The sequence below is a fragment of the Rhizobium sp. LARHSG275 genome, from assembly GCF_052871115.1.
Window position 1 is genome coordinate 55,378 of record NZ_JBIXJN010000008.1, and the last position, 114,077, is coordinate 169,454.

The window sequence follows — 114,077 nt, forward strand, 5'->3', positions numbered from 1 at the left end:
CCGTCGATATGACTAGCGACGAAGGCGGCGACCAGGTCCGGGTGATCCTTGGCGACGTCGTTCAGGCTGTTGGCCACGGAGCGGCGTACATATTCCTCCGGATCATCCATCAGCGCGGTCAGGATGGGCAGGATCGGTGCCGGATCCTGCACGAGTTGCGGCAGGCGCATCGCCCAGGGCAGGCGCGGCCGCGTTCCCTCGCTCGCCAGCCGGCGCACATGCTGGTCGGGATCGTCGGCCCATCTGGAAATGATCGCCAGCGCGCGCTGCTGATCGCGGTGGATAAAGGGGCGGATGCCGAATTCGGCCGTGAAATGCGGCGTCAGCGTCTTCAGGAGATCGAGGCCGAGACCGAGATGATCAAGGCCGCGTGCGGCGATGAACTGACTGACCGGCAGCAGCATCCAGCCTGTCAGTCCGGGCTTGCTTTCCGAGGGGAGGCTTACCTTCAGAATGGCGGCGGCCTCCGGGAAATTGTCGGGAAGCGTTGAGAACAGCGCGTCGCGGATCAGGGCCGATCGCTCCATCAGTTCCAGCGCCTGAAGGCCACCGGTCGCTAGCGTCACGAAGCGGCCCTTGTCGAACGACGGGGAATTGCCGGCGATTCGATCGGCCATTTCGGCGATCAACGCTTCATGCAGCAGGTTCTTGAGCGGTTCCGGCATGCTGATCCTCCTTTGCGCCGGGGACGCATTGGACCGGCGCCGCCGGGAGGTCAAGCGGCGCCGGATGCGATTTCTTCTATTCCGTGCAGACTTTGACGCGGTAGGGGTCGCCCCAATCGTCGTGTCGCCATTCGAGGTGGCAGTAGGACGGCCGGTAATAGGTCCGGTAGACCGGATAGGGGCGATAATAGGGGTAAGCAGGATAGACCGGGTAGGCGGGACGGGCGGCCTCCGACAGCAGAGCGCCACCGACGACGCCGGCTGCAAGGCCGCCCCAGAAGGCATCGCGTGGACGGGCATCGGCAGTGGTGGCGGTGGCGAGCGAGGCGCCGGCAAAGGTCAGGGCGATCAGGCCCGTCGCCATGGTCTTATGAAGAACGGACATGCTATTTTCCTTTCATGGGCATGGCTTCCATAAAGCCATGCCGAGACTCGGCCCGGATCGCGGCAGCGCAATGGCCGCACAAGCCGTTTCGGCATTAAATTTTCGTCATGATTTCAACGGATCCCAACGTCGAAAGAAGTTATTGCCGGCGTCCTTTCAGTCTCGTGCAAGCCGGGGCTGGTAATCTCGGATTATCTTCAGCTTGGTGAGCCGGCTTGTAAAATTCCGCTGTCGAAATTTATGGTTAAAACCTTGTTAAAAGCCTTGGCGTTATAGTTTTTGTAGTCGATATTTCGTTCATTGCGGGAGCGATATTTTTGAAATCAGCCGGGGAACTTCTGGAGTTGGCTTGCCGCCGGATCGCTGATCTGGATACCCCGGCCTATGTCAAGAACAGCGAGCTGCGTTATATCGCCGTCAACGAGGCCTATGCCCGTTTCCTCGGCCGCGAGATCTCCGATTTCATCGGCAGGCGCAGCCGCGAGCTTCTCGACCGTCCTGAAGAAGAGGATCGTGAGGACAAGGAGCGCCGCGCACTGGTGTTCGGCACAGAGGAAAACGCCATCTGCTTTGATGCGGCCGGCCTCAGCCATGAGCGTATCCAGATCGAAAGCTTTTCGCCATCGCCGGAGCGAGCCTATGTGCTCGGCATCTTCGAAGTGCGCGAGACGCCACGCCGCGCCCTTGGAGACGGGAAGGGCGCCGACGATCATGGCCTTGCCGGCGATTTCGCCCGCGTGCGCGAGGCGCTGGAAAAGCTCGACCACCCGATCGGCATTTTTGCCGAAGACGGCCGGCCTCTGGTCATCAACGCCGCCTATCGCAACGGCGAGAAACCCGTAGCCCCTACCGATTCGAGCTGGCACGCGAGCGTCGACGAACGAGACCTGCTGCGCACCATCATGGAGGATCTGCCGGTCGCAGTTTTCGTGCGCGACGAGAAACATCGCCTCGTCTATGCCAACCAGTATTATGAGACTTTCAGCGGCCACCAGCGCTCGCGGGTGCTGGGAATGACCGAATATGAAATGTTCGGGCCGGAGGGCGGCGAGGCGATCTACCAGGAAAACCGGCTGTCGCTGGAACAAGACCTGTCGCAGGAGCTGGAAGGCGTAATGCCGAGCAAGGATGGCCGCATCCATCCCGTGATCTCGCGAGTCAAGCGTGTCGTGACGGCGGATGGGCGAGCCTATGTCGTCGGCTCCTTTTCTGACATTTCACCGCTCAAGGAGCGGGAGAAGGCACTGATCGAAGCGCGGAAGCAGGAAGAAGTGCTGCACCGGGATATCGAGAATATTCTGCGCTCGCTGCCGGTCGGCGTGCTGATCCTCGATAACGATCACCAGATCCTCTACGTCAACGACGAATTCTACAGCATCTGGGAGCTGCCGCTCGACGACCCCTTTGACGGGCGCCCCTTCATCGACGTCATCCGTCGCAATTATGAGCTCGGTCGCTACGACGGCACGCAGACACCCGAGGAAATCTACGCTTTCCGCAAGCACCTGTTCGAAACCGAGGAGCCCGAGCCGATCGAGCTCGGCTGGGCGGGCGGCAAATCCGTCATCTTCGATAGCCGCCGTATCTCCAACGACCGGATCCTGCTCACCTATGCCGACATCACGGCCGTGCGTGAGCGGGAAAATGAAGTCCACGAGGCCCGCGCCGCGCTGGAACAACTCGGCGAGATGATGCGCGACGCGACCCATGCCATGCCACAGGGCCTGGCCATCGTTCAGGACGGCATTATCAAGCTGTCCAACGAGGCGCTTTCTGACATCTTGCAGATTCCGGCCACCTATCTCGAAACCGGCGAGGGCTGGATTGGCATGTTCGAATTTTGCGCGGCGCGTGGCGATTTCCACGATGCCGCCGCCGAAATCCTGCAGGGCTGGCGCGACAATATTGCGGCCAGGCTGCCGATTTCCACCGTCTTCCATGTCGACGGCGAGCGATGGGTGAACATGGATGCGACGGTCAGCAAGGGGCAGCACTGGGTGGCGCTTTTTACCGACGTCACCGAGCTGAAGAGCCGCGAGGAGGAACTGCGCCAGCTGCTGTCGCGCGCCGAAGCCGCCGATCGCGCCAAATCCGAATTCCTTGCCAATATGAGCCATGAGATCCGCACGCCGATGAACGGCGTGCTTGGGATGGCGGAACTGCTTGCCAAGACCAATCTCGATACGCGCCAGAAGACCTTCGTCGACATCATCGTCAAATCCGGCAATGCGCTGCTGACGATCATCAACGACATCCTCGACTTCTCCAAGATCGACGCCGGGCAGATGAAACTGCGCAAAACCGCCTTCGATATTACCGAAGCGGTGGAGGATGTGGCGACACTCTTGTCCTCGCACGCCGCCGAGAAGAACATCGAACTCCTGGTGCGGGCCGCACCCGATTTGCCCGCAGCCGTGATCGGCGACGCCGGGCGGTTCCGCCAGATTGTCACCAATCTCGTCGGCAATGCCGTCAAGTTCACCGAGCGTGGCCATGTCTTCGTCGATGTCGGCTTCGAGCCGGCCGCCGGCGGCGAGATCATGGCGTGCATCCGTATTGAGGATACCGGGATCGGCATCCCACCGGAGAAGCTCGAATCGGTCTTCGACAAATTCTCGCAGGTGGACGCCTCGTCGACCCGGCGGCATGAAGGAACCGGCCTCGGTCTTGCGATCACCGCCGGGCTGGTCGACCTTTTCGGCGGTTATCTCAACGTTGAAAGCGAATGGGGCAAGGGCTCCGTCTTCACCATCAACCTGCCGTTTGCAGTGGCTGCCGCTCGCCTTGAGCCGAAGCCGTTGCCGATCAACGTGCAGGGTGCGCGTATCCTCGTCGTCGACGACAATGAAGTGAACCGGCGAATCCTCACCGAGCAGCTGTCTCTCTGGGGCTTCGACGGCGTGGCCGCCGAGGGCGGCGGCACCGGGCTTGCGATCCTGGAGGCGGCGGCCGGTCTCGGCATTACCGTCGATGCCGTCGTGCTCGATTATCACATGCCCGATATGAACGGCGCCGATGTCGCGCGCCGGCTGCGCGGCGATCCCCGCTTCGTCGAACTGCCGATCATCTTCCTGACGTCGATGGATATTTCGGGCACGGAGAAGGAATTCGCGGCGCTGAACGGCCATGCGCATCTGATGAAACCGGCGCGCGCCAACGTGCTGCGCAACACCGTCGTCGAGGTGGTGCGCGCCAGCCGCGTCAAACAAGCCTCCGAGGCCGAGATCGCCCGGCTGCAGACGGAAGTGGCCGTGCCCGCGCCGGCGCCCGTGCCGCAGAAGCGGGCCGCTGAATTCGTCGACGTGCTCGTCGCCGAAGACAACGAGGTCAACCAGATCGTCTTCACGCAGATCCTGCAAGGCACGGGTCTTTCCTTCCTCGTCGTCGACAATGGCGAGGAAGCGGTCGCCGCCTGGGAGCGGTGTACGCCGCGCATCATCATGATGGACGTCTCGATGCCCGTCATGAACGGCCATCAGGCGACGCAGACGATCCGCGAACGGGAAAAGGGACAAGGCCATCGAGTGCCGATCATCGGCGTCACCGCCCATGCGCTCGAAAGCGACCGCGAACTGTGCCTCGATGCCGGCATGGACGACTACATGTCGAAGCCGATCAGCCCCGAACTGCTCGAGGAAAAAATCCGCCAGTGGCTCGGAACGAGCGAACAGCAGCCGGAGCGCACCAGCTACTGATTTGAACCTTCGGAAAACAGGATGCTCTCGAAATCCTGGGCGCCGTTGAGGATATGCAGGATCTCGATACGATCCTCGCCAACGCGATAAAAGATCAAATAGTTGCCGTAAGGACGGCGGCGAACGCCGGTGCGTTCGTAACGTGGAACCAATGAAAAACCGTTCGGCGTTTCGGCCAGACGCTCACACCGTTCCAGCAGTTCTTGAATGAAGCTTGCCGCCCGCTGCGGATTGTCCTCAGCGATATAGTCGGCAATACGTTCGAGATCCGCCTCCGCCTGGGCGGTGATGAGGACGATCACGAACGGCCGTCATATTTGGCCGCAAGGCGGGCGGCGACATCGCTGATGGGCTTGAAGCGACCTGCTTTCGCGTCGGCGATCCCCTGGCTGATTGCCAGATCGAGCGCCATCAACCGTTTTTCCCGCTCCTCGACAAGCCGGACACCTTCCCGCAGAACTTCACTGCGAGAGTTGTAACGCCCCGATTTCACAAGTTCGTTCACATAGTTTTCGAGTTGCTGTCCAAGATTCGCGCTGCTGGCCATACTGGTTCCTCTCGAACTATTATCGCACAGAGTGATAACTGTTAGCAACTCAGCCGTTTGAATCGATCGCACTTGCCCAAGTTTACTTGATGCCGCAGAGCATTTCGCGCTTGCCGGCAAAGCCCTTGCGGCGCTCGACGGCAAAACCTGCAGCGATGAGATTGCGGCGCACGAAGCCGGCCGCCGCATAGGTGGCGAAAGTGCCGCCGGCTGCGCTTTTCTCGCAGACGAGCCGCATCAGTTCTTCCGACCACATATCGCTGTTGCGCGACGGGGCGAAGCCGTCGAGATACCAGGCGTCGAAGCCGGGTTTGGCCTCTGCAACGCCATCGAGTGCGCGGCCGCAGACCACGCTGAGCGTCGTCTGAGAATCGAGGTTCAGCGAGACGGTGCCAGCAGGCGCTTGCGGCCAAGCCGCCGTCAGCGATCCGCGTTCGACATCGATCTCCGGCCAATGCGACAGCGCCCTGCCGATTTCTTCGCTGCGCATCGGATAGAGTTCGAAGGAGATGAAATGCAGGTGCTGGCCGTTCGCACGATGCAGCTTCCATTGCCGCCAGGTTTCAGTGAAGTTCAGGCCGGTGCCGAAGCCGAGTTCTCCGATCTGGAATCTCTGCCGCCCATTCCAGCGCTCCGGCAGGCCGTTGCCGGCGAGAAAAACGTGGCCGCATTCCAGCCGCCCATCGGTCTGGCAATAAAAATGATCGCCAAAGGCGGTGGAATAGGGCATATCGCCGTCGCGCCATTCGAGCGGCTGCGGCGCGCCCGCGCCAATCTGATCGGGGTTCACGTCTGTCATGGAAAAAGCCGATAGTCCTCAGCCGGTCTCAGGTCAATCGTCCTTAGAATTGCTGATTGTCGGCGGTGGCATCATGGGGCTCTGGGCGGCCGTCCATGCCGAACGCCGGGGCATCCGTGCTCTAATCGCTGACGCCGGCAGGTTGGGCGAAGGTGCAAGTGGTGGCCTGCTCGGCGCGCTGATGCCGCATATGCCGGACCGGTGGTCGGAGAAGAAGCAGTTCCAGTTCGATGCGCTGGTCTCGCTCGAAGCCGAAATCACAGCGCTCGAAGCGGAGACCGGGCTTTCCGCCGGGTATAACAGGTCCGGACGGCTGATCCCGCTGCCGAAGCCGCATCTCAACAAAATAGCGCGTGGCCATTTTGAGGACGCCGAACGCCATTGGCGGGCGGGCGAGCGCCGCTTCCACTGGCATGTGCTCGACGGTCTTGATATGGACGGTTGGATCGAGGCGTCTGCCGGCGAGAGCGGCTTCGTACACGACACACTCGCCGCCCGCGTTGCGCCCCGCTTGTTGATCGCAGCGCTCATCGCCTTCCTGCGGCGGGCAAAGCATGTTCGCATTCTGGAGCATGCGGCGGTTGCCGGCCTCGATCCCAATCGCGGCATGGCCGAAATAAACGGCGAAACCATCGTTTTCAGTCACTCCATCCTGGCCGCCGGCCATCGGTCCTTTCCGTTGTTGCAGGGCCTGACACCGGGGCTGAAACAGCCGCTCGGCCAGCCGGTCAAGGGGCAGGCGGCGTTATTGAAAGCCGACATCGACCCGGCGCTACCGACGATCTTTCTCGACGGGCTCTATGTCGTCGCGCATGAGGGCGGGCACGCGGCAATCGGCAGCACCAGCGAGAACCGTTTTGACGACCCGACGTCGACCGACGCCCAGCTCGACGTGCTGATCGAGGCGGCGCGCGGCATCGTGCCATCTCTTCGCGACGCCCCCGTTGTCGAGCGCTGGGCCGGGCTTCGCCCAAAGGCGATAGACCGGGATCCGATGATCGGCCGCCATCCCGATCATCCACGCCTGATCGCGCTGACCGGCGGCTTCAAAGTCAGCTTCGGCCTCGCCCACCGGCTGGCGGAGGCGGCGATATGTATCGCAGACGATGCAGACTGCGGATTTTTGCTGCCGGAAAGCTTCGCAATTTCAAGCCACATCGCGGCGGCTTCACGTTAAACGTGAATTAGGCGCTGCTTCGTTTCGTTATTCTGTCATGCAAATCACCTATCTGCTTGCGCATCGACAGCGCCGGATCTGAACGGCGCTTACTTCCTTGATGGAGGAAATTGCATGCGCTATGCCATTTGCTTCACGCCTCCGGCGAGCGACCTGTTGTCGCTCGTGGCCGCCAATTGGCTTGGCCGAAACGTGTTTTCGGGCGATATGATGGAGCCTCCGGCAGTTCGTGGCCTCGGTATTCACGAGATCGCCTTCCATACCGCCGTGCCCCGGCGCTACGGTTTTCATGGCGTCTTGAAAGCGCCATTTCAGCTGTCCAACGACATGTCCGAATCGCAACTCCTGCGCGATCTGATGCGTTTTTCCGGGACCTTCGTTCCCTTTCAGATTCCGCGTATCGAAGTCGCCCGGCTCGGCAATTTCTACAGCTTGCTGCCGAGCACGCCTTGCGAGCAGATCCAGTATCTCGCCTCGGCGATCGTGCAGGAATTCGATCGTTTCCGCGCACCGCTCAGCGAGGCCGAGATCGAACGCAGTGATCCGGACGGGCTATCGGCGGCACAGTTTGCCAACCTTCATCGCTGGGGCAATCCCTATGTGATGGAAGAGTTCCGCTTTCATATGCCGGTGACAGGCCCCGTCAACGCGATCGACATGCCGCGCATCGAGCCGGCGCTGCGGACGATCTTCGAGCCTGTCCTGAGTGAGCCGGTCACGGTTTCGAACGTGGCGCTGATGATCGAGGAGGGCACGGGCGGCCCTTTCCGCGTTCATTCGCTGCATCCGATGGGTAAGGTCAGCGCGCGCAGGATCGCCTGACGAACCAATGCCTCAAAGGTTAGCGCCGGGGCGCCGGCGTTCGGACAGAACTCCGTTGCGCAGTTTCCGGCTCGACATTCCTGCTACGGATGCTACCGTTTCCTCTGTCTTTTCAGAGGGTGATTTAATGGTATCCGAGACTTATCCGCGCAATCTTGTCGGCTATGGGCGCCTGACGCCCGATCCGAAATGGCCGGACGAGGCGCGTGTCGCCGTGCAGTTCGTCATCAACTACGAGGAAGGCGGCGAAAGCTCGATCCTCGACGGCGATGCGGCCTCCGAAAACCTGCTATCGGAGATCGTCGGCGCGGCTGCCTGGCCGGGACAGCGCAACCTCAACATGGAATCGATCTACGAATATGGTTCGCGTGCTGGCTTCTGGCGGCTTTGGCGGATGTTCACAGATCTCAACGTGCAAGCGACCGTCTACGGCGTGACGCTGGCGATGGCCCGCAACCCCGAGGCCGTCGCCGCGATGAAGGAGGCCGGTTGGGAGATCGCCAGCCACGGCTACCGTTGGCTGGAATACAAGGATTTTCCCGAGGATCTGGAGCGCAAGCATATCCTCGAAGCGGTGCGCCTGCATACCGAACTTACCGGCGAGCGGCCCTATGGCATGTATCAGGGCAAGCCTTCCGACAATACGCTTCGGCTGGTGCAGGAGGAGGGCGGTTTCCTCTATTCCTCCGATTCCTATGCCGACGACCTGCCTTACTGGGTGAAGGGCGTCGACGGGAAACCCTTCCTGATCATCCCCTATACGCTCGAAACCAACGACATGCGTTTTGCCACGCCGCAGGGCTTCAATGCCGGCGATCAGTTCTTCACCTATCTAAAGGACGCCTTCGACACGCTTTACGAGGAAGGCAAGGCGGGCAGCCCGAAGATGATGTCGGTCGGCCTGCATTGCCGCCTCGTCGGGCGCCCGGGCCGGGCGGCGGCGTTGAAGCGCTTCATCGAATATGTACTGAAGCACGACAAAGTCTGGATTCCGCGCCGCATCGAGATCGCCGAGCACTGGCACAAGCACCATCAGCCGGAAGCGCTGTGATGATGTCGCGCGAGGATTTCGTCTCCCGCTTCGGCGGCGTCTTTGAACATTCCCCTTTCATCGCCGAGCGCGCCTATGACGCCGGCCACGTGACGGAACCGCTGGCGGCAGCCGGTGTGCATGCGGCCCTTGCCGCCATCTTCCGGGCGGCAAGCCCGCAGGAGCGTCTCGGGGTGCTCTGCGCCCATCCCGATCTTGCCGGGCGCCTTGCCATCTCTGGCGATCTCACGGAAGACAGCCGGAAGGAGCAGTCCGGCGCCGGTCTCGACCGCCTGAACCCGGCCGAACATGCCCGCTTCACCGAACTCAATTCGGCCTATGTCGAAAAATTCGGCTTTCCCTTCATCATCGCCGTCAAGGGGCTTACAAAGGACGACATCCTGTCGGCGTTCGAAGCGCGGATCGGCAATGGCCGAGACGAAGAATTGGCGACCGCGGCCGCGCAAGTCGAGCGGATCGCGCTGCTGCGCCTGACATCGATGCTGCCGGAGGCTGAATGAAAGAGCGGCGAGCGATCGACTATCTCAATGAGATGTATGAGGCGGCATCCGAAGCGCTGACCTTCGTCGGCGGAATGGATGAGGCTGCGTTTACCGGGGACAAGCTCACCTTCAAGGCGGTTGTCTTCTGCCACTTCACCATCGGTGCGGCGGCGTCCCGCCTGCTGGTGACACATCCGGAATTTGCGACCGAGCATCCCGACTTGCGGTGGACGAAAATCTGCGGCACGGGCAACCGTATCCTCGACGATCTCTTCGATCTCGATCCCTCCGAGATCTGGGAGGCGACGTATCGCACACTGCCGGAGCTTCTCTCCGCGATCGATGCCATCCGTCACTGGCATGCGCAAGGCGAGTGAAGTCATGCCCGATTTTCTCGACATCCGCCCGCTCACCCGATCCACCTTTGCTCCCTTCGGCGAGGTGATCGAGGCCGATCCGGCCGCAATGCGGCTCATCAATGGCGGCACAACGGAGCGTTTCCATGCGCTCGCCGCCACTGAGGCGACGGGCGAGGATGCGCGCGTCGTCATCAACCTCTTTCGCGGCCAGCCGCGTAGCTTCCCCTATGAAGTCACCATGATGGAGCGCCATCCTTTCGGCAGCCAGAGTTTCTCGCCGGTCTCGGGCCGTCCTTTTCTCGTCGTCGTCTCCGAGGATGAGAACGGCCGCCCGGGCAGGCCGCAGGTGTTTCTTGCGCGCGGCGACCAGGGGGTGAACTATCGCCGCAACGTCTGGCATCATCCGCTGATGGCGCTTGGCCAAGCCTCAGATTTCCTGGTCGTCGACCGCGACGGACCGGGCAACAATCTGGAAGAATTCTTTTTCGAAACCCCCTATATCATCGAAGAGCCAGCCCCATGACCGGACTGACCACGCATGTTCTCGACACCGCTCTCGGCAAGCCGGCCGAAGGCTTGAGGATCGATCTTTTCCAGCTCGACGGCGAGATTCGCAGGCATCTGAAGACGGTGGAGACCAATGCCGACGGCCGGGTTGATGGCGGCCCTATCCTTATTGGTGAAAATTTTCGAGCCGGTACCTACGAACTGGTCTTCCATGCCGGCGATTATCTGAGGGCCAGCGGCACGCCGCTGCCACATCCCGCCTTCCTCGATCTCGTGCCGATCCGCTTCGGCATTGCCGACGTCACGGCGCACTACCATGTGCCGTTGCTGATATCGCCCTATGGTTATTCTACTTACCGAGGGAGCTAGAGCCTTTCCTGGTCAGATTGCAGCATTCTGCCGGAGCAGGTTTTCGTCGGGGCAGAGGCGATTGGCGAAGGGCATACTTCGTGGTACGTCCGAGCCGATCGCCTCTGCCCTGGCGGAAAGATGCCCGGCCCTTCGGGTTGGCTGAAACGGGCCGGCTAATCGACCGGCCGGCTTGGCCGTAGAGCTTGGCTACGACGCGCGCCGGCCGGTCGACCATCCGACTCCGTTTGAGCCAACAGAATGCTTCAATCTGACCAGGAAAGGCTCTAGAAATGCGGTTTGCAGCAATTGCCGATATCCACGGAAATCATCTGGCGCTCGAGGCAGTGCTTGCTGATATTCGCGCGCAAGGCGTCGAGGAGATCGTCAATCTCGGCGATTTCTTCAGCGGCCCGCTCGAGGCCGGCAGGACGGCAGACTTGCTGATGCCGCTCGGCCTGACGTCGGTCCGCGGCAATCACGACCGCTACCTGATCGAACAGGATCCGGCGGCTATGCATGCTTCGGATGCCGCCGCCCATCGGCAATTGACGCCACCTCATCTCGACTGGCTGCGCGGCCTGCCATTCGATATCGTCTATCGCGGCGAGGTCTATCTCTGCCACGCGACGCCGAAGGACGACAATGTCTACTGGATGGAATCGGTTTCGCCGGAGGGCTTCGTCTTCCTGAAGCCGATCGAAGCGATCGAGGCGCTGGCCGAAGGCATCGACCTGCCGCTGATCCTCTGCGGCCATAGCCACATTCCCCGCGCCGTGCGGCTTTCCGATGGCCGCCTCATCGTCAATCCCGGCAGCGTCGGATGCCCGGCCTATGACGACGAGCTGCCCTATTACCACAAGGTGGAGGCTGGCCATCCGCTGCCGAGCTACGCCATTCTGGAAAAGACGGCGGGCGGATGGACGTGGCAGTTCCGAACCGTCGTCTACGACCATATGGCGATGTCGGCACTGGCCGCCGAAAGGGGCCGTGCCGACTGGGCGAGCGCGCTGGCAATGGGTTGGGTGAGATAGAGCATGATGCCGAAAATTGTGAGCAGTTTTCAGGCGACATCATGCTCTAACTATTTAATTTAGAACAGAATTCAGATTTTAGGCCGAACCGGCCTAAAATCATCCTGTTCTAGTCCAGACCCGCTTGCGCGGCGATCAGTCCTTCTTTGGTGCCGGCTTCGGCGCCGGAGGGATGATCGTTTGTGTCGGGGCTGCGGCCGGTATTGCCGGCTTTGCCGGGGCGGGCGTTGCCGGTCTTGCCGGTTTTGCGCCATCGAGATTTCCCAGAAGGGATGAGATGGCATCGTCGCCCTCGAAGCCGGCTTCCTTCATCAATTTGTCGAGAATCGGTTTGTTCGCCTGGTAGGAGAGGAGCTGGCCGGCCAGTCCTTCGCCAAGCCCGATACCGTTTCCGCCGGTCGCTCCATTTCCGCGACCGAGCATGCCGCCGGTGTCGAATATCCTGATATCGGAGATTTTCTCGATCGGCTTGACCGCTTCGGCGAGCGCCTGCGGAATGATGCGGATCCGTTCGCGGGTGATCTCGAACTCGATGATAGCAGAGCTCAGCTTGTTGCGCGCGTCGTTGAGCAATGCCTCGCTCTCGGCCGCGGCCTTGCCGGTTTCGAGAATGCCCTTGGCCTTGATGATCGCCGCATCCGCCTCGGCGGTTGCGAGCGTCTTGATGGCTTCGGCCTGGTCGCTTGCCGCCTGTTTTTCGGCCTCGGCGCCGACGGTGACGGCAGTCGCTTCCGTCTCGGCTTTCTTGCGCGCATCGATCACGGCAATCTGCTTTTCGCGTTCGGCAATCTCGATCGCCTTGGCGGTGCCGACCTTTTCTTCTGCTGCTATCGCCAGCGCGCGGGCCGTTTCAGCCGCCGCCTTCGCCTCGGATTCTTCACGGCTCTTGTTGGCAACGGCGATCGCGCTCTCCTGTGCCACGATCTGGAGGTCACGCTTGGCTTCGGTTTCGCGTTGCTGGACGGCACGGGCGGCGTCGATGTTGGCGCTTTCGCGAGCCTGTTTGGCAGATGCCTCGCGTTCGGCGATCGCCTGTTCGGAAGCGATTCGGGCTTCCTCCTCGGCGCGTTTTGCGGCCTGCTCCTGCTGCGCGGTTTCGGCGCGTGTCGCCGCGGATTTGTTGGCGATGTCCCGTTCCTGGCTGAGTTCGGCTTCCCGCTTGGTCCGCTCGATGGTCAGCGATTGCTGACGGGCCTCGAGATCCTTCTGGGCGATGGCGACTTCGGTGTCGCGAACGATCTCGTTTCGCTCCTTCTTGCGTCCCTCGGTGATGCGGGTCAATGCCGCGAGGCCCTGCGCGTCGAAGAAGTTGTTGGCGTTGAAATGCTTGATGTCGGTCTGGTCGAGGCGTGTCAGCGACACGGATTCGAGTTCGAGGCCGTTCGACTGAAGATCGGCGCCGACAGCTTCTTGCACGGCCTTGACGAAATCCATGCGCTGCTCCTGCAGCGCGTCGAGATTCATCGTCGCGGCCACCGAGCGAAGGCCGTCGACGAATTTCGCCTCGATCAGGATGCGCAGAGCCTCGGCGTCGTTGGTGCGGTTGCCGAGTGTCTGAGCTGCAAGCGCAATTGAGGAGGCATCGGGTTTCACGCGTACATAGAACTCGGCGCCGATATCGACGCGCATGCGGTCCTTGGTGATCAATGCATCGCCTTCGCCGCGGCGAACCTCGAGCCGCAGTGTCTTCAGATTGACCCGAGCGGTCGAGTGGAAGATCGGCAGGACGACCGAACCGCCGTCGAGCACGACCTTCTGGCCGCCGAGACCGGTGCGCACATAGGCCTCGTCGCGGCTGGAGCGCGTGTAAAGCGAGGCGAGGACAAAACCGATGCCGAAGATCAGAACAATCCCAATGCCGGCTGGTAGAATAACGTCGTACATCATTGCTGCTCCCTGAAAGATTGATTGTCCGCATCGGCGGGGTCAACCGGCGCGGGAATGGCGATAAACACATTTGCCTTGTGATCGACGAGAAGTACCGAAGCGCCGATCGCGAGGGGACCTTCGCCCTTGGCGGCCCGGGCTCGAAGCACATGCCAGTTTCCATGTTGATCCTTGACGCGGACGCGGCCCGGCAGCCCCTGATCGAGCGGGCCGATCGAAACCTCGGCGGTCCGGCCGAGCAGGGCGTCGAGATCGACCGCATAGGTCTCGTCGTGCGGTACGACTCGCGCCACGGTTCTGCTCGATGCCCTGACCATGGGGATGGTTGCCAGCGCGGCAGGTATGACGGCTATCAAGCTTGGCAGTGGCGCCCAGAAGGCGTTGGCGACGGCCTGCAACGCAAAGCCCGTCATCGCGAACAAGCCGAGCGTCAGCATCATGAGAATCAGCAGGGGAACACCGCCGAGATTGAGCCAGGAAAGGTAAGCCAGGATGCCGTCATGGCCATGAACCTCCGGCTTTCCCAGAAATTCCGTCATCGAAAAGCCCATGACCATCGCGAGCATCTCGATCGCGGTCAGGCCGACAAGGATAGTTGCGGCGATGGCGAAGGGCGCACATTCCGGTGAGAAAAGGAGCTCCATCGGCGCTACCGGTTATCCGCTTTGAAGCGGGCGAGGCGGGCTTCGATTGCCTGTTCGCGGTGCAACCGGTCGAGTTCGTCCAGTTCGGAACTATGGGCATGCTCGCCAGCGGGAACCCCGGTCAGCCGCGAGACCGCTGCGGCAGCGCGGGCGGCGTCCGGACCCGGTGCCGGCTGGCTTTGGCCGGTAGCGTGCTCGGGATGCCTTGCGATGCTGCGCTTGAAATCGGCAAGGCGAGCATCCGCCTCGCGGCGCGTGGCGAGCACGGCCTGCAGGGCTTTCTGGCCTTCGTCCACCTGTTCCCTGGCATCGGCCAGCGCCTTGTCGAGCGCTGCGATTTGGGATTCGAGATCGATCTGGCGGGCAACGCCGGCCTTTGCCAAGTCATCCCGCTGAGACGAGACGGCTAGGCGGATCTTGGAGTCGAGCGCGTTCATGTCTTCGACGATTTCGTCCCGGCGGCTCTGGATGCGGTATTCCTCCGCGCGAGCCTTGCCGAGATCGGTGCGGGCGTCTTCCGCTGCGGCATCGATCTCGCGGATCGCCTGTTCGATGATGGCGATCTTGTTTACGCCTTCCGCCTTGTCGATCGCCGCATTCGCGATACCCGCGATCAGGCGACCCATGCGTGAGAGAATGCCTTCGTTCGTCATGTTTTCCTCCATCGGAGCGGAATTCGGCGTGACGCCGATGTGAATCTCGTAGCGATCCCGGCCCGCAACGAGGTAGGCCGGAAAAATACTCTCCCATCCCCGTGAATAACCCGCGACATCGTAGGGCACGGCAACGCGTCCGTGCACTGTGGCGATCGTCAGGTCCGAGGGCCCTTTGATGGCGAAGAGCTTGTCATCGAGCGGCAGATATGGCGGATCGGCGCTCACGCCGCGATTGGCGGCGAAATCGCGAAGGCCGAGTGTCACCAGCCGTGCTGGCAGGCTTGTCTGCTCGCGGACGGTTTCATAGGCAAGCTCATGCAGGACGACGAGATTGGCGCCCGCCCTGTCGTGGATGAGTTCACTGAGGATGTCGATCATCCTCCGATAGGCGGCAACCGTATCGTCCAGCGCCTGCCGGGCAGAATCATCAGGCGCCAGCGTGTAGCGCAGTAGCGATGGGTGGGGTGTCTTGCCTGTGTTCGCCATGAAGTAAAACATAAAGCACCGCTTTGGTGCTTTCAAGGGTGCAGCGCTAAAAATGCAACCTATGTTTAACATGCAGTTGAAGGAGGAAGGCAGGGTCGATCAACCGAGACATTTCATGAGCTCCGGCTGGCGGCAGTGAAGCGGCGGCAGATCGGCTCGGCTCGCTACCGGGTGGCTGTGTGGGCCTCGCGAATACCGGCGCTGATGCGATTGATGATCGTCCATATGAGAAGTAAAGCCACCACCGCCCAAAGCCACGATGTCCATGCTGCAAACGTCCCACCGACCGCGACAAAGGTGCCGAGCGCGCCGAAAAGCACCGCACGGTCGCTTTTGCCCAGCGGCCCGTCGTAACGCCGGCTTGCGCCGACCGTTTGACCCAGAACGCCGGTAAATTCCGTCAGCGCCGAGAGGAATATGACTGATATCGCCGGCATCAAGCCGCTCGGATCGATGAGCGCGAACGGCAAATACAGGGCGACATCCGACACGACATCACCGATCTCGTTCAGATACGCGCCTAAAATGCTCTTCTGCCCATGTTCGCGCGCAAGCATGCCGTCAATGGCGTTGAGGCCCATGCGCAGGAGAAACCATATAGGCACCAGCAGGAACCAATGCGGAAGCCGGGCGACGCTCAGAAAAAGGCCCAATGCAACCGAGACGGCGGCGGCAACTGAAGTCACCTGATTGGCGGTGACGCCTCGCGCCGCGAGGGAGCGCACGAGAGGGCGAAGAATATTCTGAAACCGGGACTTCAATTGATAAACAGACATGCGACCTCAGTGGAATATCGTGGCGTTTGATCAGTCTATCTCGGCTCGGGCAGTGAAGATCGTCGTAGCTGTGAGGAAGCCCGCACTTTATATCGGTTCACGCATAGGACTTACATTTGCAACTAGACTTTTGCAATGAAAGCAAATCACTGTGCTCGCCAATGGATGAAATCTATCCACCTATCAGAATTGGAGAAGACCGTGCTGCAAACTGCCGATAGCGAGCAACCGTCCTCGACGGCCAGACCAATGCGTGAATCCGAATTCGCTTCGCATGACGGTACTCGACTGTTTTACCGGATGTGGCCCGCGACCGGGGCTTCCCCGAAGGGCGCAGTCATTCTTCTCCATCGCGGCCACGAGCATGGCGGCCGCGTCGCCCATCTCGCCACCGAGCTCGGCCTCGATGATTTTGCCTTCTACGCCTGGGACGCACGCGGCCACGGGCGTTCGCCGGGAGAGCGCGGCTATTCGCCATCCTTTGCGGCCTCGGCGCATGATCTTGATTGCTTCGTTCGCCATGTCAGAGAGACAAGCGGTGTTTCAGTCGAAGACATCGCCGTCATTGCACAGAGCGTCGGCGCGGTTCTGGCCACCACCTGGGTGCACGACTATGCGCCGCCAATCCGTGCGCTCGTGCTGGCCTCCCCAGCCTTCAGCGTCAAACTCTACGTGCCTTTTGCCAAGGAAGGCATTGCGCTCTGGGAAAAGCTCAAGGGGACATTCTTCGTTAACTCCTATGTCAAGGCGAGGTTTCTGACGCATGATCCCGAGCGGATCGCCTCGTATGAATCCGACCCATTGATCTCCCGGCCGATTGCCTCCAACGTCCTGTTGCAGCTCTATGAGGCGGCGGCCCGCGTCGTCGGCGACGCCCGCGCCATTACGGTTCCAACCCAAATGCTGATCTCGGGGAGCGACTGGGTGGTGCGACAGGCACCGCAGCACCGGTTCTACGAAAACCTCGGCAGCCGAATCAAGGAACGGCATGTGCTTGCCGGCTTCTACCATGACACGCTTGGCGAAAAGGACCGCGCAATTGCGCTCGCCGAGATCCGCCGTTTTATCGATGCACGTTTCGCCGAGCCTCGGGCGCCTGTCGACCTTCGCACCGCCCATATCCAGGGCTATACCAAGGATGAGGCCGACCGGCTTGCGAGCCCTCTGGATGCCACATCTCCACGCGGCATCTACTGGGCGCTCAGCCGTCTCAACATCAGGCTCGGGGCGCTGGTGTCCGAAGGCATAAAGACCGGGGTCAAGACCGGTTTTGATTCCGGCTCGACGCTCGATTACGTCTACGAGAACAGGCCGCGCGGGCTCGGTCCCGGCGGGCGGTTGATCGACAAGGTGTTCCTCGAGGCGATCGGCTGGCGCGGCATCAGGCAGCGCAAGTTGCATTTGCAGGAACTAATCGACCGCGGGCTGCTGCACCTGAAAGCAGCCGGCCGCAGTACTCATATACTCGACATAGCGGCCGGGCACGGCCGCTATGTCCTTGATGCAATCGAGACCGCTGCCGCGCGTCCCGATAGTGCGCGGTTGCAGGACTATTCCCCCGTCAATGTCGATGCCGGCCGCAACAGCATCGCCGCGCGGGGACTGGGCGATTTCGTCAGTTTCCGCCAGCAGGATGCCTTTGACGGCGAAGGGCTGGCTGCAATCACGCCGGCTCCAGATCTCGCGATTGTCTCCGGCCTTTACGAGCTGTTTTCCGACAATGCGATGATCGCCGCTTCGCTCGGCGGGATGGCCCGCGCGATGCGGCCCGGTGGCCTGCTGGTCTACACCAACCAGCCATGGCATCCGCAACTGGAGATGATCGCCCGCGCCCTGACCTCTCATCGCGGCGGCGAGGCATGGGTGATGCGGCGGCGGACGCAAGAGGAAATGGACCAGTTGGTCGCGACAGCCGGTTTCCGCAAGATCGAACAGCGCATCGACCAGTGGGGCATTTTCACGGTCTCGCTGGCCGAGAGAGTTTGAGGGCAAAGGGTGGAGAAGGCACGTTCTACTTTTTCCCAGGGAACACCGGTCCCGAAGCGGGCGGCGCTCTGGCTCGCCTTCCTAGCGCCGTTCTTCTATCTCAGCTATGGCGGCGCCAATTGGCTGGCTTCGCAGCGCGCTGACGTGCCGAACGTCGCCTTCGCATGGGAAAGCGCCATTCCTTTCCTCGGGTGGACGATCATTCCCTATTGGTCGATCAATCTATTCTATGCACTCTGCCTGTTCATCAACACGACGCCGCGCGATGTGGATAGGCTGGCGAGGCGTTATCTGACGATCCAAATAATAGCCGTCGCCTGCTTTGTCGCGTTTCCGCTCGAAGCGACCTTCGTGCGGCCGGCAACGAGCGGCCTGCCTGGTTTCATGTTTGCCGTGCTCGGCGGCTTCGATAAGCCGTTCAACCAGGCGCCGTCGCTGCATATCGCGCTCCTGGTGGTGATCTGGGACCATCTGCGCGGCCGGTTGCCGCACAAGGTACGCTTCCTTTGGCACCTCTGGTGCTTCCTGATCGGTGCCTCCGTGCTGACCACGTGGCAGCATCACGTCATCGACATACCGACCGGCATGCTGCTCGGCTTTTTTGCCGCCTGGCTTTTTCCGCGCGATGCCGGTTCGCCTCTTGCGAATTTTGCGATGAGCGGCGATCCAAAGTCGCGCCGTCTCGGCATCTATTATCTATGTGGTGCCGTCGCATTTCTCGGCCTTGCGGCGCTCTTCACTCCTCTATCGGCGGCAGCCCTGTTGTTGCTCTGGCCGGCTGTTGCGCTGGCGATCGTCGCACTCGGATATTTCGGCGCCGGCCCGCAGATATTCCAGAAACGCGTCGATGGCCGGGCAACGCTTGCCGGCCGCTGGCTGCTGGCACCTTACCGGCTCGGCGCTCTCATCAATATTCGGCTCTGGACCCGGAGAATGCCGGCTTCTGTGGCGATCGCCGACGGCGTCCATCTCGGTCGTTTTCCGCGTCGCCACGAGGCCAACCGTTTTGCCACGGTGATCGACATGACCGGCGAACTTCAGCGCCCGAGCGGGACGCTCGCGCGCTGGTGCAGCTTTCCGACCCTTGATCTTACAGCCATCGACAAGATCCAGGCGCTCGCCGCGGCAAACCTCATCGAGATTGCGCGCCAGCAGGGACCGGTTCTCGTCTGCTGTGCGTTGGGCTTCCAGCGGAGCGCCTGCGTCATCGTGGGTTGGCTGCTCATCAGCCGACGTTGCGAAGATCCAGCCGAAGCAGTGCGGCTGATCGAACGGGCGGGGCGGCGTATTCATCTGCCCGCAGAAAGTATCCACGCCGTGACGGAGGGCTTGCAATGACGCAGTGGAATGCCGCGGCCTTGGCGGCAGCGCGAAATCTCGGCCGCAATTCGATCTTCTGCGGGCTGATAGCGCTGCTGCCACTGGTTGCCGGCCCGATCGCCGTGGGATATCGAGGCTTCGCTCCATCGCTCGGCTGGCTTTCGATCCTCGTTTTCTGCGTGATTGTCCTTGCGCTGGCGGTCCATCTTCTCTTCGATGCGCTGCTGTTTCGTTTCGCGTCGAGCCACGAGACCGAGGCCGCCGGTCTTGCCGCCGTCGACGACCTGCTGTCCAGGATGCAGCTTCGCAAGCCTGAGAAGACGCCGACTGGCCTGGAGAAGCGGATTGCCGGATCGCGCCGTATCGTCTGGCGGCAGCGTTTTGCACTCGCCGCCTGTCTCGTGATTTTCGCGATCCTTCTGCTCGATGCAAGCGACAGCCTGCCGCTATGCTGAATCGCATGCGGTCGTGACTCTTCTAGGCTGGCTTCTCAAGCAGGTCACTGCCGCCCGTCGATGATCGACGAATTCACGTCATTGATGTCGCGCTTGCCGCAGAGTGCCATGGTGATGTCCATCTCCTTGCGGATGATGCCGAGCGCCAACGATACGCCTTCCTTGCCCATGGCGCCGAGACCATAAAGGAAGGGGCGGCCAATGTAGGTGCCCTTGGCGCCGAGCGCCACGGCCTTCAGCACGTCCTGGCCGGAGCGGATGCCGCCGTCGAGATGGACCTCGATACGGTCGCCGACGGCGTCGACGATCTTCGGCAGTGTGCTGATCGAGGAGGGGGCGCCGTCAAGCTGACGCCCGCCATGATTGGAGACGACGATCGCATCGGCGCCGGTGTCGGCGGCCGCCTTCGCATCCTCCGGATCGAGTATGCCCTTGATGATCAGCGGGCCGCCCCATTGTTCCTTGATCCAGGCGACATCGGCCCAGGACAGCCGCGGGTCGAACTGCTCGTGTGTCCATGCGGAGAGCGAGGCGATATTGGTGACATTTTTTGCATGGCCGACGATATTGCCGAAGCTGCGGCGCTTGGTCTGCAGCATGTCCAGGCACCAGAAAGGCCGGGTCGCCATCTGCCAGACATGTTTCGGGGTGAATTTCGGCGGTGCCGACAGGCCGTTGCGCAGGTCTTTATGCCGCTGGCCGAGGATCTGCAGATCGGCGGTCAGCACCAGCGCCGAGCATCCGGCCGCCTTGGCGCGATTGATGAGGTTGAGGACGAAATCCTTGTCCCTCATCACATAGAGCTGGAACCAGAAAGGGCGCGTCGTCGCTGACGCCACGTCCTCGATCGAGCAGATGCTCATCGTCGAAAGCGTGAAGGGAACGCCGAACTCCTCGGCGGCACGTGCCGCCAGCATCTCGCCGTCGGCATGCTGCATGCCGGTCAGGCCGGTTGGCGCCAGGGCCACCGGCATCGACACTTTCTGGCCGATCATCGTCGTTGCCAGCGTGCGGTCGGTCATGTCGACCATCACCCGCTGGCGCAGCTTGATGTGGCTGAAATCGCTCTCGTTGGCTGCATAGGTCGATTCCGTCCAGGCGCCCGAATCCGCATAGTCGAAAAACATCTTCGGCACACGGCGCTGTGCGAGCTTTTTCAGGTCGGCGATGGTGAGCGGATTGGCCATGAATTGAACCTTCACATCTGAATGCAGCCATGGGCCATAACATGAATTTCGCCGGAGGGTTACGGGAAATTGGGGCCGCGCCGGCTGCATTTCGCGGTTCGAATCCGAGAGTAACAGGCGTGTCAGCAAAGCTGCGCCTTTAACGCAACACCGGCCACATAGGTCTCGGCGATCGCCCGATCGTCGCCCATCGTCTGCAGCAGGAAGAGTTCCTCGGGCAGCGTCTTCACCACTTCCATCTTCAGCGCCATGGCGGGTGTCGCCGTTGCATCGAGAACGACGAGATCGGCCTCTGTGCCGGGTTCCAGCGTACCGATCCGGTCCGCCAGCGACAGCGCCTCGGCATTGCCGCGGGTCATCAGATAATAGCTTTCCAGCGGGTTCAGCCGTTCGCCGAGCAACTGCTGGATCTTGTAGGCCTCATCCATCGTCCGCAGCATCGAATAGCTGGAACCGCCGCCGATATCGGTCGCCACGCCGATACGGACCGGCTTTTCCCGCCGCGCCAGCGCCTTCAGCGGAAACAGGCCTGAGCCGAGGAAGAGGTTCGAGGTTGGGCAGTGAACGGCGACGGCGCCTGTCTCGCTCATCACATCGGCTTCGCGCTCGGACAGGTGGATGGCGTGGCCGAAGAGGCTTTTCGGCCCGAGCAGGCCGTAGCGGGCGTAGATGTCGGTATAGTCGAGCGCGTCGGGATAGAGTTCGCAGGTGAATTTGATCTCGTCGTGATTTTCCGAAAGATGCGTCTGGATGTGCAGTTCGGGAAATTCGCGGGCGAGGGCTGATGTTGCTTCCATCTGCGCTGGTGTCGAGGTGATGGCAAAGCGCGGGGTGATGGCGACGTGGTTGCGGCCCTTGCCGTGCCAGTCCGATATCACCTGTCGGGTCTCGTCATAGCCCATCTCGGGCGTGTCGAGCAGGCCCTGCGGGGCATTGCGGTCCATCATTACCTTGCCGCCGACCATGCGCATATTGCGCTTCAGCGCCTCGGCGAAAAAGGCGTCGGCCGAGGTCTTGTGCACGGAGCAATAAGCGACCGCCGTCGTCGTCCCATGGCGGATCAACTCGTCGTAGAAATGCGTGGCGATCCTTTCGGCATGCGCGCTTTCAACGAATCGGCATTCCTCGGGAAAGGTGTAGGTGTTCAGCCATTCGAGCAGGTTGGCCGCATAGGAGGCAATCACCTGCATTTGCGGAAAATGCAGGTGCATGTCGATGAAGCCGGGCATGATCAGATGCGGGCGATGGTCGATCTCGGCTGCGTCCCCGGCTGCTTTTGCCTTGACGTCGGCATAGGCGCCGATTGCCGCGATCAGCCCATTCTCGATCAGCAGGCCGCCATCCTCCTCGAAGAGATAGCTTTGGCTGTCGGTAAGGCTTAGCGGCGCGCGATGGAAGGAAAGCAGGCGGCCGCGCAGGAGTGTCGTCGTCATTGTGTCTTGCCTTCGACTGCGCTCTCGAACCAGGCGACGAGCAGCTTGCGTTCATCCGGCGTGATGTCGGTGATGTTGCCGGGCGGCATGGCATGGCTGCGGCCCGCCTGTATATAGATCTCGCGGGCATGGGCGGCGATTTGCGCGTCGTTTTCGAGCATCACGCCCTTCGGCGGCCGCACAATGCCCTCATAGACCGGCTCGGCTGCATGGCACATGGAACAGCGCGTCGAGACCAGTTGCTTGACGGCGGGGAAGTGCGGATCGCCGGCGAATTGCTGGAAGGCAGGCGCGACCGCTGCGGCATCCGTTTCGCCGGTTAGCAGCTTCGGCACAGTCGAAAGCCACATGATCAGGATGAAAAGGATCACGGTGACGATCCAGGTCCAGGTCGGCCGGCCCTTCCTCGCATGCGTCGTGTTGAACCAGTGGCGGATGGTGACGCCCATCAGGAAGACCAGGGCCGCGATCACCCAATTGAACTGAGTACCGAAGGAGAGCGGATAATGGTTCGACAGCATGAAGAAGATGACGGGCAGCGTCAGGTAGTTATTGTGTAGCGAACGCTGCTTGGCGACCTGCCCGTATTTGGGATCGGGAACCCGTCCGGCGATGAGGTCGGCGACGACGATCTTCTGGTTCGGAATGATGATCATGAAGACGTTGGCCGACATGATCGTCGCGGTGAAGGCGCCGAGATGCAGGAAGGCGGCACGGCCGGTGAAAAGCTGCGTATAGCCCCAGGCCATGAAGACGAGCACGACGTAGAGCACCGCCATCAGTCCCCAGGTGTTCCGCCCGAGCGGCGACTTGCAGAGCCGATCGTAGACGATCCAGCCGAGCGCCAGCGACGCCAGCGAGATCAGGATCGCGACGGGCGGGCTGATATCGAGCACGTGCCGGTCGATCAGTAAGAGGTCGGCGCCTCCGTAATAGACGATGCACAGCATCAAAAAACCGGAAATCCAGGTGAAATAACTCTCGTATTTAAACCAGGTCAGGTGCTCCGGCATCTGGACGGGCGCCACCAGATATTTCTGGATATGATAGAAGCCGCCGCCATGGACCTGCCATTCCTCGCCATAGGCTCCGGCTGGCAGATGTGGGCGCTTCACCAGTCCGAGATCGAGCGCGATGAAATAGAAGGACGATCCGATCCAGGCGATCGCGGTAATGACATGGAACCAACGCGCCGCGAAGGCGAGCCATTCCCATGCTATGGCATATTCATACATCGAGTTCCCCTATCTTCCTCCGACTCGTGACATTGCGGAAATTTTGGCGGGGAGGGAAGAGGAGATTGAAGAACTGCACACGCGCAACGACCGGCGCGGCCAAGGAGCAATGGCAGAATCGCCGCGCCCGTCGAGATCTTCGGCCGTTTTGCCGAAGTTACCGATCGCGGTCGGATCACCGATCTTCTGTCGCGTGCCTAAAAGCTGCCGAGAAGGCTGTGCATTATCTCTTACTTATACTGAATCTGCTAATTCAGCAGATCTTGAACTGCGACGACTCGATTACAGTTATTTTTGCAGGCCGCCGGAATAAAATAAGAACCGTTAGATCATCGGCGGCGCATTCATCGACGGAGAAGATGCCGATGCGCAGTATTCTGACGTGTGTGATGATTGCCTATGCGTCGTTGGCGACGGCTCACGACGCACCCTCGGGGTGGAGTTACGACCCCTATTGTTGTAACGGCGACAGTCATAATGGCGATTGCCAGATGATCCCATCGAAAAGCGTGGCAGTGACGCCAGGCGGATATCGTGTGACGCTGCTGCCGGGCGACCACCGGATGGTCACGCATGCTCATGTCTTCCTGCTGCCGATGACGAAGGCGATGCAATCCGGTGACAACGACTATCATCTCTGTCTGTTCCCGAACGAGGATACGCCGCGCTGTTTCTACGCGCCGGAGATGGGATATTGAAGGCGGGACCGCAGGACCGGACCCAGCTCATGAAACGGGTCCGGCGTGCGATGCTCTAATTTCCGGCTGCCTTCATCTCCTCAAGGATCCAGTTGCGGAAAGCCTTGATCTTCGGCACGTTGCGACGGTTTTCGGGGTAGACGAGCCAGTAGGCCTTGCCGTCGCTGCGGGTCAGTTCGAAGGGCTGATAGAGCCGGCCGAGCGCGATCTCGGCGGCATAGAAGGAAGGATGAAGGATGGCGACGCCATGGCCGGCGATTGCCGCGTCAGCTTCCACTGCCTGCGAGCCGAGCTGGTTGCGCGGGCGCCGATCGAGATCAGTCTCGGTGACGCCTGCTGCCTCGAACCATTGTTTCCACCAGATGTCGCCGGCGTCGAAGAGATCGAACTTCAGGAGATCGCGCGGCTCCCTGATGCCGCCTGCCGTCTCCGCCAGCTTCGGGCTCAGCATCGGCGTGAACTCCAGACCCATCAGTCGGTGCAGCGTCAGCCCCGGCCAGTTGCCGTCGCCCCAGCGGATGCCGACGTCGATCTGCTCGCGGGCGAAGTCGATGATGTCAGAGCTCGCCTGAAAGCGCACCGCGATTGCCGGATGCTTCAAGTGGAAGGAGCCGAGGCGCGGCGCCAGCCATTTCGAGGCGAAGGTATGGGTCGAACTGATCGCGAGCGTGCCTTCGACGCTGTCGCGCGCCGTCGCCATCGCGTCGTGCAGCATGGCAAAGGCTTCGGTCACCTTCGGCGCCAGCCGCTCACCGGTCTCCGTCAGTGCGATCTGGCGGGGACGGCGCAGGAAGAGCGGCTCGCCAACATTCTCCTCCAATAGCTTGATCTGATAGCTGACGGCCGTCTGCGTCATGCCGAGTTCATCGCCTGCCTTGGTAAAACTTCCAAGCCGGGCAGCGGCCTCGAAGACGCGCAGCGCATTCAGCGGGAATTGCTTCGACAGTTTCATGGATAAGTTCTCTTGATGCAGGCAGACGGTCGTTCGATTGGAATTGCAGCATTTTTGGCGGCAAACTGCAACTCATACCATCAATCTATCGAGGTGATCTCATGGACTGCCATGTTATCGAAGAGGGCCGGCCGCAGCAGAGAATCCAGATTTTCCGGCGTCTTGCCGGCTGGCTGGCAAGCGGCGCTGATCGTTTCCGCCGTCTACCCCGGCTCGATCTCAATGCGGCGCCCGATCGCGTCAAGCGCGATCTCGGTTTCCTCGACGGACGCGATCCCTACTACGAAGACGAACGCATGCGGTAGGCGCCGAGCGCCGTCAGGATCTCGGCGGCGGTCATGGCGGCGATCACCTCAGGGCGCTTGTCCCTGACTGCCGCGCCGCCGATCGGCAGCGTCAGCCGCTCCATCCAGCCGGGCTCTCCGCCGCCTTCACGGGAAAGCCAGCTTGCGAAGGTGGCGCGCTTGGTGGCCGAGCCGATCATGCCGGTATAGGCGAGATCCGGTCTTTCCAGCGCTTCGCGGGCGATAAGGAAATCCAGCGCGTGATCGTGCGTCAGGATGACGACCGCGCCGCCGGCCGGAATATCCTTCACCAGTGCTTCCGGCATCGGCATGAGCCGCGTCCTCGTCTCGGAAGGCAGGTTGGCGAGTTCCTCCCGCCGCGTCTCGACGACCGTCACCGACAGCGGCAGCGGCGCAAGGGCTGTTGCCAGCGCCCGGCCGACATGGCCGGCACCGAAGAGATAGACCTCCGGCAGACGCTCGACCTCACTGGTTAGCCTGGCCTCGATTTCTTCAGCAACCTCCTGCGTCACCCGGCGAAATCGCAACTGTGTACGCCCACCGCAGCACTGACCGATGCCAGGTCCGAGCGGGATATCCATCTGCGCCATTCCGCCGGTTCCCGCGAGCATGTTCCGCGCATTCGCGATCGCCATGAACTCGAGCTGCCCTCCGCCGATCGTGCCCCATAGGGCTTCAGCCGAGACGAGCATGAAGGTGCCGGCCTCACGCGGGGTGGAGCCCTGCGTGCCGGTGATATCGACGAGGATGCAGTCCGGGTGGGCGGCGAGGAAAGGGGGAATGTCGGTCATGGGTGGATAATCCCGCGACCTTGGGAGTATGGCGGAAAAACCCCCTCATCCGACCCTACGGGCCATCTTCTCCCCGCTGGGGAGAAGAGGGAGCATGCGGCGCTCTCAACGATCCTATCTGCGCTCTTACGTGTGGTGTCTTCTGGTACGGTGGCGGATTGCTTTGACAAGGCATATACGTGTCGCTCCCTCTTCTCCCCACCGGGGAGAAGGTGGCCCGTAGGGTCGGATGAGGGGGTGTGGTTCAAGCGCATCACGGTTTCACATCCTCGGGACGAACGATCGCAGGATAGAAGCGAAGAATATCATCTCGCTGGAATATCCGCCTTTCAAGTGCGGTAAGGATCGTTTCAAGGACTGCTCTTCGTTCTTTGGTTATTTCATGGTTCCAAAAACGCAGGACGGAATATCCAGCACCATTCAGCCACACGGTTCGTGCTTCGTCAGGCAAGTCTCCAGGATGATGAAACCCATCGATTTTGACAATCAGCCGTTCTTCCCGACACAGAAAATCGACGATGTAGGTCCCGAGTGGGACTTGTCGCGCAAATTTATATCCATTCAGCCGCCGGTCTCGCAGATTCCCCCAGAGCCGATATTCTTCCTCGGTTTCGTTCCTCCGCAGCCTGCGCCTAGCCGGTTTTGCCCGGCCGCCTTTTCGTGATGTCAGGTTCATCTTGCTGTGACATCGGGTTGTGTGTCGTTACGCCTTGGCCTTCATCCGCTCGACCGCCATCAGCACCCTCTCCGGCGTCGCCGGGGCGTCGAGCCTTGGGCAGACCTTGTAGTTGGCCACACTTGCTACCGCCATCGACAGCGCTTCCAGCACCGAGATCGCCAGCATCAAGGGCGGCTCTCCGACGGCCTTGGAGCGGCCGATGGTGGCCTCAGTGTTCTCGGACCATTCGGCAAGGCGCACGTTGAAGATCTTCGGGCGGTCGGAAGCGAGCGGGATCTTGTAGGTCGAGGGGGCATGGGTGCGCAGCCGGCCCTTGTCGTCCCACCAGAGTTCTTCCGTCGTCAGCCAGCCCAGGCCCTGCACGAAGCCGCCTTCGACCTGGCCCATATCGATCGCCGGGTTCAGCGAGCGGCCGACATCGTGGAGGATGTCGGTGCGGTCGATCAGATATTCGCCGGTCAACGTATCGATCGACACCTCGGTGCAGGAGGCGCCGTAGGCGAAATAATAGAAGGGTGTGCCGCGGCCGGCCTTGCGGTCCCAGTGGATCTTCGGCGTCTTGTAGAAGCCGGCGGCGGAAAGCTGGACGCGGGCGAAATAGGCCTGCTTGATGAAATCGGGGAAGGGGATCTCGATCTCGCCGACGCGCACGCGGTTCGGCAGGAAGGCGACGTCGGCGGCCCCAACATCCCATTTCTCGGCGGCAAAGGCCACCAGCCGTTCCTTGATCTGGCGGGCGGCGTCATAGGCGGCCATGCCGTTCAAGTCCGAGCCGGAGGAGGCGGCAGTGGCCGAAGTGTTCGGCACCTTAGCCGTCGTCGTCGCGGTGATCTTCACCCTGTCGATATCGACCTGGAAGCTGTCGGCCAGCACCTGCGCCACCTTGGTGTAGAGGCCCTGGCCCATTTCGGTGCCGCCATGGTTCAGGTGGATCGAGCCGTCCTGGTAGATGTGGACGAGGGCGCCGGCCTGGTTGAAGGCTGTCATGGTGAAGGAGATGCCGAATTTCACCGGCGTCAGCGCGATGCCCTTTCTGATATAGCGGCTGTCGCGGTTGAAGGCGATGATGGCGTTGCGCCGTGCCTGGTATTCAGCCGTTTCCTCCAACTCCTCGACGACGCGGGCGATGATATTGTCCTCGACCTCCTGGTGGTAGGGGGTGAGGGTGCGCCCGGAGCCCGGCTGGCCGTAGAAATTCAGCTTGCGGACATCAAGCGGATCCTTGCCGACCGCATAGGCGATCTCCTCGATGAAGCGTTCGGCGCCGAGCATGCCCTGCGGCCCGCCGAAGCCGCGAAAGGCGGTGTTGGAGACGGTATGCGTCTTCAGCGGCTTCGAGGTCAGATGCACATGCGGATAGAAATAGCTGGAATCGGCATGGAAGAGGGCACGGTCCGTCACCGGTCCCGAGAGGTCCGAGGAGAAGCCGCAGCGCGCCGCATAGGTCGCGTCGACCGCGTGGATACGGCCTTCGGCGTCGAAGCCGAGCTCATAATCGACGAGGAAATCATGGCGCTTGCCGGTGGCGCTCATATCCTCGTCGCGGTCCGGACGGAATTTGACCGCGCGGCCGAGCTTCTTGGCGGCGATGGCGGCAAGCGCTGCGAACTGATTTCCCTGGGTCTCCTTGCCGCCGAAGCCGCCGCCCATGCGGCGCACGTTGACGGTCACGGCGTTCGAGGGAATATCGAGCACGTGGCCGACAATGTGCTGGATCTCGCTCGGATGCTGCGTCGAGGACCAGACGGTGACCTCGTCGTCCTCGCCGGGGATGGCCACAGCGATATGGCCTTCGAGGTAAAAATGCTCCTGCCCGCCGATGCGCATCTGACCTTTCAGGCGCATGGCGGCATTCGTCATTTCCGTATCAGGCTCGCCGCGCCGGAGCGTCATCGGCGTGATGACGAGCGGGCCGCCATTGGCGAGCGCGCCGTCAATGTCGCTCCAATGCGGCAGGTCGCGATAGTCTACCTTTGCCAGCAGTGCGGCACGGCGGGCGGCATCACGCGTCTCGGCGATGACGGCAAAGATTGGCTGGCCATGGAACTGAACTAAAGTTTCGGCCAGCAGCGGCTCGTCATGGCTGCCGTTGGAGCTGACGTCGTTGACGCCAGGGACATCCTTGCCGGTGAAGACCCAGACGACGCCGGGATGCGCGGCGACCGCAGAAAGGTCGATGCTGAGGATTTCGGCATGCGCCCGGTCGGAGAGGCCGAGGGCGCCATGCAACAGACCTGCGGGTTCCGGAATATCGTCGATATAATCGGCGGTTCCGGTGACATGCTTATGCGCTGAATCATGCCGCAGCGAGCCGTGCATCGGGCCTGATATGTTAAGCTTACGGTCTTCGAAGGTGGACTTATCCATTAGCGCCTCCCTGCCGAAAGGTTGCCCATCGCCGGTGCTCCCGGCGCTAGCGGCCTAATGCCGCTCGCCCCCCTCATCCGCCCTACGGGCTCCTTCTCCCCGCTGGGGAGAAGAGAGAGGAGCACGTGGTGCTGTCTCAGCGAAAATTCAGCCTTGATGGTTTGGCGCTGGCCCTGCGGCATGTCTCTTCTCCCCAGCGGGGAGAAGGTGCCGGCAGGCGGATGAGGGGGGCGGCTGGCGCTTACGGTCGCTTTTTTCATCACGCCAACTCCTCGAACCGCTTCAGCTCCGCCGGCGCGCCGACGGTCTCAAGATAGAACCGCGTCAACAGGTTCTTCGCCGTCAGCTGGCGGTATTCCGCCGTGGCACGCCAGTCGGTCAGCGGCTGGTAATCGGCGTCGAAGGCGGGGCGGGCTGCCTCGATCGTCGCTTCCGTCCATGGTTTGCCGATCAGTTCGGCTTCCACCGTGCGGGCGCGTTTCGGCGTCGCCGCCATGCCGCCGAAGGCGATGCGGATGTCGGTGATCATCTCGGCCTCGTCAAGGGTCAACAGGAAAGCGCCGAGCACGGCGGTGATGTCCTCGTCGCGGCGCTTGGTGATCTTGTAGGCGGCAAAGCGGCTGGTTCCCTTGGGATAGGGCACGTAAACGCTTTCGACGAATTCGCCGGGTTTCCGGTCCTGCTTGCCATAGGCGATGAAGAAATCCTCGAGCGGCAGCGTGCGCGTGCCGTTTGCGGAGCGCAGCGTCAGCGTCGCGCCGAGCGCGATCAGCGGCGGCGGGCTGTCGCCGATCGGCGAGCCGTTGGCGATGTTGCCGCCGATCGTGCCCATGTTGCGCACTTGCTCGCCGCCGATGCGATCGATCAGCCGCCCGAGCGCCGGGATTTTCTTGGAGGTTGCCTCGAAGGCCTTGGTGTAGCTGACGCCGGCGCCGACGGTGATGCCGTCTTCGCCTTCCGTGACCGACTGCAATTCGCTGAGGTGATTGATGAAAACCACCGGGCTCAGCCTGCGCATCTGCTTCGTCACCCAGAGGCCGACATCGGTCGCGCCGGCGACGATGGTCGCGTCGGGTTCCTGCGAAAGGATTCCTGCCAGCGCCTCCATGGAAGCCGGTACGATCAGCCGGTCTTCGCCATTCGTAATGCTGATGGTGCCGCTCGCCTGCATCGCCCAGAGCCGGGCGACGATTTCTGAACGCGTCCGCTGCAATGGATCGAAGAGCGTGCTCGGCCGCATCATGCTTACCTGCTCGGCGGCCCTGACGATCGGCTCATAGCCGGTGCAGCGACAGAGATTGCCTTGCAGTGCCTTTTCGATTTCCTGGCGGCTGGGCTTTTCCTTGGCGAGCCAGAGACCGTAAAGCGACATGACGAAACCAGGGGTACAGAAGCCGCATTGCGAGCCGTGGCAATCGACCAATGCCTGCTGCACCGGATGCAGCGCGCCGTCTCTGCCGGCCAGATTCTCCACCGTCACCACATGCGTAGCGTGTAAGGAGCCCATGAAACGGATACAGGCATTGACCGATTCATAGGTAAGCTTGCCATCGGCCAGCCGGCCGACGAGCACGGTGCAGGCGCCGCAATCGCCTTCCGCGCATCCTTCCTTGGTGCCCGTCAGCCGCCGCTTCAACCGCAGAAAATCGAGAAGCGTCTCGGTTGGCCTGACATCGGTGAGCGTGATGTCCTCGCCATTCAGGATGAAGCGGATACTGTCGTTCATGATATTCCCGGTTGTTTTTCCAATGGTTAAGCCGCTGTCCAGCCACCGTCAATCGAGATGTGCGTTCCGGTCACCTGCCGGGCGGCATCGCTGGCGAGGTAGAGCGACAGTGCGCCTATTTCCTCGGCCTTGACGAATTCATGCGTCGGCTGCGCCTTGAGGATGACCTCGCTCTTCACCTGCTCCTCGGTCATGCCGCGCGCCTTGGCGGTGTCCGGTATCTGTTTCTCGACGAGCGGTGTCAGTACGTAGCCGGGGCAGATGGCGTTCACGGTCACGCCGAATTCGGCAAGCTCCAGCGCCGCCGTCTTCGTCAGGCCTAATATACCATGTTTTGCCGCGACATAGGCGGATTTGAAGGGGGAGGCGACGAGCCCGTGGGCCGAGGCGATGTTGATGATGCGGCCGTACTTCTTAGCCTTCATCAACGGGATCGCGGCGCGCAAGGTATGAAAGGAACTCGACAGATTGATCGCGATGATCTGATCCCATTTCTCGATCGGGAAATCCTCGATCTTCTCGACGTGCTGGATGCCGGCATTGTTGACCAGGACATCGACGCCGCCGAAGGTTTTCGCTGCCGTTTCGATCAGGTCAGCGATCTCGGCGGGCTCGGTCATGTCGGCCGGATGGTAGATCGCCCGTCCCTTCGATACTGATTCAAGCCGCCCGACGATCGCCTTGATTTCATCGGCTTTTCCGAAACCGTTGATAACGACGTTGTCGCCCGTTTCGGCGAAGGCAGTGGCGATCGCAAGGCCGATGCCGCTGGTGGAACCGGTGACGACGACTGTTCTGCTCATGCTGTTCTCCCTGAAATCACGATGCTGCGTTGCAGCGTTGGCTGCGAGGTTATGCCCAAAGCCGGCGGGCTGGCAATTCCGCTTTATTCGCTTTTCTCGCCCGCATCCGTGTCCTATTGATTTGTCACGACAATTGACATGCTGAGGGAGGGTTTTCATGAGCGGATATGTTCTGGCGATTGATCAGGGAACGACGTCGACGCGGGCGATCGTTTTTAATGGCGACATGCAGGTCGTCGGCAAGGGCCAGAAGGAATTCACCCAGATCTATCCGCGCTCCGGCTGGGTCGAGCACGATCCCGAGGAGATCTGGGATTCGGTCGTCTCCACCGTCCACATGGCGCTGCGCGATGCCGGGATCGAGGCTAGGGATCTTGCAGCACTCGGCATCACTAATCAGCGCGAGACGGTGGTCGTCTGGGAGCGCGAGACGGGCCGGCCGATCCAGAATGCCATCGTCTGGCAGGACCGGCGCACGGCAAGCTATTGCGACAATCTGAAACGGCAGGATCTGGAGCGGCTGTTCACGAAGAAGACCGGCCTTATCCTCGATCCTTATTTTTCCGGTACCAAACTTTCCTGGATGCTTGCAAACGTGAAGGGCGCGCGGGCGCGCGCTGCCAGGGGCGATCTCTGCTTCGGCACGATCGACACCTTCCTGATCTGGCGGCTGACGGGTGGGAAGAGCTTCCTCACCGACGCCACCAATGCCTCGCGCACGCTGATGTACAACATTGCCGAAAACGCCTGGGACGAGGATCTGCTCGATATTCTGAGGGTCCCCGCCGCCATGCTGCCTGAAGTGAAGGATTGCGCCGCCGATTTCGGCACGGTCGATCCTGATATTTTCGGTGCTGCTATCCCGATCCTCGGCGTGGCCGGCGACCAGCAGGCGGCAACCATCGGCCAGGCGTGTTTTGCGCCGGGCATGATGAAATCGACCTACGGCACCGGCTGCTTCGCGCTGCTCAACACCGGCGCCGACATGGTGCGTTCCAAAAATCGACTGCTGACCACTATCGCTTATCGCCTGAACGGCGAGACGACCTATGCGCTGGAGGGTTCGATCTTCATCGCAGGTGCCGCCGTGCAATGGCTGCGGGACGGGCTCGGGATCATCGGCAGCGCCGCGGAGACCAACGCGCTTGCCGGAAGGGCAGATCCGACGCAGGAGGTCTATCTCGTGCCCGCCTTCACCGGCCTCGGGGCGCCGCATTGGGATGCCACGGCACGGGGGGCGATCTTCGGGTTGACGCGCAACAGCGGCCCGGCGGAACTCTCCCGGGCGGCGCTGGAAGCCGTCTGCTATCAGACCCGCGACCTGCTCGATGCCATGCAGAAGGACTGGAAGAACGGCACTGACGACACGGTGCTGCGCGTCGACGGCGGCATGGTGGCCTCTAACTGGACGATGCAGCGCCTTGCCGACCTGCTCGATGCGCCGGTCGATCGCCCGGTGATCCTGGAGACGACGGCGTTGGGGGCCGCCTGGCTCGCCGGCAGCCGGGCAGGGGTGTGGCCGGACCGGGACGAATTTTCGGCGATGTGGAAACGGGATCGGCGGTTTGAGCCTGAGATGGACGAGAAGGTGCGGGCGGCAAAGCTCAAGGGTTGGAAGAACGCGGTCAAACGGACTCTAAGCGAGGGGTAAGAGGCAGGCGGCGCCGCGATATAATTCCGCTCGTTCCCGGGAGATGCCCAGCTATTTCTGGGGCTACTGCGTCGCCGTATTCGGGAACATCACGAATTTCCGGTCAATAATTTTTTGATGCGGCCTGTCGGGTAAGCGGTTACTCCTTCGTCATTCAAAAAGAGGAGTGAGCGATGCTTTATGCAATCCTTTGTTACGCCCATGAGGAAACCGTCTTCGCCTGGACCAAGGAGGAGGAAGCTGCCGTCATGGAGAAACTCTACGCCGTGCAGGAGCCGCTTGCCGCATCCGGCAGGCTCGGCCCTGTCGGAAGGCTGATGCCGACGACGGCTGCGACCACGGTGCGCAAGGGCAGGGACGAGCCCTTGGTCATCGATGGGCCTTTTGCGGAAACGAAAGAGGCGCTTCTCGGCTTCTACGTGGTCGACTTCGAAACGCTCGACGAGGCGATCGCCTTCTCGAAGCAGCTTTCATCCGTCAATCCAGGTTCCACCTCTTACGAAATTCGGCCTTTCTACGTCTTCAGGCCCGGAGATGCTTCATCATGACAGACATTGCCTGGATCGACCTCGCGCTTGCCTCTGCCCGCCCGAAGGCGCTCGGCGCGCTGCTGCGCTATTTCCGCAATCTCGATACCGCGGAAGAGGCGTTTCAGGAGGCGTGTCTGAGGGCGATCCGGACATGGCCGGAGAAAGGGCCACCGCGCGATCCCACGGCCTGGCTGATCTTCGTCGGACGAAACAGCGGCATCGATGCGGTGCGCAAGCGGGCGAAGATCCAGGCTTTGCCGGATGAGGACGTCATCTCCGATACCGAGGATGCCGAAAGCGACATCGTCGAGCGGCTGGACGATTCCCATTATCGCGACGATATTCTGCGGCTGCTGTTCATCTGCTGCCATCCCGATCTACCCGCGACCCAGCAGATCGCGCTGGCGCTGCGCATCGTCTCCGGCCTTTCAGTGCCGCAGATCGCACGTGCCTTCCTGGTTTCCGAGAGCGCCATGGAACAGCGCATCACCCGGGCCAAGGCGCGCGTCGCCAGGGCAGGTGTGCCTTTCGAAACACCGAGCCCGCAGGAGAGGGCCGAGCGGCTCTCGATCGTCAGCACGATGATCTACCTGATCTTCAACGAGGGCTACAGCCAGGCGGATCCCAGGCATGAGGCGGCTGCCTTCAGCGACGAAGCGATCCGGCTAGCTCGGTTGATGCTGCATATCTTCCCGTCGGAACCGGAGCTGATGGGGCTGCTTGCACTGATGCTCCTGCAGATCTCGCGCCGGCCGGCTCGCTTCAACGCCGGGGACGAGATCGTGCTGCTCGAAGATCAGGACCGGTCGCTCTGGAACCAACCCTTCATCAACGAGGCTTTAGCGCTGCTCGACAAGGCGCTGCGCCATCGTCAGCCCGCTCCTTATCAGATTCAGGCAGCCATCGCCGCTGTTCATTCCCGTGCAAAACGCGCCGAGGATACAGATTGGGTGGAGATCGATCTGCTCTATCGCGCGCTGGAGCGTCTCCAGCCGTCGCCTGTCATAACGCTAAACCGGGCCGTCGTCGTCTCCAAGCTCCAGGGTGCGCAGGATGCGCTCGACCTCATCGATCCGCTTGCCGAAAAACTCGGCGGCTATTTCTACTATCACGGCCTGCGGGGCGGACTGCTGAAGCAGCTTGGCATGACCAGCCAGGCACGAGAGGCCTTCGACCGCGCCATTGCGCTCGCCCATTCGGCCGCTGAAGCAGCTCATATCCGCCGGCAGATCGACAAGATGCAGGAAGAGGCCACGCAGCCGATCGCAAAATAAAATGCGAAAAAGCCTATGCGTTGTCGGAACGGCGAACTTCGACACGTCCTTGTAACAGCCTGACAGGAAACAGGTTTCATGCAAATGGAGAGATGTCGACATGACCGCCAGCACGCAACATGAACTCGTCCTCGTTCGCGAATTCGACGCGCCACGCGAGAAGATTTACAAGGCCTGGACCGATCCCGCCTTGCTCAAGCAGTGGTTCGTTCCGCGTCCCTGGGGTGTGACCGAAGCAACGCTCGACGTCCGCCCCGGCGGTTCCAACGTCGTCGTCATGCATGACCCCGAGGGCAATCAATACCCGAACCGTGGCGTCTATCTCGAAATCGTCGAAAACGAGAAGATCGTCTTCACCGATGCCTACACCAGCGCCTGGGTGCCTTCCGAGAAACCTTTCTTCACGGGCGTCATCCTGCTCGAAGATCTCGGCAACGGTCGCACCAAATATACCGCCAAGGCGCTGCACTGGCGCGCCGAGGACAAGGAAGCACACGAGAAGATGGGTTTCCACCAAGGATGGGGCAAGGCTGCGGACCAACTGGCGGAGTTGCTGGCGAAGATGTGAGCGGCGCCGCGAGACCGCGTCGTCCTAACGTTCAAGCAAGATTTGAGGCGGTTCGAAAGATGATTCCGCCGGTGCTGCGAAGCCATTGAATTCAGGTTCGAATTGATTGTTCTGGTCGGTCCGGAGCCTGGATCGCCCCGGATTTATTCTATGCTCGCAACCTCCGTGATCTTTTTGCCCGGCCGAGGAGAAGCGGGACAAGGACGCTGCCACGAATCTCTTCTCCCCAGCGGGGAGAAGGTGCCGGCAGGCGGTTGAGGGGGTGAGCGGCGGTGCCGCGAATGCTCGTAGCGGAAGCGAAGGGCAATCAATGACGTAGTGCCGGGTGGCCCCCTCATCCGACCCTTCGGGCCACCTTCTCCCCGCTGGGGAGAAGAGGGAGCCAAGGCACAAGACTCCAGCGGCGCCGTGTCCACGGCGCAAGGACTCTTTGCCGTCTTGCGGTGAAGTCCATCGGCCGTCCGAAACACAATGCCGCCCATCGAAATTCTCGAACATTCCGTTCCAGAATTTGTATTTGCGCTCTATCCCCGGCATCCTTATCTCAACCGAGAATTCAACAGGATGCCGATGATGGAACTGGGGCTTTACACTTTCGCCGACGTCAATCCCAACCCTTCCCGCAGCAAGGGCGCGGAAGCGGCCGAACGGCTGAAGTATCTTATCGAGGAAATCGAGCTTGCCGATCAGGTGGGGCTCGACGTCTTCGGGCTCGGCGAACATCATCGGCCGGATTATGCGGCGTCGGCTCCCGCGGTCGCGCTGGCGGCTGCCGCCGTCAAGACGAAGAGCATCCGCCTGACAAGTGCGGTCACCGTGCTCTCCTCCGATGATCCGGTGCGCGTCTTCCAGCAGTTTTCGACGCTCGACCTGATTTCCAACGGCCGAGCCGAGATCATGGCCGGGCGCGGTTCCTTCATCGAGTCCTTCCCGCTGTTCGGCTACAATCTCGAAGACTACGACCAGCTTTTCGAGGAGAAGCTCGATCTGCTGCTGGCGCTGCGCGACAGAGAGGTTGTGGAGTGGAAGGGCGAGCTTCGCGCGCCGATCAACGGGCGCGGTGTTTATCCGAGGCCGCTGCAGGATCCGTTGCCGCTCTGGGTCGCGGTCGGCGGTACGCCACAGTCGGTGGCGCGCGCCGGCGCGCTGGGCCTGCCGGTGGCGCTGGCGATCATCGGCGGCGAGCCGCGCCGTTTTGCGCCGCTCTTTGATCTCTACCGCGAGGCCGCGCGCCGGGCAGGGCAGGATCAGGCGAAGCTGAAGACCAGCATCAACGTCCACGGCTTCATCGCCGATACGACGGAGGCCGCCGCCGACCAGTTCTACGGTCCGCAGGCCGAGGTGATGAACCGCATCGGCCGCGAGCGCGGCTGGGGGCCGACGAACCGGTCGCATTTCGACATGTCGCGCGGTCCGAACGGTGCGCTCTTCGTCGGAGATCCCGAGGTGGTCGCCGAAAAGGTCATCGCCCATCACGCGCTTTTCAAGAACGATCGCTTTCTGCTGCAGATGGCGATCGGTCTGATGCCGCATGCCGAGATCATGCGCGGCATCGAGCTTTACGGTACGAAAGTCGCGCCGATCGTCAGAAAGGCGTTGACTGATAGCAGCGAAGAGGCGAAAGCCACGGCTTGACGAGCGCATAACGCCGAAAATCGAAATCGATTTCCGGAAAAGATTATCCGCAGACGAAGGGACAGAGCGTCCTTGGGCCTCCTGTTGGAGGCGCCGCGCTCTAGGGCGGCCACGGCCGTCCTGCGCAAGGTCGGAACAGACGAATGGTTATCGCAAACGACGACGAGTTGGTAAAACTCAAGGAGATCGGCCGCATCTGTGCTAACGCCATCCATGTGATGGCGGCGGCGATGGAGCCCGGCATGACGACGCTGGAGCTCGACCAGATCGGCCGCAAGGTGCTCGAGGATTCCGGCGCGCGCTCGGCGCCGGAGTTCTGCTACCAGTTTCCCGGTGCCACCTGCATCAGTATCAACGAGGAAATCGCCCACGGTATTCCCGGCCCGCGCGTCATCCGCGCCGGCGACCTCATCAACATCGACGTCTCGGCGGAAAAGGATGGTTTCTTTGCCGATACCGGTGCCTCCTTCGCGATGCCGCCGGTGAAGCCGAAGATCGAGCGGCTTTGCCGCGACGGCAAGCGGGCGCTCTGGGTCGGGCTCAACCAGGTGAAATCGGGCGAACCCTTGGCGAAGATCGGCACTGCCGTCGGTGCCTTCGCGCAGAAGAACCGCTATACGCTGGTCGCCAATCTGGCGAGCCACGGCGTCGGCCGCTCGCTGCACGAGGAGCCGGCCGAACTCTCGACCTGGCCGGATCCTTCGGAAAAACGGATGATGACGGAAGGCCTCGTCTTCACCGTCGAGCCGTTTCTCTCACTCGGCGCGACATGGGCCGAAGGTGGCGACGATGCCTGGACGCTCTATGCCGATCCGAAGGCGCCGACCGTGCAATACGAACACACGGTGGTGGCGACACGTAACGGGCCGGTGGTTCTGACCTTGCCGGATGAACGGCCTTAGGGCTGGGACCGGTGTTATTCCGGCTGGTGGGAGCACCCGCCTCGCCCTTCGAGGCCCCTGCGGGGCACCTCAGGGTGAGGCTCTCTTGGAGGCTTCACGCGTTGGCAGCAGAAGCCGTGCATTCTCCACACCTTTGCGGCATCCTCAAACGCACCTCACCCTGAGGTGCGAATCCCGTAGGGCATAGCCTCGAAGGGTCCTGCCGCAACGTCGCTTCTTGCCTGCCACGAACGATCGCCTCACCATTCGGCTCTCGTCCTCAGCCCCGCGTTCCCGGCCTGCCGCCTTGCAGGATTTCGGTGGCGGCGCGTTCGAGGATGCCGGCGATGCGAGCGGCTTCGGGTTTCGACCAGGGATAGCGCATCCGCATGGCCGAGCGCAGCAGCATGCGGGCGGCGCGGATATCACCACCGTCCTGCATGAAATCGCCGTCATCGCCTTCGTCGGCGCCGTGACGGTCGGTTTCGAAGACACGCTTCACATGGGCCATCTTCTCGCCGATGCGTTCCAGCTTGGCGAAGGTATGCAGGATCATGGCGCGGTTTTCCTCGACGCGGCCACGGCCGGCATCGGTGATACGGTAGAGCTTCTTGGCGCCCTCCACCTCGACCTCGGCAAGGCCGGTTTCCTCGAGATAGGTGAGAGCGGGATAGATGACGCCGGGGCTCGGCACGTAGAAGCCGCCGGACCGCTCCTCCAGCAACTTTATCAATTCATAGCCGTGGCGCGGCTGCTCAGCGAGCAGGGCCAGGATGACGAGCTGGAGATCACCAGCCGCAAATTTGCGGCCCATGCGGAAATCTCCGCCGAACATGCCGCCTTTAAAACCTCTCATGGTTCTTGCCTTCATCGTTAGATGTATCGTTGACTATGTCGTAAAACATATATCGTAAGATAACTCTTTTCAAGAGAAGGTGAAAATTTCCGGCGTATCGGGAAATTGATCAATCGATCAGAATTACTTGATTGTGCCACCGATGCTGCGGCGCGATAAGCGCTGCATGCTCGAGCGCATCCGTCACTCCTCGCCGAATCTTATCTCCACCGCCGCTGCCGGCGCCATTGCCATGGCCGCCGCCATGGGCTTCGGGCGCTTCTCCTACACGCCGATCCTGCCCGGTATGATCAGCGGCGTGCCGCTTTCGGCGGCAGATGCCGGCTTCATCGCATCGGCGAATTTCGTCGGTTATCTCGTCGGTGCCGTGCTTGCCGCCTATGGCTGGGCGGCCGGACGGGAGCGGCTGGTGGCGCTGCTGTCGCTGCTGTCAACCGCGATCCTGCTTGCCGCCATGGCGGCCACTGATTCCGTCGTCGTCTTTGCCATCATTCGCTTCCTGGCCGGTGTCGCCAGTGCCTTTGCGATGGTCTTCACCTCGTCGATCGTGCTCAGCCACGGGGCTGCTGCCGGCAACGACCATGTGCAGGCGGCGCATTTCGGCGGGCCGGGGGCGGGTATCGCGCTGTCCTCGGTTATGGTGCTGCTGATCGGCCTCGGCTTTCACGGCGGGCCGGGCGGTTGGCGCGCCGACTGGATCGGCGGGGCGCTCTATTGCGCGGCAAGCCTCGTCGTCGTTTTCTTGCTGCTGCCATCGTCGCCGGCGCAATCGGCGCAGGCAGGCAAGGAGCCGGCGCTCATCTGGAACCGGCCGATGGTGCTGCTGACGCTGTCTTACGGCCTGTTCGGCTTCGGCTACGTCATCACCGCGACCTTCCTCGTCACCATCGCGCGCCTTTCTGCAACGGGACCCTTCGTCGAATTCCTCTGCTGGTTCGTCGCCGGCTTGACGGCTGCGGTAGCGCTGTTTGCCTGGAAGCCTCTGGTCCGGCCGCTCGGGCTTGGCGGGGTCTATGTCGCAGCTCTTCTGGTCGAGGCAGCCGGGGTGCTCGCGACGGTGGCGCTGCCACCTTCCGTCGCACCGCTGATCGGTGGAGCGCTGTTCGGGGCGACGTTCCTGGCGATCACCGCTTACGGGCTTCAGATCGGCCGCAAACTTTCGCCTGACAGTCCGCGGCGGATCCTGGCGATGATGACGGCTGCCTTCGGCGTCGGTCAGATCGTCGGGCCTGTCGTTGCCGGCTGGATCGCCGAGCGCGTAGGCAGCTTCACCGTTCCGACAGTGATCGCCGCCGTGGCCCTCGTCGTCTGCGTAGCGCTGGTGATGCCGGTGATCAAGAAAATCGCTTAACCGGTTACATCTCCGTAACAATCGGCCGAACCCATTGCTGCGTCCTTCGAACTGCCTTAGTTTCCGGCACAATCAGTGTTCGACGACACTCCCGAGACTCACAGTTCAGGAAAGCAAAGCCTCCCGTGTTTCATTCCTTTTTTCCGCAGCCAAAGGCGTTCTTTACTTCGCTCGTTGTTTGGACCCTGATTTCCATTGCCGGCTGGTATCTCTTCGCCGCCAGTCTCGGTGTATCGCTCGGCTATGCGCCGGTTCCCGAAGAGCAGCAACCGATCGACCTTTCGTTCTTCCTGCTGCCCGAAAATGTCTGGTTCTACAGCTATTTCCTTCTGTCGGCGGTGATCTTCTGCGGTGCATGGCATCTGAGGGCGCTGAACCACCCCTGGAAGATCTGGTCGATCTGGGGTTCGGCACTGATCATCTTCGTGACCTACTTCGGCGTCCAGATCAGCGTTGTGATCAATAACTGGCGCCGGCCGTTTGGTGACCTTCTGCAGAACGCATTGTCGAAGCAGCCAGGCATTTCCGTCGAGAATTTCTACACCTTGATGTGGGTCTTCTGCCAGATCGCATTCCTCAGCATGTTCGTGTCGATCATGACCGACTTCTTCACCAGCCATTACATCTTCCGCTGGCGAACGGCGATGAACAATTTCTACATGTCGAAGTGGGAAAAGCTTCGTCATATCGAAGGCGCCTCCCAGCGCGTTCAGGAAGATACGATGCGCTTTTCGAGCACGCTCGAAGGTCTTGGTATCAGCCTGATCAACTCGGTGATGACGCTCGTGGTATTCCTTCCGATCCTTCTGGCGCTGTCGCATTACGTGACCGAACTGCCGTTCATTGGGCCGGTGGCGAACTCGCTCTTTTGGCTGGCGCTGTTCTGGTCGGCGTTCGGCACGCTTCTGCTGGCGGTCGCCGGCGTTAAGCTGCCGGGGCTGAATTTCCGCAACCAGCGCGTCGAAGCAGCTTATCGCAAGGAGCTCGTCTATGGCGAAGACCATGCGGAACGGGCTGACCCGCTGACAGTCAGGGAGCTGTTCGGCAACGTCCGTCGCAATTATTACCGCATGTATTTCCACTACATGTATTTCAATGTCGCCCGTTATTTCTACATCCAGGCCGACGCGCTCTTCGTGGTCTTCATGCTGGTGCCGACGATCGTGGCGGGCACTATCACTTACGGTATCTTCCAGCAGATCTCGACCGCATTCGGCCAGGTCAGCAACTCGTTCCAGTATCTCGTCAACTCCTGGACGACGATCATCGAGCTTCTGTCGATCCACAAACGCCTCAAGGCCTTCGAGGCCGCAATCGACGACGAACCGCTGCCTGAAATCGACCAGCGCTACCTGGAGCGTGAGACGGGCGTCGTGCACGCTGACGGTTGATGGGCGGGGCTTGTCCGTAATCGAAATGTCGGCGCGTGCGGCCCCCTCATCCGCCCTATCGGGCACCTTCTCCCCGCCGGGTAGAAGGGGGGAATCGCAGCGTCGCAATGAATCTCTTCTCCCCAGCGGGGAGAAGGTGCCGGCAGGCAGATACAAGGGGGCCGCACGGCACGTCGGTTCGTCCAGATAATTGGCTCTTCAGAGCCCCGACGTCTGTTGCAATTTCCCGCGCGCCTCGATCATCGGGATCGCTTCCGAATAGCTGACGCAGGCCACATCCGTTCGGTGGCAGACGTCGCTGACCAGTCGGTCAAGCGCACGCCAGTAGGCGCCGCCGTTCATTTCGACGAAGTGGAAGCCGAGCTGGAGCGGAATGCGGGCGCCGGCATATTGCTTGTCGAACGCCTCCTTGAAGGCGGCGTAGGCGCGGTTCTCGAATTCTGCGGAATCGGCGGTGTCTTCCTCACCCTTGGAGTGGCGGACGAAGAGATTGTAGTCCATGCCGATGATCGGCTTTTCGCTCGGGCCTTCGGGGATCAGCGGCAGGCCGAAGCGGATGATGCCGTCTTCCTCGACAGGCATGGCAGGGCCCTTGGTGACGAGGCTCGCGTCATAGCTGAGGCCCGCCTTCTTTTCGGCTGCGATCATGTCGGCGCCCGCTGTCGCCGACAGATAGGGCGCGCGAAAGCCCTCGATGCCGTGATCGACCAGATCCTGCCACCCGGCCGGCTCCTGGAGGCCGACGCTTCTCCAGGCATTCTTCAAGGTCGCGCGAAAGGTGGCATATTCGGCCGACCAGTCGGCCTCACTCCAGAGGCGGCCGTCGAAATGGCCGCAGGCGTGGCTCGATATGTCGTGGCCTTCGAGATGGGCGTGCCAGATATTGCCGAGGCGCTCGCGGATCTCGTCGTCGCTCTGGGCGAAGCCGACATTGGATTTTCCGCGTTTCTGGTGTGGCGCCTGGTAGGCCTTCTTCGCCGCCTCGTTCATCAGGAAAGTGCAGGAGAGAAAATAGGTGAAGTGGGCGCCGTTCTTCGCCGCCATCTCGCGACTCTTCAACCAGAGCGCATTGTCGTGGGCACCGTCGAAGGAAATGATGACGAGCTGTTTCGGTCGGTCGGCCGCTTCGGCAATTGCCGCGATGAGAAGCGAAACAGAAAGGCAGGTGGAGAGGAGAAGACGGGACATGGACACCGCGACAATTTGGTTCGCGGTTTCCCTCCGATAGAATTGCGGCGAAGCTGCGGTCTCTCTGGCGTTTTTTCACGCCAGCCGGTAAGCCATGACAAACGGCACGGAAGGGATCCACAATGACATTGCTTATCGTCGGCATCATACTTTTCCTCGGGGTGCATCTGGTGCGGGTGGTGTTGCCGGACTTTCGTCGTTCGATGATCGCAAGCCTCGGCGAGAAGGGCTGGCGGGCGGCCTATTCGATTGCCAGCATCGCCACGCTGATCCTTTTGATCTACGGCTTCGGGCAGGCGCGCCATGTGACCGGCGTGCTTTACAATCCGCCGGTCTGGATGGCGCATATAACAATCACGCTGATGCTGATCGCGATGATCTGTCTCGTCGCCTCGCTGCTGCCAGCGGGGCATATCGCGACCAAGACCAAACATCCGATGGTGCTGTCGGTGAAGATCTGGGCGCTGGCGCATCTGCTCGCCAATGGCGAGACATCGTCGGTGCTGCTGTTTGGCGCTTTTCTCGCCTGGGGCGTCATCCTGCGCATTTCGCTTAAACGGCGGCAGCGGGCGGGCGAGATCACGCTCCGGCCGTTCGTCTCGGCCAAATACGATCTCTATGCTGTTGTCATCGGCATCGTCGTCTGGGCGCTGATCATCTGGAAGCTGCACGAATGGTTGATCGGGGTTTCGCCGCTCGTCATGTGACCGACGCATAACCCCGAAAATAGATTCCGATTTTCGGAAAGGATTATGCGCTGATTCAAAGTGTTAGAGCGTCCTTAGCGCGTCCTGTTGGACGCGCGGCGCTCTAATCTTTCACATCCCCCTTACAACGGCGGCAAAATGGAGTAGAAGGCCCGACTATGTGCGTTTTGCACAGCGTGTGGGTATTTCCGCGGCCGGAGACGAGAATGGCATTCAACGACGACAGCTTCATCCGTGAAGTCAATGAGGAATTGCGGTCTGACCAGATGAAGGGCGTCTGGCGCCGGTTCGGCCGCTATATCATTGCTGTCGCCATCCTGATCGTCGTCGGTACCGCCGGCAAGGTCGTCTACGAGTATTGGGACGACAACCGCTCGTCGGGCACCGGCGATCAGTTCCTGGCGGCGATGAAACTTGCCGACGAGAATAAGAACGACGAGGCGCTCGCCGCGCTCGACAAGCTCGAGAAGGAAGGCCATGGCGCCTATCCGGTGCTGGCGCGCATGCGGGCCGCGACCGTTCAGGCGCAGAAGGGCGATAGCGCAGCGGCAATCGCCGCCTTCAACGAGATCGGCAAGGACAATGGCGTTCCCGCGGCCGTACGTGATGCCGCCAAGATGCGTGCAGGCTGGCTGCTCATCGAGAACGGCTCTTACGAGCAGGTTTCGGCGGCCATCGAGGAAATGGCCGTGCCGGGCAACGCCTTCCGCCATTCGGCGCGTGAGGCACTCGGCCTTGCCGCCTATAAGGCCGGCAACATGGCGCAGGCGCGGCAGTGGTTCCAGTCGATCGTCGACGATACCGACAGCCCGCGCAATGTTGCCAATCGCGCCCATATGATGCTTGATCTGATTACTGCATCCGGCAAGGCGCCCGCCGCTCAGGGCTGAGCTTAAGGAAAAAGAATGAGTTTCACGGTCGCCATCGTCGGTCGCCCGAATGTCGGCAAGTCGACACTTTTCAACCGGCTGGTGGGCAAGAAGCTGGCGCTTGTCGATGACACGCCGGGTGTAACCCGCGACCGTCGGCCGGGCGATGCGCGGCTGATGGGCCTGACTTTCACGATCATCGACACGGCTGGTCTGGAAGAGGCCGACGCGGAGAGCCTGCAGGGCCGGATGCGGGCGCAGACGGAAGCGGCGATCGACGAGGCGGATCTTTCGCTCTTCGTCGTTGACGCCAAGAGCGGACTGACGCCCGTCGATACCGACCTTGCCGAAATGCTGCGCCGGCGCGGCAAGCCGGTGGTGCTCGTTGCCAACAAATCCGAAGCGCGCGGCTCAGACAGCGGTTTTTACGACGCCTATACGCTCGGGCTCGGCGAACCGACGCCGATTTCGGCCGAACATGGGCAGGGCATGCTCGACCTGCGCGACGCCATCGTTGCGGCAATCGGCGAGGACCGAGCCTATCCCGCCAAGGAGGATGTCGCCGTCACTGACGTCGACATTCCGCAGACCGAAGGCGAGGGCAGCGACGAGGACGAGGAGCCGGCCTATGATGAGACCAAGCCGCTCCGGGTGGCGATCGTCGGCCGGCCGAATGCCGGCAAATCGACGCTGATCAATCGCTTCCTCGGCGAGGATCGGCTTTTGACCGGGCCGGAGGCGGGCATCACTCGCGACTCTATTTCGGTCGAATGGGACTGGCGCGGCCGCACCATCAAGATGTTCGATACGGCAGGCATGCGCCGCAAGGCGCGGGTGATCGAGAAGCTGGAGAAGCTTTCGGTTGCCGATGCACTGCGCGCCATCCGCTTTGCCGAAACCGTCGTCATCGTCTTCGATGCGACGATCCCTTTCGAGAAACAGGACCTGCAGATCGTCGACCTGGTGCTGCGCGAGGGCCGTGCCGCCGTGCTCGCCTTCAACAAGTGGGACATGATCGAAGACCGGCAGGCGGTGCTTGCCGACTTGCGCGAAAAGACCGACCGGCTGCTGCCGCAGGCGCGCGGCATTCGCGCCGTGCCGATCTCCGGCCAGACCGGCTGGGGGCTCGACAAGCTGATGCAGTCGATCATCGACACGGACAAGGTCTGGAACAAGCGCATCTCGACCGCGCGGCTCAACCGTTGGCTGGAAACGCAGCAGATTCAGCATCCGCCACCGGCCGTTTCCGGCCGCCGCATCAAGCTGAAATATATGACGCAAGTCAAAGCCCGCCCGCCGGCCTTCATGATCTCCTGCACCCGCTCGGATGCGCTGCCGGAATCCTATACACGCTATCTGATCAACGGCTTGCGCGCCGATTTCGACATGCCGAGCGTGCCGATCCGCATCCATTTCCGCTCGCCTGACAATCCGTTCGAAGGCAAGAAGAGACGGACGTAGGCTTGGGTTGACGCGGATTCGTGGCGTTTTGTGGAGTTGGGCGTGTGCCGTGTGGCCACCCCCTCTGGGGGTATCATAAGCACTGCGATAGCCATTCCGGCCCTTCAGCAGCGCTTCCGATCAACGCCTCGCGCAGCGCCACGATCTCGGCCGGCAGCGGGTGAAGTCTGCTGCATCGCAGTTGCTTCGTGCTTCTAAACGCCATCGCCGAAACACCTGCCGTCCACAGCGCCTTGCACAAGCAAGAGCGATCAGTCCGCGGACGGGACAGGCCCGGCGGTTTCGCCGGGCTTTCTGCTTCCTGGAAGCGACTTGGTGGCAAATTGCCAGGCCTTCTTCCATTTCGGCGTGATCACGCCGTTGGCGGCGCGGATATTGTTGATGAACTGCAGCGTCGCCGCTTCCCAGGAATATTGCATGGCGAGTTCACGCGCCTTGATACGCGAGGCGGAGAGGGCGGCAAGGCAGGCTGTTTGCAGGTTTGTGTCGAGCGCCCCGACTTCGCTGTCCTCGCCGATGATATCGAGCGGGCCGGTGACCGGATAGGCTGCAACGGGCACGCCCGATGCCAGTGCTTCGAGGATGGTGTTGCCGAAGGTGTCGGTGAGCGAGGGAAAGACGAAGACGTCGCCCTGGGCATAGGCTTTCGCCAGATCCTCGCCGAACTGCACGCCGGCGAAGAAGACCTCGGGATATTGCTTTTCGAGCTCGGCGCGGGCCGGACCATCACCAACGACGACCTTGGAACCGGGCAGGTCGAGATCGAGGAATGCCGGCAGATTCTTTTCCAGCGCCACGCGGCCGACGGTTATGAAGATCGGGCGCGACAGGCCGAACGGGTTTTCCTCGAGCTCCATCGGACGGAACTGCGTGGCGTCGATGCCGCGGCTCCAGGGCATGAGGTTGCGGATGCCCTTTTCCGACAGTTCGCGGGCAAGGCTCGGTGTCGCCACCATGCAGCCGGCGCCGCCATTATGGAACCACCGGACGAAGGAGTAGAGCCAGCTCTTCGGTATCGGCAGGCGCGCGGAAACGTATTCCGGGAAGCGGGTGTGGTAGCTCGTCGAAAACGGCATGCGGTTCTTCAGGCACCAGCGGCGGGCGGTCAGCCCCAGAGGACCTTCGGTGGCGATATGCACGTAGGAGGGTTTGTGCTTTTCAATTTCGCGGGCGATGCGGCGGTAATTGGCGATCGACAGGCGGATCTCAGGATAGGTCGGGCAGGGGATGCTGTTGAAGCGCTCCGGCGTCACCATCGAAACCTCGATGCCCATCTTCGCCAGTTCGCGGTTGGTGTTCTCGATCGAACGCACGACGCCGTTGACCTGCGGGTGCCAGGCATCGGTGACGATCACCAGCCTCTCGGGCAGGTTTCCGGCGGCTGCGGCGTTGGCCCAGCTCTCGCCGCTATTAGTGTTTGCCGGACGTTGCAGCATGTCACGATTTCCATCCACGTCGCAGTGATCTGGCAACCCGCTCAACCCCAAAGCGGGGTTCCGGATCGGCGATTCCCGCTTCTCTATTTTGAGGCATGACCATGATGGAAATATTACAGCCCATATTGCAAGGATTGCAGGGCTTTCGCCTGACCGATCGCCCCGATCATGTCGGTAGCCGGCGGCGGTTTTCATACGGGAAAAGAAGGTCACGGCGCCGATCGAGGACCGGCGCCGTTCGGGAGGTTAAGCGGCAGCGGAGGCCGAGCTTGCAGTCGGAACTTCCGAGATCGTCTTCAGAACCTGCGAAGCGATCTGGTAGGGGTCGCCTTGCGAGTTCGGGCGGCGATCTTCCAGATAGCCCTTGTAGTCGTTCTTGATGAAGGAGTGCGGCACGCGGATCGAAGCACCGCGGTCGGCAACGCCGTAGGAGAACTTGTTCCACGGAGCCGTCTCGTGCTTGCCGGTCAGGCGCTTGTCGTTATCGGGGCCGTAGACCGCGATGTGGTCCATGAGGTTCTTGTCGAACTGCGCCATCAGCGCTTCGAAATATTCCTTACCACCGACTTCGCGCAGGTATTTGGTCGAGAAGTTGCAATGCATGCCCGAGCCGTTCCAGTCGGTGTCGCCGAGCGGCTTGCAATGATACTCGATGTCGATGCCGTATTTTTCGGTCAGGCGCTGCAGCAGGTAGCGTGCCATCCAGATCTGGTCGGCGGCCTTCTTGGAGCCCTTGCCGAAAATCTGGAATTCCCACTGACCCTTGGCCACTTCGGCATTGATGCCTTCGTGGTTGATGCCGGCAGCGAGGCAGAGGTCGAGGTGCTCTTCGACGATTTCGCGGGCAACGTCGCCGACGTTCGAGTAGCCGACGCCAGTGTAATAGGGACCCTGCGGAGCCGGGTAGCCCTGCTCAGGGAAGCCTAGCGGACGGCCGTTCTGGTAGAAGAAATATTCCTGTTCGAAGCCGAACCAAGCATCTTCGTCGTCGAGGATGGTCGCGCGAGCGTTCGATGCGTGCGGCGTGACGCCATCCGGCATCATGACTTCGCACATGACGAGAGCGCCGTTGGTGCGGGCCGGATCGGGATAAATGGCGACGGGCTTCAGCACGCAGTCAGAGCTGCGGCCCTCGGCCTGCATGGTCGACGAACCGTCGAAGCCCCACAGCGGAAGCTGCTCCAGCGTCGGGAATTCATCGAATTCCTTGATCTGCGTCTTGCCACGCAGGTTCGGTACCGGTGTGTACCCATCGAGCCAAATGTACTCGAGCTTAAATTTTGTCATCGCGACTCTCTCAGTGCTACAAAGGTGAGCAAATCCGGAGGCAACCTCGGCGCGCAAGCGCATCCGATCGCCAGGGATGACGCTTTAAAAGCACGTAGCGTGCCAGTTTTGGCGCCGCGCGAAAGAAAAATCGCGAATCAGCGTACCGACCGATTTTTTCCCTTTTGGATAATCGGGCTGTTTTTAACGCTCGCAGGCGGTATCGGCCATCAAAACGCACCTTTTCCATCTGGAACCGGATGAAAATTGCGGCGTTAAGCTCAAATGATGAAGTGTTAAACAAATTGGCGGAAGCTTTTGGTCGAGACAGCATGCCGACCGGCTACAATTGCAACATTGCTCTTATTTTGTGCAATTTGCATAAACTATGTGCATTATGCTATGGTAGCGGTCCTGAAATGTTGATGCGCCGAGCTGAATGGAGGCGATCTCATGCCCACCGGTTTCCACCGTGATTCCGCAACGATCTACCAGTTTCCCGTCAAGGCGATATGCAACGCCAACAGGTTCGAACGCGCCCGCCTGATGGAGCGCGAGGCAGCCGAAGTCTGCGATGCCGCGCTCGACAGCTGCTGGTACCATGACGAGGCGGTTCGCGAATCCGACCGGCCGACCAAGTCCTGATTTCCCCTGGTCGCGAGGCAAGGACGCCGACAAAGCGGAGCGCGCCCGCACATGGCGTTCATACTGCGTCACAAAGACCTAAAGCTCGGTAAGCTGAAAGTTCACGAGGCTTGGCTGCCATCCAATCCAAGCTTTTCCTTTACGACCAATGCACCATGTTCGCTGACGACGCGGGCAGCGACCTTTGCTGCGAAACGGGCGGCGGCAGGCGCATCGCCTGCTTCGAGATATCGTGCGAGAAACGCGCCGTTGAAGCTGTCGCCGGCGCTGGTCGTGTCGACCACCTTCTTCACCTTTTCGGCCGGAACGAAGGTTTGCTCGCCGGCAAAATTCAGCGTGACACCGTCAGCGCCGTTCTTGACGACGATATCGATGGCACCTAGCGCGCGGTAGCGATGGATCGTCGCCTCGATGGAATCATCGCCGAAATGGGCGGCCTCGTCGTCGAAGCTCGGCATGACGAGCACGGAGGAGCGGGCGCCTTCGCTAATTGTCGTGTGCATCACGTCGTAGCTCGACCAGAGGCGCGGGCGGATGTTTGGATCGAAGACGACGAGCTTGCCGGCGGCCTTGGCGCGACGAACTTCGGCGAGCAGCGTCTCGGCATCCTCATGCGGCAGGATGGCAAGGGTGATGCCGGAGAAATAGATGACGGCAGCGCTTTCCACCGCCTCGCGCAGACTGTCCGGATCGGCAGCCAGGCTGCGGGCGGCCGAGCTGTCGCGCCAGTAGCTGAAGGAGCGTTCGCCATTTTTCAGGTTGATCATATAGAGGCCGGGCGTCCTGCCCCGGATACGGCGGATGAGGCTCGTGCCGATGCCTGACGTGTCGATGAAGGCCAGCATCTCATCCGACATGGCGTCGTCACCGAGGGCGGTGAAATAATCGACCGACCAGTCGGCGGCAAGGCAGGCGCGGGCATACCAGGCGGTGTTGAAGGTATCGCCGGCAAAGCCCTTGCGCAGCAGGCCGTCGCCTGCTTGCGAGAGTTCCACCATGCATTCACCGATCGATAGAAACCGTCCGCTCACTCTGTCCTCCCGGCATTTAGGGCGCCGCGCGTCCAACAGGACGCGCTATCACTTTGAATTGGCGCACAATCGCTGATACGCGGAGCCGGGCAGAGTGACAAGCGTCGATATTGCGAGAGATGAAAGCCCGCCTTCACGGACGAGGCGAAGGCGGGCTCTTAATACCTATTCGTGGATGGTGTAGCTGCCCATCGCGCAAAGGTCCTGCGTATCTTCGGTGGTTTCGAGGTTTGAGTCTTCCTCGAATTCGAAGCGCATGTCGTATTTGCAGACGGTTCGGCCGTCGGCGATGGTGATATCCATGGTTTCGCCCGGATCGAGAACGTTCTCGCCGAAGACGTCTTCTTCCCAGTTGTCGACGCCGGTCGGCGAGCTGTAGAAGCGCGTCAGCACGGAGTTCGTTCCGTTGATGAGCTTGAACGTCAGATCTTCGGCATGCGACGAAACGGCGGAGACGGCAATCATGGCCGCGGTAAGTGCGATTACACCTGATATTTTCGATTTCATATATGCGTTCCCCTGGCTTGCGATTAGGCCGAAATGGGATAACACATGCTTATAAAGGCTTTCTTATCAGGGTCTTTAGACCCAAAATAAGTCTGCTTCGCTCCGAAACGGATGGCGCACTGGGCATTCTTATGAGCTGACGGCCGCTTGCGCGACCGCCGTTCCATTCACGGCCTGTCCATATGATAACAGGCGGCTGTCTGGCCGGGGCGGACCTGCTCTGTTGGCGGCATTTCGGTGCGACAGACGTCGGTCGCCTTCCAGCAGCGCGGTGAGAAGACGCAGCCTTTCGGCGGGTTGAGCGGCGACGGCGGATCGCCCTGCAGGCGGATGCGCGTGCGCAGCCGTGCAAGTTTCGGATCCGGGACCGGCGCGGCGGAAAACAGCGCCTGCGTATAAGGGTGGGCGGGATGATCGAAGACGGTGGCGCAGTCGCCGGCTTCCACCACCCTGCCGAGATAGAGCACCAGCACATCGTCGGAGATCAGGCGCACGACGGAGAGGTCGTGGCTGATGAAGATCAGCGTCAGGCCGAATTCCTTGCGCAGCTTGCGCAGAAGCGTGATCACCTGTCCCTGGATCGAGACGTCGAGGGCCGAAACCGGCTCATCGCAGATGATGAGCTTCGGCTTGGTGACCACCGCGCGGGCGATGCCGATGCGTTGCGCCTGGCCGCCGGAGAATTCGTGCGGATAGCGGTTGATCATCTCCGGCACCAGGCCGACGGCGGTCATGATGTCGCGGACGCGTTCGGTGCGCTCGGCCCTCGTAAGCTTCGGCTCGAAGACGGTGAGCGGCTCGGCGATGATATCGCCGACCGTCATCCGCGGGTCGAGCGAGGCGATCGGATCCTGGAAGATGATCTGCATGTCGCGGCGGGCGGCGCGCATCTCCTCATCCGTGAGGTCGAGCAGGTTGCGGCCCTGCCAGAGGATGCGGCCCTTCTGCGATTTCAGCAGCCGCAGGATGGAACGGCCGAGCGTCGACTTGCCGCAGCCGGATTCGCCGACGATGCCGAGTGTCCGACCTTCGCTGAGGTCGAAGCTGACATTGTTGACGGCGGTCAGGAAGACCGGCGGCTTGAAGAGGCCCTTGGCCGGCAGTTCGAATTGGGTCGTCAGATTCTCGACCCTCAGGAGCGATCGATCAGCCATGGTTCAACAGCTCCTCGCGGCGGGGAAAGGGGTGGTAACAGGACGCGCAATGGCGCAGCGCCAGCGTTTCGAGCGGTGGCGGGCGGTCGATGCAATCGTCCTGGACCTGCGAACAGCGCGGCGAGAAATTGCAGCCCTTCGGCAGGTGCTGCAGGTTCGGCGGACGGCCCGGAATGACGACGAGGTCGTCGACGTCCTGGTCCGGGCGCGGGATCGAGGCATGCAGCGCTGCGGTATAGGGATGGGCGGGGTTGTCGAAGAGTTCGTCGACGGGCGCCTCCTCGACGATGCGGCCGGCATACATGACGGCGACCCGGTCGGCGAGGCCGGCAACGACGCCGAGATCGTGGGTGATCATGATCAGCGCCGTGTTCATCTCCGCCGTCAGATCGTTAAAGAGATCAAGGATCTGTGCCTGGATGGTGACGTCGAGCGCTGTCGTCGGCTCGTCGGCGATCAATAGCTTCGGCCGGGTGAGCAGCGCCATGGCGATGACGATGCGCTGGCGCATGCCGCCCGAGAGTTCGTGCGGGTAGAGGTGGAAGCGCCGCGTCGGGTCGGGGATGCCGACGCGTTTGAGCATGTCGAGGGCAGCAGTGGATGCGGCGCGTGCCGTCAGCCCGCCGTGAACCTCAAGCTGTTCCGTCAGTTGCCTTGAAATCTTCAGCGAGGGGTTCAAGGCGGTCATCGGGTCCTGGAAGACCATGGCCATGTCCTTGCCGCGGATCTGGTCGAGCTCGCGCGGCTTCAGCGCCAGCACGTCCTTGCCTTCGAGCAGCGCCTGTCCCGTTGTTTTGCCGTTCTTGGCAAGCAGGCCCATGATGCCGAGGAAGGTCTGGCTCTTGCCGGAACCGGACTCGCCGACGATGGCGATGCGTTCGCCGCGCCTGACCGTCAGGTTCATGTTGGAGACCGCCTTCACCTCTCCATCCGGCGTTTTGAAGGTGATCGAGTAGTCTTTGAGTTCGAGAAGGGTGTCTTTTTGTGTTTCGTGGAGCATTCTTAGCGATCCTTCGGGTCGAACGCGTCGCGCAGGCCGTCGCCGATGAAGAGCAGGCTGAGCAACAGGGCCACGAGGAAGCTTGCCGGGAAGACGAGCAGCCACGGCATGCTTTCCATGGCATCGGTTCCCTCGGCGATCAGCGTGCCGAGCGAGGTCAGCGGTTCCTGCACGCCGAAGCCGAGATAGGAAAGGAAGCTTTCGGTGGCGATGATTTCAGGCACGGTCAACGCTGCGAAGATGACCACCGGTCCGACGAGGTTCGGGATGATGTGCTTGATGATGATCTTGAACGGCCGCTGCCCGGATGCGCGAGCCGCTTCGATGAATTCGCGATGCTTGATCGACAGCGTCTGGCCGCGCACGATGCGGGCCATGGTCAGCCATTCCAGCGCGCCGATGGCGGCAAAGAGCAGATAGACGTTGCGGCCGAAGATCACCATCAGCAGGATGACGAAGAGGATATAGGGAAGCGCATACATGATATCGACGAAGCGCATCATGATCGCATCCAGCCTGCCGCCGATATATCCCGATACCGCACCGTAGAGCACGCCGATGAAGACGGAGACGACGGTCGCCGTCAGCGCCACGGCCAGCGAGACGCGGGTGCCGTAAAGGGCGCGGGCGAGAAGGTCGCGGCCATTCGGGTCGGTACCGAAATAGTGGCCGGTCTCGAGCGAGGGCGGGATGCGGAAGGCCGCCCAATCCGGATCCTCGTAGTTGAAGGGAATGAACCAGGGGCCGAGGAAGGCGGCGAGGATCAGAACCGTCAACACGACGATCGACAGGACGGCGGCCTTGTTGCGCCCGAGGCGGCGCAAGGCATCCTTGGTGAGCGAGCGGCTTTCAGGCGCAAGGCCTTCCGCCTCCAGCAGCTCCTGCGCGAGCAGCTCGCGCTTTGCGGGGTTGAGGATCATCTGTTTCTCACTTTCGGATCGAGCCACGCATAGGCGATATCGACGAGAAGGTTCAGGAACACGATCAGCACCATGTAGAAGATGACGGTGCCGAGAACCATGCCGTAATCACGGTTCAGCGCTGCGTTGACGAAATAGCGGCCGATGCCGGGCAATCCGAAGATGCTCTCGACAACCAGCGAGCCGGTGAGAAGGTAACTTGCGGCCGGCCCGAGGTAGGAGACAACAGGCATCAGCGCAGGTTTCAGCGCATGGCGCATCACGGTGAGCCGCGGGCCGATGCCCTTGGCCTTGGCGGTGCGGATGAAGTTCTGGTTCATGACTTCGATCATCGAGCCGCGCGTGATGCGCGAGATACGGCCGGCATGCGGCAGGGCAAGCACGACGATCGGCAGGATGAGGTATTTGATCGAGCCGTCACCCCAGCCGCCAACCGGAAACCACGCTAGATGGATGCCGAAGACGAGCTGCAGGATCGGCGCAATCAGGAAGTTCGGCAATACGACGCCGATCAGGATGAGCGCGCCCAGAATATAATCCGGCGCCTTGTTCTGATAGAGCGCCCCAAGACAGCCGACGGCCACGCCAACAATGATAGCAATCAGGAAGGCGGCCGTACCGATAGTGAAGGTATAGGGCAGACCGATCATGATCTGCTGGGCGACGGTGAAATCTTCGCTGGCGAAGGACGGGCCGAGATCGCCTCGGAGCAGGTCACCGACATAGATCAGGTACTGCTGGATGAGCGGCTTGTCGAGATTGTAGTGGATCGCAAGGTTCTTCAGGATCACCGGCGGCAATGGCCTTTCGCCATCGAAAGGGCCGCCGGGGGCAAGGCGCAAAACAAAAAACGAGGCTGTCACGGCGATCCACATGACGGGGATCGTCGACAGCAGGCGACGGAGGGCGTATTTGATCATGGTCGTGGGCCGGTCCTTTCCGCAACGCGCGGAAAGGACCGTTTTCCCTTACTCTTTCATCGACAGCCAGCGGGTGCGGTGGATGTCCTGAATGTTGTCGACGAAGCCTTCGATCTTCGGCGAAACGACATTCTTCGAGACGTAGTAGTAGATCGGCAGGGCGGCGGACTCATCGAGCGCCAACTGTTCGGCCTTCTTGAAGATCGCAGCACGCTTGGTGAGATCCGTCTCGGCGTTGCCTTCCTTGATCATCTTGTCGTACTCGGGATTGGACCAGCGGCCGTAGTTCATCTGCACGCCTGTCACCAGGAGGTTCAGGAAGTTGTCCGGGTCGTTGTAGTCGGCGAGCCAGCCGGCGCGGCCGATTTCGACCTGGCCACGCTGCATCTGGTCGTAATGCACCTTGGTTTCGGCGTTGACGAGCTCGACATCGACGCCGAGCGGCTTCCACATGGAGGCGATGGCGACGGCGATGCGCTTGTGGTTGTCGTTGGTGTTGTAGCTCAGCACGGCGTGCAGCGGCTTGTCCGGGCCGAAACCGGCTTCGGTCAGAAGCTTCTTGGCTTCGGCGACCTTCTCGCTATAGGGCAGGTCCTTCCAGCTGACATAGGCCGGCTCGCCGTAATTCGCCGTGCCCGGCGGAACCCATGAATAGGCCGGCAGTTCGCCGGTGCCGAGGATCTGCGGGCCGATGACTTCACGGTTGATCGCCATGGAGAGTGCCTGGCGGACGCGCTTGTCGCTGAAGGGCGGCTTCTGCGAGTTGACGACGTAATAGTAGAGGCCGGAGAAGGGGGCGACATGCGCCTGGCCCGGCAGGTTCTTCTTCATCCATTCGTATTGGTCAGTCGGGAAATCGGTGAGGATATCGAATTCGCCGGCGCGGTAGCGTTTCAGCGCGGCTTCCTGGTCTTCAAGCACGAAGAACTTCGCGCCGTCGATCTTCAGGTCCTTGGTGTCATACCACTGATCATTCTTGACTGTGGTGACATGCGAGCCCGGAACCCATTCGACCGGCTTGTAGGGGCCGTTGGTGACGATGTTGCCGATCTTGACCCAATCCTGGCCCTTCGCCTCGACGACATGCTTCGGCAGCGGATAGGCAGTGTAATGCATCAGGGCATTGAGGAAGTAAGGGGTGGCATTTTCAAGCGTGATTTCGAGCGTCTTGTCGTCGATCGCCTTGACGCTAAGCTGGTTGAGATCGGTGATCTCACCCTTGTTGATCTTTTCCGCGTTCTTGATGGTGAACTGCAGATAGGCATAGTCGGCGGCATTCTTCGGGTCGACGAGGCGCTGGAAGGCGAAGACGAAGTCTCCTGCCGTTACCGGCTGGCCATCGGACCACTTGATGCCGTCGCGAAGCTTGAAGGTGTAGACCTTGCCGTCAGGCGAAATCGTCCAGCTTTCAGCCTGACCGGGGACCGGATTGTCCTTGGCGTCCTCGGTGACGAGACCTTCGAAAATGTCGCCGGCGATACGGTTCTCCCAGTCGCCGGAAAGCTTCTGCGGATCGAGCGACTGCGGGTCGCCACCATTGTGAATGTTGAGCGTGGCCGCATGGGCCGAAAACGCCAGCAATGTGCCAAGCATTGCAGAGGCGAGAAATTTTTTCCCGAAATGGTTCATGGTGGGTCCACCTTTCTAGGCTTTGCGCCTTTATTAGACATTTGTTCCCGGTGTTTGACCTCTTACGTGCAGGTCAGTGCGCACATTATCGCAAAGGCTTCGCGTTGCAACCCCAAATCCGGAGGGTATAAACGGGTTGTGGACAAGCCTATATACGTCTCCCCCTTGTCGGATCGCGACGACCCGCCGCTGCCTTCGCAGGGCCTTCATAAAGGCTTCACATGGTTGTCTTTTGTTTCGTCCGCTTTAGTGTGGCGAGCGCAAACGAGGCAGGAGATGTAGCCGATGGCATTGCAGGCAGGCGGGAGTGCGGACTGGTGGCGCGGCGCGGTGATCTATCAGGTCTATCCGCGCTCGTTTCAGGACACCAACAGCGATGGGCTCGGCGATCTCAGGGGAATCACCCGCCGGCTGCCGCATATAGCCAGTCTCGGCGTCGACGCGATCTGGCTCTCGCCCTTCTTCAAGTCGCCGATGGCCGACATGGGCTACGACGTTTCCGATTATTGCGACGTCGATCCGATCTTCGGGACGCTTGATGATTTCGACGAGATGATGGCCGAAGCGCATAGGCTCGGCATCAAGGTCGTGATCGACCAGGTTATCTCGCACACTTCCGACCGGCATCCCTGGTTCGTCGAGAGCCGATCGAGCCGGACCAATCCGAAGGCCGACTGGTATGTCTGGGCCGATCCGAAGCCCGATGGTACGGCGCCGAACAACTGGCTGTCGATCTTCGGCGGGCCGGGCTGGGAATGGGACGGTGTCCGCCGGCAATATTACCAACACAATTTCCTGACCTCGCAGCCCGACCTCAATTTCCACAGCGCAGACGTGCAGGAGGCGGTGCTGGAGACGGTGAAGTTCTGGCTCGACCGTGGCGTCGACGGCTTCCGGCTGGATACGGTCAACTATTATTTCTGCGACAATCAGCTCCGAAGCAACCCGCCGCATGAGCCCGATACCAGTGACGGGGGCCTCGATGCGCCCGACACCAACCCCTACGGCATGCAGAACCATCTCTATGACAAGACGCAGCCGGAAAATGTCGATTTTCTCAAGCGCTTCCGGGCGCTGCTCGATCAGTACGAAGATCGTACAACCGTCGGCGAAGTCGGCGATGGCGCTCGTTCGCTGAAGACGGTTGGCGCCTATACGAGTGGCGGCGACAAGCTGCACATGTGCTACACATTCGATCTGCTCGGGCCGGATTTCACCGCCGAGCATATTCGCGGCTGCGTTGAGGCCTTCCAGAAGGCCGTCACGGACGGCTGGGTCTGCTGGGCTTTTTCCAACCACGACGTCATGCGCCATGTCAGCCGTTTCGCGCGGACGGAGGAAGAGCGGTCTGTCATCGCCAAGCTGGCGATCTCGGTGCTTGCGGCGCTGCGCGGTTCGATCTGCCTCTATCAAGGCGAGGAACTCGGCCTGCCGGAGGCGGAGCTTGCCTTCGAAGACCTGCGCGACCCCTACGGCATCCGCTTCTGGCCGGCCTTCAAGGGCCGAGACGGATGCCGCACACCGATGCCTTGGGAAGCCGGCAAGGCGCATGCAGGCTTCACCTCGGCCGAGAAGAGCTGGCTGCCGGTGCCTTACGAGCAGGCAGCGCTTTCCGTGGATACGCAGGAGGCGAGCGACAGCTCGGTGCTGCATCACTACCGCAAGACGCTTGCATTCCGGAGGAGCCACCCGGCGCTGATCGACGGCGACATGACCTTCATCGGCACCAACCAGGATCTGCTCGCCTTCACCCGCGAAAAGAAGGGCGAAAAACTGCTCTTCGTTTTCAACCTGACGCGCAAACCGGCGGAATTCCGCCTGCCTGATGGCATGGTGCTCGGGGAACCGCTTGAGATGCCGGGTTTCGAGGCAGTGGCTGACGCGGGGCTGGTGAAGCTTGCGGCGCTGGACGGGTTTTGCGCGCGGGTTTGACGGCTATTTCAGAAGCTTATCGTAATCTGCATGCGAGCCGATCCAAAACCAGATGATGTCATCTCCATCCCTGACGGCTAAAGCTCTCCAGGATGTGCCGACGCGCGCCGACCAGAAGCGGCCGACGCGCTTGAAATGCAAGGAGGGATGCCTGGGATCTTGTTTGAGCAAATCGAAGTTTCCGCCGGCCAACTTCCGTATCTGCTCAAGCAAGCAGTCATAGGCCTCCCAGAAAGCGGGAGTGGCGTGGTGTTTCAAAGCCGTCTTGTCTTTCCGGCACGAAAATCGGTAAAGGCTTTCTCGGCGAGATGATCGAGTTTGCCACTCGCTGCGTCCGCTTCCATCTGCCTGTCCCAGCGTTCGGCCTGAAGGGCTTCAAACCACGCCGAAAAGGCTCCGAACTCGTACTTATCGAGTTCGGTAACGATTTTTTCAATCTGTTCCAGCTTCGTCATGATCGGCTCCAACGTTACCGCAAAATAAGCGCTGTCGCCGAATTTGCCAAGGATGCCGTCACCCAATCAGCGCGAACTTGCCCACGTCCACCATGCCGCGGTCTGATATCTTCAGGTGCGGGATGACCGGCAGCGGCAGGAAAGCGAGTTGGAGGAAGGGTTCTTCCAGCGTGGCGCCCAGCGCCAAGGCGGCTTTTCGCAGATGGTGCAGCGTATCGCGGACCGTCTCGTAGGGCTCAAGGCTCATAAGACCGGCGATCGGCAGGGCGATTTCACCGGTGATCTTGCCGTCTTCGACGACCACGAAGCCGCCCTTGATCTCGCCGAGGCGGTTTGTGGCGCAAGCCATGTCGTCCTCGCTGACGCCGACGACGCAGATATTGTGGCTGTCATGGCCGACGGTCGAGGCGATCGCGCCCTTCTTCAGGCCGAAGCCCTGGACGAAGCCGTTGGCGTGGTTGCCGTTCTTGCCGTGGCGCTCGATGACGGCGACCTTGATGATATCGTTGGCAAGATCGATCGCCGTCTCGTTGCCCCTGACGGGCAGGCGATAGCGACGATGCTCGGTGATGATCTTGCCCGGCAGTACACCGATGACAGGCGTCTCGCCCTCGGCGACCGGGACGCCGAAATGGGCGGCGTTGACGGGTCGGGCCTTGACGCTGTCGAGGCCGATCGGGGCAACCGGTCGGCGCGAGGAAAAGAGCGCATCGGTGACGCGGCGGCCGGCGGAAAAGACCATGTCGGCGCGGCAGCTTTCCAGGCTGTCGAGTACCACCAGATCGGCGCGCCAGCCCGGCGCGACCAGGCCGCGGTCCCTCAGACCGAAGGCGCGGGCAGCCGAAATCGAGGCGGCGCGGTAAATCGCCAGGGCCTCTACGCCGCTTCCGATGGCTGTGCGGATCATATGATCGAGATGGCCCTGTTCGGCGATGTCGAGCGGATTGCGGTCGTCGGTGCAGAGCGCGAGGAAGGGTGAAAGCCGCTCGGTGATAATGGGTATCAGCGCCGCGAGATCCTTGGATACCGAACCCTCGCGCACGAGGATGTGCATGCCTTTGCGGATCTTTTCCAAGGCTTCGCCGGCAGTCGTGCATTCATGCTCGGTGCGGATGCCGGCGGCGAGGTAACCGTTGAGGTCATTGCCGGACAGCAGCGGCGCATGACCATCGATATGGCCGCCCTGGAAGGCGTCGAGCTTGGCCATGCAGACGGGATCCTTGTGGATCACGCCGGGGAAATTCATGAATTCGGCGAGGCCGATGACCTTCGGATGGTGGCGGAAGGGCAGGAGGCGCTCGATCGGCAAGTCGGCGCCTGAGGTTTCGAGATGCGTCGCCGGAACGCAGGAGGAGAGCTGGACGCGGATGTCCATGATCGTCTCCAGCGCCGATTCGAGAAAGAATTCGATGCCGGCGGTTCCCAGCACATTGGCGATTTCGTGCGGATCGCAGATGGCGGTGGTGACACCATAAGGCAGAACGCAGCGATCGAATTCATGGGGTGTGACGAGCGAAGATTCGATATGCAGATGCGTGTCGATGAAGCCGGGAACGACGATCCTGCCCGATATATCGATCTCGGTTTCACCTTCGTAGCTACCTGAGGTTCCGACGATGCGATCGGCGCCGATGGCAATGTCCGACAGGACGAGTTCGCCGGTGACCAGATTGAAGAAACGGCCACCCTTCAGTACGATATCGGCCGGCACGCGGCCGACGCCCTGGTCGATGAGACGTTCGAGCTTGGTGGTCATGGCATTGCTCACATTACAACCGATTTCAAAACTTATAACCGATCTGCCGCCACAAGCGAGTGCCGCAAAACGAGACCGGGCGCCGTACGGGCGCCCGGTCGTCGACGGTCAGCGATGGTTTATTCGGCGGCGACGATCTTGCCGGCTTCCCACTTGTAGAGCGAGAAGCTCTGCGAGGTCAGGTCGCCGGTCTTGCCGTAGGTGACCTTGCCGATGGCAGTCGGGATCTCCTTGCCGTCCTTCAACGCGGTCGCGACGGCTTCCGCATCCTCGGCACTGCCGGCCTTCTCGATGCCGGCCTTCAGCACCTCGACGGCGGCATAGGCGTTCAGCGTGAAGGCCTCGGCCGGGATGTTCTTGGCGGCGAGCGCGTCGGCTGCGGCCTTGGAATCCGGGCTCTTGGTGGCGTCCGAAGCGTTGGTGAAGATCGTGCCTGCTGCCGCATCCGTGCCGATTGCCCAGAATTCGGTGTTGGAGAGGCCATCGCCGCCGATGATCGTCGCGTTGGCGGCGAGGTCATGCAGCTGGCGGGCCAGCAAGCCGCCTTCCGGGTGGTAGCCGCCGAAATAGACCACGTCGACCTTCTCGGACTTGATGCGGGTGGTGAGCGCGCTGAAATCCTTGTCACCAGGCGTGATCGCGTCATTGACGACTTCGGTGATGCCGCCGGCGTTCAGCGTCGCCTTGAAGGCATCGGCGAGGCCCTTGCCGTAGGCGCCCTTGTCGTTGACGATGGCGACGCGCTTGTCCTTGAAATTCTTCAGCACATATTTGGCGGCGACTTCTGCCTGCTGGTCGTCGCGGCCGCAGGTGCGCAGCACGTTGGTGAGACCGCGCTTGGTCAGGTCGGGGGCCGTCGCGGTCGGGGTAACCATCAGCACGCCGTTTTCAGCAAGCACGTCCGAAACGGGAATGGCGACGCCCGAGGTTACCGGGCCGACGACGAAGCGGATGCCGTCGCCGACGACCTTGTTGGCGGCGGAAACGCCCTGCTTCGGTTCGCCGGCATCGTCGGCCAGTTCGAGAACGACCTTCTCTCCGAGAATCCCGCCCTTCTTGTTGATCTCGTCGACGGCCGTCTGAGCGCCGTTCTTCACCTGATCGCCATAGGCGGCGACGGGGCCGGTCAGCGGCGCGATCAGGCCGATGGTGATATCGGCATGGGCAAGCGGCGCAAAGGCGAGTGACGCGACGAGGGTCGCCGTCAATGTCTTGAGGGTCATTGTCTGTCTCCTTGGATGGGGTCATGCGACCCGCGATGAAGCGTCGCGCCGGCTTTTCCGGATCGTTCAACGGCCCAGGAGCCGTGCCAAGAACGATCGATATCGGCGCGATCAATGCACCCTCCGGCCATATTTGGCTCGAGTGGTGCAGCGACAAGATTTCTAGGAATTTTGGTGAGATTGCGCAAGTTGATAACAAAATGGAACGAAAATCGGCTCGATCCGACACGAAGTCTTGCCAAAATCGTCGATTTTGGCGCCGTCTGGTGATTGTTTCGAGGGTGGCGGTACCCGCACAATCGCGGTGCGCCGATGAACCTGCTGCATTTCGCGGAAGCTCGCTTGGTCTTTCCGAATATTCGAATTCTGTTTTGAGATTAACACTTGATTCTACCAATTAGAGTAGAACCATTGTTCCCGCATATATTGCCGCGATGCAAAAGAACGGTCGGTCATAAACAGAGAGATATTTCAGGAACTGAGATCTGGATGCTGAAGCGTATCGAAGCCAGACAGGTGCGCAACGGAATGTTTGTGGAGGCGATCGAGGGTGCATGGCATGACCCTCTTCTGTCCAAGCGAAGATTTCTGCTGCGCCGTGAAGCCGATGCCCTAAAACTTCGCAAGAGCGCTATTGAAGGTGTTGTCATCAACACCAGCAGAGGCCTCGACATCGACGGCCTGCCAGGCGGCAATATCGAGATCGACACCAAGGCGGCACGCGAGACCATCCAGAAATCCGTGCAGGTGCTGGAAAGCGTCTTCAGCCGGCTCCAGCATGGCGATGGCATCAGCGTCGATCAGGTGGCGCCGGTGATTTCCTCTGTCTCCAAGTCGATTGATGACAATCCCACTGTCTTTCTCAGCGTTACGCGTCTGAAATCCAAGGACGAGGCAACGTTTCTGCATTCCCTTTCGGTGAGCGCGCTGATGATCCTGTTCGGCCGTCATCTCGGACTTGACGAGACTACCGTGCAGATGCTCGGCACGGCAGGATTGCTGCACGACGTCGGCAAGCTCGAAATTCCGCTTGAGATACTCAACAAGGAAGGGCGCCTGGACGAGGACGAGATCAAAATGATCCGCGATCATCCGGAAAAGGGGCATGCAATCCTGTCGCGCCAGCAAGGCATGTCGGAGATCGTTCTCGACGTCTGCCTCAACCATCATGAGCGTATCGATGGCAGGGGCTATCCCCGCAGGCTTTCCGAGGCGCAGGTGAGCTTCCATGCTCGTCTTGCTGCGATTTGCGACGTCTATGACGCCGTGACCTCCGTGCGGCCGTACAAGGCGCCATGGAGCGCGAGCCAATCACTGAAATGGATGCTTGGCAGCGAAGGGCAATTCGATCGCCGGCTCCTGAAGAAATTCGCCCTCTGCCTTTCCGTCGCCGCGGTGAGCTGAAATCTATCTGGCTTCGCAACAAAAGGGCCTGCGTCGGCTTCCAGCGCCGCGCGTCTTTTCAGACGCGCAAAGGACGCTGTAACACTTTTAATTGCCGCATAATTTTATCCTTAAATCGACTCCGACTTAAGGAATTATACAGGAGGTCCGCCGCAGGCCCTGTTGCCGGAAGCCTCAGAGCTTTCTCAGACGTTGTTCTGCAGGATGGTTCGCAGCTTGACGAAAAGCTCGTCGATATGGTGCTTCTCGATGATCAGCGGTGGTGAGAGCGCGATGATATCGCCGGTGGTGCGGATCAGCAGGCCGCTTTCATAAGCTTTCAGGAAAGCGGTGAAGGCGCGTTTCGTGGGCTCGCCGGCGATCGGGTCGAGTTCGATCGCGCCGATCAGGCCGGTGTTCCGGATGTCGATGACATTGGGGCAGTCCTTCAGCGAATGCAGCGCGTCGGCCCAGTAGTCGGAAAGCTCGGCGGCGCGTGTCAGCAGGCCCTCCTCCTTGTAGGTGTCGAGCGTGGCGAGCGCGGCGGCGGAAGCGATCGGATTGCCGGAATAGGTGTAGCCGTGGAAGAACTCGATCATGTGCTCCGGGCCGTTCATGAAGGCATCATGGATCTCGGAGGTAACGAAGACCGCGCCCATCGGAATGACGCCGTTGGTCAGCCCCTTGGCGGCGGTGATCATGTCGGGCTTGACGTCGTAATATTGCGCGGCGAAGGGAGCGCCGAGGCGTCCGAAACCGGTGATGACCTCGTCGAAGATCAGAAGGATGCCATGCTTGGTGCAGATCTCGCGCAGCTTTTGCAGGTAGCCCTTGGGCGGGATCAAGACGCCGGTGGAACCCGCCACCGGCTCGACGATGACGGCGGCGACGGTGGAGGCGTCATGCAAGGTGACGATACGCTCGAGTTCGGTAGCGATGTCGCCGCCATGCTCGGGCTCGCCGCGAGTGAAGTTGTTTTTGTCGGGCTGGTGGGTGTGCGGCATGTGATCGACGCCGGTTAGAAGCGTGCCGAACATCTTGCGGTTGGTGACGATGCCGCCGACGGAGATGCCGCCGAAATTGACGCCATGATAGCCGCGCTCGCGGCCGATCAGGCGGAAGCGTGATCCATTGCCCTTCACGCGGTGATAGGCGAGCGCCACCTTGAGCGCCGTCTCGACGGATTCCGAACCCGAATTGGTGTAGAGAACGTGGTTCAGGCCTTCCGGGGCAATGTCGACCAGGCGGTTCGCCAGTTCGAAGGCCTTGGGATGGCCGAGCTGGAAGGCCGGCGCGTAATCGAGCTCGCCGGCCTGCTCGCGGATCGCCTCGGTGATCTTCGGGCGGCAGTGGCCGGCATTGACGCACCAGAGGCCAGCCGTGCCGTCCAGCACCTGACGGCCGTCATGGGTCGTATAGTACATGTCCTTGGCGCCGACGAACAAACGCGGCTCCTTCTTGAACTGGCGATTTGCCGTAAACGGCATCCAGAAGGCGCGAAGATCGTTCGGTGCATTGAGGCGATTGGACATGCTGTTCTCCTGGCCGCTGACGGCCCTTTCCCGGGGCATCACGCCCATATTTTTACTGCCCGGTCAAATTATCAGGGCTTCCCAACGCGTCAACGGGAAAAGTCCCGAAACCCCTTGGAGGCTCAAACCGCCTCGATCGATCCGGCAATATTTTCAGGACCGACAGGCGCAGGCGGCCCGTCATCAATCCTTTGCCTCAACTTGCTAAAAAACGATGGTTCTCAGGGCACAATTGCATTTCATCAATTCACTGAAATCAAACGATATTTCGATCGGAGATACTGATGTCTGACCGCCAGAAGACAAGGGCGCGCCCCACGCGGCGCCATGCATTCGCGCCAAGTTATGGCGCCATTCTCGAAGAGGGCGTTCGCCGCCGCAGCGTGCTCAAGGGCTTTCTCGCCACGATGGGCGCTGCGGCACTTTCGCCGGCGCTCGGAACCGCGCATGCCGAGGCTGCCGATTCCAGCCTGACGTTTCCGGAGCTGAAGCGCGTGCGCGATGCCGCCGACCATTGGCCGGAAGGTTATGATCGCCAGATCCTGGCGCGCTGGGGCGATGCGCTGTTTGCCGACAGCCCGGAATTCGACATCGTGACGCTGGACGGCAAGGCTGCCGAGCGCCAGTTCGGCTACAACAACGACTTCACGCAGTTTCTGCCATTGCCCTGGGGCGAGAAGAGCTCGGACCACGGCCTGATGGTCGTCAGCCATGAGTATGCGACGCCTTTCCTGATGTTCGCCGGCCTGACCAAGGAGGACTACCGCGGGAAGCTGACGGATACTCAGATCCGCGCCATCATGGCGGCGCTCGGCGTCTCGGTCTTCGAGGTGAAGAAGACGGACGGCAAGTGGGCGATCGTCAAAGATGGCAAATACAATCGCCGCGTCCACATGAGCACCGAAATCGGCATCTCCGGTCCCGCCGCTGGCGACGACCGCCTGAAGACCAAGGCCGATCCGACCGGCACGGTCGTATTCGGCACGATCTCGAACTGCAACGGCGGCGTCACCCCGTGGGGCACGATGCTTTCGGGCGAGGAAGGCGCGATGGACGTCTTTGCCGGCGACTACAAGACACTGGCGAACCAGGAACTGGTCGAGCGCCAGGGCTGGGACGAGGACGAAAACGACATCTACTCTGTCAGCCGCGTCGAGCCGCGCTTCAAGTTCGAGGAAGAGCCGAACGAATGGATGCGTTTCGACTGGGTGGTCGAGATCGACCCTTTCGACCCGATGGCAAGGCCGGTCAAGCGCACCTCGCTCGGCCGCATGACGCATGAGGGCGCTCAGTGTTGCGTCGCCCCTGACGGCCGCGTGGTGGTCTTCATGGGCGACGACGACGACTTCGAATATATCTACCGCTTCGTCACCCGCGATCCGTGGAACCCGAACGACCGTGCCGCCAACAAGAACCTGCTCGACAACGGCACGCTTGATGTCGCCAAGTTCGAAAGCGACGGCAGCATGCACTGGATCCCGCTCATTGCGGGCGAGGGGCCGCTGACGGCGGAAGCCGGCTTCAAGAGCCAGGCCGATGTCGTGTTGGCGACGCGCGCTGCCGCCGATCTCGTCGGCGCTACGCCGATGGACGGGCCGGAGGGCTTCATCCCGCATCTCGGTACCGGCAAACTCTATGTCGCCATGACGGAGAACGAAGAGCGGCTGCCGAAGGGGGAGGGTGACAACGAGAAGGAGATGGTCAACATTGCCAATCCGCGCGGCCCTAATCCGCATGGCCATCTGCTGGAACTCGCGGCGCCGGGTGGTCCTGAAAAGCCGGATTATGCAGCCGAGAGCTTCAAGTGGGACGTCTTCATCCTCTGCGGCGACCCTGCCAAGGCCGAGGATCAGGCGATGTTCCATCCGGCGACGACCTCCGCCGGCTGGTTCACAGACCCCGACAACCTCGCCGTCGACCCGGCCGGACGCCTCTGGGTCACTACCGACGGCCCGCCACCGGAAGGCATTGCGGATTCGGTCTATGTGATGGACACCGAAGGTCCAGGCCGGGCACTGCCGAAGCTGTTCTATATTGCGCCCGTCGGCTCGGAAACCTGTTCGCCGACCTTCACCCCGGACGGCAGCAGCGTCTTCCTTTCGGTCCAGCATCCGGGCGAATTGCGGATGGCCGACAACGAGGATGCGACCTCGATGGAGGATGCGGGCACCAACTGGCCGGATTTCAAGTCGGGCATGCCTGCCCGTCCGTCTCTGGTGGTGCTGAGCCGCGTCAATAACGACGTGGTCGGCAGTTAAGCAACTCCGGCAAAACTGCGCGGCAGTTTTACGTCTGGAGTTGCACCAACAGAAGATCGATAGCGGGACGGGCGCTCCCGCGCGACTGGGTTGTCATTCTAGTGGCACGACCGGCAAATCGGAAGATTTGCCGGTCGTGCCATAAGGTTCATGTGCTGAAATATCGTTGCCAGGCCTCCGGGAATATCCCCTTCCGGCACGGCATCGGCCGACATTCATGTCAGCGCTATCATCAAGCGGCGGATCTGTTTCTCTTCTGCACGAGGTAGATGTCTTCGAGCGCTGCCAGGATCTTCATGACCGGCTCGGAGCTGCTCGAATAATAGATGGTTTGTGCGTCTCGGCGGGTCTTGACCAGTTTTTGAGCGCGTAGTTTCGACAGGTGCTGAGAGAGAGCCGACTGGCTGAGGCCGACCTGCGTCGCAAGCACGCCGACGGCCACTTCGCCCTTCACGAGGCTACACAAGATCAGCAATCTTTTCGGGTTTGCCATGGCCGACAATAAAGCTGCCGCCACGTTCGTGTGATCGGCCAAATCGGAGGTTTCCATATGTTATCTTCCTAATGCGAAACGTACATCATTCGTGCTGGCACAGGCCGTCAGCCGGGATTTTGACTGACGCTAAAAACTAGCAACTGGGCTCGAAGATTGTATATACCTAAATTTAAGGTATCGAGTATGCTATTTTAGTCATGTTTGAACAAATGTGATCGGCATCCACAGCGAGGGTTTCGAACTCGTATCGCAGCAGCAAGTCGCCGGAAATCATGTCGAAACCTGAGGAATCGATACCACAAATGCGCCAACGACCCGATTCCGGCGCCTTCAGCCTGATAGCGAGGGCTTCGGCGACATCGGGATGGCGTTCTACTAAATCTCGCACTGTCTCTGCCGCGTCGTTGGCGATTGCCTCATTCGCGGCCGACTGGATTATGAGATCGTTTCCATCGAGCTGGTAGGCGCGGCCGAAGCCGCCATTGAGGCTGGCCTGTTCCGGCTTAAGACGGAAGAACAGGAAATCAGGAAAGTCGATATAAAGCTTCGCTTTGGTGTGGCGAGCGAGAAAACGCGTGCGGATACGCTCGTAGAATGCACTGCTGCGCTCGACGGGTTCTGCCAGGCACTGGGTCGTCAGACGCGGAAAGGCGAGGGGATCGCCCTTGCCAGGCTCGCCGGTCAGGAGCGAGGCGCGCGGGTCTCTGGCAAGCGCCCTCGTATGGGCCGATAGCTTCGAAACGAGGATGACGGGGGCGCCGTCGATATCGGTGGCGACCAGCACGCGACTGGCAAAGGGAAAGCCGGTCTCGGGGTCGAGAACGGCAATCGCCGCGTGCCGGGCGGAGCGCAGAAGCACGCGGGCGAGCTTGCGGGCATCGTCGTCGGTTTCGCGTAAGGGTGAGGCCGGATCTTTCATATCCGCTTTGTGGCAAAGCGGATTGAAAACATCAAGCTTCCTGCTTGCGGCGATGGCGGGTGAGGCCGGCGACAATATCTTGGGCGGAGATGGTACCGACAATCGCGCCGTTCTCGACGATGCCGATACTGCCGGGTTGGCGGGCCAGGGCGTCGAGGACATCGATCAGCGGCGTCGCGGCACGGGCTGTAGCGCTGACACTCATGCCGGCGGCAGTCTGGCCGAGGCCTGGCTGCATCACGTCGGCCGCAGTCAGCATGTTGATCGGATTGAGGTTCTGCACGAAATCGGCGACATACTGGTCTGCGGGATTCTTGACGATGTCGTGCGGCGTTCCGCACTGAATGATACGGCCGCTCTCCATAATGGCGATGCGATTGCCGATGCGGAAGGCCTCGTCGAGATCGTGGCTGACGAAAAGAATGGTCTTCTTCAGCCGCCGCTGGAACTCCAGGAGTTCGTCCTGCAGGCGGGTGCGGATCAATGGGTCGAGCGCCGAGAAAGGCTCGTCCATGAGCAGGATCGGGGCGCCGGTGGCAAAGGCGCGGGCAAGGCCGACACGCTGCTGCATGCCGCCGGAAAGCTCGTTGACCTTGCGGCCTGCCCATTTCGTCAGGTTGACCAGTTCGAGCTGCTCGCCGACGCGGAGCTTGCGTTCGGCTTCCGGCATGCCGGCGAGTTCGAGGCCGAAGCCGACATTTTCGGCGACCGTGCGCCAAGGCAAAAGGGCGAACTGCTGGAACACCATGGAGACGGTGTGGGTGCGCAAATCGCGCAGCGCCTTGGCATTGCATCTGTAGGGGTTGACGGGGCCGGTGGTCGTGGAGACCGCAACATCACCGCGCACCACGGGAGCGAGCCCGTTGACGGCGCGCAGCAGCGTCGACTTGCCAGAGCCGGAAAGGCCCATCAGCACCAGAATCTCACCTTCCTCGATCGTCAGTGAGGCATCGGCGACGCCGAGCACCAAGCCGGTCGCGGCGCCGATTTCGTCGCGCGATTTGCCCTGATCGACCATGGCAAGCGCTGTTTCAGGCCGATCGCCGAAGATGATGCTGACATTGTTAAAGTTTACCGCGGTCATGCAGCGCCTCCTTCACCGGCCGTGCGGAACATCCGGTCGAGAATGATTGCCAGGATGACGATGCAGAAGCCCGCCTCGAAGCCCTTGGCGATATTGACGGTGTTCAGCGCACGGACGACAGGCACGCCAAGCCCGGGAGCGCCGACAAGGGCGGCGATGACGACCATCGACAGCGACAGCATGATGGTCTGGGTGAGACCCGCCATGATTTGCGGCGTGGCGAAGGGAAGCTCGATCTTGCGCAGCACCTGTATCGGCGTCGCGCCGAAAGCGACGGCGGCTTCGACGAGGGACGGCGGCGTCGAGATGATCCCGAGGCGCGTCAGCCGGATCGGGGCGGGGATTGCGAAGATGACGGTCGCGATCAGGCCCGGCACCATGCCGAGGCCGAACAAGATGAGTGCCGGGATCAGATAAACGAATGTCGGTATGGTTTGCATGAGATCGAGCACCGGGCGCATGGCCGCATAGACCCAAGGGCGGCGGGCAGCGGCAATGCCGAGCGGAATGCCGATCACCATGCAGACGAAGGTGGCAGCGAGCACGAGGGCGAGCGTCTCCGTCGTTTCCTTCCAATAGTCCTGGTTCACGATGAGCAGCAGCCCAAGACAGGTGAAGACCGCGACCGCGATCGATCGGCGCAACCAAAAGGCGATGGCGGTGATGGCGGCGATGACGATTAGCGGATGAGGCTTCTGCAGCACGAAGAGCAGGCCGTCTATGGCGCTCGACAGCAGGAAGGCGACCTGGTTGAAGAACCATTCGCCGTTCGAGGTCAGCCAGTCCACGAAGGATTTGGCCCAGGAGCCAATGGGAATCTTAAATTCGGTGATCCAATTCAAGGGCGCGCCCATCCAAAAAACAACAATCGGATAAAAATGAAACGGGGCGGCGAGCCGCCCCGTTCGTATCGTCAGAGGCCGAGGCCGGTCTTGGCGGCCGCGAGAGCGTCGCCCTTGCCATCGCGGGTCTTGACGCCCTTAAGCCAGGGCTCGAGTGCTGCGGGGTTCGCCTTCAGCCATTCGGAAGCTGCGGCCTCCGGCTCTTTGCCGTCGTTCAGGATTTTGCCCATGATGTGGTTCTCCATGTCGAGGGAGAACGTCAGGTTCTTCAGCATCGTGCCGACATTCGGGCATTCGTCGAGATAACCGGCACGAACATTGGTGAAGACCTTGGCGCCGCCGAAATCCGGACCGAAGATATCGTCACCGCCTGTGAGGTAGGTCAGCTTGAAATTAGTGTTCATCGGATGGGGTTCCCAGCCGAGGAAGACAACGGGCTTGCCCGCTTTGTCGGCGCGCGCGACCTGGGCGAGCATGCCCTGCTCGGAGGATTCGACGACTTCCAGATCCTTCATGCCGAAGGTGTTCTTTTCGATCATGTCCATGACGAGGCGGTTGCCGTCATTGCCAGGCTCGATGCCATAGATCTTACCGTCCAGATCGTCCTTGTGAGCGGCGATATCCTTGAAGTCCTTGATGCCGAGTTCCGCACCCTTGGCGTTGGTTGCGAGCGTATACTTGGCACCGACGAGGTTGGGGCCGAAGGATTCGACCGACTTGTCGTCGAGATAGGGCCGGACGTCCTTTTCCTGTGTCGGCATCCAGTTGCCGAGGAAGATGTCTATGTCCTTGTTCTTCAGCGAGGTGTAGGTGACCGGCACCGAGAGAACCTTGATGTCGGTCTGATAGCCGATGCTCTTCAGGACGACGGATGCGGTGGCGGTGGTGGCGGTGATATCCGTCCAGCCGACGTCCGAGAAATGAACGGTGGAGCAGCTGTCGGGATCGGCGGCGAAGGCGGCGGTCGCAACGGAGAGGGCGGCGACGGCAGTTGCGGTAACGAGTTTGAACGTGCTTGTTGTTTTCATTTTAGACTCCCAGTCTTTGAGTTCCCAAGCCAACCATCAATAACCGAGTTTGACAAGCGACCTCAGTGCGTTTGCGCCGTATCGACCCATGCGATTGCGACGTCCGCGGATTTTTTCGCAAGGCCTCGCTTTTGGGGCTTTCGGCGGTTTTCGAGCCGGATTCCTGTGATTATCGTTTTCTCAGGGCTTTTCTTTGCCATTCCGAGCTTTCAATAAGCCGATTAAGGAGAAATCGGATGGCAAAACTCTATTTCAACTACTCGACGATGAACGCCGGCAAGTCGACGATGCTGCTGCAGGCCTCCTACAATTATCAGGAGCGCGGCATGCGCACGGTGCAGCTGATCGCCGCCTTCGACGAGCGCGCCGGCCGCGGCGTCATCGGCTCGCGGATCGGCTTGGAGGCGAGCGCCATCCCCTTCGAGCCGCATGAGGATCTGTTCCGGCTCGTCGCGGCGCTGAGCGGTGAAGGCGCGCCGATTTCCTGCGTCTTCGTCGACGAGGCGCATTTCATGACGCCTGTCCATGTCTGGCAGCTTGCCCGCGTCGTCGACAGGCTTGGTATCCCTGTCATGGTTTACGGGCTGAGAACCGATTTCCAGGGCAAGCTGTTTCCGGCCTCGCAGGAACTGCTGGCGATCGCCGACGAAATGCGCGAGGTGCGCACGATCTGCCATTGCGGGCGCAAGGCGACGATGGTTGTGCGGCTCGGCGCGGATGGAAAAGTACTGCACGAAGGCGCCCAGATCGATGTCGGCGGCAACGAGAAATATGTCTCGCTGTGCCGCAGGCATTGGGACGACGCGATGAACGGAGCCTGGATCGCCGAGCCGGTCTGAAGTCGGCGACGCCGCCTGTTTTCTTTAGCGCCGCAAGCGACTAGCTTGAGCAGGAGATTCCCTGGAGAGATCAGGTGCGCAAACCCCCGCCATTCGATAGCCAGTACGAAGCTGCAGGCAGCTTTGCCGAGAGGATTGCGGCCGAGGGAGCCTATTGCGTGGCGGCGATCGGCGCCTTCAGCGGCGAGGAAACGCGGTCGGCCGACGAGGTCTTCCTGGAACAGAATGCCCGCTTCAAAGCCCATATCGCCGACGCTGCGGCGCTCGACGCCCAGCTGGCCGAGCTGGTCTTTTCTCTTGACCGGCTGACGGCCGAGGTTTCTGCCGATCTCGATAGTTTCCGGGGGCTGACGCTGCGTGAGAAGATGGCCGGCTGGGTGTCGCGCCAGCGGATGTGGCGCATGTATACCGAACGTGTGCGCGAGGCGCCGGTCATCGAGCGGCTGCTCGAACTTTTGAGGAAATCGGACGCGCTTGCCAGGCTGATCGCCGGCCAGCGCACCTCGCTCACCGAACGGCACAGGGCAGCCGAACGCAACCTTATCGACATTGTCGAGCAGCGGCGCCGGCTGGTCGTTTCCATCGATATCGCCCGCCTCAAGATGAAGGAGCTCAATGCCAAGGCGCTGACGACGCAGGGCCGGATCGGCGTCTATGGCAACAGGGCGCATTGGGAGCAGATGGAGGCGGAACGGCGGGCGCTGAAGGCGGAGGCCGAGCGGATTTCCGCCGAAGAGCACGAGATGCGAGACGACAGCCAGCGGCGCGAGCGCTTCATCGGCCTGTTCCAGGCCTTTGTCGATTCGCTGAACGGCCGGATCGCCGCCTGCAACGTGCTGCTGTGCAAGCTGTTGATAGACGTCGAGGAGCGGCTGATCATCTACCAGGCGCAGGTCGATACCGACAGGCCGGGCATGAAGGCGAGGATCAAACCGGAGCTCTTTCCCGATATCGCCACGCCGATCAGGCTGTTCGAGAAGGGCATGCTGGTCGCCCAGGATCTGGAGCGGCGCAAGAGCCGCGCCGATCTCGAATTCACAAGAAGGTTTCCGACCTATGCCGAACCGCCGTCGGAAACGTTGGGAGCGCCTCTGATCGATACGGCGCGCAGGTCCTTGCGCTTCCGCCTGCCTTTCCTGCGCTCCTGACCGGCAGGGCGCGGGCAATACGCCTCTTGCACAATGCTTTCATTCCGAAAAATCGAAGGGCTCGTGTTGTGCTCGGCCCATCGAGCGCATATGTGGGATGCAGCGGGGCGGCAATGTCCCGATGTTCGCCTCGCCTGACAGGAGACGACGATGCTTGACCGGATAGCCGGTTTTTTCAGGCTGATCGGCCAGACGATCGGCCGCTGGGCCCGCCTGTTTTCCGCCTGGGCTTTCTGGCCCCTTCTTGCCGCCCACGGCTGGTATCAGCGCCGGAGCTGGATGATCCGGCTGCCGGTCATCGCGTTCGTGGCGCTGCTGGTCGTGCTCTACGGTTATTTCTTCTGGCAGACGCAGGTCTGGACGAATTTCAACCCCGCCTTCGTCGACCAGTACCGGCTTTCCGAGCGCAAGGTCGCAGCCGGGCAGGACGTGTCGGCGGCCGACGGCGCGGCGGCGACGGCGCCGAAGACCTGCCAGCGCTCGGCGATCGTCGACGTCGCGGCCGATCTGACCGATTTCAATGTCGACCAGAACGCATGGATCTCCTCCATGCTGCTCTACAAGATGGGCTTCTTCGGCATCAACTGGGATCACACGCCCTTCCTCGACAACAAGGCGTCGTTCCAGCGCGGCGTCAACCAGGCGGTCCGGCGGACTTCGGCGGAGCTTGTCGACACGCTCGGACGCGTGCGCGGCACATCGGGCATCAACAACGACCTGCAGAGCGCGCGCGGCAATCTGCAGTTTGACGAAAACAGCTGGTATTTCGGGCTCAATCCCTTCGGGCCGAAGACGCCGACGCCTTCCTATTACCGCTCGGCGATCGGCAGCCTGCGCAAGTTCAACACCGATCTCGCCCTCTGCAATGTTGTTTTCGACGGCCGCGCCGACAATTTGATGCAGTTTATCGACCGCATTGCCAACGATCTCGGCGGCACCTCCGACATGCTCGCCGAGCGCTCGGAAAACCACAATCGCGGCTGGTTCGATACACGCGCCGACGACCGGTTCTGGTTCGCCTATGGCCAGCTCTATGGCTACTACGCGATCATGGCCGCCGCCCAGGCGGATTTCTCGCAGGTGGTGGCGGAACGCAATCTCGGAACGATCTGGGCCGGGACCATGCGGCAGTTCCAGGCGGCGCTCCGCATCCAGCCGGCGATCATCTCCAACGGGCGCGAGGACGGCTGGATCATGCCGAGCCATCTCGCCACCATGGGCTTTTATATTCTGAGGGTGCGCTCGAACCTCGTCGAGATCCGGTCGGTGCTCGACCGCTAGATCATCAAGTCGCGAAGAATCCCCACTTGCCTTAACGAGGCGGGGCGATGGAAGCGCGCAGGATTAACTGGCATTCCATCTTCAGCCGCACTGGTGTCCTCTTCGGCTGCGCCACCTTTTCCAGAAGCTCAGCCACCGCCCATTGGCCCATCTCCTCGTGCGGCAGTTTCAACGTGGTGAGTGGCGGCAGGATTTTTCGGGCAAGACTGTCATCATCGAAGCCGACGACGGAAATGTCTTCGGGGATTTTCAAGCCTCTTATTCTAATTGCATCATAGGCACCCATCGCCACCCGGTCTGAAAAACAGAATACCGCAGTCGGCGGGGACGGCAGGTCGAGCAACTGCAGCATTTTCTCGCGCCCGAGGTCGAGCGACCAGGCGCCGGACACAATCAGCTCTGGATCCACCGCGATATCGTAGGTGGTAAGCGCCTGGCGGTAACCGCTTAAACGATCTCGGGACGCTTCAAGCCGCTCCTTGCCCGCGTCGATCATGGCTATGCGGCGATGTCCGGCCTTGATTAGTGTCTCCGTCGCCGCAAAACCGCCGGCAAGATCGCCAGGAATGATCGACGAGAACTCGGCCCGCTGCTGATGGCAGTTCAAGAGCACGGTGGGATAGTTGGCAAGTTTGGAGGGCAGCACTGGCGCCAACTGGGTGATGAGGGTGGCGTAGACCACTCCGACGATCTGACGCCGGCCCAGATAATCGAGAATGACCTCTGCGAATTCGACCTGTCCGCCGGTAACGACGGTGATCGCCGCCAAGCCCCGTTCTTCTGCTGCCTCACGCACGCCTTCAATCAGCGGCGCGGCGTGATGCGAAGCCATCAGATCGTCGATCAAAAGCACGATGATGCCGCCGATCGGGCCATTGACGGGCGTGGTCTTCTGATAGCCAAGCTCCTCGGCCACAGCCAGCACATGACTGCGCATCTTCTCGGAAACGCGCTTGCCGGGTGCCTCGTTCAGCACCAGTGAAACCGTCGCGTGCGAAACGCCGACCTTTGCAGCGATGTCGGACATTGTCGGTCGTTTCGTTATTTTGTCGTTCACGCAGTTTCTCTCTCGGACAGTTGGCATGCACGTTAGAAAATCTAACGGACAATGTGAAGCGGCGGGCTTGCGGGAGTTACATTTTTAAGTTACGAAACCTGTCTGTAACTTATTTTGTGACTGCATCCAACTGGAAAGCTTGCGGCTCATGACCATCGCCTCCCGCCGTTTCGCCGACACCCATTCCGGGCCGCGTGCGCGCCTGTCTCTTGACGGGACCTGGGACTTTCGGCTGGAGGGACACGAGCCCGCGACGATTGCCGTGCCCGCTCCTTGGCAGGCGCACTTTCCGAATCTACGCGCCGCTGCGGGCGTGGCAACTTATTCGCGCAAGCTTGCCGTGCCGCAGAAGTGGCAAGGTCGTCAGGTGATCATGCATTTCGGCGCGGTGAACTATTTCGCCGAAGTATCGGTCAATGGCAGGCGCCTTGGCTCTCACGAAGGCGGCTATCTGCCGTTTGAATTTGTCATCCCCGCCGATCTGCTGGGCGGTGAAATGCGTCTTGACGTACGGGTCACGCTGCCGAGTTCTGACGGACAGGCTTTCCCAGGCTTTCCATTCGATGAAATCCCGCACGGCAAGCAGAGCTGGTACGGTATGTTGGGCGGCATCTGGCAGTCGGTCTGGCTGGAGTGCCGCTCTGAGGCGCATATCGCTCACCAGGGCATTCGCGCCGACCTCTCCACCGGCGGCGTGACGGTTGATGTCGAGCTGGCCGCGGCCTTCACTGGTGCGTTGAACATTAGGCTTCTCGACCGCAATGGCGCAGTGGCGGCGTCCGCCGAGCTTGCTCTCAGCGGCGCGGCACACGCCTCGGTCGCGCTCAAGGTCGCCAACGTGGAGGCCTGGTCGCTCGATGATCCCGCGCTTTACCGGGCTGTCGTCGAACTGCGTCAGGGCGACGTCGTCATCGATGCCGACGTCCAGGATTTCGGCTTTCGGACGTTTGAAGCGCGAGATGGAAAGTTTTTCCTGAACGGCCAGCCATTCTATATGCGCGGCGCGCTGGATCAGGATTACTATCCCGAGGGCATCTACACCCCGCCGTCGTTGGAATTTCTGGAAGACCAGGCGCGTAAATCGAAGGAGCTCGGCCTCAACCTCCTGCGCTGCCATATCAAGGTTCCCGATCCGCGCTACTATGATGTAGCTGACCGCTTTGGCCTGCTGGTCTGGACGGAAATCCCCAACGTCCAGACGTTCACCGAGAAGTCGGCGCAGCGCCTGCTCGATACGATGGAAGGGATCCTGCGCCGCGACGGCAACCATCCCTCTATCGTGATCTGGACCATCATCAACGAAGACTGGGGGACGCGTCTTGTCGAAAGCGCCGATCAGCGAAGCTGGCTGGACAACGCCTACCATTGGCTGAAAAAGAAGGACCCGACACGGCTGGTGGTGGACAATTCCGCCTGCATTCCAAACTTCCATGTCGTCTCCGACATCGACGATTACCACTATTACGCCTCGGTTCCGGAAATGGCGCGCGAGTGGGCCGATTGGGTTTCGGCCTTCGCCAAGCGGCCCGACTGGTCCTATTCGCCGAACGGCGATGCGAAACGGCGCGGCGACGAGCCGCTCGTCGTCTCCGAGTTCGGCGTCTGGGGCCTGCCGCATCCAGACAAGCTGCTGCAGGACGGCAAGGAGCCGTTCTGGTTCAGCAACGGACTGGAGTGGGACAGCGAAGGTGCGACCTATCCGCATGGTGTCGAGCAGCGCTTCCGCACCTTTCAGTTCGACAAGGTCTTTCCGTCCTTCGACTCCTTCATCGAGGACACGCAATGGCATCAGTTCAATGCCCTCAAGTTCGAGATCGAAGAAATGCGCCGCCATGCCTCGATCCAGGGCTATGTCATCACCGAGCTGACCGATCTGCACTGGGAAGCCAATGGCCTCATGGACATGGAGCGCAATACGCGCGCCTATCACAACCGTTTCCACGAGATTAACACCGACGTGGTCATCGTGCCGCGCATGCAGCGCTATGCGGCCTGGATAGGCGACACGGCCAGCATCGAGCTCGAAATCTCGACGGGCGGCAAGGCGCTGCCAGCGGCCGAATTGAGCTGGAATGTCGATGGTGCAGCCGCCGGCAAGATGGCGGTCGAAGCGGTGGATGCAACGTCAGTGTGCCGCCTGCCGGCAATTGAACTATCCTTCGCCGCAGAAAAAGCCGGCACTCAGGTCAGCATCCAGTTCACGCTGACCGCCGGCGATAAGGAGCTGGCACGCAACAGCCTCGATATCAGCGTCTATGCCCGCCGGTCCAAACCTGTGCTTTCGGTTTCGTCCGCAGAGCCCGAGATCGCGCAATATCTGACCTCCCTTGGCTATGAGGTCGTAAGCGCCGACAAGGCGCAGGTGCGGGTTGTGTCGACATTGAGCCAGGCCGATATCGATGCCATGGAGCATGGCGCCCATTACGTGTCGCTGGCCGATGTTGCGCCCCTGTCGTTTGGCAATCTGCGCAACGACCAGCCAAACTGGAATTATCCGAGCGGAGGCGATCGCGGGCAGCCCACGCCGCAGATGCGCGTCACCGAACGCAATGGCACCATCTGGAAGGGCAACTGGGTCACCGGCTTCAGCTGGGTGAAGCGTTCCGGAGTATTTGAACGTCTGCCGGGCGGCCCGCTCACCGACCTATCCTTTGTCGGCGTCAACCCCAACCGCGTCATCACCGGCTTCCGACCGATCCATTTCGACGGGCTGGTCCATGCCGGCACGATGGCGGGCTGGATTCACAAGCCCTGCGCGACCATTGCCGAACGGCGGGTCGGCTCAGGTCGTATCGTGGCCACGACCTTCGGCCTGATGCGCGAACCCTCTGGGGCCGATCCGGTTGCGGCGACCTTACTCGATTGCATCATCGAGACGGCCGCCGCGGGATAGGCCGTTTGTAGAATTGAACCGCCGCACATGACCGGGAGGAGGTTTAGGTGGCCAAGACAGATGCAGGCGTGACCATCCGCAACGTTTCCAAGAGTTTTGGGGCGGTGGAAGTGCTCAACGACATCTCGCTCGGGATAGACAGCGGCGAGTTCATCGTCTTCCTGGGCGCTTCCGGCTGTGGCAAGTCCACCCTTCTGCGCATGATCGCCGGGCTGGAGACGGTTTCGGGCGGCGAAATCTGGATCGGCGGGCGCCGCGTCGACCAGCTTGCCCCCGGCCAGCGTGACGTATCCATGGTGTTCCAGTCCTATGCGCTCTATCCGCATATGAGCGTGCGAGAAAATCTTGCCTTTGGACTGATCAATGTCGGTACGCCGAAAGCCGAGATCGCAACCCGCATTGCGACGGCGGCCAGGATGCTGGAGATGGACCATCTCCTCGACCGCAAGCCGGCGCATCTGTCCGGCGGCCAGCGCCAACGCGTTGCGATTGGCCGCGCCATCGTGCGTGAGCCAAAAGTCTTCCTCTTTGACGAACCCCTGTCGAACCTGGACGCCGGCCTGCGTACACGCACCCGTTTCGAACTGTCGCAGCTGCATGATCGTCTTGGCGCCACGATGGTTTTCGTAACCCATGATCAGATCGAGGCAATGACGCTGGCGACCCGGATTGTCCTTCTGAACAAAGGAAGGATCGAGCAGGTCGGCGCGCCCATGGATATTTATGCCCGCCCAAGCACACGCTACGTTGCCCAGTTCGTCGGCTCGCCGCCGATGAATTTCCTGCCGGCGGCACGGATTGAGAGCGGTCCGGACGGCGCGATTGTCACAACCGGCGGCGGCGTCGGGCTGCAGACCTCGGTTCCGTTCGACAGTTTGCCCGGTGCCAACCTCACGCTTGGCTTGCGGCCGGAGAGCCTGACGGTCTCGCCGCACGGCACGCTGAGGGGCAAAGTCGTCACAGTGGAGCAGATGGGCGACCGCTCTCTCGTCCACGCCGAACTCGCCGACGGGACGCAGGTCGTCGGCGTTGACGCCCCAATCACCACGGCCCGTGGTGGTTCCGAAATCGCGTTTGCCGTCGAAGGAGCGACGGCGATGCTATTTGATGAAATGGGCAAAGGGTATCACGCGGCCGGCTAGGCTGCCGCGCGAGACACTAAGGCCGCCCTCCGAAGGAGGTCCCGGCAGGAAAACCGATCATTCTGGAGGAGTGAGAATGCGTAACCTGTTGAAAACATCGATTGCGGCGTTAGCCGTCATGATTGCCTTCCCGGCATTTGCAGCCGAAAATGTCGTCTGGTGGGACTTTCTGTCGGGAGGCGACGGCGTGCGAATGAAGGCGCTGATCCAGCGCTTCAACGACGAACATAAGGACAAGATCCAAATCAAGGGCACCACCCTCGAATGGGGCATCCCTTATTACACCAAGCTGCAGACATCAACTGCTGTCGGCCAGGGACCTGACATCGCCACCTACCACCTGTCGCGCCTGGCCGGTGCGGTTTCGGCCAAGACCGTGTCGCCAATCGATCCGAACGAGCTTCAGGCTGTCGGTTTGAAGGACAGCGACTATCCGCCGAATGCAATCGCCGCCTCGACGGTCGACAATATGCGCTACGCCGTACCGTTCGACGTGCACGGTGAGGTGCTCTACTACAACAAGAATGTACTGAAGGAACTTGGAGCATTGGGCAAGGACGGCAAGCCTACCGGCATCGATACGCTGGAAGGCTGGCGGGCGCTGTTGGCCAAGGCCAAGGAAGCCGGCAAGAACGGCGTCGTCATCGCGTCGTCCAGCGGCGATTTGCGCGACATCTATACCTTGTTCGGCCAATTGGGCGGTCAATTGACCACCGGTGGCAAATTCCTGCAGGGCGACAATTTCGACAAGATGCAAAAGGCCTATGGCGAGGTCACCGATTGGGTGAAGCAAGGCTGGGCGCAGCCCTATATCGACCCTGAAACCATCACTCCGACCTTCCTGGCCGGACAATCCGCCTTCTTCTTGAACGGCAACTGGGAGCTGCCGACCATGGAAACCGAAGTGGCCAAGGGCAGCGGCTTCGATTACGGCATGGTGAACATTCCCGCCTGGATGGGCACGCCTGCCAACTGGGCGGACTCGCACTCGTTTGTCATGCCCAACAATGTCGGCGTGACCATGACGCCGGAAAAGCGTGCCGCAGTTCTCGAAGTCATCAGATGGATGAATGTGAACTCACTGGAATGGGCCGGCGCCGGCCATATCCCGGCTTATTTGCCGGTCAGCACGTCTGACGCCTATAAGGCGCTCAAGCCGCAAGCGGACTATGCCGCCATGGCGCTCAACGCCTTCTATATGCCGAAGACGCCGCTCACCGGCGCTGCGTCCAAGTTCGACGACGACTGGCAGAACATGGCGTCCGGACCGCTGAACGGCGACGGCGATCTGAAGGAGACACTGGAGACGTTCCGCGATCATATGAACTCTCAGTGACGTTTTCCTTCAACAGTCCCCGGCATAACCGAGGCAGGTGATAGATGGCTGCAGTCAGCAACAAGAAGCAGGACAGCCTGATTGCAGCGCTGCTGGTCGCACCGGCCGTCATCGCGTTTCTGGTGATCTTTGCCTATCCGACGTGGCGCATGGTGGCGATGAGCTTCACCAATGCGCCGCTGATCGGTCCCGGCGAGTGGGTCGGCCTCGACAATTACGCGCGCCAACTCTATTCGCCTCAATTTCAGAAGGCGCTTCTGAACACGCTGTACTTCATCGTTCTGACCGTCATTCCCGGCACGTCTCTGGCGCTGCTCGTTGCCATGGGGGTCAATCGTCTGACCGGGCGCATACAGATGTTGGTCCTGGCGTGCTTTTTTCTGCCTTCCATTCTGCCGGTATCGGTGGTGACCCAGATCTGGACCTGGATCGCAAACATGCAATATGGCGTCATCCAGAATGTCATCGGCCTGTTTACCGGCGGCCGCCCGCTGCCGGTGCTGCGTTCGCCGACCTATTTCATGCCCTCCGTCGCCGTCGTCACGATCTGGTGGACGATCGGTTTCAACATTCTTCTGTTTCTTGCCGCCTTGCGCAGCATTTCGTCCGACATCTACGAAGCGGCGGCGCTCGACAATGCCAGCCGCTGGCGGGTGTTCTCAAAGATAACCTGGCCGCTGATCTGGCCGGTGACAGCGTTGGTCCTGACGCTGCAGCTGATTGCGCAGTTCAAGATCTTTTCGCAGCCGTATCTGCTCGGCTATTTCGCCCACACGCCGGCTGACGCGCAATCCGTGGTCATGACGGTCATCTACGACCTCGCCTTCAAACAGAACAAGGGCGGAGAAGGTGCAGCCGTCGCTACTATTCTGTTCATCATCATCCTGATTGCCTCCGTTTTCCAATATCAGTTCCTGCGGGCGCGAGGTGAAAAATGAGCGTTCTGGCAACCGATCAACAAGCGGCTCTGGCGCGGACGAACGGTAGCATTGCCGCAAGCAATTGGAGCGGCCGCGCGCTGACTGCTCTGGCCGTGCTCGGGGCGCTGATCTGGTTCTTCCCGCTTTACTGGGCGATCGTGACTTCGCTCAAATCCGACACTGAGGTGGCGAGCCCAGCATCCGGGTTGTTACCTAAAGAACCGACGATCGAGCCCTATCTCTACGTGATCGACCGCTCCAGTATCGTGCAATGGTATATCAACTCGGTCGGCACATCGACGATCATTGCGTTGGTGGTGCTGGCAGCCAGCGTCTGCTGTGCCTATGCCTTGAGCCAAATTCACTTTCCCGGCCGCCGCCTGATCTACGGCGCGCTGATTGCCTCGGTGATGGTCCCGGCGGAGGCGCTTATCATCAACCATTTCGTGCTGATGAACTCATTCGGGCTGATCAATAGCTGGGGCGGCATCATCATGCCGCAACTCGTGGTGCCATCGGTCATTATCATCCTCAAACAGTTCTTCGACCAGATCCCGAAGGAATTCCGCGAGGCGGCGATGCTCGACAATGCGGGCCATTTGCGAACGTTATGGAAGATCTATGTGCCGATGAACTGGGGCGTGATCATCGCGCTTGGTATCACGACCTTTATCGCGGCATGGAACAATTTCCTATGGCCGTTCCTGGTCGCGACTTCGGACGCCACAATCACCATTCCCGTCGGCATCACCCAGGTGAAGGACGTCTTCGGCGTGCGCTTTGCCAAGGACATGGCTGCGGCGGTATTGGCCGGTCTTCCCGTAGCCATACTCTACCTCCTCTTTCAGAAGCAGGTCACGCGCGCCATCATGCTCTCCGCCGGAATAAAGGGATAATGGGGCTTCGTGGGCATTTCTGTAATAACACCCTAGAGCGCCGCCCAAGTCGACGACACGCAGTTTTCCGACGAATTCTAGGTGATGCCGACGATGCCGCCGCCGATTTCATCGTCGCGGAAGCGGCCGACGCTGCGCACCATCTTGTGGCCGCCAAGCCGGTTGTCGACGCGATAGACGAAATGGAAGCCGACGCCGTGAAGGCTCGCCTCTTCGAAGGTTTGGGAGATCAGGCTGCGGTCCTCCTCGTGGATACGCGACGTTAGCTGTCAGGTTGATAGGGCCGTCGCTGTAGGGGAGGTCGAAGATCGCGTGGACGTCCTCGCTTGCAAAGAAATGTCCTGTCTCGATACCGATGCGCCAGAAGCCGAAAAGACGATAGGCAGCAAGCATCTGGACAACTTCCGCATCGGTGATGCCGATGTGAGCGCGGGATTTCTCTGTCTTGTCAATGACGGGCTGTTCGAAGTGAAGAGGCGCGATTCCCGCAGATTACGGGACGACGTGCCGACTCTCTTCCGATTCCTCAGTTGATCAGCTTCAATCGAATTGCCTTAGCTACCAACTGGGTGCGGTTGACGCAATCGAGTTTTTTGATCGCGTTCGTCATATAGGCGTTCACCGTATGGTCCGAGAGCGTCAGGATCTGGCCGATTTCGATCGAGGTCTTGCCCTGGGCCGTCCAGCGCACAACTTCTAGTTCACGGTTCGATAGCGCGTTATGCGCGCATTCCTCGTTGCGCTTGACTGCATTGTATGCATCGAGTGCATGGAGAATGATCATTGCCAGCTCATTGATCTCGCTCTGGCCGAGTGCGGCGCGGTCGCCGCAGAACCAAAAGACCAGGCGCTGGCCGTTGGCTGCAATGGTCGGCATGGCAACACCCGCCGGTATGGCATGGCGCAGCATCAGGGCACGAAGTTCGGCGGGAAAGGCCTGGCCATTGACCGCGTCGTTGAGATGCCAGGCCGGCGGCACAACGGACTGCCTCAGCCTTAGGCCGAAAGGGCAGCCGCGCATCATGTGGGCGTGGTCGAAATCCCTGATATAGGCGGCCGGAAGCGAGCTCTCGATCAGCAGGGGTTTCAAGAGAAGATCTTCGGGGGAAGGAGCGTGCATCAGCGTCGCATGCGACAATCCGAAGGCTGTGGACACTCTGCCGAGCGCCTGCGCAAACAGGCTGCGGGTTCGAGCGGTCGAAAGCTCTGCCGAAAGCAATGACTGTCTTTCAGAGGTAGTCATGTAAGACATTTGTACGCCCCCGCCAGCCGCAATGTTAACGCTATCAAACACGGAAAGCCGGCCGGATGCTAGTCCCAATTGACTTAACGCCGGCCGATTTACTCACATTGTGTAAAATTATTGATAGCAGATCGCGCTTTAGTTGAGTTTCGACTTGCGGATATACCGTTGTGGTATCTTTGATTTCCTCCGTGCGCATCGTCATGGGTTTCGCGCAGTGATGTAGGAAGAGAATCACCTTGGGAGAGAGCCTGGCGGCAACACTTGTCGAAAACCGGCTTGCTGGCGATCAATGCAATTGCTAAGCGTCTTACAATGTATAATTGAGGCAATTCAATCGTGCGCTCTGCGATTTCTTTTTCAGTGAAGTCCCTATTTTCCCTGATATTACTTGTTTTATTATTTCTAACCTTGCCGATAGGAGCGGCAACCTCGCAGGCTGCCGGGCAGAAGAAGCAGGCAGGGCAGCCGCCGATGCGCTTCATCCTCGTGCGCAGTCTCCTCTGCATGGAAGACTGTCCGGAATGGATATCGGCAGAGGGACGCATAACCTCCGATACGCCGGCCCAGCTCCGAAAAATTCTGAAGAAGATCGGCGATCGGAAATTGCCTATTGTCCTGCTTTCGGAGGGTGGCGAAGTAGACGCGGCCTATGCAATGGGCCGAATGATCCGCAAGGCCGGACTGGAAACAGCGGTCGGCGGCACCCGGTTGAAGGATTGCCCGGCGGAAGATATGCGTTGCGATGCTGCTGTCGCGAAGGACGGGCCCTCGCTTGGTGACGCCTATTCCTATGGTGCATACTGCTTTTCCGCTTGTCCACTGGTGTTCGCCGGCGGGACCGTGCGTGCGGCGCCGCAATGGGCTTTCATCGGCGTCCACCAGATCACGACCATTTATAACAAGGTGCGCGTTTCCTATCGCATCGAATACAAGATCGTGAACGGCAAGAAGACGGAAATCTCCCGCAAGGAGGTTGGGCGCAAGTCAGCGGGGCAAAGCAGTTCGACCAAACTTGGAAAGAAGGCAGCCGCTGCCCTGACAGTCTATCTGAAAGAAATGGGCGTCAGCGCCGATCTCATCGGTGTGATGATGAGTGCGACACCTGACAAAATCAATGTCGTACCGCCCGAAGACGCACTTCGAATGGGTCTCGCAACGGACGTGCTGGCGTATAACGAATGGCCCGGCATGCCGCTTTGCGCGTTGGATGCGGCGGCTGAGGCTGTTTGTCACCGCCGTCCGGCGACCGAGGGGCGGGCGCAGGATGCGGCGGCGATCACCAGCGAGACTCCGGCGGAAAATCGGCCGATGGATTTTCTGCTGCTGTATGACGGCAATTGCCAGGACGAATGCACACAGTGGATTTCTGCGGAAGGAGACATCACGCCGGAGACACCGGCTCAGTTCAAGGCAATCTTGAAAACGCTTGGCGAAAGAAAGCTGCCGGTCGTCCTTCAGTCTAATGGCGGGGACATGGATGCGGCTTTCGCGATGGGGCGTATGATCCGGGCTGCTGGCCTGGAGACCTCGATTGGCAGAACGCGGTTGCCGAACTGCCCGACGCTGGATCCGCGTTGCAAGGCGAGCATGGCAAAAAGCGGCCCGACCAAGGGCGAGGTCTCTGCCGGCGGCGCATACTGCCTTTCGACCTGTGCTCTGGTCTTGATCAGCGGAACGCCGCGGCTTGTCGGATACTCCGATATCGGCCTCGCCAGACCCACGACGGCTGAATATCCAAAATTCTTCGCCTATTTCGATGAGATGGGTGTCAGTTCCGCGACATTCGAGACGATGATGCTTGTGACATCGATCGAGCAAAAAACCATACCTCGTTCTCAGGCGCTCGAGCTTGGCCTCATCAATGGTATCATCCCTTATGGTGACGAACCCGGCTATCGCCTGTGTGGACCTGATGCCAAGCAAAGTCTTCGATGCCCCAGAAAAGCTGAAGCAGGGATCGCTCCTGCTGCTGCTTCGCTAAATTGATATCGGAATGCGGAACAGGCACAGCTCAGCGTTTCGCGTCCCGCTGCCGCTTGGTCAAGCTCCGAAGGCGCCCGTGCCGCCCGCTAATCCTTAACTGACGCAAGGCGCAGCACTATTCACACCCCGCCGATATTTCGCTATCTCGATCAAGAGAAAAACAACGGCTCCGCGCCCGCGGATGTCGGACGGGGGAACATCCATGCCATCCATCAAATCCGATATCGAAATCGCGCGCGCCGCGGCCAAAAAGCCGATCTTCGAGATCGGGGCGAAACTCGGCATTCCGGTCGAGCAGCTCGTTCCCTATGGTCACGACAAGGCAAAGGTCAGCGCCGAGTTCATCGCCGCGCAAGCGGGCAAGAAGGACGGCAAGCTGATCCTCGTCACCGCAATCAATCCGACACCGGCGGGCGAGGGCAAGACGACGACCACCGTCGGGCTCGGCGACGGCCTGAACCGGATCGGCAAGAAAGCCGTCGTCTGCATCCGCGAGGCCTCTCTCGGCCCCTGCTTCGGCGTCAAGGGCGGGGCGGCCGGCGGCGGTTACGCGCAGGTCGTGCCGATGGAAGACATCAACCTGCATTTCACCGGCGACTTCCATGCGATCACCTCGGCACACAATCTGCTGGCGGCGATGATCGACAATCACATCTACTGGGGCAACGAAGAGAATATCGACATCCGCCGCATCACCTGGCGGCGGGTGATGGACATGAACGACCGGGCACTCAGAAGCATGGTCTCCTCGCTCGGCGGCGTCGCCAACGGCTTCCCGCGCCAGGGTGGGTTCGACATCACCGTCGCCTCCGAGGTGATGGCGATCCTCTGCCTTGCCACCGATCTCAAGGATCTGGAGCGGCGGCTCGGCGACATCATCATCGGCTATCGTTTCGACCGGACACCGGTGCATGCGCGCGACCTGAAGGCCGACGGCGCCATGGCGGTGCTCTTGAAAGATGCGATGCAGCCGAACCTGGTGCAGACGCTGGAGAACAATCCGGCCTTCGTGCATGGCGGCCCCTTCGCCAACATCGCCCATGGCTGCAACTCGGTGACTGCGACCAAGACGGCGCTGAAGCTCGGCGATTATGTGGTGACGGAAGCGGGCTTCGGTGCCGATCTCGGGGCTGAGAAATTCTTCGACATCAAGTGCCGCAAGGCAGGGCTGAAGCCGCATGCGGCGGTCATCGTCGCGACCGTCCGGGCGCTGAAAATGAATGGCGGGGTGAAGAAGGAAGATCTCGGCTCCGAGGATGCCGTGGCGCTGAAAAAGGGCTGCGCCAATCTTGGCCGGCACGTCGCCAATGTGCGCCGGTTCGGCGTGCCCGTCGTCGTGGCGATCAACCATTTCGTCTCGGATACCGAGGCCGAGATCGCGGCGGTCAAGGAATTCGTCTCGAGACTTGGCGCCGAGGCGATCCTCTGCCGTCACTGGGCGCTGGGTTCGGCCGGCATCGAGGACCTGGCGCACAAGGTGGTGGAACTGGCAGAATCCGGGCAGGCGAAATTCCAGCCGCTTTACGGCGATGATCTTTCGCTGTTCGAAAAGATCGAGATCGTCGCCTCGAAGATCTACCATGCGGGCGAGGTGACGGCCGACAAGGCGGTGCGCGACCAGTTGCAGACATGGGAGGAACAGGGCTACGGCAAGCTGCCGATCTGCATGGCGAAGACGCAATATTCCTTCTCCACCGATCCAAACCTGCGTGGCGCGCCGGAAGGCCACATTGTCACCGTGCGGGAGGTGCGGCTTTCGGCGGGAGCGGGCTTCGTCGTCGCCATCACCGGCGAGATCATGACAATGCCCGGCCTGCCGAAATCACCGTCGGCGGAGCGGATTTTCCTGAACGATCAGGGTTATATCGAAGGTTTGTTCTGATGCGGTCACGTCCTACCGGGATGATTAGTGACAGTAGCGATAGCCGCCCTTCCTCTCGATCATGTCGAGATGGAAATGCGTCTCATGGGCGGCGTCGCTTTCGGGGTCGAGGACGGTGGTGAAATAGAGGCAGCCGGCGGCGCTGACGGTGCGCTGGAAGGCGCCGGTCAGCGTCGGATCCTCGCGGCGGGAGCGGACGGCAACATCCTCGCCCTTTTCGAAATGGAAGCTCGCAATGTCGATGGCGTTGCCGCGGGCATGTTCGGAGATCTTGCCGGTTCCAGCGCCGTTGCGCAGGCGGCACATATAGGCCGTTGCCTGGTTTACGGTGGTGATGCGGCCCTGCTCCGGCAGGGCGGCGGAGGCCGCCGGGATGACGCTGTCTTTCATCCAGCGGGCAAGGGCAAGCGCTGCCGGACAGCGGATCGTCGCCTCCGGCTTCAGCTTGATGCCGGGCAGGGCTTCGGAGACGATGATCGGCTTGTCGATGCCGCAGCCATTGCCGTCATCGATGCGCGGCGCGTCCTTGAAGACGACACCCAGGGCCTGAAGCGCAGCCGTGCATTCGGCGTGCTCGGCATCGCTTTCGGGTTCTATCGTCAGGTGTTGCTCTTCCAGTGTCTGCTCGCCGGGCGGCTTACCTTCTTCAGGGCTGCCGGGCGGTCGTGGCGGACCTTGCATCTGCACTGTCGGCCCGGGCTTTGACGGTGCGGCCTGCGGCGCTGGCGGCTGGCTCGGCACCGGTGCCTCCGGATCCTTTAGATCGGGTTTCGGCTGAGGGGCCGGGACCTCTTCGGGCGCGGGCGGTTCCGCCTTTTCCGAGGATGGGGAAGTGGGGTTGGTCGCCTGTCCGGCATCTGGCCGAGGTTCGGGCATCGGGCCTTGCGGGGGCAGGCGGGCGCCGGCAAGAAAGGCGCTAGCGGCGAAGAGGATCGCTAATATCGAATGTTTTCTCAACGCGTCCGATTCCTCGTGTCCGTGGCCAAAGACAACGCATGAGGGCGTTTTTCGTTGCAATTGTGCAACGTCCTTGAAGATCGCTAAAACTTGATTGATAATTCAACATAAGGCGGTCAACTTATGTTGACAATATTACTCATGTTTTTTAAGCGGCGAAAAGAAGGCGGAATTCTGCTCCGCCTTCATCCGCAAAAGCCTAGCCAGCCCCTCGAGCGTGCGACACGCCACGACCAGCCAGCCCGGTAATCATCATTAGAGGATAGGTTATGATCGTCCGGCATTGGCGCTCGGTTCTATTGGTCTGCACGGCAGCCACAGTTGTTCTTCCTGTTTCGCAGTCTTTTGCGCAAAGCGCTCCGGCAGCCACGCCGCAAGCCGCGACGGATGACAGCACCGTCCTGGAGAAGATCGTCGTCAAGGGCAAACGCGTGGCGCCGGGCAGCGTCGCCGACACGCCGCTGGCGACCGAGATCACCGCCAAGCAGCTGGAAGAAAAGCAGGTCACCAATTTTGACGATATCGGCCGCAGCGTCGATGCAGGCGTAAATTATTCGCGTGGTGACGCAGGCTTCAACCTGCGCGGCCTTTCCGGCGCGCGCATCCTGACTACCATTGATGGCATTCCGATCCCTTATATTTCGAACAGCGCGCGCCAGGGTGCTTTCGCCCTCAGCAACGCCAACGGCGGCGGCGACACCTTCGATTTCGATTCGCTGTCCTCGCTCGATATCGTGCGCGGGGCAGATTCGAGCAACGGCGGTTCCGGCATGCTCGGCGGCGCCATCGTCCTCAATACGCTGGAGCCGGAGGATCTTATCCCTGAAGGCCGCGACTGGGGCGCGATCGTCAAGTCGACCTATGACAGCGAAGACCGCAGCATTTCCGGCTCGGCCGCCGCAGCCAAGAAGATCGGCGGCACGTCGATCTTGTTTCAGGGCGGTTACCGCAAGGGCCATGAACGCGACAACATGGGCGACAATGACAGCTACGGTCGTTTCCGCACCGAGGCAGATCCGGCTGATTTCGATCAACACAATCTGCTCTTCAAACTGCGTCAGGAGCTGGAAGGCGGGCACCGCATCGGCCTGACGGCCGAGCGTTTCCGTCGCGACCTGCAGACCGACCTGCGTGAACAGCAAGGCACCGGACGCACCTATATGATCGGCAACTACGACGGTCGCGAACTGCGTGACCGCGATCGCGTATCGCTCGATTATGATTATGAGGCCCAGTCTTCCGACGCATTCTTCAGCAGTGCGCGAGCCACGCTCTATTGGCTGGATTTGAAGAAGGAATCCGGCAGCAAGGGCCGTACGGCAGCGAATGTGGCTTATGGCCGTAACAACGAGATCGAAAACGAAACCTGGGGCTTCAGCGGCACGGCGACGAAGGATTTCGAATATTCCGGTCTCAGCCACTCCGTTCGCGTTGGCCTCGATGTCGGCGTTTCCAGCTGGAGCCAGTATAGCTGGGCACTTTGCCCCACACCGACGACCTGCCCCTCGCTGAACAACCAGGCGGAAGTGCCCGATATCGACAGCCAGAACCTTGGGCTGAGCTTCGAAGACAAGATCGAAATCGGCAATACCGGCTTCGTGCTGACACCCGGCTTCCGCTTTGACTGGTTCAACTACAATCCCTCAACCGGCGGGAGTTTCGCAAGCAATACCGGGCTTACCCGTTTCGGGGACCTGAACGACCGAACGGAAGCCGGCCTGTCACCGAAGATTCTTGCGACATACGACCTGACGCCTGACGTGCAGCTCTATATGCAGCTGGCAGTCGGCTTCCGCGCACCTACCGTGGACGAACTCTACAGCCGCTTCTACAACCCGACGGGCCGCTACGCCCAGCTCGGCAATCCCGATCTTGAACCCGAAATCGGCCGCGGCGTCGAAATCGGCGCCAATTTTGACACGGGCGATTTTACTGGTCGGGTCGCGGCTTTCCACACCCGCTACCAGAACTTTATCGAGACGGTGACGAGCATCGATGCGACCGGCTTCACGACGTTCAACTACGCGAATGTGTCAGCGGCCACGATCTCCGGTATTGAAGCCAGCGCCGTCAAGACGTTCAACAACGGCATCAATCTGCATGCGTCACTTGCCTATGCCTATGGCAAGAACGAGGATACCGCCCAGCGCCTGCGCTCGGTGGCGCCATTCAAGGCGATCGTCGGCGGCGGTTGGAGCAACGAGACTTTCGGCTTCGATCTTTCTTCTACGCTTTCGGCCGGCATGCTCACCGACCATCTCAAGACGCCCGTCACCAACACCGCCGACACAACCTTCGATGCGCCCGGCTACGCAATCGTCGACCTGACCGGCTGGTGGACGCCGGACCAAATGCCGGGCCTGCGCGTGCAGGCAGGCGTCTACAACATCTTCGATCAGGAATATTTCAACGCGCTCGCCGTGCGCGATGTCAACCTGAGCTCGGCGACGGCGTCCCAGCCGCGGGAGTGGTATTCGGAGCCGGGTCGTACGTTCAAGGTGTCGCTGACCAAGACCTTCTGATCGCGATCACGCTTTCAGGGCTGGGGATGGGCGGCTTTCGGGCCGCCCTTTTCATTCCCGCATTCGCCTCTTGCGCAATGGCTGATCTCAGGCTAACAATTTTCTCCATGATCAAGTCCTTGAACATTGCAGTTTGGTGGTGGGTTCGCTAAGTCGGCCTCGACCAATCGTGTTCAAAGACGACGAGTGAGCCGCCCGAAACTTCGAGGCGGCTTTTTTTGTTTTATGGCCGCCTGTCGTCCGGGCCCCGATAACGGAGTGGAACAATGGTAACGATCCTGCGGGATGATGGTGCGGAAATCTACGAGACCAAGGGCGGCATATCCGTCACGCGGCAGCGGCGGGCGATCCCCTACGGCGATGCGGTCTCTTCCTATGTCGACAAGCTCGACGAGCGCCGCGGTGCGGTGTTTTCGTCGAACTACGAATATCCGGGCCGCTATACGCGCTGGGATACTGCCGTCGTCGATCCGCCGCTCGGCATCTCCTCCTTCGGGCGTGACGTCTGGATCGAAGCCTATAATGAACGCGGCGAAGTGATCCTCGGCTTCGTGACCGAGCGGCTGAAGACGGTGTCCGACATCGTGCTCGGCGTGTCCTCCGCCCGTCGCCTCGACCTGACCGTCAAGACGCCGGACCGGGTGTTTACCGAGGAAGAGCGCTCGAAGATGCCGACGGTCTTCACCGTGCTGCGCGCCGTCACCGACCTGTTCTATTCGCAGGCGGATGCGAGCCTCGGGCTCTACGGCGCCTTCGGATACGACATCGCCTTCCAGTTCGATGCGATCGATCTGAAGCTGACGCGGCCCTCAGACCAGCGCGACATGGTGCTCTATCTGCCGGACGAGATCCTTGTCGTGGACAACTACGCCGCCAAGGCCTGGGTCGACCGTTACGACTTCGAAAAAGGCGGCGTGTCGACCGAGGGCAAGGCCCAAGATATCGCGGCGGAGCCCTTCAAACACACGGATGCCATTCCGCCGAAGAGCGATCACCGGCCGGGCGAATATGCCGAGCTCGTCACCAAGGCGAAGGAAAGTTTCCGCAAGGGCGACCTCTTCGAAGTCGTGCCCGGGCAGAAATTCATGGAGCGCTGCGACAGCAAGCCGTCCGACATTTCCAAGCGGCTGAAGGCGATCAATCCGTCGCCCTATTCCTTTTTCATCAATCTCGGCCATCAGGAATATCTGGTCGGCGCCTCACCTGAAATGTTCGTGCGCGTTTCCGGCCGTCGCATCGAAACCTGCCCGATTTCGGGCACGATCAAGCGCGGCGACGATCCGATCGCCGACAGCGAGCAGATCCTGAAGCTCCTGAATTCGAAGAAGGACGAGTCCGAGCTTACCATGTGCTCTGATGTCGACCGCAACGACAAAAGCCGCGTCTGCGAGCCTGGTTCGGTCAAGGTCATCGGCCGCCGGCAGATCGAGATGTATTCGCGCCTTATCCACACGGTCGACCATATCGAAGGGCGGCTGCGCGACGACATGGACGCCTTCGACGGTTTCCTCAGCCACGCCTGGGCGGTCACTGTCACCGGCGCCCCGAAGCTCTGGGCGATGCGCTTCATCGAGAGCCATGAAAAGAGCCCGCGTGCCTGGTATGGCGGGGCGATCGGCATGGTCGGCTTCAACGGCGACATGAACACCGGCCTGACGCTGCGCACCGTGCGCATCAAGGATGGTATCGCCGAGGTGCGTGCTGGTGCGACGCTGCTCAACGATTCCATTCCTGAGGAAGAAGAAGCCGAAACAGAACTGAAGGCCTCCGCCATGCTTTCCGCCATTCGAGACGCCAAGACGGGCAATTCCGGCAGGATCCAGCGCGACGTCGCGAGCGTCGGCAAGGGCGTCAGCATCCTGCTCGTCGATCACGAAGACAGCTTCGTCCACACGCTCGCCAATTATTTCCGCCAGACGGGGGCGACGGTTTCGACCGTGCGCACGCCCGTTCCGGAGGAAATCTTCGACCGGCTGAATCCGGACCTCGTCGTGCTGTCGCCAGGACCTGGAACGCCCAAGGATTTCGACTGCAAGGCGACGATTAAGAAGGCGCGGGCGCGCAACCTGCCAATCTTCGGCGTCTGCCTCGGCCTGCAGGCGCTCGCCGAAGCCTATGGCGGGGAGCTGCGCCATCTGGCGCTGCCGATGCACGGCAAGCCCTCGCGCATCCGCGTGCTGGAGCCCGGCATCGTCTTTTCCGGCCTTGCCAAGGAGGTGACGGTCGGCCGCTACCACTCGATCTTCGCCGATCCCTCGACGCTGCCGCGCGAGTTCATCATCACGGCGGAAAGCGACGACGGTACGATCATGGGTATCGAACACGCCAAGGAACCGATTGCCGCAGTGCAGTTCCATCCTGAGTCGATCATGACGCTCGGTGGCGATGCCGGGATGCGGATGATCGAAAATGTCGTGGCGCATCTGGCGCGCAGGGTGAAGACGAAGGCTGCGTGACGGCAATTTCGCCTGGCCCTTCCTATTGTGGGAAGGGCCAGGCATCAGGCCGTCGGGCCGCGACTTGACTTCTTCCGGCAAATCAGAACATTTCAGGAACGATCAATCGGAACCTGTCGCCGTGGCCAATGCTGAAAAGTTCATCGTTCTCCCTTATCGCAAGAGCCGCGGCAATCTCGTGCCCGGCGAAATACGCCAGGCATCGAACTCCGTCAGTGCGGAAAAGATCGCCTCGGCGATGGCTGAGCGTTTCGTCGGCGTGGCGGCCTATGCCGTGATCGTCGATGAAGAAACCGGCGACATGTCGTCGCCGCGATTGCTTGCACGATATGGCGAGATTGCCGATCTCAACGCCGCCTGAGGCGCCGTTTTTACCATGGAGACGTCGCTCTACCTGCCGGTCAAAGCTTTCCTGGAGGCGGCTGGTTATGTCGTGAAGGGCGAGGTCGGCGGATGCGATCTCGTCGGCTTGAGCGGCGCCGAGCCGCCGGTCGTGGTGGTCTGCGAACTGAAACTCTCCTTCAATCTTGAACTGCTTCTCCAGGCGGTTGACCGCGCGGCGATGAGTGATGAAGTCTGGGTCGCGGCCCGCGTTTCCGCCAAAGGTCGAGGGCGGGAGGCCGACAAACGATACCGCGACCTCTGCCGGCGACTTGGTATCGGCATGCTTGGCGTCTCCGATGGCGGCGAGGTCAGCGTCATCGTCAGCTCCGTCTCGCCTATGCCGCGCACCAATCCGAAGCGGCGCTCGCGCCTTGTCAGGGAGCATCAGCGCCGCCGTGGCGATCCCGCCGTCGGTGGCGGCTCGCGGGCGCCGATCATGACCGCCTATCGCCAGCAGGCGTTGCTCTGTGCGTCGGCACTCGATGGAGGGCTCAAGCGGCCGCGAGATATGAAGGCGCTTGTGCCCAATGCCGGCCCGATCCTGCGCGACAACGTCTACGGATGGTTCGAGCGGATAGAAAAGGGTGTTTACGCCCTGACGTCCGCAGGACGGGCTGCTCTTTTGCGCTGGCCGCAGCCTATCCTTTCCGACCCGGCTCCTTGAGCCGGCGCAGTACCGAGCAACGGGGATCGCTCGACGAGCGTTGCTTTCCGGCTACTGCATAGCCCCTTAAAGCGGAATCGATTTGAGCATTAATTCAAAGTGTTACGGCGTCTTTTACGCGTCCGAAAGGATGCGCGGCGCTGTAAGGCCGGCAACGCTTGTGAACGGCGTGTCATTCCCCTTTGACAAATCCTCCGTCATCGCCCATATCACCCTAGACTGAACCGCCTGCGCGACATTCGCGTGGGCGGTTTTGCGTTTCAACGGCTTAAAAGCTGCAATTCATTCGCAACCGCAGGGGGACGATATGAGTGACGACGGCGATCTTACGGTTCGGAAGCTGGCGATGTGGGGGATTCCGCTGTCGCTCGGCGTCATGGGTCTGAAGATGGTGGCGTGGTGGGTCACCGGGTCGGTGGCGCTGCTGTCGGACGGGCTCGAATCGTCGGTCAATGTCGCCGCCGCCTTCATTGCCTTCTTCGTCATCCGCTACGCGCAGAAGCCGGCCGATCACGACCATCCCTTCGGCCATCACAAGGCGGAATATCTGTCTGCCGTCACCGAGGGCGCGCTGATCATCGTCGCCGCCCTGCTGATCGTCAACGAAGCGATCGGTTTCCTCGCCGAACCACGCATGCTCGATGCGCCGGTACTCGGCCTTACAATCAATTTCGCGGCCGGCGTCATCAATGCGATCTGGGCGCGGCTGTTGATCCGGACGGGGCGCCAGCACCGCTCGGCGGCGCTCGCGGCGGATGGGCTGCACATCATGTCCGATGTGGTGACCTCTGTCGGCGTGCTCGTCGGCCTGCTGCTGGCGCTGGCGACGGGCTATGCGATCTTCGACCCGATGCTCGCCATCCTCGTTGCCGTCAATATCCTCTACCAGGGGTGGAAGGTGATCTCGCAATCGATCGGCGGCCTGATGGACCAGGCGGTCGAGCCGCAGGAGGAGGAGGCGATCAAACAGGCGATCGCTACCCACGCCGAAGGCTCAATCGGCGTGCACGACCTGAAAACGCGACGTGCGGGTAAAGTCACCTTCATCGATTTTCACATGGTGGTGCCGGGAGCGATGTCCGTTCGGCAGGCGCATGATATATGCGACCGCCTTGAGGATGCCATCAGGGCGGTGCACGAGGGCGCCACTATCGCAATTCATGTGGAGCCGGAGGGCGAGAAGGCTCACGGCATCCGCGTCAAAGTCGTCAAGGAGGCATGATGCCGAATACCGATGTTTCCAGCCTGTCGATGCTGGGTCAGCAAACCGAAACCGCAAGATCACCGGAAGAGGCAGTGCTTGAGAAAGTACCGTCCAACCATACCGGCACCGATTATGTCGTGCGCTTCACCGCGCCGGAATTCACCTCGCTCTGCCCGATGACCGGGCAGCCGGATTTCGCCCATATCGTCATCGACTACATTCCAGGCGAATGGCTGGTGGAATCGAAGTCGCTGAAGCTCTTCCTGCATTCCTTCCGCAATCACGGCGCTTTCCACGAGGATTGCTCGGTCTACATGGCCAAGCGCATCGTCGAACTGCTCGATCCCAGGTGGCTCAGGATCGGCGCCTACTGGTATCCGCGCGGCGGCATTCCGATCGATGTCTTCTGGCAGACGGGCAAGCCGCCGGAAGGCGTGTGGCTGCCGGAACAGGGCGTCGCCACCTACCGCGGCCGTGGGTGAGCCGCGGTCGGGCAAAGCCCGAGCAATCGATCCAGCGAATCGATTGCAGCGGCGAACGCCCTGAGCTTAAGCGAAGGGCCGGGATACGGTGCGGCAACCGCTGCCCGTCTCCAACCGCCAAACCTCACACATCCGTAACGTCGTCACTGGACGAATCGTCCGTGTAGTCGTCGCCGTCGTCATAATCGGCCTGCTGCACATTGTCGTTGTCGTTATTATCGGCCGCATTGTCGGAGGCCTGGCGGGTGTCGTCATTGCCGTAATAATTGTTGATGACGGTTTCCTCGGTGGGCGCGCTGGCATTGCCAAAGGGGTTGGCGCCGAAGGGCGAGCCCCAACCGAGTGAGGACATGTGATTGCCGAAGATCCCGCTCAGCGAATTGGCAAGCAGCATGCCGCCGGCAACGCCGGCTGCCGTGCCGAGCGCGCCGCGCAGGAAGCTGCCGCCGGCCGACGGCGCATAGGCCTGCTGGCTCCAGGGGCCGGTCGGCTGTTGCTGCTGCGGCTGGCGGCCATCGCGGTCATAGCCGCGTGAATCGTCATAGGCGCGGGACTGCTGACCCCAGGGACCGGGATTGGAGGGGACGGGTGCCGGCTGCTGCGTCTGGGTGTTGCCGAAGATCGAACTCAGGAAGCCGCCGCCCTGTTCGGCTTGGCGGTGCTCGCTCGCGCCGGCTTCCAGTTGGCGGACATGCTCTTCGAGTTCCTTGATATGATTGGCGGCCGCTTCCAGTCCCTTTTCCTGAACGATGACGGCCTGGGCCAGATAATAGGTGGCGGACGGCTGTTCGCGGGTCGCCTGTTCGATCAGGGCCTCAGCGTCGCGGTCGCGCGGCTGGGCCGCTGCGATGCGCACACGGTCGAAGAGGGCGGTCAGCAATTGGCGTTCTTCGGGTGACATGTTCTGCCTCCTGTTGGTCCGGAGCACTCTCGTATCCGACCGGACGCGTAAAGCGCTCCATGGTTTTTCGGTGCAGCTATCGCTGCGTGAGGTTGAGGTAGGAACCGATTCAGGCTTTTCAAAGCCTTTCACCGTTACATTTCAGTAAGGCTTGCAGAACGGCGCGCGGCTTCTTAAGGATATCTCCATCGCTTCGGTGCCTTGTGTTTTTCACACATTGTTTTAGGCATTGAGTCGCACTATGTGCGGGGAAGCCGAATTCATCTCCAAGAGGTTCGAATGAACGACGAAGACCAGGACGACAAGACGAAGGAACTGCCGCTCGGCAAGGAAACGGAGGCGAATCTTTTCAAGTCGCGTTCGATCTTCATCTACGGACCGATCAATCAGGAATTGGCGCAGAAGGTCTGCTCGCAGCTCGTGGCACTGGCCGCGGCCAGCGACGAGGACATTCGCATCTATGTCAATTCGCCCGGCGGCCACGTCGAATCCGGCGATTCCATCCATGACATGATCAAGTTCATCAAGCCGAAGGTCTGGATGATCGGCACCGGTTGGGTCGCCTCCGCCGGCGCGCTGATCTATGTCGCCACTCCGAAGGAGCGGCGCCTGTGCCTGCCGAACACGCGCTTCCTGCTGCATCAGCCCTCCGGCGGCACGCGCGGCATGGCATCCGACATCGAAATCCAGGCGCGCGAAATCATCAAGATGAACGAGCGTCTGAACAGGATCATGGCAGAGGCCACCGGCCAGCCGCTCGACAAAATCGCCAAGGATACGGACCGCGACTACTGGCTTTCGGCCGAAGAGGCGAAGGAGTATGGCCTCGTTTCGCGGATCGTGACGTCTCAGGCCGATATCTGAGTTTTCTCAGCCAAGGCTGCCGAGAACCCGCCCTTGCCTGCCGATCGCAGGCGAGGGCGCTTTGTTTTCGGATAAGGCTTGAACGGAGATGGTCTCCTATCGACAAGGTCTGAACGGAAAGCACAGAGTCCGGACTTGCGTCTGGGACAACCATCATGCTCCATGCGCCATTCGCGCAGCTCGAGTCCCGTCATGCTCAAAGACTTTTCCGTCCAAGCCCTGTTCATGGGCCTGCTGACCGCCTTCGTCGGTTCCGCCAGCTCCTTCGCCGTTGTGCTGCACGGGTTGCAGGCGGTCGGCGCCACGGATGTACAGGCGGCTTCCGGGCTCATGGCATTGTCGATTTCCATGGGCGTCTGCGCGATCGTGTTGAGTGCCGTGACCCGGTTGCCGGTCAGCATCGCCTGGTCGACACCGGGTGCCGCACTGCTGGCAAGCACCGGGGCGATCGAGGGCGGCTTCAACGCGGCGGTCGGGGCATTTCTGATCTGTGCTGTGCTGATTATCGTTGCGGGACTGTTCAAGCCGCTCGGGCGAGCGGTTGCCGCGATTCCGGCACCACTCGCCAATGCGATGCTTGCCGGCGTGCTGATCGGCCTCTGCTTCGCACCGGTGAAGGCGATCGGCTTCAATCCGCTGTTCGGTCTGCCGATCGTCGTCGCCTGGATCGTCGTCGGCGCCTTCAAGCGGCTTTGGGCGGTGCCGGCAGCACTCGCAGCCTTCGCGCTGGTGCTCGCCTTCGGCGTCGATATCCCCGAGGGTGCGCTCGGCTCGCTGGAACAATCACTGGTGCCAACGGCGGAAATCGTCCGGCCGGTGTTCAATTTGGCCGGCCTCATCTCGATCGCGCTGCCGCTCTTCATCGTCACCATGGCTTCGCAGAACATTCCGGGTATCGCGGTGCTGAAGGTCAACCACTACGACCCGAAGCCCGGTCCGCTCTTTGCCGTCACCGGCTTCTTCTCGCTGCTGTCGGCGCCGTTCGGCGGCCACGCGGTCAATCTGGCGGCCATCACCGCGGCGATGTGCGCCGGACAGGATGCCCATGCCGACCCGAAGCGGCGCTATTGGGCGTCCCTGATCGCCGGCGTCGGTTATATCATCCTCGGGCTGCTTGCCGGCGCGGTGACGGCCTTCGTCGCGCTGGCGCCTTCGATCCTGATCGAGGCGGTAGCGGGGCTGGCGCTGGTCGGCGCCTTTTCGTCCTCGGCGATGTCGGCCTTCCAGGCGCCAGCCTCCCGTGAGGCGGCGGCAATCACCTTCCTCGTCACCGCATCCGGGGTTTCCTTCGGCGGCATTTCCGGCGCCTTCTGGGGCCTGATCGCGGGTGGGCTGATGCTGGCGCTGTCGCGGCTGGTGAAGATTTGGAAAGACCGAGCTCAGTCGAGGTAACGGAAGGTCGTTGTGCTCCCCAAATGCCGGATCCTGGCGCTTTCAAGCAGCTCCGCCGGCAATAAGGACAGTTCGTCGATCGTTGGCGGCGACCAAAAGCCGGGCAAGGACTTGCCAGTCTTACAGCCCGAGGTTATAAGCGCGGTCATGAAGACCACTGGCGCCAGAATTTCTGAGACGATTGTACGCGGCCGCATCGCCCTGCGTGACGTCTCGCGCGCCCTGACCTCGCTTCTTCTCCTCGGCCTTACACGCGGTTGCCGGGTCCTTTGAGGAGCGCCCGGCGGCCGAAAGCCCGCCCGGCCATCGCTCCTCGCGACTCATTTTCAAAATTGACCTAACGACCGACGAGGTCCGCATTTGTTTATCGCCAAGCCCGACCTGATCGGCTAAGAGCGGGCAAATGCCGGGACGAGGAGACGATACGATGGACGCAAAGACGCAATCCTCCGAAAATAAGATGGCCTCCAAGAGCGGAACGAGCTCCGCAAAAGGCATGCCTGACGCCGCGGTGAAATACCGGGCCTATCCGCAGGTGAACATTCCCGATCGCACATGGCCGACGAAGACCATTACCAAGGCACCGGTCTGGTGCTCGGTCGACCTGCGCGACGGCAACCAGGCGCTCGTCGACCCGATGGGACACGATCGCAAGGCGCGGATGTTCCATTTGCTGATCGAGATGGGCTTCAAGGAAATCGAGATCGGTTTCCCCTCGGCCTCGCAGACCGATTTCGACTTCGCCCGCTGGTGTGTGGAGGAGGGCAATGTGCCCGACGACGTCTCCCTGCAGGTATTGGTGCAGTGCCGCCCGGAACTCATTACCCGCACCTTCGAAGCACTGGAAGGCGCAAATCGGCCGATCGTGCACTTCTACAACTCCACCAGCGAGTTGCAGCGCCGCGTCGTCTTCGCCAAGGATGTGCAGGGCATCAAGCAGATCGCCGTCGATGCGGCCAAGATGATCACCGATATGGCCGCGAAGGCCGGCGGCGGTTACCGTTTCGAATATTCGCCGGAGAGCTTTACCGGTACGGAACTCGATGTGGCGCTGGAGATCTGCAACGCCGTCATCGAGGTCGTCAAGCCGACGCCCGATAACAAGCTGATCATCAACCTGCCATCTACCGTCGAGATGGCGACGCCGAACGTCTACGCCGACCAGATCGAATGGATGTGTCGCAACCTCGACAATCGCGAGAACCTGATCGTTTCGCTGCATCCGCATAACGACCGCGGCACCGGCATTGCCGCTGCCGAATTGGCTCTGCTGGCAGGTGCCGACCGCGTCGAAGGCACGCTGTTCGGCAATGGCGAGCGCACCGGCAATGTCGACATGGTGACGATGGCGCTGAACATGTTCACGCAAGGCGTCGATCCCGAGATCGACTGCTCGAATATCGAGCGCATCAAGGAAGTGTTCGAATATTCGAACCAGATGGCGATCGGCGAGCGTCATCCCTACGTCGGCGAACTGGTCTATACGGCCTTCTCCGGCTCGCATCAGGATGCGATCAACAAGGGTATGAAGGCAGCACAGGTCGCCAATCATCCCGTGTGGGAGGTCCCGTACCTGCCGATCGATCCGCGCGATGTCGGTCGTTCCTACGAGGCGATCATCCGCATCAACTCTCAGTCCGGCAAGGGCGGCATCGCCTATATCCTGCAGCAGGATTACGGGCTGAACCTGCCGCGTAACCTGCAGGTGGAATACCGCGAGGATATCCAGCGCATCACCGACGTAGAGGGCAAGGAGCTTCCGTCCCGGCGCATCTACGACCGCTTCATCGAGCGCTACGTGACGCAGCCGGAAGGGCGCCTGCGCTTCGTCGACCATCACACCTATCCCGACACCGAGCACAAAGGTCAGCGGATCGTCGCAGCCGAGATTACCGACAATGGGGAGATCAAGCGCATCGAAGGGCGCGGTAACGGTCCGATCGACGGCTTCATCAATGCGCTGTCGCATTATCTCGGCATTGAGATGTCGGTCGAGGACTATTCCGAGCATTCGCTCCAGCATGGCTCGAACGCGGCGGCGATCTCCTATGTCGAGACCTCCTATCCCGGCGGCAAACTCTTCGGCGCCGGCATCAATACCAACATCGTCGCGGCATCGCTGGAAGCGATCGTCTCGGCCGCCAACCGCGTGCTCGACGTGAAGGCCGGCAAGGCCTGATCTTAAAAGGACTCAGGCCGCGACCGCAGCAATTCAAAGTGTTACAGCGTCCTATCCGCGTCTGAAAAGATGCGCTGCGCCGTCGCGCGGCGCGGCCTGACGATGCAGTCGGCGATATCGCCGGCTTCGTTGCGCGCCTCGGCATGGCGCTGGCCCCGTTGGCAGAGCGCCAGCAGCACCGGCTCGAGGCCGAGGCAATCAGATCGCGGTGGCGATCTCCATGGCGAGGTGTCCGAGGGTTGCCTCGGCGGAGGGGCCGGCAAGCACATACGAGGTGCCGGCATTGTGCCAGGTCACGAGGCCGATCTCGTCCTTGATCGTTTCTTTGAAGTCGTCGGTCTCGGGCGGCTGCGCGTCCTTGCGGAAACAGATGGAGATAACGTCGCCGTCGGCGTTGGAATAAACGAGCTGCCCGACAGGGCGGCTGTCGCCGAGGATGACGCGCGCGCCCTGGAAGGTCCAGGCTTCGGCGCTGAGATCAGGCACACGGAAGGGCACGCCGATCGCGGTCGTCAGCCAGCTGGAGATTTCCTCGGCCTGCGAGGCAGGCACTTCGACGAGATGGCGGGGCTGGCGGATCAGCAGGCGCTGATAGGCGGTGACGTCGCCCAGCCAGTCGTTGGTATTGGTCGGTGCCGTATTGGTGGTGGTGGCCATGGTGGCGATCTCGTCGGCATCGGGGGCTGCGCCGACGAAATAGCCGATGCCGCAACCGACGACGAAGAGGATGAGAGCGGCGGCCAGCGCCTGCGGGCCGCTCGGCGCCAGTTTCACCTGCGGACGCGTGGCGCGCTGGGCGATCGGCGTTTTTGGCGGCTGCGTGCTCTTGATGGAGCGGACGAGGGCGAGCGGCACCGGCTCCTTGAGGATATCGTCGAGGCGGCGGCGGCCAAAATCGGCGCCGTGACGCAGCTTCTCATGCAGCCGGCGCGCATTCTCGTCACTTGCCAGACGCTGTTCCAGTTCGTGCCGCTGTTCGGGCGAGACTTCGCCGTCGAGAAGGGCGGTGAGCTGGGCTTCGAGCGGCAATTTCCTAAAATCGAGCAAATTCAGTACCTGTGGATCGGGTGAGTGCCGGCGAGCCCGGCGAAATGCAGCCTCGCGGTGGCGAGCTGAGAGACGACGTTTGTCAACGGAATGCCCATGATGTCGGCCGCCTGCTGATAGCTGTGGCCTTCGACGTCGACGAGCAGGAACATGCTGGAAACGCCATCCGGCATATCGGAAATCATGTGATGGATGGTGTCGGGATCGACCGCAGCCGAGCGTTCGCGCGCGGCCTCGCGAATATCGGTGACGTTGCCGCGGACGGAAGCCTTCGGCTTGCGCTTGCGGATGTCGTCAGTCCATTGCTGGCGGGCAAGCGTGTAAATCCAGCTTTCCAGCCGGCCTTCGCCGCTCCATTGATGACCTTTGGAAATGGCGCGCTGACAGACAGCCTGAACAAGTTCATCGGCCACGGCAACCTCACCCGCGAGCGTGATCGCGAAGCGGCGAAGGCGGGGTAGGAGGCCGACGAGATCACGCCGGAGATCGATGGTCGTTGCGGGCTGACGCATTGTCTATCCAAGAAGCATTCACAATGGTCTCGCGGACGAAGGGTTCGCCGTCGGGCGCGAAACCGACTTTATCGACGCTGTCGATGCATGAGCTTTATGAAACAAGTCTCCTGCACTTCGCAAGCATCCGGTCGTCTTCATCCCTCTTTCCCGAGAGATTTTCGTATTGTGGCCCGCAAAGCTTGCGTCAATATGTCTTGTAGCCGTTCAAGCTTTGCAGCAGGGAGCGATAGGCCCAGGTGCCTTCGCCGCCGCGATCACGGATTTCGACAAGCTGGACGCGGGCGCCCTGGATGTCTCCCTGTTCCACCAGCGCCATGCCCATATAGGAGCGGGCGAGGATATAATTCTCATCCGCCTGCAGCGCCTTGCGGTAGTAGGACATGCCGAGCTCCATGCGGCCGGCCTTGCGATTGGCGTAACCGAGATAGTTCAGGACGCGCGGGTCGTTCTGGTTGCGAGCGAGATTGAGCACCGTGATTGCGTTGTCATACTGCCCGGCATATGCAAACTCGCGGGCGAACTGATAGAGATCGTCGTCATTGAAGCTGCTCTTCTTCGGGTTGACACATTCTTTCTTGGCCTTGTCCCAGACCTTGCCGCCGGTGCAGGTCTTGGTCGTCTGGGTCTTCGGCGGCGGATTGGTGTCATCGTTGCTGTCGCCGGCCGCAAAAGCGGCCGTGGCGATGCCGAAGGCAAAGCCGGCGGCGAGCGAAAGTCTGGACAGGTAACGGAAAGAAGAAGTCATCGGCGCGCTCCATTCTCAGGCAATGCAGTTGCTCGGATTGTACGCTTACCACTAAAAATACCAAGAGGGTAAGCAACCTCCATGGCAAATGTTGCGACGGTGGCCCGATGTCCTCGCAGATCGATTCAAGTGCTGCATAAAAAGCGTTCAGAAGTGACGCTAAGGCGCGAAAATATCGGCACTTTCCGGCATCACCGCGTCGCCAGCCCTGTTGAGGCTGAAGCGCTCGCCGCTGAGCTCCCAGGCGCCGGGAGAGCCGTCGATGGAGAAGAGGTTGTAGGCGGCGGGCGGCTTGACGCTACCCGGTCCCTGCGAGGCAGAGGCAATGCCGACGACCGGCACCGGCTGCACCTGGCCGCGCAGCCAATGCAGCGTGTTCAGGTGCGTATGACCGTGTAGCACGAGTTCGGCGCCGCCCGTCGAAATCACGGCGGCGAAGCGGCGGATGCCGATCATCCGTTTGTAGAAGGCCGTGGCGCCGCGGATTGGCGGATGATGGATCATGACAACGCGGAAGAGTCCGGCTTCCCCAGCCGCGCGCAACATGTTGACAGTATCGCGGGCCTGTCGCGCGCCGAAAAAGCCGGAGGCGGCGAAGGGAGGAGTGGCGACCGCCGTCGAGCAGCCGACAATCGCGACTTTGCCGCGAACACGCAGATAGGGGAAGATATGGCGGTCGTCCTGCCACTGCGGCGGAGCCAGATCGCCGCGGACATAATCATACCAGGCGCGCATCGACTTCTCATAGGCGCCTGGTACATAGGCGTCATGATTGCCGGGAACGACTGACGTGTTCGCGGGATCGCCGAACGCGCGGAGCCATGCAGCCGCGGCGCGAATCTCAATGCCGCTCGCCAGATTGACGAGGTCGCCGGTGACGGCCAGGTGATCGGCCTGGTGGGCGCGAATGTCGTCGAGCAGCAGATCCAACGTGCTGCCGAAAAGGTGCTTGCGTCGATTTCGATGCCAGTTCACAAAGCCTGTTATGCGTTTTGAAAACAGCTCTTGAACGGAAAGACTGGGCAGCGGCCCGAGGTGGACGTCGGAGATATGCGCGAGCTTGAACATGTTACGAGACATAGACCAGCTTATTGACAAATCAAACACATCGGGCGCGATGAAGAGCTGAAACGGAGTGATAGTGGATAAAGAGAACCGGCCCCTTCACATGAGGCTGGCATTGTGCCTGCTGCATGTCTATTTCAGTTTCGTCCGTAGCATGACCGTGGGCGTGCGGGCCGCTTGTTTCGATGCGGACGGGCGCATCTTTCTCGTGCGCCACAGCTATGTCGGCGGCTGGCATATGCCAGGCGGCGGGCTGGAGCGCAACGAGACGGTCGAGGAAGCGCTTGTCAAGGAATTGCGCGAGGAGGGCAACCTCAGGATCATCGGCAAGCCGCAGCTGATCCAGGTCTATTTCAATACCACGACTACAAGGCGCGACCATGTCGTCTTCTACCGGGCGACCGTCGAGCAGACCGCTCCGCGGCCGCCGGACTGGGAGATATCCGACAGCGGCTTCTTTTCCCTCGACAGCTTGCCCGAGGGCACGACCAAGGCGACGTATCGCCGTCTCGCGGAGCTTCGCGGCGAGCGGGAGTCCGACCACCGCTGGTGAACCTCAGGCGGCGGCAAGCGACTGCATAATTTCTTAAATCGGAATCGATTTAGGGATAAAATTTGCAGCAATTCAAAGTGCTACAGCGTCCTTTGCACGTCTAAAAAGGCGCGCGGCGTTGTAGTGCGGCCGTGCGGACTGTCGAGATCGAGCGCCGGGCCGACGGGAACGATGCCGGTGGGATTGATCGTTTTGTGGCTGCGATAATAGTGCTGCTTGATGTGGTTGAGGTTCACCGTCTCGGCAACGCCTGCGGTTTGATACAGGTCTCGCAGATAGCCGGGCAGGTTGCGGTAGTCGGCGATGCGGCGGATGTTGCACTTGAAATGGCCGACATAGACAGCGTCGAAGCGCACCAACGTGGTGAACAGGCGCCAGTCGGCCTCGGTCTGGCGGTTGCCGAAGAGGTAGCGGCCCTTGCCAAGGCGCTCGTCGAGCATGTCGAGCGTTTCGAACAGCTTGCCGACGTTTTCTTCATAGGCTTGCTGGGTGGTGGCAAAGCCCGCCTTGTAGACGCCGTTGTTGACGGTGTCGTAGACGATAGCGTTCAGCGCATCGATGTCGGAGCGAAGGTCCTCGGGATAAAAATCGGCTGTCGAGCCGGTCAGCCCGTCGAAGGCGCCATTGAACATGCGGATGATCTCGGCGGATTCGTTGTTGACGATCGTGCCGGTCTTCTTGTCCCAGAGCACGGGAACGGTGACGCGGCCGGAATAGCGCGGATCGGCCCTGATATAGATCTGCCAGAGCGTGGTGGCGTCGAAGAGGTGGTCGCCGGTGGCACCGCCGCCGACCTTGAACTCCCAGCCGTTCTCGAGCATCAGCGGATCGACGACGGAGACCGAGATCAGCTCTTCGAGCTTCTTCAGCTTGCGGAAGATCAGCGTGCGGTGCGCCCAGGGGCAGGCGAGCGAGACATAGAGATGGTAACGCCCGGCCTCGGCCTTGAAGCCACCGCTGCCCGAAGGGCCGGCCTCACCGTCCGATGTCACCCAGTTGCGGAACTGCGAGGGCTGCCGCTTGAAATGGCCCTTGCTCTCCTTCGTGTCGTACCAGACGTCATGCCAGACGCCATCCACCAGCATTCCCATGGTCTTCATTCCCTTCATTGCGTGTTGGAACGGAAGATATCGCAGATGCCAGGGCTTTACAGGCGACAAAGATTGAACAGTGCGTCACGTCGCGCATTTTGCGTTGGACGGCGGAAATTTTTCCTGCTATCGGCGTTTTCACGATTTTTCGGACCCCTGCTTGATGTTCATTTCCAGAAACCCGCGACGACGCTGATGCTCCCGAACGCCCTAGGCGTGTTCGAGACCCATCAATCTGTCCATCCGGTTTCTGTCATCATGTACAAGCACGATCTCGTCTACCTCACTGAAGACGCGTCTCATGACGCCGCCATCGAACACATCAACGAAGAAGCCTTCGGTCCGGGCCGCTTCACGCGCGCTGCCGCGCGCATCCGTGAGCAGGGGCCGCATGATCTGTCGCTCTCCTTCATCTGCACCGATAACGGTGAGACGATCGCCTCCGTGCGTATGACGCCGGTACTGGCCGGCACGGTGAAGGGCCATCTGCTTGGCCCGCTCGCCGTCCGCCCCTCCCACAAGAACAAGGGCATCGGCCGGGAACTGGTGCGGATCGCGGTGGAGGCGGCAAGGCGCAAGGGCTCGGAAGCCGTCATCCTCGTCGGCGACCCGCCCTATTACGGCCCGCTCGGTTTCGAGAAGGTCGCCTACAATGCGCTTTCTTTTCCAGGCCCGGTCGATCCCGGTCGTGTGCTTGTCGTTCCGATTGCCGACGGCGTGCAGGCGCGGCTGAAGGGCACGATCGCTTGGCGTGAATGATTTAGAGCGCTACGCGTCCTTTCGGACGCACAAAGGACGCTCTAACACTTTGACTCTACGCATCGTGCTTTCCGAAAATCGATTCCGGTTTTCGGGCTGATGCGCCAGAGCAATTCCAGCAAAGTGCACAGCGGTCGGAATTGCGTGAAAACAAAGAGATAGAGCACTTCCGTGATTCGAAGAAAAACGGAAAGTGCTCTAGAGACTTTTCCGGAGGAAGCTGCGCGTGCGGCCTTCCGGGAAATCCTCAAGCTCCCCGAAGACCTCATAACCCTGGCTGAGGTAGGCGCGCAGAGCCCGCGGGCTGAACGTGTCGATCCAAGCGCCGCGGCACCCCCGGGCTCTCGCCTCTTCTTCCGCCTTTGCGAGGATATTGCCTGATATACCGGTGCCGCGCAGTGTGGCGGGAATGTAGAGCATCTGGGTGAAAAGCCAGCCCCAGGCGGTAAAACCGGAAAGACCGCCCGTCACCTTGCCGTCGGTATCGCGGATGAGGACCGCAAGCGGCCGGCGATCCGAGGGGCCGACATCGCTGTTGTTGAACGCCGAGAGCGCGTCGGTGATTGCCGCGAGCTCTTCTGTCGAGGGCGCGGCGGTGAGCTCGAATTCCGGCATGAGATTACCGCCCTTCGCGCCACCACATGGCGCCGAAGGCGAGCAGCAGGATGCCGACGCCGGCGAAACCGGCAAAGAGCGGCAGCGTGTTGATGCCCTTCAAGACGGTCTCGCTGGTCATGCGGATCATCATGCGATCGTTGTCGGAGACGCGCACCTGGCCGCGCACCGGCAGGATCGGCGGCACCGAGATCGCGCCATTTGCATTGGAGACGCGGGCGACGAGACCCTTGCTTCTGTCGGCGACCGGTTTCAGCACATCGGTCGTCGAGATCATCGCCTTGAATTCCGGTGCATCGACGGCGCCGATATGGACAAGCGTCGACAGATTGCCGTTGCGAATTTCGAAGAGACCGATTTCGTCCATCCTCTTCTCGGCTTTGTAGAGGCCCGGTTCGGACTGGGTAAGCGGCAGAGTTTCGGTCTTGCCGGAAGGATAACGCACGGTGGCGTTGCCGGGATTGTCGCCGATCGTCTGGCGCGTGATCTCAAGGGTCCGGCCGGAGGCGCGCGCCGTCAGCGCTTCTTCCTCGAGCGCCGGCTCCTTCATCAGCCAATGGGCGATACGGCGATAGAGCGAAACGTTCGGACCGCCGCCTTCGAAGCCGCGCGCCCAGAGCCAGCCCTGATCGGAAAGCAGCATGGCGACGCGCCCCTGACCAGCCCGGTTCAGAACCAGCAGCGGGTGATTGTCGGCGCCGAGCATGATCGTCTCGCCCTGCGGCCGGTCGACATCGACGCTGCGGAACCAGCGGCCCCAATGCGGCGGGTCCTCGCCCGACCCGTCAAGGCCGCGCGTGACGGGATGTTTGCGGCCTTCCTCGGAGAGGCGGGGATAGAAGGCCTTTTCGATCATCTCTCCGGTAGGCGTTGCCGGCAGGACCGAGGAAAGTGGCGTCAGTGCAATGGAATCGGGGCCAGCGTGCTCGGGACCGGCGGCGATCAGCAGCGCGCCGCCGTTGTCGACATATTGCGCGATGTAATCGTAATAGAGCAGCGGCAGCACGCCGCGGTGTTGGTAGCGATCAAAGATGATCAGGTCGAAATCCTTGATCTTGTCGACGAAGAGCTCACGCGTCGGGAAGGCGATCAGCGACAGCTCGTTGATCGGCGTTCCGTCCTGTTTTTCCGGCGGACGCAGGATGGTGAAGTGGACGAGATCGACCGACGCATCGGATTTCAGCAGGTTGCGCCAGGCGCGCTCGCCGGCATGCGGCTCGCCGGAAACGAGCAGGACGCGGAGATTCTGGCGGATGCCGTCGATGACGTGGACAGCACGGTTGTTGGCGGTGGTGACTTCGCCGGGAAGGGCTGCGACCGAGAATTCGAGCACATTGCTGCCGCCACCCGGCACCTTGAAGGAGAAGGGCGTATCCTGCCCGGGTGTCGCCTGCAGGGTGGCGATCTCGTCACCATTCAGCTTCACCGTGACATCGGCCGTGCCGCCGGGGCTCGGACCGTCGTCGAAGACGCGCAAGACCACCTGCTGCTCTTCGTTGACGATGCCGAAGCGCGGCCCCTTGATGACTTCGATGCGGCGATCGAATTCGCTGGCCTTGCCGGTTACGAGACCATGGATCGGCGCGTCGAAACCGAGCGCCTGATTGGCGGCTGGAAGATCATGGACTTCACCGTCGGTCAGCATGATGGCGCCGCCGATACGGGCGGGCGGGACATCGGCAATGTTGGCCGACAGCGCGTCGAACAGGCGCGTGGACGGCACGTCGGAATTGACGTCGCCTTCGACATCGACGAAGCGGGGCTCTATCTGGGGGAAGCGGGCGAGCTGTCCTTTGAGGGCAGCAAGCGCATCGTCGGTCATCTTGACGCGATCGGGCGTCTGCTGGCTCTGGCTTCGATCGACAAGAACGGGGACGATCGTCGACAACTGATCCCTGTCTTCCTGCAGGAGCACAGGATTGGCAAGCGCGGTCAGCATGGCGAGTGCTGCCAACGTTCTGATCCAGGCGCCGCGGATGCCGCGCCAGATCGCGAAGACGGCGATGATCGTGCTGACGGCAGCCAATGCGGCCAAAACAGGCCAAGGCAGGAAGGGCGAAAAGTCGAACGTCATCTCATTGTCCTAACCGTTCGAGGAGGTCGGGAACATGGACCTGGTCGGTCTTGTAGTTGCCGGTCAGCATATACATCATGATGTTGACACCGGAACGGTAGGCATATTCGCGCTGCGTTTCATCCGACGGCACGGTTGGCAGCATCGGTACGCCATTGTCGTCGATCGCCCAAGCGCCGGCGAAATCATTGCCGGTGATCAGGATCGGCGAAACGCCGTCGGCTGTCGCCGCCGATTTTTCGCTCGGCCCCTGACCGCCCTGCCGGGACTCGATCCAAAGCGGGCTGCCGGTATAACGACCGGGAAAGCTCGACAGGAGATAGAAGGACTTCGTCAGCACATGGTCTGATGGTACCGGTTCGAGCGCCGGAATATCGAGATTGGCGAGGATTGTCTGCAGCCTCTCTCCGTTGGCGCTGACATTGCCGCCATTGTCCAATGCGCTGATCTGATCGCGCGTATCGAAAAGCACAGTGCCGCCATTGCGCATATAGGCGTCGATACGGCTGATCGCTGCCGTCGACGGCATCGGCGCAGTCGCCGAAACCGGCCAATAGATGATCGGATAGAAGGAGAGCTCGTCTTTGGTGAGGTCGATGCCCACGGGCGGTGCCGGCTCCAGCGTCGTGCGAAAAGTCAGGAACTGGGTGAGTCCCTCGAGACCGCGCTCGGATATATTGTCTACCTCCTGTTCGCCGGTAACGACATAGGCGAGGTGTGTATTATCAAGCCTCTGCAAGATGAGGTCGTCGCCGGGCCGGGAGTCGTCGGCGTGAAGCGTGCCGGGTTGGATGAGAAAGCCGGCGCCGACGGCGACCGCGATCATCGCTGTGGTGCGGACAGCCGGGCGCAATCGCGAGAATGCGCCATTCATGAACAGAACGATCAGGCTATCGGCCAAGAGCAGCAGAAAGGCTGCGAGAAAGAGTGCGGGTTTTGCAGACCAGCTTTCGCCGCCGATCAGGCCTTCGCGCACGGCATTGGTCCCTGTTGTGTCGAGCGGCGTCAGTTCGGCGTTCTCGGGCAGCACGTTCAGGGAGGTGAAACCGTCCTCCGAACCGTAGAGCCCGGGCGGGTTGTCGAAATTCGCCGTCGGTTCGGCTCCGGCTTGCGGGATGAGCGGCCGAGCCGAACCCGTCTCGGAGACGAGCGTGCCCTTGGCCGTCAGCATACGGAATGGCGGCAGGGTTTCGGAGACACGCGCATTGCCGCGCGCTTCCGAAGTCACGCCGCCCGAGCGCGATATCTGCAGGAGGTGACGCAGCATGTCGACGAAAGTGCCTGAGATCGGCAGGTTGGACCAGGTTGCTTCCGCGGTAACGTGAAACAGGACGATCTGGCCGGATGCGAGCTGCTTCATCGTCACGAGCGGCGTGCCGTCAGCCAGGTTCGCCCAGGTGCGTTCGGCAAGATCGGGTGTCGGTTCGGCAAGCACCTGCCGCTTGACGACGACATCGGCAGGACGCGCTATCCGGGCGAAAGGTCCGAAACTTGGAAATTCGGCAAGTGACTGCGGCTCGCTCCAGGACAAAGTGCCGCCCAGCGCCCGTTCTCCCTGGCGCAGGATGACGGGGATCAGCGGATCGTCCGCAGGGGCTGCCGCCATGCGCGGGCCGGCAAAACGCAGGAGCATGCCGCCATTCGATATCCAGCGCGTCAGAGGCTCGTAGGTCTCCTCCGGCAGCCGGCCGATGTCGGCCATGATGATGATGGAGGGATTGCTGGCGAGAAGTTTTGGTATTGCGACCGAAAGATCGGAATCGGCGGGTTGGATCAGATCCGCGTAGGGCTGCAGCGCTCGCTGGATATAATAGAGCGGCGAGAGCAACGGCTGGAACTCATCCCCTCCTTCGCCCGACAGCAAGACGACGCGACGGCGCTTGAATGCATCATCGAGAAGGTGGACGGCGCCTGCGGTGGCACCATTGTCGACGCTGACGCGTGCGAAATCGTTGCGCATCTCGAAGGGTGCGGTGATCGAACTCGTCGCGACGCTCTGGCCGGGGCGGAAGTCCACCCTACCGTTGGCGATCGAGCGGCCCTGGGTATCGACGGCGTTCAACGCCACGGATGCGGCATGCGAGGTATTGAGCCGAGTGACCTTAACGGTCATGGCGTCTGCCGCATTGTTGGCGGCGGTGATCGCCACTGTCCGCGCGGCATCGCCTTCGATTAGGCGCAGATCGGCGGGCTGGAGTTCGGCGAGCCTGCGCACCGTCGGGTCGCCTGGCTTGGCGGCGGCGCCGTCGGTCAGGAAGGCGAGGGTACCAGGCTTGATGCCATTCAGCGCGGCGCGCAGCGCCTGGAAGGCGCGTTCGCGGTCCGGCACAAGCGGTCGTGGCTCGGCGGCGCGCAGCTTGTCGCGGGCGGCAGCGGCGGTGCCGGGCACGGCGTCGTTGGTCGGATCGGCGGTGAAGGCGATCGACACAGGCGTGCCGGCGGATTCGGCATCGTCTATCAATGCGTCGGCGGTCTGGATGCGGCGCTCCCAGTCCGGTGCCGCCGCCCAGCTGTTGTCGACGAAGAGGACGAGCGGGCCACCTGATGCGAGCGAACTGGTGCGCGGATTGAAAACCGGATCGGCGATCGCAAGGATGATGGCGGCGGCGAGCAGCATGCGCAGCAGCGTCAGCCACCACGGGCTTTGCGCCGGCGTCTCCTCGCGCTTCAGCACGGAGGCGAGGATCTTCAGCGGCGGGAAGACTTCGGTCTTCGGACGTGGCGGCGTCAGCCGCAGCAGCCACCAGATGACGGGCAAGGCAAGGAGCGCGCCTAGAATGGCGGGATGGGCGAAAGCGAAGGGAAGGGCGTTCATAGCTGCCCTCCATGCGTAGCCTTGGCCGGCATGCCGGACAGATAGACGTGCACCGCGACCAGCGCCTCCGACGCAAGGTGATCGGTGCGGTGGCTCGCGAATGTCCAGCCGAGATGGCGCAGCGACTGGCCGAGG

Annotated in this window: 103 protein-coding genes and 3 pseudogenes (2 of these 106 only partly in view); 51 read left to right on the forward strand and 55 right to left on the reverse strand. The window is 61.2% G+C overall.

The window, feature by feature from the left end; genetic code table 11:
• A protein-coding gene (locus tag ACIPSK_RS12375; protein WP_162116445.1) for a DNA alkylation repair protein crosses the window boundary here: on the reverse strand, positions 1-665 show its 5' portion. The gene continues 448 nt to the left of window position 1, outside the view; the window shows 665 of its 1,113 coding nt (coding positions 1-665); the start codon lies at positions 663-665; its stop codon lies off the left edge, out of view.
• Between the two features lie 76 nt (positions 666-741).
• Entirely contained in the window at positions 742-1,050 is a 309-nt protein-coding gene (locus ACIPSK_RS12380; protein WP_017965453.1) for a hypothetical protein, read from the reverse strand.
• Positions 1,051-1,367: 317 nt separating this feature from the next.
• On the opposite strand from ACIPSK_RS12380, the gene ACIPSK_RS12385 reads away from it, so the two are divergent.
• Positions 1,368-4,745, forward strand: a complete 3,378-nt coding sequence (locus tag ACIPSK_RS12385; protein ID WP_446532934.1) for a response regulator — start codon at positions 1,368-1,370, stop codon at positions 4,743-4,745.
• On the opposite strand, the gene ACIPSK_RS12390 is transcribed toward ACIPSK_RS12385, so the two are convergent.
• From ACIPSK_RS12390 to mnmD, 3 genes are all read right to left on the reverse strand, one after another.
• Positions 4,739-5,047, reverse strand: a complete 309-nt coding sequence (locus ACIPSK_RS12390; protein WP_162116447.1) for a type II toxin-antitoxin system RelE/ParE family toxin — start codon at positions 5,045-5,047, stop codon at positions 4,739-4,741. The two genes, ACIPSK_RS12385 and ACIPSK_RS12390, sit on opposite strands and share 7 nt — an antisense overlap.
• Positions 5,044-5,292, reverse strand: coding sequence for a type II toxin-antitoxin system ParD family antitoxin (locus ACIPSK_RS12395; protein WP_017965450.1), 249 nt, complete (start codon positions 5,290-5,292; stop codon positions 5,044-5,046). Before ACIPSK_RS12395 ends, ACIPSK_RS12390 begins: the two co-directional genes overlap by 4 nt.
• A gap of 82 nt (positions 5,293-5,374) precedes the next feature.
• The gene (gene mnmD, locus ACIPSK_RS12400; RefSeq protein WP_017965449.1) at positions 5,375-6,091 is read right to left on the reverse strand and encodes a tRNA (5-methylaminomethyl-2-thiouridine)(34)-methyltransferase MnmD; all 717 of its coding nucleotides are present in this window, start codon (positions 6,089-6,091) and stop codon (positions 5,375-5,377) included.
• Between mnmD and ACIPSK_RS12405 the strand changes: the two genes are divergently transcribed.
• The 8 genes from ACIPSK_RS12405 to ACIPSK_RS12440 all read left to right on the forward strand — a co-directional run bounded on the left by ACIPSK_RS12405 (position 6,090) and on the right by ACIPSK_RS12440 (position 11,871).
• Complete coding sequence (locus tag ACIPSK_RS12405) at positions 6,090-7,268, forward strand: NAD(P)/FAD-dependent oxidoreductase (protein ID WP_162116448.1); 1,179 nt, start codon at positions 6,090-6,092, stop codon at positions 7,266-7,268. The two genes, mnmD and ACIPSK_RS12405, sit on opposite strands and share 2 nt — an antisense overlap.
• 114 nt (positions 7,269-7,382) lie before the next feature.
• Positions 7,383-8,090, forward strand: coding sequence for a DUF1045 domain-containing protein (locus ACIPSK_RS12410; protein ID WP_017965447.1), 708 nt, complete (start codon positions 7,383-7,385; stop codon positions 8,088-8,090).
• A gap of 127 nt (positions 8,091-8,217) precedes the next feature.
• Positions 8,218-9,141 carry an allantoinase PuuE gene (gene puuE, locus ACIPSK_RS12415; RefSeq protein ID WP_170257229.1) on the forward strand — a complete coding sequence of 308 codons (924 nt, stop codon included), beginning with the start codon at positions 8,218-8,220 and terminating at the stop codon, positions 9,139-9,141.
• A complete protein-coding gene (gene uraD, locus ACIPSK_RS12420; RefSeq protein WP_017965445.1) occupies positions 9,141-9,641 on the forward strand; it encodes a 2-oxo-4-hydroxy-4-carboxy-5-ureidoimidazoline decarboxylase in 501 nt (166 codons plus the stop codon). Before puuE ends, uraD begins: the two co-directional genes overlap by 1 nt.
• Complete coding sequence (locus ACIPSK_RS12425) at positions 9,638-10,000, forward strand: HepT-like ribonuclease domain-containing protein (RefSeq protein WP_017965444.1); 363 nt, start codon at positions 9,638-9,640, stop codon at positions 9,998-10,000. The genes uraD and ACIPSK_RS12425 overlap by 4 nt, the downstream gene beginning before the upstream one ends.
• A gap of 4 nt (positions 10,001-10,004) precedes the next feature.
• A complete protein-coding gene (locus tag ACIPSK_RS12430; RefSeq protein WP_032985313.1) occupies positions 10,005-10,505 on the forward strand; it encodes an ureidoglycolate lyase in 501 nt (166 codons plus the stop codon).
• Positions 10,502-10,858, forward strand: a complete 357-nt coding sequence (uraH, locus tag ACIPSK_RS12435; RefSeq protein ID WP_003541961.1) for a hydroxyisourate hydrolase — start codon at positions 10,502-10,504, stop codon at positions 10,856-10,858. Before ACIPSK_RS12430 ends, uraH begins: the two co-directional genes overlap by 4 nt.
• Positions 10,859-11,130: 272 nt before the next feature.
• Positions 11,131-11,871 carry a metallophosphoesterase family protein gene (locus tag ACIPSK_RS12440; RefSeq protein ID WP_162116450.1) on the forward strand — a complete coding sequence of 247 codons (741 nt, stop codon included), beginning with the start codon at positions 11,131-11,133 and terminating at the stop codon, positions 11,869-11,871.
• A 135-nt stretch (positions 11,872-12,006) separates the two neighbouring features.
• On the opposite strand, the gene ACIPSK_RS12445 is transcribed toward ACIPSK_RS12440, so the two are convergent.
• The 4 genes from ACIPSK_RS12445 to ACIPSK_RS12460 form a co-directional block, all read right to left on the reverse strand.
• Positions 12,007-13,758: a flotillin family protein gene (locus ACIPSK_RS12445; protein ID WP_162116451.1), complete on the reverse strand. Its 1,752-nt coding sequence runs from the start codon at positions 13,756-13,758 to the stop codon at positions 12,007-12,009.
• Positions 13,755-14,402: an OB-fold-containig protein gene (locus tag ACIPSK_RS12450; protein ID WP_446532935.1), complete on the reverse strand. Its 648-nt coding sequence runs from the start codon at positions 14,400-14,402 to the stop codon at positions 13,755-13,757. Before ACIPSK_RS12450 ends, ACIPSK_RS12445 begins: the two co-directional genes overlap by 4 nt.
• Positions 14,403-14,407: 5 nt before the next feature.
• On the reverse strand, positions 14,408-15,544 hold the full coding sequence (locus ACIPSK_RS12455) for a PspA/IM30 family protein (protein ID WP_162116453.1): 1,137 nt from the start codon (positions 15,542-15,544) through the stop codon (positions 14,408-14,410).
• Between the two features lie 164 nt (positions 15,545-15,708).
• The gene (locus ACIPSK_RS12460) at positions 15,709-16,320 is read right to left on the reverse strand and encodes a CDP-alcohol phosphatidyltransferase family protein (protein WP_162116454.1); all 612 of its coding nucleotides are present in this window, start codon (positions 16,318-16,320) and stop codon (positions 15,709-15,711) included.
• Between the two features lie 201 nt (positions 16,321-16,521).
• On the opposite strand from ACIPSK_RS12460, the gene ACIPSK_RS12465 reads away from it, so the two are divergent.
• The 3 genes from ACIPSK_RS12465 to ACIPSK_RS12475 are packed head-to-tail and all read left to right on the forward strand — an operon-like array spanning position 16,522 to position 20,081.
• Positions 16,522-18,306: an alpha/beta fold hydrolase gene (locus tag ACIPSK_RS12465; RefSeq protein WP_162116455.1), complete on the forward strand. Its 1,785-nt coding sequence runs from the start codon at positions 16,522-16,524 to the stop codon at positions 18,304-18,306.
• A gap of 9 nt (positions 18,307-18,315) precedes the next feature.
• Positions 18,316-19,644 carry a phosphatase PAP2/dual specificity phosphatase family protein gene (locus ACIPSK_RS12470; protein WP_162116456.1) on the forward strand — a complete coding sequence of 443 codons (1,329 nt, stop codon included), beginning with the start codon at positions 18,316-18,318 and terminating at the stop codon, positions 19,642-19,644.
• Positions 19,641-20,081, forward strand: coding sequence for a hypothetical protein (locus ACIPSK_RS12475; RefSeq protein ID WP_162116457.1), 441 nt, complete (start codon positions 19,641-19,643; stop codon positions 20,079-20,081). The genes ACIPSK_RS12470 and ACIPSK_RS12475 overlap by 4 nt, the downstream gene beginning before the upstream one ends.
• A 44-nt stretch (positions 20,082-20,125) precedes the next feature.
• On the opposite strand, the gene ACIPSK_RS12480 is transcribed toward ACIPSK_RS12475, so the two are convergent.
• The 3 genes from ACIPSK_RS12480 to puuD all read right to left on the reverse strand — a co-directional run bounded on the left by ACIPSK_RS12480 (position 20,126) and on the right by puuD (position 23,936).
• Positions 20,126-21,268 (reverse strand): alpha-hydroxy acid oxidase, encoded by a 1,143-nt coding sequence (locus tag ACIPSK_RS12480; protein WP_162116458.1) that lies wholly within the window; start codon positions 21,266-21,268, stop codon positions 20,126-20,128.
• Between the two features lie 122 nt (positions 21,269-21,390).
• A complete protein-coding gene (guaD, locus tag ACIPSK_RS12485; RefSeq protein WP_162116459.1) occupies positions 21,391-22,701 on the reverse strand; it encodes a guanine deaminase in 1,311 nt (436 codons plus the stop codon).
• Positions 22,698-23,936, reverse strand: coding sequence for a urate hydroxylase PuuD (gene puuD, locus ACIPSK_RS12490; RefSeq protein ID WP_162116460.1), 1,239 nt, complete (start codon positions 23,934-23,936; stop codon positions 22,698-22,700). The genes guaD and puuD overlap by 4 nt, the downstream gene beginning before the upstream one ends.
• 365 nt (positions 23,937-24,301) lie before the next feature.
• On the opposite strand from puuD, the gene ACIPSK_RS12495 reads away from it, so the two are divergent.
• Positions 24,302-24,634, forward strand: coding sequence for a hypothetical protein (locus ACIPSK_RS12495; RefSeq protein ID WP_026154268.1), 333 nt, complete (start codon positions 24,302-24,304; stop codon positions 24,632-24,634).
• 55 nt (positions 24,635-24,689) lie between these two features.
• Here the strand turns inward: ACIPSK_RS12495 and gcvA are convergent, their stop codons facing one another.
• Positions 24,690-25,586 (reverse strand): transcriptional regulator GcvA, encoded by an 897-nt coding sequence (gene gcvA / locus ACIPSK_RS12500; protein ID WP_017965430.1) that lies wholly within the window; start codon positions 25,584-25,586, stop codon positions 24,690-24,692.
• 101 nt (positions 25,587-25,687) lie between these two features.
• Here gcvA and ACIPSK_RS12505 point away from each other — a divergent pair, with 101 nt between their 5' ends.
• On the forward strand, positions 25,688-25,891 hold the full coding sequence (locus tag ACIPSK_RS12505; RefSeq protein WP_162116461.1) for a hypothetical protein: 204 nt from the start codon (positions 25,688-25,690) through the stop codon (positions 25,889-25,891).
• On the opposite strand, the gene xdhC is transcribed toward ACIPSK_RS12505, so the two are convergent.
• The 5 genes and pseudogenes from xdhC to ACIPSK_RS12530 form a co-directional block, all read right to left on the reverse strand.
• Complete coding sequence (gene xdhC / locus ACIPSK_RS12510; protein WP_162116462.1) at positions 25,867-26,682, reverse strand: xanthine dehydrogenase accessory protein XdhC; 816 nt, start codon at positions 26,680-26,682, stop codon at positions 25,867-25,869. The genes ACIPSK_RS12505 and xdhC overlap by 25 nt on opposite strands.
• A gap of 253 nt (positions 26,683-26,935) precedes the next feature.
• Positions 26,936-27,431, reverse strand: a pseudogene (locus ACIPSK_RS12515) (endonuclease domain-containing protein); the annotation flags it as partial.
• Positions 27,386-29,728, reverse strand: a complete 2,343-nt coding sequence (gene xdhB / locus ACIPSK_RS12520) for a xanthine dehydrogenase molybdopterin binding subunit (protein WP_162116463.1) — start codon at positions 29,726-29,728, stop codon at positions 27,386-27,388. The gene xdhB and the pseudogene ACIPSK_RS12515, both read right to left, overlap by 46 nt.
• A 259-nt stretch (positions 29,729-29,987) precedes the next feature.
• The gene (gene xdhA, locus ACIPSK_RS12525; protein ID WP_162116464.1) at positions 29,988-31,454 is read right to left on the reverse strand and encodes a xanthine dehydrogenase small subunit; all 1,467 of its coding nucleotides are present in this window, start codon (positions 31,452-31,454) and stop codon (positions 29,988-29,990) included.
• A gap of 26 nt (positions 31,455-31,480) precedes the next feature.
• A complete protein-coding gene (locus ACIPSK_RS12530; protein ID WP_162116465.1) occupies positions 31,481-32,257 on the reverse strand; it encodes a 3-hydroxybutyrate dehydrogenase in 777 nt (258 codons plus the stop codon).
• Positions 32,258-32,414: 157 nt separating this feature from the next.
• Between ACIPSK_RS12530 and glpK the strand changes: the two genes are divergently transcribed.
• From glpK to map, 6 genes are all read left to right on the forward strand, one after another.
• Positions 32,415-33,908: a glycerol kinase GlpK gene (glpK, locus tag ACIPSK_RS12535; RefSeq protein WP_162116466.1), complete on the forward strand. Its 1,494-nt coding sequence runs from the start codon at positions 32,415-32,417 to the stop codon at positions 33,906-33,908.
• Between the two features lie 173 nt (positions 33,909-34,081).
• The gene (locus ACIPSK_RS12540; RefSeq protein WP_017965421.1) at positions 34,082-34,456 is read left to right on the forward strand and encodes a YciI family protein; all 375 of its coding nucleotides are present in this window, start codon (positions 34,082-34,084) and stop codon (positions 34,454-34,456) included.
• Positions 34,453-35,712 carry an RNA polymerase sigma factor gene (locus ACIPSK_RS12545; protein WP_162116467.1) on the forward strand — a complete coding sequence of 420 codons (1,260 nt, stop codon included), beginning with the start codon at positions 34,453-34,455 and terminating at the stop codon, positions 35,710-35,712. Before ACIPSK_RS12540 ends, ACIPSK_RS12545 begins: the two co-directional genes overlap by 4 nt.
• Before the next feature lie 100 nt (positions 35,713-35,812).
• Entirely contained in the window at positions 35,813-36,280 is a 468-nt protein-coding gene (locus ACIPSK_RS12550; protein ID WP_162116468.1) for an SRPBCC family protein, read from the forward strand.
• Positions 36,281-36,853: 573 nt separating this feature from the next.
• On the forward strand, positions 36,854-37,915 hold the full coding sequence (locus ACIPSK_RS12555) for an LLM class flavin-dependent oxidoreductase (protein WP_162116573.1): 1,062 nt from the start codon (positions 36,854-36,856) through the stop codon (positions 37,913-37,915).
• 143 nt (positions 37,916-38,058) lie between these two features.
• Entirely contained in the window at positions 38,059-38,817 is a 759-nt protein-coding gene (gene map / locus ACIPSK_RS12560; RefSeq protein ID WP_162116469.1) for a type I methionyl aminopeptidase, read from the forward strand.
• Positions 38,818-39,076: 259 nt separating this feature from the next.
• On the opposite strand, the gene ACIPSK_RS12565 is transcribed toward map, so the two are convergent.
• Entirely contained in the window at positions 39,077-39,652 is a 576-nt protein-coding gene (locus ACIPSK_RS12565) for a PadR family transcriptional regulator (RefSeq protein WP_162116470.1), read from the reverse strand.
• Positions 39,653-39,818: 166 nt separating this feature from the next.
• Here ACIPSK_RS12565 and ACIPSK_RS12570 point away from each other — a divergent pair, with 166 nt between their 5' ends.
• Both ACIPSK_RS12570 and sbmA read left to right on the forward strand, forming a co-directional pair.
• Positions 39,819-41,003, forward strand: coding sequence for a YbfB/YjiJ family MFS transporter (locus tag ACIPSK_RS12570; protein ID WP_210254171.1), 1,185 nt, complete (start codon positions 39,819-39,821; stop codon positions 41,001-41,003).
• A 125-nt stretch (positions 41,004-41,128) separates the two neighbouring features.
• Positions 41,129-42,394, forward strand: coding sequence for a peptide antibiotic transporter SbmA (sbmA, locus tag ACIPSK_RS12575; protein ID WP_017965414.1), 1,266 nt, complete (start codon positions 41,129-41,131; stop codon positions 42,392-42,394).
• A 198-nt stretch (positions 42,395-42,592) separates the two neighbouring features.
• Here sbmA and ACIPSK_RS12580 read toward each other — a convergent pair whose 3' ends face one another.
• The gene (locus ACIPSK_RS12580; RefSeq protein ID WP_162116472.1) at positions 42,593-43,582 is read right to left on the reverse strand and encodes a polysaccharide deacetylase; all 990 of its coding nucleotides are present in this window, start codon (positions 43,580-43,582) and stop codon (positions 42,593-42,595) included.
• 122 nt (positions 43,583-43,704) lie between these two features.
• Here ACIPSK_RS12580 and ACIPSK_RS12585 point away from each other — a divergent pair, with 122 nt between their 5' ends.
• From ACIPSK_RS12585 to der, 3 genes are all read left to right on the forward strand, one after another.
• Entirely contained in the window at positions 43,705-44,289 is a 585-nt protein-coding gene (locus ACIPSK_RS12585; RefSeq protein WP_162116473.1) for an NnrU family protein, read from the forward strand.
• Positions 44,290-44,495: 206 nt separating this feature from the next.
• Positions 44,496-45,179, forward strand: coding sequence for a tetratricopeptide repeat protein (locus tag ACIPSK_RS12590; protein ID WP_162116474.1), 684 nt, complete (start codon positions 44,496-44,498; stop codon positions 45,177-45,179).
• A gap of 15 nt (positions 45,180-45,194) precedes the next feature.
• Positions 45,195-46,619, forward strand: a complete 1,425-nt coding sequence (gene der, locus ACIPSK_RS12595; protein WP_017965410.1) for a ribosome biogenesis GTPase Der — start codon at positions 45,195-45,197, stop codon at positions 46,617-46,619.
• Between the two features lie 251 nt (positions 46,620-46,870).
• Here der and ACIPSK_RS12600 read toward each other — a convergent pair whose 3' ends face one another.
• Both ACIPSK_RS12600 and ACIPSK_RS12605 read right to left on the reverse strand, forming a co-directional pair.
• A complete protein-coding gene (locus ACIPSK_RS12600; protein WP_162116475.1) occupies positions 46,871-48,055 on the reverse strand; it encodes a glycosyltransferase family 4 protein in 1,185 nt (394 codons plus the stop codon).
• 246 nt (positions 48,056-48,301) lie between these two features.
• Positions 48,302-49,342, reverse strand: a complete 1,041-nt coding sequence (locus ACIPSK_RS12605; protein ID WP_017965408.1) for a glutamine synthetase beta-grasp domain-containing protein — start codon at positions 49,340-49,342, stop codon at positions 48,302-48,304.
• A 432-nt stretch (positions 49,343-49,774) separates the two neighbouring features.
• On the opposite strand from ACIPSK_RS12605, the gene gstI reads away from it, so the two are divergent.
• Positions 49,775-49,966: a glutamine synthetase translation inhibitor GstI gene (gene gstI / locus ACIPSK_RS12610; protein ID WP_162116476.1), complete on the forward strand. Its 192-nt coding sequence runs from the start codon at positions 49,775-49,777 to the stop codon at positions 49,964-49,966.
• A gap of 101 nt (positions 49,967-50,067) precedes the next feature.
• Here gstI and ACIPSK_RS12615 read toward each other — a convergent pair whose 3' ends face one another.
• From ACIPSK_RS12615 to ACIPSK_RS12645, 7 genes are all read right to left on the reverse strand, one after another.
• Positions 50,068-50,997 carry a PfkB family carbohydrate kinase gene (locus tag ACIPSK_RS12615; RefSeq protein WP_162116477.1) on the reverse strand — a complete coding sequence of 310 codons (930 nt, stop codon included), beginning with the start codon at positions 50,995-50,997 and terminating at the stop codon, positions 50,068-50,070.
• 165 nt (positions 50,998-51,162) lie between these two features.
• Entirely contained in the window at positions 51,163-51,504 is a 342-nt protein-coding gene (locus tag ACIPSK_RS12620) for a hypothetical protein (protein ID WP_017965405.1), read from the reverse strand.
• A 167-nt stretch (positions 51,505-51,671) separates the two neighbouring features.
• The gene (locus tag ACIPSK_RS12625; protein WP_162116478.1) at positions 51,672-52,658 is read right to left on the reverse strand and encodes an ABC transporter ATP-binding protein; all 987 of its coding nucleotides are present in this window, start codon (positions 52,656-52,658) and stop codon (positions 51,672-51,674) included.
• The gene (locus ACIPSK_RS12630) at positions 52,651-53,658 is read right to left on the reverse strand and encodes an ABC transporter ATP-binding protein (protein WP_162116479.1); all 1,008 of its coding nucleotides are present in this window, start codon (positions 53,656-53,658) and stop codon (positions 52,651-52,653) included. Before ACIPSK_RS12630 ends, ACIPSK_RS12625 begins: the two co-directional genes overlap by 8 nt.
• A 2-nt stretch (positions 53,659-53,660) precedes the next feature.
• The gene (locus ACIPSK_RS12635; protein ID WP_162116480.1) at positions 53,661-54,578 is read right to left on the reverse strand and encodes an ABC transporter permease; all 918 of its coding nucleotides are present in this window, start codon (positions 54,576-54,578) and stop codon (positions 53,661-53,663) included.
• Positions 54,575-55,498 (reverse strand): ABC transporter permease subunit, encoded by a 924-nt coding sequence (locus tag ACIPSK_RS12640; RefSeq protein ID WP_017965401.1) that lies wholly within the window; start codon positions 55,496-55,498, stop codon positions 54,575-54,577. Before ACIPSK_RS12640 ends, ACIPSK_RS12635 begins: the two co-directional genes overlap by 4 nt.
• A 48-nt stretch (positions 55,499-55,546) precedes the next feature.
• Entirely contained in the window at positions 55,547-57,127 is a 1,581-nt protein-coding gene (locus ACIPSK_RS12645; protein WP_446532936.1) for a peptide ABC transporter substrate-binding protein, read from the reverse strand.
• A gap of 285 nt (positions 57,128-57,412) precedes the next feature.
• On the opposite strand from ACIPSK_RS12645, the gene bglA reads away from it, so the two are divergent.
• Positions 57,413-59,059, forward strand: a complete 1,647-nt coding sequence (gene bglA / locus ACIPSK_RS12650; protein WP_162116481.1) for a beta-galactosidase BglA — start codon at positions 57,413-57,415, stop codon at positions 59,057-59,059.
• Between the two features lie 3 nt (positions 59,060-59,062).
• Here bglA and ACIPSK_RS12655 read toward each other — a convergent pair whose 3' ends face one another.
• The 4 genes from ACIPSK_RS12655 to ACIPSK_RS12670 all read right to left on the reverse strand — a co-directional run bounded on the left by ACIPSK_RS12655 (position 59,063) and on the right by ACIPSK_RS12670 (position 62,493).
• Positions 59,063-59,317: a ParE family toxin-like protein gene (locus ACIPSK_RS12655; RefSeq protein ID WP_246709691.1), complete on the reverse strand. Its 255-nt coding sequence runs from the start codon at positions 59,315-59,317 to the stop codon at positions 59,063-59,065.
• Positions 59,314-59,514, reverse strand: a complete 201-nt coding sequence (locus tag ACIPSK_RS12660) for a hypothetical protein (RefSeq protein WP_162116482.1) — start codon at positions 59,512-59,514, stop codon at positions 59,314-59,316. Before ACIPSK_RS12660 ends, ACIPSK_RS12655 begins: the two co-directional genes overlap by 4 nt.
• A gap of 58 nt (positions 59,515-59,572) precedes the next feature.
• A complete protein-coding gene (ade, locus tag ACIPSK_RS12665; protein ID WP_162116483.1) occupies positions 59,573-61,270 on the reverse strand; it encodes an adenine deaminase in 1,698 nt (565 codons plus the stop codon).
• 119 nt (positions 61,271-61,389) lie between these two features.
• Complete coding sequence (locus ACIPSK_RS12670) at positions 61,390-62,493, reverse strand: branched-chain amino acid ABC transporter substrate-binding protein (RefSeq protein ID WP_162116484.1); 1,104 nt, start codon at positions 62,491-62,493, stop codon at positions 61,390-61,392.
• A gap of 23 nt (positions 62,494-62,516) precedes the next feature.
• Here ACIPSK_RS12670 and ACIPSK_RS12675 point away from each other — a divergent pair, with 23 nt between their 5' ends.
• Both ACIPSK_RS12675 and ACIPSK_RS12680 read left to right on the forward strand, forming a co-directional pair.
• The gene (locus tag ACIPSK_RS12675) at positions 62,517-62,894 is read left to right on the forward strand and encodes a hypothetical protein (RefSeq protein ID WP_162116413.1); all 378 of its coding nucleotides are present in this window, start codon (positions 62,517-62,519) and stop codon (positions 62,892-62,894) included.
• Between the two features lie 88 nt (positions 62,895-62,982).
• On the forward strand, positions 62,983-63,897 hold the full coding sequence (locus tag ACIPSK_RS12680) for an HD-GYP domain-containing protein (RefSeq protein ID WP_162116485.1): 915 nt from the start codon (positions 62,983-62,985) through the stop codon (positions 63,895-63,897).
• A gap of 185 nt (positions 63,898-64,082) precedes the next feature.
• Here ACIPSK_RS12680 and ACIPSK_RS12685 read toward each other — a convergent pair whose 3' ends face one another.
• Positions 64,083-65,408, reverse strand: coding sequence for an aspartate aminotransferase family protein (locus tag ACIPSK_RS12685; protein WP_162116486.1), 1,326 nt, complete (start codon positions 65,406-65,408; stop codon positions 64,083-64,085).
• Between the two features lie 284 nt (positions 65,409-65,692).
• On the opposite strand from ACIPSK_RS12685, the gene ACIPSK_RS12690 reads away from it, so the two are divergent.
• Positions 65,693-67,666 carry a PhoX family protein gene (locus ACIPSK_RS12690; protein ID WP_162116487.1) on the forward strand — a complete coding sequence of 658 codons (1,974 nt, stop codon included), beginning with the start codon at positions 65,693-65,695 and terminating at the stop codon, positions 67,664-67,666.
• 232 nt (positions 67,667-67,898) lie between these two features.
• Here the strand turns inward: ACIPSK_RS12690 and ACIPSK_RS12695 are convergent, their stop codons facing one another.
• From ACIPSK_RS12695 to ACIPSK_RS12715, 5 genes are all read right to left on the reverse strand, one after another.
• A complete protein-coding gene (locus tag ACIPSK_RS12695; protein ID WP_162116488.1) occupies positions 67,899-68,216 on the reverse strand; it encodes an ArsR/SmtB family transcription factor in 318 nt (105 codons plus the stop codon).
• 115 nt (positions 68,217-68,331) lie between these two features.
• Positions 68,332-69,081 carry a HugZ family pyridoxamine 5'-phosphate oxidase gene (locus tag ACIPSK_RS12700; protein ID WP_026154262.1) on the reverse strand — a complete coding sequence of 250 codons (750 nt, stop codon included), beginning with the start codon at positions 69,079-69,081 and terminating at the stop codon, positions 68,332-68,334.
• A 31-nt stretch (positions 69,082-69,112) separates the two neighbouring features.
• The gene (gene choV, locus ACIPSK_RS12705; RefSeq protein WP_017965389.1) at positions 69,113-70,165 is read right to left on the reverse strand and encodes a choline ABC transporter ATP-binding protein; all 1,053 of its coding nucleotides are present in this window, start codon (positions 70,163-70,165) and stop codon (positions 69,113-69,115) included.
• Positions 70,162-71,007 (reverse strand): choline ABC transporter permease subunit, encoded by an 846-nt coding sequence (gene choW / locus ACIPSK_RS12710; protein ID WP_064247862.1) that lies wholly within the window; start codon positions 71,005-71,007, stop codon positions 70,162-70,164. Before choW ends, choV begins: the two co-directional genes overlap by 4 nt.
• Before the next feature lie 71 nt (positions 71,008-71,078).
• Entirely contained in the window at positions 71,079-72,035 is a 957-nt protein-coding gene (locus ACIPSK_RS12715) for a choline ABC transporter substrate-binding protein (RefSeq protein ID WP_162116489.1), read from the reverse strand.
• A 236-nt stretch (positions 72,036-72,271) separates the two neighbouring features.
• Here ACIPSK_RS12715 and ACIPSK_RS12720 point away from each other — a divergent pair, with 236 nt between their 5' ends.
• From ACIPSK_RS12720 to ACIPSK_RS12730, 3 genes are all read left to right on the forward strand, one after another.
• Entirely contained in the window at positions 72,272-72,874 is a 603-nt protein-coding gene (locus tag ACIPSK_RS12720; protein ID WP_162116490.1) for a thymidine kinase, read from the forward strand.
• Between the two features lie 74 nt (positions 72,875-72,948).
• A complete protein-coding gene (locus ACIPSK_RS12725; RefSeq protein WP_162116491.1) occupies positions 72,949-74,022 on the forward strand; it encodes a hypothetical protein in 1,074 nt (357 codons plus the stop codon).
• Positions 74,023-74,172: 150 nt separating this feature from the next.
• Positions 74,173-75,303, forward strand: coding sequence for a DUF2333 family protein (locus tag ACIPSK_RS12730; RefSeq protein WP_162116492.1), 1,131 nt, complete (start codon positions 74,173-74,175; stop codon positions 75,301-75,303).
• Positions 75,304-75,334: 31 nt separating this feature from the next.
• Here the strand turns inward: ACIPSK_RS12730 and ACIPSK_RS12735 are convergent, their stop codons facing one another.
• A complete protein-coding gene (locus tag ACIPSK_RS12735) occupies positions 75,335-76,330 on the reverse strand; it encodes a LacI family DNA-binding transcriptional regulator (RefSeq protein ID WP_162116493.1) in 996 nt (331 codons plus the stop codon).
• Between the two features lie 178 nt (positions 76,331-76,508).
• Here ACIPSK_RS12735 and ACIPSK_RS12740 point away from each other — a divergent pair, with 178 nt between their 5' ends.
• From ACIPSK_RS12740 to ACIPSK_RS12760, 5 genes are all read left to right on the forward strand, one after another.
• Positions 76,509-79,253, forward strand: a complete 2,745-nt coding sequence (locus ACIPSK_RS12740) for a glycoside hydrolase family 2 protein (RefSeq protein ID WP_162116494.1) — start codon at positions 76,509-76,511, stop codon at positions 79,251-79,253.
• Positions 79,254-79,300: 47 nt separating this feature from the next.
• Positions 79,301-80,395 (forward strand): ABC transporter ATP-binding protein, encoded by a 1,095-nt coding sequence (locus tag ACIPSK_RS12745; protein WP_446532937.1) that lies wholly within the window; start codon positions 79,301-79,303, stop codon positions 80,393-80,395.
• A 76-nt stretch (positions 80,396-80,471) separates the two neighbouring features.
• A complete protein-coding gene (locus ACIPSK_RS12750) occupies positions 80,472-81,731 on the forward strand; it encodes a hypothetical protein (RefSeq protein ID WP_162116496.1) in 1,260 nt (419 codons plus the stop codon).
• Positions 81,732-81,775: 44 nt separating this feature from the next.
• A complete protein-coding gene (locus tag ACIPSK_RS12755) occupies positions 81,776-82,669 on the forward strand; it encodes a carbohydrate ABC transporter permease (RefSeq protein WP_162116497.1) in 894 nt (297 codons plus the stop codon).
• A gap of 95 nt (positions 82,670-82,764) precedes the next feature.
• A complete protein-coding gene (locus ACIPSK_RS12760) occupies positions 82,765-83,547 on the forward strand; it encodes a carbohydrate ABC transporter permease (RefSeq protein WP_050561851.1) in 783 nt (260 codons plus the stop codon).
• A 51-nt stretch (positions 83,548-83,598) separates the two neighbouring features.
• On the opposite strand, the pseudogene ACIPSK_RS12765 reads toward ACIPSK_RS12760, so the two are convergent.
• The 3 genes and pseudogenes from ACIPSK_RS12765 to ACIPSK_RS12775 form a co-directional block, all read right to left on the reverse strand.
• Positions 83,599-84,030 (reverse strand): annotated as a pseudogene (locus ACIPSK_RS12765) (diguanylate cyclase); the annotation flags it as partial.
• Between the two features lie 43 nt (positions 84,031-84,073).
• A complete protein-coding gene (locus tag ACIPSK_RS12770; protein WP_017965378.1) occupies positions 84,074-84,799 on the reverse strand; it encodes a helix-turn-helix transcriptional regulator in 726 nt (241 codons plus the stop codon).
• A gap of 89 nt (positions 84,800-84,888) precedes the next feature.
• The gene (locus ACIPSK_RS12775) at positions 84,889-85,275 is read right to left on the reverse strand and encodes a hypothetical protein (RefSeq protein WP_168724739.1); all 387 of its coding nucleotides are present in this window, start codon (positions 85,273-85,275) and stop codon (positions 84,889-84,891) included.
• Here ACIPSK_RS12775 and ACIPSK_RS12780 point away from each other — a divergent pair.
• Together ACIPSK_RS12780 and ACIPSK_RS12785 are read left to right on the forward strand one after the other, a co-directional pair.
• Positions 85,265-86,779, forward strand: coding sequence for a hypothetical protein (locus ACIPSK_RS12780; RefSeq protein ID WP_246709694.1), 1,515 nt, complete (start codon positions 85,265-85,267; stop codon positions 86,777-86,779). The genes ACIPSK_RS12775 and ACIPSK_RS12780 overlap by 11 nt on opposite strands.
• Positions 86,780-86,978: 199 nt before the next feature.
• Positions 86,979-88,658: a formate--tetrahydrofolate ligase gene (locus ACIPSK_RS12785; RefSeq protein WP_162116499.1), complete on the forward strand. Its 1,680-nt coding sequence runs from the start codon at positions 86,979-86,981 to the stop codon at positions 88,656-88,658.
• 24 nt (positions 88,659-88,682) lie between these two features.
• Here ACIPSK_RS12785 and ACIPSK_RS12790 read toward each other — a convergent pair whose 3' ends face one another.
• Positions 88,683-89,675, reverse strand: coding sequence for an extensin-like domain-containing protein (locus tag ACIPSK_RS12790; RefSeq protein WP_017965375.1), 993 nt, complete (start codon positions 89,673-89,675; stop codon positions 88,683-88,685).
• A 209-nt stretch (positions 89,676-89,884) separates the two neighbouring features.
• Between ACIPSK_RS12790 and ACIPSK_RS12795 the strand changes: the two genes are divergently transcribed.
• The 6 genes from ACIPSK_RS12795 to queF all read left to right on the forward strand — a co-directional run bounded on the left by ACIPSK_RS12795 (position 89,885) and on the right by queF (position 97,327).
• A complete protein-coding gene (locus ACIPSK_RS12795) occupies positions 89,885-92,137 on the forward strand; it encodes a TonB-dependent hemoglobin/transferrin/lactoferrin family receptor (RefSeq protein WP_162116500.1) in 2,253 nt (750 codons plus the stop codon).
• Between the two features lie 266 nt (positions 92,138-92,403).
• On the forward strand, positions 92,404-94,593 hold the full coding sequence (locus ACIPSK_RS12800; RefSeq protein WP_017965373.1) for an anthranilate synthase: 2,190 nt from the start codon (positions 92,404-92,406) through the stop codon (positions 94,591-94,593).
• A gap of 121 nt (positions 94,594-94,714) precedes the next feature.
• A complete protein-coding gene (locus ACIPSK_RS12805; protein ID WP_026154259.1) occupies positions 94,715-94,954 on the forward strand; it encodes a hypothetical protein in 240 nt (79 codons plus the stop codon).
• A gap of 15 nt (positions 94,955-94,969) precedes the next feature.
• The gene (locus ACIPSK_RS12810) at positions 94,970-95,641 is read left to right on the forward strand and encodes a DUF2161 domain-containing phosphodiesterase (protein ID WP_017965371.1); all 672 of its coding nucleotides are present in this window, start codon (positions 94,970-94,972) and stop codon (positions 95,639-95,641) included.
• A gap of 307 nt (positions 95,642-95,948) precedes the next feature.
• Entirely contained in the window at positions 95,949-96,863 is a 915-nt protein-coding gene (gene emfA / locus ACIPSK_RS12815; protein ID WP_017965370.1) for a CDF family cation efflux transporter EmfA, read from the forward strand.
• Complete coding sequence (gene queF, locus ACIPSK_RS12820; RefSeq protein WP_026154258.1) at positions 96,863-97,327, forward strand: preQ(1) synthase; 465 nt, start codon at positions 96,863-96,865, stop codon at positions 97,325-97,327. Before emfA ends, queF begins: the two co-directional genes overlap by 1 nt.
• A gap of 124 nt (positions 97,328-97,451) precedes the next feature.
• Here the strand turns inward: queF and ACIPSK_RS12825 are convergent, their stop codons facing one another.
• A complete protein-coding gene (locus ACIPSK_RS12825; protein WP_017965368.1) occupies positions 97,452-98,228 on the reverse strand; it encodes a DUF2076 domain-containing protein in 777 nt (258 codons plus the stop codon).
• Positions 98,229-98,507: 279 nt separating this feature from the next.
• Here ACIPSK_RS12825 and ACIPSK_RS12830 point away from each other — a divergent pair, with 279 nt between their 5' ends.
• From ACIPSK_RS12830 to leuA, 3 genes are all read left to right on the forward strand, one after another.
• Complete coding sequence (locus ACIPSK_RS12830) at positions 98,508-99,092, forward strand: ATP-dependent Clp protease proteolytic subunit (protein ID WP_017965367.1); 585 nt, start codon at positions 98,508-98,510, stop codon at positions 99,090-99,092.
• Positions 99,093-99,254: 162 nt separating this feature from the next.
• Positions 99,255-100,484, forward strand: coding sequence for a benzoate/H(+) symporter BenE family transporter (locus ACIPSK_RS12835; protein WP_017965366.1), 1,230 nt, complete (start codon positions 99,255-99,257; stop codon positions 100,482-100,484).
• A 427-nt stretch (positions 100,485-100,911) separates the two neighbouring features.
• Entirely contained in the window at positions 100,912-102,663 is a 1,752-nt protein-coding gene (gene leuA, locus ACIPSK_RS12840; RefSeq protein WP_017965364.1) for a 2-isopropylmalate synthase, read from the forward strand.
• Between the two features lie 41 nt (positions 102,664-102,704).
• Here leuA and ACIPSK_RS12845 read toward each other — a convergent pair.
• The 5 genes and pseudogenes from ACIPSK_RS12845 to ACIPSK_RS12865 all read right to left on the reverse strand — a co-directional run.
• Positions 102,705-102,857, reverse strand: a pseudogene (locus ACIPSK_RS12845) (winged helix-turn-helix transcriptional regulator); the annotation flags it as partial.
• Positions 102,858-102,861: 4 nt separating this feature from the next.
• Positions 102,862-103,710 carry an anti-sigma factor family protein gene (locus ACIPSK_RS12850; RefSeq protein WP_017965362.1) on the reverse strand — a complete coding sequence of 283 codons (849 nt, stop codon included), beginning with the start codon at positions 103,708-103,710 and terminating at the stop codon, positions 102,862-102,864.
• Positions 103,711-103,712: 2 nt separating this feature from the next.
• A complete protein-coding gene (locus ACIPSK_RS12855) occupies positions 103,713-104,222 on the reverse strand; it encodes an RNA polymerase sigma factor (RefSeq protein WP_017965361.1) in 510 nt (169 codons plus the stop codon).
• Between the two features lie 187 nt (positions 104,223-104,409).
• A complete protein-coding gene (locus tag ACIPSK_RS12860; RefSeq protein ID WP_064247836.1) occupies positions 104,410-104,970 on the reverse strand; it encodes a tetratricopeptide repeat protein in 561 nt (186 codons plus the stop codon).
• Between the two features lie 159 nt (positions 104,971-105,129).
• Positions 105,130-106,038: a metallophosphoesterase family protein gene (locus ACIPSK_RS12865; protein WP_162116574.1), complete on the reverse strand. Its 909-nt coding sequence runs from the start codon at positions 106,036-106,038 to the stop codon at positions 105,130-105,132.
• Between the two features lie 73 nt (positions 106,039-106,111).
• On the opposite strand from ACIPSK_RS12865, the gene ACIPSK_RS12870 reads away from it, so the two are divergent.
• Positions 106,112-106,588, forward strand: coding sequence for an NUDIX domain-containing protein (locus ACIPSK_RS12870; protein WP_162116501.1), 477 nt, complete (start codon positions 106,112-106,114; stop codon positions 106,586-106,588).
• 80 nt (positions 106,589-106,668) lie between these two features.
• Here ACIPSK_RS12870 and ACIPSK_RS12875 read toward each other — a convergent pair whose 3' ends face one another.
• The gene (locus ACIPSK_RS12875) at positions 106,669-107,679 is read right to left on the reverse strand and encodes a glutathione S-transferase family protein (protein WP_162116575.1); all 1,011 of its coding nucleotides are present in this window, start codon (positions 107,677-107,679) and stop codon (positions 106,669-106,671) included.
• A gap of 195 nt (positions 107,680-107,874) precedes the next feature.
• On the opposite strand from ACIPSK_RS12875, the gene ACIPSK_RS12880 reads away from it, so the two are divergent.
• On the forward strand, positions 107,875-108,438 hold the full coding sequence (locus ACIPSK_RS12880) for a GNAT family N-acetyltransferase (protein ID WP_162116502.1): 564 nt from the start codon (positions 107,875-107,877) through the stop codon (positions 108,436-108,438).
• A 198-nt stretch (positions 108,439-108,636) separates the two neighbouring features.
• Here the strand turns inward: ACIPSK_RS12880 and ACIPSK_RS12885 are convergent, their stop codons facing one another.
• The 4 genes in view from ACIPSK_RS12885 to ACIPSK_RS12900 are tightly spaced (at most 4 nt apart) and all read right to left on the reverse strand, a layout consistent with a single transcriptional unit that may run on beyond the window.
• Positions 108,637-109,053 (reverse strand): GNAT family N-acetyltransferase, encoded by a 417-nt coding sequence (locus tag ACIPSK_RS12885; RefSeq protein ID WP_162116503.1) that lies wholly within the window; start codon positions 109,051-109,053, stop codon positions 108,637-108,639.
• A 4-nt stretch (positions 109,054-109,057) separates the two neighbouring features.
• Positions 109,058-111,127 carry a hypothetical protein gene (locus ACIPSK_RS12890; RefSeq protein WP_162116504.1) on the reverse strand — a complete coding sequence of 690 codons (2,070 nt, stop codon included), beginning with the start codon at positions 111,125-111,127 and terminating at the stop codon, positions 109,058-109,060.
• Between the two features lies 1 nt (position 111,128).
• Positions 111,129-113,942 carry a DUF4159 domain-containing protein gene (locus tag ACIPSK_RS12895; protein ID WP_162116505.1) on the reverse strand — a complete coding sequence of 938 codons (2,814 nt, stop codon included), beginning with the start codon at positions 113,940-113,942 and terminating at the stop codon, positions 111,129-111,131.
• Positions 113,939-114,077, reverse strand: partial view of a DUF58 domain-containing protein gene (locus ACIPSK_RS12900; protein ID WP_162116506.1) — the 3' portion only. The gene runs 782 nt beyond the window's last position; 139 of the gene's 921 nt are visible here — the last part of the coding sequence; its start codon lies off the right edge, out of view — the gene reads right to left on this strand; its stop codon occupies positions 113,939-113,941. The genes ACIPSK_RS12895 and ACIPSK_RS12900 overlap by 4 nt, the downstream gene beginning before the upstream one ends.

Bases quoted from the DNA above. Each gene is read 5' to 3' on its own strand.
- ACIPSK_RS12670 (WP_162116484.1), bottom strand. From the start codon at position 62,493: ATGACCCTCAAGACATTGACGGCGACCCTCGTCGCGTCACTCGCCTTT.
- glpK (WP_162116466.1), top strand. From the start codon at position 32,415: ATGAGCGGATATGTTCTGGCGATTGATCAGGGAACGACGTCGACGCGG.
- ACIPSK_RS12505 (WP_162116461.1), top strand. From the start codon at position 25,688: ATGGACTGCCATGTTATCGAAGAGGGCCGGCCGCAGCAGAGAATCCAG.
- queF (WP_026154258.1), top strand. From the start codon at position 96,863: ATGCCGAATACCGATGTTTCCAGCCTGTCGATGCTGGGTCAGCAAACC.
- ACIPSK_RS12825 (WP_017965368.1), bottom strand. From the start codon at position 98,228: ATGTCACCCGAAGAACGCCAATTGCTGACCGCCCTCTTCGACCGTGTG.
- puuE (WP_170257229.1), top strand. From the start codon at position 8,218: ATGGTATCCGAGACTTATCCGCGCAATCTTGTCGGCTATGGGCGCCTG.
- ACIPSK_RS12875 (WP_162116575.1), bottom strand. From the start codon at position 107,679: ATGGGAATGCTGGTGGATGGCGTCTGGCATGACGTCTGGTACGACACG.
- ACIPSK_RS12530 (WP_162116465.1), bottom strand. From the start codon at position 32,257: ATGAGCAGAACAGTCGTCGTCACCGGTTCCACCAGCGGCATCGGCCTT.
- xdhC (WP_162116462.1), bottom strand. From the start codon at position 26,682: ATGACCGACATTCCCCCTTTCCTCGCCGCCCACCCGGACTGCATCCTC.
- der (WP_017965410.1), top strand. From the start codon at position 45,195: ATGAGTTTCACGGTCGCCATCGTCGGTCGCCCGAATGTCGGCAAGTCG.
- ACIPSK_RS12735 (WP_162116493.1), bottom strand. From the start codon at position 76,330: ATGTCCGACATCGCTGCAAAGGTCGGCGTTTCGCACGCGACGGTTTCA.
- ACIPSK_RS12550 (WP_162116468.1), top strand. From the start codon at position 35,813: ATGACCGCCAGCACGCAACATGAACTCGTCCTCGTTCGCGAATTCGAC.
- ACIPSK_RS12540 (WP_017965421.1), top strand. From the start codon at position 34,082: ATGCTTTATGCAATCCTTTGTTACGCCCATGAGGAAACCGTCTTCGCC.
- ACIPSK_RS12775 (WP_168724739.1), bottom strand. From the start codon at position 85,275: ATGAAGCGCATCGGCGGCTGCCCTGCCTGCTTCTTCTGCCCGGCAGCC.
- ACIPSK_RS12720 (WP_162116490.1), top strand. From the start codon at position 72,272: ATGGCAAAACTCTATTTCAACTACTCGACGATGAACGCCGGCAAGTCG.
- map (WP_162116469.1), top strand. From the start codon at position 38,059: ATGGTTATCGCAAACGACGACGAGTTGGTAAAACTCAAGGAGATCGGC.
- ACIPSK_RS12460 (WP_162116454.1), bottom strand. From the start codon at position 16,320: ATGTCTGTTTATCAATTGAAGTCCCGGTTTCAGAATATTCTTCGCCCT.
- choV (WP_017965389.1), bottom strand. From the start codon at position 70,165: ATGACCGCGGTAAACTTTAACAATGTCAGCATCATCTTCGGCGATCGG.
- ACIPSK_RS12675 (WP_162116413.1), top strand. From the start codon at position 62,517: ATGCGACCCGCGATGAAGCGTCGCGCCGGCTTTTCCGGATCGTTCAAC.
- ACIPSK_RS12430 (WP_032985313.1), top strand. From the start codon at position 10,005: ATGCCCGATTTTCTCGACATCCGCCCGCTCACCCGATCCACCTTTGCT.
- ACIPSK_RS12580 (WP_162116472.1), bottom strand. From the start codon at position 43,582: ATGTCCCGTCTTCTCCTCTCCACCTGCCTTTCTGTTTCGCTTCTCATC.
- ACIPSK_RS12855 (WP_017965361.1), bottom strand. From the start codon at position 104,222: ATGCGTCAGCCCGCAACGACCATCGATCTCCGGCGTGATCTCGTCGGC.
- ACIPSK_RS12780 (WP_246709694.1), top strand. From the start codon at position 85,265: ATGCGCTTCATCCTCGTGCGCAGTCTCCTCTGCATGGAAGACTGTCCG.
- leuA (WP_017965364.1), top strand. From the start codon at position 100,912: ATGGACGCAAAGACGCAATCCTCCGAAAATAAGATGGCCTCCAAGAGC.
- ACIPSK_RS12690 (WP_162116487.1), top strand. From the start codon at position 65,693: ATGTCTGACCGCCAGAAGACAAGGGCGCGCCCCACGCGGCGCCATGCA.
- mnmD (WP_017965449.1), bottom strand. From the start codon at position 6,091: ATGACAGACGTGAACCCCGATCAGATTGGCGCGGGCGCGCCGCAGCCG.
- ACIPSK_RS12645 (WP_446532936.1), bottom strand. From the start codon at position 57,127: ATGAACCATTTCGGGAAAAAATTTCTCGCCTCTGCAATGCTTGGCACA.
- uraH (WP_003541961.1), top strand. From the start codon at position 10,502: ATGACCGGACTGACCACGCATGTTCTCGACACCGCTCTCGGCAAGCCG.
- ACIPSK_RS12885 (WP_162116503.1), bottom strand. From the start codon at position 109,053: ATGCCGGAATTCGAGCTCACCGCCGCGCCCTCGACAGAAGAGCTCGCG.
- ACIPSK_RS12475 (WP_162116457.1), top strand. From the start codon at position 19,641: ATGACGCAGTGGAATGCCGCGGCCTTGGCGGCAGCGCGAAATCTCGGC.
- bglA (WP_162116481.1), top strand. From the start codon at position 57,413: ATGGCATTGCAGGCAGGCGGGAGTGCGGACTGGTGGCGCGGCGCGGTG.
- ACIPSK_RS12630 (WP_162116479.1), bottom strand. From the start codon at position 53,658: ATGCTCCACGAAACACAAAAAGACACCCTTCTCGAACTCAAAGACTAC.
- ACIPSK_RS12545 (WP_162116467.1), top strand. From the start codon at position 34,453: ATGACAGACATTGCCTGGATCGACCTCGCGCTTGCCTCTGCCCGCCCG.
- ACIPSK_RS12410 (WP_017965447.1), top strand. From the start codon at position 7,383: ATGCGCTATGCCATTTGCTTCACGCCTCCGGCGAGCGACCTGTTGTCG.
- ACIPSK_RS12685 (WP_162116486.1), bottom strand. From the start codon at position 65,408: ATGTCCAATCGCCTCAATGCACCGAACGATCTTCGCGCCTTCTGGATG.
- ACIPSK_RS12620 (WP_017965405.1), bottom strand. From the start codon at position 51,504: ATGAAATCGAAAATATCAGGTGTAATCGCACTTACCGCGGCCATGATT.
- ACIPSK_RS12405 (WP_162116448.1), top strand. From the start codon at position 6,090: ATGGAAAAAGCCGATAGTCCTCAGCCGGTCTCAGGTCAATCGTCCTTA.
- ACIPSK_RS12455 (WP_162116453.1), bottom strand. From the start codon at position 15,544: ATGGCGAACACAGGCAAGACACCCCACCCATCGCTACTGCGCTACACG.
- ACIPSK_RS12590 (WP_162116474.1), top strand. From the start codon at position 44,496: ATGGCATTCAACGACGACAGCTTCATCCGTGAAGTCAATGAGGAATTG.
- ACIPSK_RS12895 (WP_162116505.1), bottom strand. From the start codon at position 113,942: ATGAACGCCCTTCCCTTCGCTTTCGCCCATCCCGCCATTCTAGGCGCG.
- ACIPSK_RS12770 (WP_017965378.1), bottom strand. From the start codon at position 84,799: ATGTCTTACATGACTACCTCTGAAAGACAGTCATTGCTTTCGGCAGAG.
- ACIPSK_RS12625 (WP_162116478.1), bottom strand. From the start codon at position 52,658: ATGGCTGATCGATCGCTCCTGAGGGTCGAGAATCTGACGACCCAATTC.
- xdhA (WP_162116464.1), bottom strand. From the start codon at position 31,454: ATGAACGACAGTATCCGCTTCATCCTGAATGGCGAGGACATCACGCTC.
- ACIPSK_RS12425 (WP_017965444.1), top strand. From the start codon at position 9,638: ATGAAAGAGCGGCGAGCGATCGACTATCTCAATGAGATGTATGAGGCG.
- uraD (WP_017965445.1), top strand. From the start codon at position 9,141: ATGATGTCGCGCGAGGATTTCGTCTCCCGCTTCGGCGGCGTCTTTGAA.
- ACIPSK_RS12880 (WP_162116502.1), top strand. From the start codon at position 107,875: ATGCTCCCGAACGCCCTAGGCGTGTTCGAGACCCATCAATCTGTCCAT.
- ACIPSK_RS12785 (WP_162116499.1), top strand. From the start codon at position 86,979: ATGCCATCCATCAAATCCGATATCGAAATCGCGCGCGCCGCGGCCAAA.
- xdhB (WP_162116463.1), bottom strand. From the start codon at position 29,728: ATGGATAAGTCCACCTTCGAAGACCGTAAGCTTAACATATCAGGCCCG.
- ACIPSK_RS12715 (WP_162116489.1), bottom strand. From the start codon at position 72,035: ATGAAAACAACAAGCACGTTCAAACTCGTTACCGCAACTGCCGTCGCC.
- ACIPSK_RS12860 (WP_064247836.1), bottom strand. From the start codon at position 104,970: ATGACTTCTTCTTTCCGTTACCTGTCCAGACTTTCGCTCGCCGCCGGC.
- ACIPSK_RS12830 (WP_017965367.1), top strand. From the start codon at position 98,508: ATGAACGACGAAGACCAGGACGACAAGACGAAGGAACTGCCGCTCGGC.
- ade (WP_162116483.1), bottom strand. From the start codon at position 61,270: ATGACCACCAAGCTCGAACGTCTCATCGACCAGGGCGTCGGCCGCGTG.
- ACIPSK_RS12755 (WP_162116497.1), top strand. From the start codon at position 81,776: ATGGCTGCAGTCAGCAACAAGAAGCAGGACAGCCTGATTGCAGCGCTG.
- ACIPSK_RS12660 (WP_162116482.1), bottom strand. From the start codon at position 59,514: ATGACGAAGCTGGAACAGATTGAAAAAATCGTTACCGAACTCGATAAG.
- ACIPSK_RS12740 (WP_162116494.1), top strand. From the start codon at position 76,509: ATGACCATCGCCTCCCGCCGTTTCGCCGACACCCATTCCGGGCCGCGT.
- ACIPSK_RS12445 (WP_162116451.1), bottom strand. From the start codon at position 13,758: ATGATGTACGACGTTATTCTACCAGCCGGCATTGGGATTGTTCTGATC.
- ACIPSK_RS12810 (WP_017965371.1), top strand. From the start codon at position 94,970: ATGGAGACGTCGCTCTACCTGCCGGTCAAAGCTTTCCTGGAGGCGGCT.
- ACIPSK_RS12480 (WP_162116458.1), bottom strand. From the start codon at position 21,268: ATGGCCAATCCGCTCACCATCGCCGACCTGAAAAAGCTCGCACAGCGC.
- ACIPSK_RS12680 (WP_162116485.1), top strand. From the start codon at position 62,983: ATGCTGAAGCGTATCGAAGCCAGACAGGTGCGCAACGGAATGTTTGTG.
- ACIPSK_RS12450 (WP_446532935.1), bottom strand. From the start codon at position 14,402: ATGGAGCTCCTTTTCTCACCGGAATGTGCGCCCTTCGCCATCGCCGCA.
- ACIPSK_RS12495 (WP_026154268.1), top strand. From the start codon at position 24,302: ATGCGCAGTATTCTGACGTGTGTGATGATTGCCTATGCGTCGTTGGCG.
- ACIPSK_RS12750 (WP_162116496.1), top strand. From the start codon at position 80,472: ATGCGTAACCTGTTGAAAACATCGATTGCGGCGTTAGCCGTCATGATT.
- ACIPSK_RS12395 (WP_017965450.1), bottom strand. From the start codon at position 5,292: ATGGCCAGCAGCGCGAATCTTGGACAGCAACTCGAAAACTATGTGAAC.
- ACIPSK_RS12890 (WP_162116504.1), bottom strand. From the start codon at position 111,127: ATGACGTTCGACTTTTCGCCCTTCCTGCCTTGGCCTGTTTTGGCCGCA.
- ACIPSK_RS12605 (WP_017965408.1), bottom strand. From the start codon at position 49,342: ATGACAAAATTTAAGCTCGAGTACATTTGGCTCGATGGGTACACACCG.
- ACIPSK_RS12640 (WP_017965401.1), bottom strand. From the start codon at position 55,498: ATGATCAAATACGCCCTCCGTCGCCTGCTGTCGACGATCCCCGTCATG.
- gcvA (WP_017965430.1), bottom strand. From the start codon at position 25,586: ATGAAACTGTCGAAGCAATTCCCGCTGAATGCGCTGCGCGTCTTCGAG.
- ACIPSK_RS12865 (WP_162116574.1), bottom strand. From the start codon at position 106,038: ATGTTCAAGCTCGCGCATATCTCCGACGTCCACCTCGGGCCGCTGCCC.
- ACIPSK_RS12695 (WP_162116488.1), bottom strand. From the start codon at position 68,216: ATGGAAACCTCCGATTTGGCCGATCACACGAACGTGGCGGCAGCTTTA.
- guaD (WP_162116459.1), bottom strand. From the start codon at position 22,701: ATGACGACGACACTCCTGCGCGGCCGCCTGCTTTCCTTCCATCGCGCG.
- ACIPSK_RS12635 (WP_162116480.1), bottom strand. From the start codon at position 54,578: ATGATCCTCAACCCCGCAAAGCGCGAGCTGCTCGCGCAGGAGCTGCTG.
- ACIPSK_RS12800 (WP_017965373.1), top strand. From the start codon at position 92,404: ATGGTAACGATCCTGCGGGATGATGGTGCGGAAATCTACGAGACCAAG.
- gstI (WP_162116476.1), top strand. From the start codon at position 49,775: ATGCCCACCGGTTTCCACCGTGATTCCGCAACGATCTACCAGTTTCCC.
- ACIPSK_RS12440 (WP_162116450.1), top strand. From the start codon at position 11,131: ATGCGGTTTGCAGCAATTGCCGATATCCACGGAAATCATCTGGCGCTC.
- ACIPSK_RS12600 (WP_162116475.1), bottom strand. From the start codon at position 48,055: ATGCTGCAACGTCCGGCAAACACTAATAGCGGCGAGAGCTGGGCCAAC.
- ACIPSK_RS12585 (WP_162116473.1), top strand. From the start codon at position 43,705: ATGACATTGCTTATCGTCGGCATCATACTTTTCCTCGGGGTGCATCTG.
- ACIPSK_RS12835 (WP_017965366.1), top strand. From the start codon at position 99,255: ATGCGCCATTCGCGCAGCTCGAGTCCCGTCATGCTCAAAGACTTTTCC.
- ACIPSK_RS12380 (WP_017965453.1), bottom strand. From the start codon at position 1,050: ATGTCCGTTCTTCATAAGACCATGGCGACGGGCCTGATCGCCCTGACC.
- ACIPSK_RS12570 (WP_210254171.1), top strand. From the start codon at position 39,819: ATGCTCGAGCGCATCCGTCACTCCTCGCCGAATCTTATCTCCACCGCC.
- ACIPSK_RS12700 (WP_026154262.1), bottom strand. From the start codon at position 69,081: ATGAAAGATCCGGCCTCACCCTTACGCGAAACCGACGACGATGCCCGC.
- ACIPSK_RS12730 (WP_162116492.1), top strand. From the start codon at position 74,173: ATGCTTGACCGGATAGCCGGTTTTTTCAGGCTGATCGGCCAGACGATC.
- puuD (WP_162116460.1), bottom strand. From the start codon at position 23,936: ATGTATGAATATGCCATAGCATGGGAATGGCTCGCCTTCGCGGCGCGT.
- emfA (WP_017965370.1), top strand. From the start codon at position 95,949: ATGAGTGACGACGGCGATCTTACGGTTCGGAAGCTGGCGATGTGGGGG.
- ACIPSK_RS12555 (WP_162116573.1), top strand. From the start codon at position 36,854: ATGGAACTGGGGCTTTACACTTTCGCCGACGTCAATCCCAACCCTTCC.
- ACIPSK_RS12565 (WP_162116470.1), bottom strand. From the start codon at position 39,652: ATGAGAGGTTTTAAAGGCGGCATGTTCGGCGGAGATTTCCGCATGGGC.
- ACIPSK_RS12795 (WP_162116500.1), top strand. From the start codon at position 89,885: ATGATCGTCCGGCATTGGCGCTCGGTTCTATTGGTCTGCACGGCAGCC.